The sequence below is a fragment of the Hymenobacter endophyticus genome (assembly GCF_032464715.1).
GTDB lineage: Bacteria > Bacteroidota > Bacteroidia > Cytophagales > Hymenobacteraceae > Hymenobacter > Hymenobacter endophyticus.
This window is the reverse complement of sequence record NZ_JAWDJT010000008.1, coordinates 1-115343: the sequence shown is the minus strand read 5'-3', so window position 1 is coordinate 115343 and position 115343 is coordinate 1. Positions and strand designations below refer to the sequence as shown.

The 115343-nt window shown below is 59.3% G+C and carries 96 protein-coding genes (1 of these 96 running past the window's edge); 52 read left to right on the top strand and 44 right to left on the bottom strand.

Going from position 1 to position 115343, the window contains the following annotated elements; translation table 11 throughout:
- The 3 genes from ROI90_RS12915 to ROI90_RS12905 all read right to left on the bottom strand — a co-directional run.
- Positions 1 to 254: the beginning of a purine-nucleoside phosphorylase gene (locus tag ROI90_RS12915; protein ID WP_315998765.1), read on the bottom strand. The gene continues 565 nt to the left of window position 1, outside the view; only the first 254 of its 819 coding nucleotides appear in the window; it begins with the start codon at positions 252 to 254; its stop codon lies off the left edge, out of view.
- A gap of 175 nt (positions 255 to 429) precedes the next feature.
- A complete protein-coding gene (gene sppA, locus ROI90_RS12910) occupies positions 430 to 2190 on the bottom strand; it encodes a signal peptide peptidase SppA (RefSeq protein ID WP_315998764.1) in 1761 nt (586 codons plus the stop codon).
- Positions 2191 to 2687: 497 nt separating this feature from the next.
- The gene (locus ROI90_RS12905; protein WP_315998914.1) at positions 2688 to 3935 is read right to left on the bottom strand and encodes a replication-associated recombination protein A; all 1248 of its coding nucleotides are present in this window, start codon (positions 3933 to 3935) and stop codon (positions 2688 to 2690) included.
- A gap of 206 nt (positions 3936 to 4141) precedes the next feature.
- Between ROI90_RS12905 and ROI90_RS12900 the strand changes: the two genes are divergently transcribed.
- Together ROI90_RS12900 and dinB are read left to right on the top strand one after the other, a co-directional pair.
- The gene (locus ROI90_RS12900) at positions 4142 to 5071 is read left to right on the top strand and encodes a DMT family transporter (RefSeq protein WP_315998763.1); all 930 of its coding nucleotides are present in this window, start codon (positions 4142 to 4144) and stop codon (positions 5069 to 5071) included.
- Positions 5072 to 5172: 101 nt separating this feature from the next.
- The gene (dinB, locus tag ROI90_RS12895; RefSeq protein WP_315998762.1) at positions 5173 to 6252 is read left to right on the top strand and encodes a DNA polymerase IV; all 1080 of its coding nucleotides are present in this window, start codon (positions 5173 to 5175) and stop codon (positions 6250 to 6252) included.
- A gap of 68 nt (positions 6253 to 6320) precedes the next feature.
- Here the strand turns inward: dinB and ROI90_RS12890 are convergent, their stop codons facing one another.
- From ROI90_RS12890 to ROI90_RS12835, 12 genes are all read right to left on the bottom strand, one after another.
- Positions 6321 to 6623 (bottom strand): hypothetical protein, encoded by a 303-nt coding sequence (locus ROI90_RS12890; protein WP_315998761.1) that lies wholly within the window; start codon positions 6621 to 6623, stop codon positions 6321 to 6323.
- Between the two features lie 354 nt (positions 6624 to 6977).
- Entirely contained in the window at positions 6978 to 7922 is a 945-nt protein-coding gene (locus tag ROI90_RS12885) for an N-acetylornithine carbamoyltransferase (protein WP_315998760.1), read from the bottom strand.
- Between the two features lie 78 nt (positions 7923 to 8000).
- Positions 8001 to 8291 (bottom strand): GIY-YIG nuclease family protein, encoded by a 291-nt coding sequence (locus tag ROI90_RS12880; RefSeq protein WP_315998759.1) that lies wholly within the window; start codon positions 8289 to 8291, stop codon positions 8001 to 8003.
- A gap of 145 nt (positions 8292 to 8436) precedes the next feature.
- Positions 8437 to 11667, bottom strand: coding sequence for a carbamoyl-phosphate synthase (glutamine-hydrolyzing) large subunit (gene carB, locus ROI90_RS12875; protein WP_315998758.1), 3231 nt, complete (start codon positions 11665 to 11667; stop codon positions 8437 to 8439).
- Between the two features lie 96 nt (positions 11668 to 11763).
- The gene (locus tag ROI90_RS12870) at positions 11764 to 12132 is read right to left on the bottom strand and encodes a hypothetical protein (protein WP_315998757.1); all 369 of its coding nucleotides are present in this window, start codon (positions 12130 to 12132) and stop codon (positions 11764 to 11766) included.
- A 71-nt stretch (positions 12133 to 12203) separates the two neighbouring features.
- Complete coding sequence (locus ROI90_RS12865; protein WP_315998756.1) at positions 12204 to 12617, bottom strand: Imm50 family immunity protein; 414 nt, start codon at positions 12615 to 12617, stop codon at positions 12204 to 12206.
- Positions 12618 to 12702: 85 nt separating this feature from the next.
- A complete protein-coding gene (carA, locus tag ROI90_RS12860; protein WP_315998755.1) occupies positions 12703 to 13782 on the bottom strand; it encodes a glutamine-hydrolyzing carbamoyl-phosphate synthase small subunit in 1080 nt (359 codons plus the stop codon).
- A gap of 39 nt (positions 13783 to 13821) precedes the next feature.
- On the bottom strand, positions 13822 to 14244 hold the full coding sequence (locus ROI90_RS12855; protein ID WP_315998754.1) for a hypothetical protein: 423 nt from the start codon (positions 14242 to 14244) through the stop codon (positions 13822 to 13824).
- Between the two features lie 364 nt (positions 14245 to 14608).
- The gene (locus ROI90_RS12850) at positions 14609 to 15748 is read right to left on the bottom strand and encodes an aspartate aminotransferase family protein (protein ID WP_315998753.1); all 1140 of its coding nucleotides are present in this window, start codon (positions 15746 to 15748) and stop codon (positions 14609 to 14611) included.
- 176 nt (positions 15749 to 15924) lie between these two features.
- Complete coding sequence (gene argC, locus ROI90_RS12845) at positions 15925 to 16914, bottom strand: N-acetyl-gamma-glutamyl-phosphate reductase (RefSeq protein ID WP_315998752.1); 990 nt, start codon at positions 16912 to 16914, stop codon at positions 15925 to 15927.
- 139 nt (positions 16915 to 17053) lie between these two features.
- Entirely contained in the window at positions 17054 to 18235 is a 1182-nt protein-coding gene (gene argG / locus ROI90_RS12840; RefSeq protein ID WP_315998751.1) for an argininosuccinate synthase, read from the bottom strand.
- 133 nt (positions 18236 to 18368) lie between these two features.
- Positions 18369 to 18938: a GNAT family N-acetyltransferase gene (locus tag ROI90_RS12835; protein ID WP_315998750.1), complete on the bottom strand. Its 570-nt coding sequence runs from the start codon at positions 18936 to 18938 to the stop codon at positions 18369 to 18371.
- Between the two features lie 596 nt (positions 18939 to 19534).
- On the opposite strand from ROI90_RS12835, the gene argB reads away from it, so the two are divergent.
- The 4 genes from argB (at position 19535) to ROI90_RS12815 (ending at position 24003) form a co-directional block, all read left to right on the top strand.
- Positions 19535 to 20317, top strand: a complete 783-nt coding sequence (argB, locus tag ROI90_RS12830) for an acetylglutamate kinase (protein WP_315998749.1) — start codon at positions 19535 to 19537, stop codon at positions 20315 to 20317.
- The gene (locus tag ROI90_RS12825) at positions 20305 to 21378 is read left to right on the top strand and encodes a M20 family metallo-hydrolase (protein WP_315998748.1); all 1074 of its coding nucleotides are present in this window, start codon (positions 20305 to 20307) and stop codon (positions 21376 to 21378) included. Before argB ends, ROI90_RS12825 begins: the two co-directional genes overlap by 13 nt.
- 183 nt (positions 21379 to 21561) lie before the next feature.
- Positions 21562 to 22869: an argininosuccinate lyase gene (gene argH / locus ROI90_RS12820; RefSeq protein ID WP_315998747.1), complete on the top strand. Its 1308-nt coding sequence runs from the start codon at positions 21562 to 21564 to the stop codon at positions 22867 to 22869.
- Between the two features lie 600 nt (positions 22870 to 23469).
- Positions 23470 to 24003, top strand: coding sequence for a TetR/AcrR family transcriptional regulator (locus ROI90_RS12815; RefSeq protein ID WP_315998746.1), 534 nt, complete (start codon positions 23470 to 23472; stop codon positions 24001 to 24003).
- 4 nt (positions 24004 to 24007) lie between these two features.
- On the opposite strand, the gene ROI90_RS12810 is transcribed toward ROI90_RS12815, so the two are convergent.
- Complete coding sequence (locus tag ROI90_RS12810) at positions 24008 to 24199, bottom strand: GldL-related protein (protein ID WP_315998745.1); 192 nt, start codon at positions 24197 to 24199, stop codon at positions 24008 to 24010.
- Positions 24200 to 24291: 92 nt separating this feature from the next.
- Positions 24292 to 25686: a dihydrolipoyl dehydrogenase gene (lpdA, locus tag ROI90_RS12805; protein WP_315998744.1), complete on the bottom strand. Its 1395-nt coding sequence runs from the start codon at positions 25684 to 25686 to the stop codon at positions 24292 to 24294.
- Between the two features lie 238 nt (positions 25687 to 25924).
- Between lpdA and ROI90_RS12800 the strand changes: the two genes are divergently transcribed.
- Positions 25925 to 26668, top strand: a complete 744-nt coding sequence (locus ROI90_RS12800) for a tetratricopeptide repeat protein (RefSeq protein WP_315998743.1) — start codon at positions 25925 to 25927, stop codon at positions 26666 to 26668.
- A gap of 71 nt (positions 26669 to 26739) precedes the next feature.
- Here ROI90_RS12800 and ROI90_RS12795 read toward each other — a convergent pair whose 3' ends face one another.
- Positions 26740 to 27978 (bottom strand): geranylgeranyl reductase family protein, encoded by a 1239-nt coding sequence (locus tag ROI90_RS12795; protein WP_315998742.1) that lies wholly within the window; start codon positions 27976 to 27978, stop codon positions 26740 to 26742.
- A gap of 226 nt (positions 27979 to 28204) precedes the next feature.
- Here ROI90_RS12795 and fabG point away from each other — a divergent pair, with 226 nt between their 5' ends.
- From fabG to pta, 3 genes are all read left to right on the top strand, one after another.
- Positions 28205 to 28954, top strand: a complete 750-nt coding sequence (fabG, locus tag ROI90_RS12790) for a 3-oxoacyl-[acyl-carrier-protein] reductase (protein ID WP_315998741.1) — start codon at positions 28205 to 28207, stop codon at positions 28952 to 28954.
- A 175-nt stretch (positions 28955 to 29129) separates the two neighbouring features.
- Positions 29130 to 29804, top strand: a complete 675-nt coding sequence (locus ROI90_RS12785; RefSeq protein WP_315998740.1) for a YiiX family permuted papain-like enzyme — start codon at positions 29130 to 29132, stop codon at positions 29802 to 29804.
- Positions 29805 to 29923: 119 nt separating this feature from the next.
- Positions 29924 to 32014, top strand: coding sequence for a phosphate acetyltransferase (pta, locus tag ROI90_RS12780; RefSeq protein WP_315998739.1), 2091 nt, complete (start codon positions 29924 to 29926; stop codon positions 32012 to 32014).
- 266 nt (positions 32015 to 32280) lie between these two features.
- On the opposite strand, the gene ROI90_RS12775 is transcribed toward pta, so the two are convergent.
- Positions 32281 to 32955: a hypothetical protein gene (locus ROI90_RS12775; RefSeq protein ID WP_315998738.1), complete on the bottom strand. Its 675-nt coding sequence runs from the start codon at positions 32953 to 32955 to the stop codon at positions 32281 to 32283.
- A 374-nt stretch (positions 32956 to 33329) separates the two neighbouring features.
- On the opposite strand from ROI90_RS12775, the gene ROI90_RS12770 reads away from it, so the two are divergent.
- Complete coding sequence (locus ROI90_RS12770; RefSeq protein WP_315998737.1) at positions 33330 to 34265, top strand: DUF808 domain-containing protein; 936 nt, start codon at positions 33330 to 33332, stop codon at positions 34263 to 34265.
- A 266-nt stretch (positions 34266 to 34531) separates the two neighbouring features.
- Complete coding sequence (locus tag ROI90_RS12765) at positions 34532 to 35731, top strand: acetate/propionate family kinase (RefSeq protein ID WP_315998736.1); 1200 nt, start codon at positions 34532 to 34534, stop codon at positions 35729 to 35731.
- Positions 35732 to 35772: 41 nt separating this feature from the next.
- Here ROI90_RS12765 and ROI90_RS12760 read toward each other — a convergent pair whose 3' ends face one another.
- Positions 35773 to 36318 (bottom strand): hypothetical protein, encoded by a 546-nt coding sequence (locus ROI90_RS12760; protein WP_315998735.1) that lies wholly within the window; start codon positions 36316 to 36318, stop codon positions 35773 to 35775.
- 157 nt (positions 36319 to 36475) lie between these two features.
- Here ROI90_RS12760 and ROI90_RS12755 point away from each other — a divergent pair, with 157 nt between their 5' ends.
- The 5 genes from ROI90_RS12755 (at position 36476) to dnaK (ending at position 43095) form a co-directional block, all read left to right on the top strand.
- A complete protein-coding gene (locus ROI90_RS12755; protein ID WP_315998734.1) occupies positions 36476 to 38545 on the top strand; it encodes a VWA domain-containing protein in 2070 nt (689 codons plus the stop codon).
- A gap of 41 nt (positions 38546 to 38586) precedes the next feature.
- The gene (locus ROI90_RS12750; protein ID WP_315998733.1) at positions 38587 to 38991 is read left to right on the top strand and encodes a hypothetical protein; all 405 of its coding nucleotides are present in this window, start codon (positions 38587 to 38589) and stop codon (positions 38989 to 38991) included.
- A 52-nt stretch (positions 38992 to 39043) separates the two neighbouring features.
- Positions 39044 to 39988, top strand: a complete 945-nt coding sequence (locus ROI90_RS12745; RefSeq protein ID WP_315998732.1) for a pseudouridine synthase — start codon at positions 39044 to 39046, stop codon at positions 39986 to 39988.
- Positions 39988 to 40812, top strand: a complete 825-nt coding sequence (locus tag ROI90_RS12740) for an alpha/beta hydrolase (protein ID WP_315998731.1) — start codon at positions 39988 to 39990, stop codon at positions 40810 to 40812. The genes ROI90_RS12745 and ROI90_RS12740 overlap by 1 nt, the downstream gene beginning before the upstream one ends.
- A 342-nt stretch (positions 40813 to 41154) precedes the next feature.
- A complete protein-coding gene (dnaK, locus tag ROI90_RS12735) occupies positions 41155 to 43095 on the top strand; it encodes a molecular chaperone DnaK (RefSeq protein WP_315998730.1) in 1941 nt (646 codons plus the stop codon).
- 121 nt (positions 43096 to 43216) lie between these two features.
- On the opposite strand, the gene ROI90_RS12730 is transcribed toward dnaK, so the two are convergent.
- Positions 43217 to 43633, bottom strand: a complete 417-nt coding sequence (locus tag ROI90_RS12730; RefSeq protein ID WP_315998729.1) for a hypothetical protein — start codon at positions 43631 to 43633, stop codon at positions 43217 to 43219.
- Positions 43634 to 43827: 194 nt separating this feature from the next.
- Here ROI90_RS12730 and ROI90_RS12725 point away from each other — a divergent pair, with 194 nt between their 5' ends.
- Complete coding sequence (locus ROI90_RS12725; RefSeq protein ID WP_315998728.1) at positions 43828 to 44979, top strand: FAD-dependent monooxygenase; 1152 nt, start codon at positions 43828 to 43830, stop codon at positions 44977 to 44979.
- An 8-nt stretch (positions 44980 to 44987) separates the two neighbouring features.
- On the opposite strand, the gene ROI90_RS12720 is transcribed toward ROI90_RS12725, so the two are convergent.
- Positions 44988 to 46157, bottom strand: coding sequence for an endonuclease/exonuclease/phosphatase family protein (locus tag ROI90_RS12720; RefSeq protein ID WP_315998727.1), 1170 nt, complete (start codon positions 46155 to 46157; stop codon positions 44988 to 44990).
- A 57-nt stretch (positions 46158 to 46214) separates the two neighbouring features.
- On the bottom strand, positions 46215 to 46766 hold the full coding sequence (purE, locus tag ROI90_RS12715; protein ID WP_315998726.1) for a 5-(carboxyamino)imidazole ribonucleotide mutase: 552 nt from the start codon (positions 46764 to 46766) through the stop codon (positions 46215 to 46217).
- A gap of 155 nt (positions 46767 to 46921) precedes the next feature.
- Here purE and ROI90_RS12710 point away from each other — a divergent pair, with 155 nt between their 5' ends.
- The gene (locus tag ROI90_RS12710; RefSeq protein WP_315998725.1) at positions 46922 to 47548 is read left to right on the top strand and encodes a MarC family protein; all 627 of its coding nucleotides are present in this window, start codon (positions 46922 to 46924) and stop codon (positions 47546 to 47548) included.
- A gap of 4 nt (positions 47549 to 47552) precedes the next feature.
- On the opposite strand, the gene ROI90_RS12705 is transcribed toward ROI90_RS12710, so the two are convergent.
- Positions 47553 to 47885, bottom strand: a complete 333-nt coding sequence (locus ROI90_RS12705; protein WP_315998724.1) for a hypothetical protein — start codon at positions 47883 to 47885, stop codon at positions 47553 to 47555.
- A 173-nt stretch (positions 47886 to 48058) separates the two neighbouring features.
- Between ROI90_RS12705 and hemE the strand changes: the two genes are divergently transcribed.
- Positions 48059 to 49096: a uroporphyrinogen decarboxylase gene (gene hemE / locus ROI90_RS12700; protein WP_315998723.1), complete on the top strand. Its 1038-nt coding sequence runs from the start codon at positions 48059 to 48061 to the stop codon at positions 49094 to 49096.
- A gap of 175 nt (positions 49097 to 49271) precedes the next feature.
- Here hemE and ROI90_RS12695 read toward each other — a convergent pair whose 3' ends face one another.
- The 3 genes from ROI90_RS12695 to ROI90_RS12685 all read right to left on the bottom strand — a co-directional run bounded on the left by ROI90_RS12695 (position 49272) and on the right by ROI90_RS12685 (position 54040).
- Positions 49272 to 50291 carry a bifunctional heptose 7-phosphate kinase/heptose 1-phosphate adenyltransferase gene (locus ROI90_RS12695; RefSeq protein ID WP_315998722.1) on the bottom strand — a complete coding sequence of 340 codons (1020 nt, stop codon included), beginning with the start codon at positions 50289 to 50291 and terminating at the stop codon, positions 49272 to 49274.
- 248 nt (positions 50292 to 50539) lie between these two features.
- The gene (locus tag ROI90_RS12690) at positions 50540 to 51763 is read right to left on the bottom strand and encodes a pyridoxal phosphate-dependent aminotransferase (RefSeq protein ID WP_315998721.1); all 1224 of its coding nucleotides are present in this window, start codon (positions 51761 to 51763) and stop codon (positions 50540 to 50542) included.
- A 279-nt stretch (positions 51764 to 52042) separates the two neighbouring features.
- Positions 52043 to 54040, bottom strand: coding sequence for a glycosyltransferase (locus ROI90_RS12685; RefSeq protein WP_315998720.1), 1998 nt, complete (start codon positions 54038 to 54040; stop codon positions 52043 to 52045).
- A gap of 299 nt (positions 54041 to 54339) precedes the next feature.
- Between ROI90_RS12685 and ROI90_RS12680 the strand changes: the two genes are divergently transcribed.
- Positions 54340 to 55476 carry a glycosyltransferase family 61 protein gene (locus tag ROI90_RS12680; RefSeq protein ID WP_315998719.1) on the top strand — a complete coding sequence of 379 codons (1137 nt, stop codon included), beginning with the start codon at positions 54340 to 54342 and terminating at the stop codon, positions 55474 to 55476.
- Positions 55477 to 55576: 100 nt separating this feature from the next.
- Here the strand turns inward: ROI90_RS12680 and recR are convergent, their stop codons facing one another.
- On the bottom strand, positions 55577 to 56191 hold the full coding sequence (gene recR, locus ROI90_RS12675; RefSeq protein WP_315998718.1) for a recombination mediator RecR: 615 nt from the start codon (positions 56189 to 56191) through the stop codon (positions 55577 to 55579).
- Positions 56192 to 56328: 137 nt separating this feature from the next.
- On the bottom strand, positions 56329 to 56610 hold the full coding sequence (locus tag ROI90_RS12670; RefSeq protein WP_125427395.1) for an ATP-dependent Clp protease adaptor ClpS: 282 nt from the start codon (positions 56608 to 56610) through the stop codon (positions 56329 to 56331).
- Between the two features lie 263 nt (positions 56611 to 56873).
- On the opposite strand from ROI90_RS12670, the gene ROI90_RS12665 reads away from it, so the two are divergent.
- Both ROI90_RS12665 and ROI90_RS12660 read left to right on the top strand, forming a co-directional pair.
- Positions 56874 to 57431, top strand: a complete 558-nt coding sequence (locus tag ROI90_RS12665; protein WP_315998717.1) for a hypothetical protein — start codon at positions 56874 to 56876, stop codon at positions 57429 to 57431.
- Positions 57432 to 57599: 168 nt separating this feature from the next.
- Positions 57600 to 58307 (top strand): hypothetical protein, encoded by a 708-nt coding sequence (locus tag ROI90_RS12660; RefSeq protein WP_315998716.1) that lies wholly within the window; start codon positions 57600 to 57602, stop codon positions 58305 to 58307.
- A gap of 77 nt (positions 58308 to 58384) precedes the next feature.
- Here ROI90_RS12660 and ROI90_RS12655 read toward each other — a convergent pair whose 3' ends face one another.
- Together ROI90_RS12655 and ROI90_RS12650 are read right to left on the bottom strand one after the other, a co-directional pair.
- Positions 58385 to 59023, bottom strand: a complete 639-nt coding sequence (locus ROI90_RS12655; RefSeq protein ID WP_315998715.1) for a YceI family protein — start codon at positions 59021 to 59023, stop codon at positions 58385 to 58387.
- Between the two features lie 54 nt (positions 59024 to 59077).
- A complete protein-coding gene (locus ROI90_RS12650; protein WP_315998714.1) occupies positions 59078 to 59527 on the bottom strand; it encodes a MarR family winged helix-turn-helix transcriptional regulator in 450 nt (149 codons plus the stop codon).
- Between the two features lie 202 nt (positions 59528 to 59729).
- On the opposite strand from ROI90_RS12650, the gene ROI90_RS12645 reads away from it, so the two are divergent.
- The 11 genes from ROI90_RS12645 to ROI90_RS12595 all read left to right on the top strand — a co-directional run bounded on the left by ROI90_RS12645 (position 59730) and on the right by ROI90_RS12595 (position 73024).
- Positions 59730 to 60305 carry a DUF6799 domain-containing protein gene (locus ROI90_RS12645; protein ID WP_315998713.1) on the top strand — a complete coding sequence of 192 codons (576 nt, stop codon included), beginning with the start codon at positions 59730 to 59732 and terminating at the stop codon, positions 60303 to 60305.
- A 207-nt stretch (positions 60306 to 60512) separates the two neighbouring features.
- Entirely contained in the window at positions 60513 to 63350 is a 2838-nt protein-coding gene (locus tag ROI90_RS12640) for a hybrid sensor histidine kinase/response regulator transcription factor (protein ID WP_315998712.1), read from the top strand.
- 203 nt (positions 63351 to 63553) lie between these two features.
- Positions 63554 to 64438 carry a sugar phosphate isomerase/epimerase family protein gene (locus tag ROI90_RS12635; RefSeq protein ID WP_315998711.1) on the top strand — a complete coding sequence of 295 codons (885 nt, stop codon included), beginning with the start codon at positions 63554 to 63556 and terminating at the stop codon, positions 64436 to 64438.
- A 40-nt stretch (positions 64439 to 64478) separates the two neighbouring features.
- On the top strand, positions 64479 to 66155 hold the full coding sequence (locus ROI90_RS12630; protein ID WP_315998710.1) for a GMC family oxidoreductase: 1677 nt from the start codon (positions 64479 to 64481) through the stop codon (positions 66153 to 66155).
- Positions 66156 to 66167: 12 nt separating this feature from the next.
- The gene (locus ROI90_RS12625; protein WP_315998709.1) at positions 66168 to 66782 is read left to right on the top strand and encodes a gluconate 2-dehydrogenase subunit 3 family protein; all 615 of its coding nucleotides are present in this window, start codon (positions 66168 to 66170) and stop codon (positions 66780 to 66782) included.
- Positions 66783 to 66917: 135 nt separating this feature from the next.
- Complete coding sequence (locus tag ROI90_RS12620) at positions 66918 to 68069, top strand: Gfo/Idh/MocA family protein (protein WP_315998708.1); 1152 nt, start codon at positions 66918 to 66920, stop codon at positions 68067 to 68069.
- An 86-nt stretch (positions 68070 to 68155) separates the two neighbouring features.
- Positions 68156 to 69208 carry a sugar phosphate isomerase/epimerase family protein gene (locus ROI90_RS12615; RefSeq protein ID WP_315998707.1) on the top strand — a complete coding sequence of 351 codons (1053 nt, stop codon included), beginning with the start codon at positions 68156 to 68158 and terminating at the stop codon, positions 69206 to 69208.
- 16 nt (positions 69209 to 69224) lie between these two features.
- Complete coding sequence (locus ROI90_RS12610; RefSeq protein ID WP_315998706.1) at positions 69225 to 69695, top strand: c-type cytochrome; 471 nt, start codon at positions 69225 to 69227, stop codon at positions 69693 to 69695.
- Positions 69696 to 69941: 246 nt separating this feature from the next.
- Positions 69942 to 71198 carry a nucleoside permease gene (locus ROI90_RS12605; protein WP_315998705.1) on the top strand — a complete coding sequence of 419 codons (1257 nt, stop codon included), beginning with the start codon at positions 69942 to 69944 and terminating at the stop codon, positions 71196 to 71198.
- A gap of 7 nt (positions 71199 to 71205) precedes the next feature.
- Positions 71206 to 72096: a hydroxypyruvate isomerase family protein gene (locus ROI90_RS12600; protein WP_315998704.1), complete on the top strand. Its 891-nt coding sequence runs from the start codon at positions 71206 to 71208 to the stop codon at positions 72094 to 72096.
- Positions 72097 to 72253: 157 nt separating this feature from the next.
- Positions 72254 to 73024, top strand: a complete 771-nt coding sequence (locus ROI90_RS12595; protein ID WP_315998703.1) for a 3-keto-disaccharide hydrolase — start codon at positions 72254 to 72256, stop codon at positions 73022 to 73024.
- Between the two features lie 92 nt (positions 73025 to 73116).
- Here ROI90_RS12595 and ROI90_RS12590 read toward each other — a convergent pair whose 3' ends face one another.
- Complete coding sequence (locus tag ROI90_RS12590) at positions 73117 to 74133, bottom strand: enolase C-terminal domain-like protein (protein ID WP_315998702.1); 1017 nt, start codon at positions 74131 to 74133, stop codon at positions 73117 to 73119.
- Between the two features lie 173 nt (positions 74134 to 74306).
- On the opposite strand from ROI90_RS12590, the gene ROI90_RS12585 reads away from it, so the two are divergent.
- The 5 genes from ROI90_RS12585 (at position 74307) to ROI90_RS12565 (ending at position 81459) form a co-directional block, all read left to right on the top strand.
- A complete protein-coding gene (locus tag ROI90_RS12585) occupies positions 74307 to 75728 on the top strand; it encodes a dicarboxylate/amino acid:cation symporter (RefSeq protein WP_315998701.1) in 1422 nt (473 codons plus the stop codon).
- A 219-nt stretch (positions 75729 to 75947) separates the two neighbouring features.
- A complete protein-coding gene (locus tag ROI90_RS12580) occupies positions 75948 to 76625 on the top strand; it encodes a hypothetical protein (protein ID WP_315998700.1) in 678 nt (225 codons plus the stop codon).
- A 228-nt stretch (positions 76626 to 76853) separates the two neighbouring features.
- The gene (locus ROI90_RS12575; protein WP_315998699.1) at positions 76854 to 78500 is read left to right on the top strand and encodes a CTP synthase; all 1647 of its coding nucleotides are present in this window, start codon (positions 76854 to 76856) and stop codon (positions 78498 to 78500) included.
- A gap of 403 nt (positions 78501 to 78903) precedes the next feature.
- Positions 78904 to 80784, top strand: coding sequence for a membrane protein insertase YidC (gene yidC / locus ROI90_RS12570; protein WP_315998698.1), 1881 nt, complete (start codon positions 78904 to 78906; stop codon positions 80782 to 80784).
- Positions 80785 to 80910: 126 nt separating this feature from the next.
- On the top strand, positions 80911 to 81459 hold the full coding sequence (locus tag ROI90_RS12565; protein WP_315998697.1) for a DUF6438 domain-containing protein: 549 nt from the start codon (positions 80911 to 80913) through the stop codon (positions 81457 to 81459).
- A gap of 79 nt (positions 81460 to 81538) precedes the next feature.
- On the opposite strand, the gene ROI90_RS12560 is transcribed toward ROI90_RS12565, so the two are convergent.
- The gene (locus tag ROI90_RS12560; protein ID WP_315998696.1) at positions 81539 to 82288 is read right to left on the bottom strand and encodes a superoxide dismutase; all 750 of its coding nucleotides are present in this window, start codon (positions 82286 to 82288) and stop codon (positions 81539 to 81541) included.
- Positions 82289 to 82487: 199 nt separating this feature from the next.
- Between ROI90_RS12560 and ROI90_RS12555 the strand changes: the two genes are divergently transcribed.
- Positions 82488 to 83780 (top strand): carboxypeptidase-like regulatory domain-containing protein, encoded by a 1293-nt coding sequence (locus ROI90_RS12555; RefSeq protein WP_315998695.1) that lies wholly within the window; start codon positions 82488 to 82490, stop codon positions 83778 to 83780.
- Between the two features lie 191 nt (positions 83781 to 83971).
- Here the strand turns inward: ROI90_RS12555 and ROI90_RS12550 are convergent, their stop codons facing one another.
- Positions 83972 to 84112: a hypothetical protein gene (locus ROI90_RS12550; protein ID WP_315998694.1), complete on the bottom strand. Its 141-nt coding sequence runs from the start codon at positions 84110 to 84112 to the stop codon at positions 83972 to 83974.
- A 106-nt stretch (positions 84113 to 84218) separates the two neighbouring features.
- On the opposite strand from ROI90_RS12550, the gene ROI90_RS12545 reads away from it, so the two are divergent.
- The 4 genes from ROI90_RS12545 to ROI90_RS12530 all read left to right on the top strand — a co-directional run bounded on the left by ROI90_RS12545 (position 84219) and on the right by ROI90_RS12530 (position 90696).
- Positions 84219 to 85250: an alkaline phosphatase D family protein gene (locus tag ROI90_RS12545; protein ID WP_315998693.1), complete on the top strand. Its 1032-nt coding sequence runs from the start codon at positions 84219 to 84221 to the stop codon at positions 85248 to 85250.
- An 88-nt stretch (positions 85251 to 85338) separates the two neighbouring features.
- Entirely contained in the window at positions 85339 to 88566 is a 3228-nt protein-coding gene (locus ROI90_RS12540; protein ID WP_315998692.1) for a glycoside hydrolase family 3 N-terminal domain-containing protein, read from the top strand.
- A 67-nt stretch (positions 88567 to 88633) separates the two neighbouring features.
- Positions 88634 to 89011 (top strand): GxxExxY protein, encoded by a 378-nt coding sequence (locus ROI90_RS12535; protein WP_315998691.1) that lies wholly within the window; start codon positions 88634 to 88636, stop codon positions 89009 to 89011.
- A gap of 65 nt (positions 89012 to 89076) precedes the next feature.
- Positions 89077 to 90696 carry a 3-(methylthio)propionyl-CoA ligase gene (locus tag ROI90_RS12530; protein WP_315998690.1) on the top strand — a complete coding sequence of 540 codons (1620 nt, stop codon included), beginning with the start codon at positions 89077 to 89079 and terminating at the stop codon, positions 90694 to 90696.
- A 176-nt stretch (positions 90697 to 90872) separates the two neighbouring features.
- Here the strand turns inward: ROI90_RS12530 and ROI90_RS12525 are convergent, their stop codons facing one another.
- The 3 genes from ROI90_RS12525 to ROI90_RS12515 form a co-directional block, all read right to left on the bottom strand.
- Entirely contained in the window at positions 90873 to 91385 is a 513-nt protein-coding gene (locus ROI90_RS12525; protein ID WP_315998689.1) for a DUF2059 domain-containing protein, read from the bottom strand.
- Positions 91386 to 91427: 42 nt separating this feature from the next.
- Positions 91428 to 92561, bottom strand: a complete 1134-nt coding sequence (locus ROI90_RS12520; RefSeq protein WP_315998688.1) for an acyltransferase family protein — start codon at positions 92559 to 92561, stop codon at positions 91428 to 91430.
- Positions 92562 to 92779: 218 nt separating this feature from the next.
- Positions 92780 to 93958 carry an acyltransferase family protein gene (locus ROI90_RS12515; RefSeq protein ID WP_315998687.1) on the bottom strand — a complete coding sequence of 393 codons (1179 nt, stop codon included), beginning with the start codon at positions 93956 to 93958 and terminating at the stop codon, positions 92780 to 92782.
- 407 nt (positions 93959 to 94365) lie between these two features.
- On the opposite strand from ROI90_RS12515, the gene ROI90_RS12510 reads away from it, so the two are divergent.
- From ROI90_RS12510 to ROI90_RS12500, 3 genes are all read left to right on the top strand, one after another.
- On the top strand, positions 94366 to 97494 hold the full coding sequence (locus ROI90_RS12510) for a SusC/RagA family TonB-linked outer membrane protein (RefSeq protein ID WP_315998686.1): 3129 nt from the start codon (positions 94366 to 94368) through the stop codon (positions 97492 to 97494).
- A 109-nt stretch (positions 97495 to 97603) separates the two neighbouring features.
- Positions 97604 to 99172, top strand: coding sequence for a SusD/RagB family nutrient-binding outer membrane lipoprotein (locus ROI90_RS12505; RefSeq protein WP_315998685.1), 1569 nt, complete (start codon positions 97604 to 97606; stop codon positions 99170 to 99172).
- A gap of 60 nt (positions 99173 to 99232) precedes the next feature.
- A complete protein-coding gene (locus tag ROI90_RS12500) occupies positions 99233 to 100507 on the top strand; it encodes a hypothetical protein (protein WP_315998684.1) in 1275 nt (424 codons plus the stop codon).
- Positions 100508 to 100743: 236 nt separating this feature from the next.
- On the opposite strand, the gene ROI90_RS12495 is transcribed toward ROI90_RS12500, so the two are convergent.
- From ROI90_RS12495 to ROI90_RS12475, 5 genes are all read right to left on the bottom strand, one after another.
- Positions 100744 to 102516, bottom strand: a complete 1773-nt coding sequence (locus ROI90_RS12495; protein WP_315998683.1) for a glycoside hydrolase family 10 protein — start codon at positions 102514 to 102516, stop codon at positions 100744 to 100746.
- A gap of 69 nt (positions 102517 to 102585) precedes the next feature.
- The gene (locus ROI90_RS12490) at positions 102586 to 103209 is read right to left on the bottom strand and encodes a M15 family metallopeptidase (protein WP_315998682.1); all 624 of its coding nucleotides are present in this window, start codon (positions 103207 to 103209) and stop codon (positions 102586 to 102588) included.
- Between the two features lie 101 nt (positions 103210 to 103310).
- The gene (locus tag ROI90_RS12485; RefSeq protein ID WP_315998681.1) at positions 103311 to 104525 is read right to left on the bottom strand and encodes a serine hydrolase; all 1215 of its coding nucleotides are present in this window, start codon (positions 104523 to 104525) and stop codon (positions 103311 to 103313) included.
- Between the two features lie 90 nt (positions 104526 to 104615).
- Positions 104616 to 104822, bottom strand: coding sequence for a hypothetical protein (locus ROI90_RS12480; RefSeq protein WP_315998680.1), 207 nt, complete (start codon positions 104820 to 104822; stop codon positions 104616 to 104618).
- 19 nt (positions 104823 to 104841) lie between these two features.
- The gene (locus tag ROI90_RS12475) at positions 104842 to 105147 is read right to left on the bottom strand and encodes a hypothetical protein (protein WP_315998679.1); all 306 of its coding nucleotides are present in this window, start codon (positions 105145 to 105147) and stop codon (positions 104842 to 104844) included.
- Between the two features lie 159 nt (positions 105148 to 105306).
- On the opposite strand from ROI90_RS12475, the gene ROI90_RS12470 reads away from it, so the two are divergent.
- The 3 genes from ROI90_RS12470 to ROI90_RS12460 all read left to right on the top strand — a co-directional run bounded on the left by ROI90_RS12470 (position 105307) and on the right by ROI90_RS12460 (position 108420).
- Positions 105307 to 106155, top strand: coding sequence for a hypothetical protein (locus ROI90_RS12470; protein WP_315998678.1), 849 nt, complete (start codon positions 105307 to 105309; stop codon positions 106153 to 106155).
- 108 nt (positions 106156 to 106263) lie between these two features.
- Entirely contained in the window at positions 106264 to 107106 is an 843-nt protein-coding gene (locus ROI90_RS12465; RefSeq protein ID WP_315998677.1) for a rhomboid family intramembrane serine protease, read from the top strand.
- A 111-nt stretch (positions 107107 to 107217) separates the two neighbouring features.
- Positions 107218 to 108420, top strand: coding sequence for an alpha/beta hydrolase (locus tag ROI90_RS12460; RefSeq protein ID WP_315998676.1), 1203 nt, complete (start codon positions 107218 to 107220; stop codon positions 108418 to 108420).
- 232 nt (positions 108421 to 108652) lie between these two features.
- Here the strand turns inward: ROI90_RS12460 and ROI90_RS12455 are convergent, their stop codons facing one another.
- Positions 108653 to 111085, bottom strand: a complete 2433-nt coding sequence (locus tag ROI90_RS12455; RefSeq protein ID WP_315998675.1) for a glycoside hydrolase family 31 protein — start codon at positions 111083 to 111085, stop codon at positions 108653 to 108655.
- Between the two features lie 203 nt (positions 111086 to 111288).
- On the opposite strand from ROI90_RS12455, the gene ROI90_RS12450 reads away from it, so the two are divergent.
- Positions 111289 to 112374 (top strand): glycosyltransferase, encoded by a 1086-nt coding sequence (locus ROI90_RS12450; protein WP_315998674.1) that lies wholly within the window; start codon positions 111289 to 111291, stop codon positions 112372 to 112374.
- Between the two features lie 22 nt (positions 112375 to 112396).
- Positions 112397 to 112879 (top strand): YdeI/OmpD-associated family protein, encoded by a 483-nt coding sequence (locus ROI90_RS12445; RefSeq protein ID WP_315998673.1) that lies wholly within the window; start codon positions 112397 to 112399, stop codon positions 112877 to 112879.
- 70 nt (positions 112880 to 112949) lie between these two features.
- On the opposite strand, the gene ROI90_RS12440 is transcribed toward ROI90_RS12445, so the two are convergent.
- Positions 112950 to 115004: an alpha amylase C-terminal domain-containing protein gene (locus tag ROI90_RS12440; protein ID WP_315998672.1), complete on the bottom strand. Its 2055-nt coding sequence runs from the start codon at positions 115002 to 115004 to the stop codon at positions 112950 to 112952.
- Positions 115005 to 115343 lie beyond the last annotated feature (339 nt).

Genomic DNA, 115343 nt, shown 5'->3' with positions numbered 1-115343 from the left:
CCCTCGTAGTAATGAAACCGGCCGCGCATTACCAGCACCCGCTTGCCGGCCAGCGTACCGGCCAGCAGCTCGCCGGCGTGGCTTTCTACCGTTGACACCGGGAAGTGCGGAATATCAGCGTAGCTGAAGCGGTGCTGTACCTGTACTTCCTTGGCCAGCGCACCCAACCCAGTGCCCAAAATAATGCCCGCCTGAGGAGCAAACCCCTGTAAGCTACGGCGGAGGTAGGTGGCGGCTTCCTGAAGTTCTTTCATGGAGTAATGTCAATTGTCGAGTGGTACTTTTTAAAGCGGCAAGGTCAAAAAACTGTCATCCTAAGCAGTGCAAAGGACCTTACCCCAACTAAACAACGGCCGTAGTTACGACTTGTTCAACTGTGGTAAGGTCCTGCGCACTGCTCAGGATGGCAGCTTCTTGCTAATCAGCCGCTTATTGCACCTGCACCTCAAACGGCATGCGCATTTGGGCGCCCTTCATTTCCGAGAGCTTCTTGTACTGCTGATACATGGGGTACATCGGGCCCATTTCTTCCTTCACCATGCGCAGCTTGGCTTCTTCTGAGAACGAGCTGAACAGGTTTTCCGCAAAGCTTTTCTGGCGGGGCAGCTTCTGAATGCGGTAGTCGCCTTCCTTCAGGTTGGCGCGGCGGGCGGCAATGCGCAGGGCATCGTCCATGGAGCCTAGCACATCGACGAGGCCGCGGGCCTTGGCTTCGGTGCCCGACCACACCCGGCCCGAGGCCAGGCGGCGCAGGCGCTCCACCGGCATTTTGCGACCCTGGGCGGCTTTGGTGGTGAAGTCGGCGTAAATGCGGTTGATTTCCTCCTGGAACTGCTGTTGCTCAAAGGGGGTGAGGGCCCGCGTGATGGTGGGGAAGTCGGAGAACTTGCCGGTAGTTACGCGGTCAGTGGTAACGCCGATTTTGTCGCGCAGGAAGGGCTCAATGTTGGGCAGTACGCCAAACACGCCAATGCTGCCCGTAATGGTGGTCGGGTGGGCCACAATGGTGTCGCAGCCCATGGCAATGAAGTAGCCGCCCGAAGCCGCCACGTCCGACATACTGGCAATAACAGGCTTCACTTTCTTGGTCAGCATCACCTCCCGATAAATGATATCGGAGGCCAGCGAGGAGCCGCCGGGCGAGTTGATGCGCAGCACCACGGCCTTCACGTTCTTATCGAGGCGGGCCTTGCGGATGGCCTCGGCGAAGCGGGTGCTACCGATGCTTTCGTTGCCGCCCTTGCCCGTTACAATGTCGCCCTCGGCGTACACCACGGCAATGCGGCTGCCGCTGGTGCTGCCCTCGTCCTCATCGGCCGACTTCTTGTAGTCCGACAAGTCAATCAGGCTCAGCTTGTCGTCCTTTTCCACGCCCAGCTTGCCTTTCATGTAGTCGGTGGCCTGGTCGTAGTAGCCCAGGTCGGTTACCAGCCCGAGGCGCTTGGCGTCGTCGGCGTTGTGCACCAGCATGGAGTCAGAAATGACCTTGAGGCGGGCCGGCGTAATTTTGCGGGCAGCGGCTACCTCACTCAGCATGGAGCCGTTGAGCGAGTTCAGGAAGGAAGCCGTTTGGAGGCGGGCCGAGTCCGACATGCTGGTACGGAAGTAGGGCTCCACGGCGCTTTTAAACGAGCCCACGCGGAAAATCTGGGCCTGCACGCCGAGCTTATCAAACAGGTTCTTGTAGTACATCGTCTCCGAGGAGAGGCCGTTGAACTCCAGCGTACCCTGGGGGTTGAGGTAGAGCTTATCGGCCACGGAAGCCAGGTAGTAGCTCTTTTCCGACTGGGCATCGGTGTAGCTGACAATGAACTTGCCGCCTTTTTTGAAGTCAACGAGCTCCTGGCGCACTTCTTCCAGCGAGGCCATACCGCCTTGCACCAGCTCCAGGTTCAGGAAGATGCCCTTGATATCGTCGTCCTTCTTGGCCCGACGAATGGCGGCTTTCAGCTCATCGAGGCCGATGGAGCTGCTCTGCCCGCCCGTGAAGCCCGAGAATGGGTTATTGAATTCCCGCTCCCCGATGGGCTTGTCCAGCGTCAGTTCCAGCACCGAGTTGCGGGCCACGGTTACTTCTTTATCGGAAGAAGCAGCAGCCACGATGAAGCCCACCAGCAGCACTACACCTAGCAAGGAAAACAGCACGAGGCCGGTGAAGGTGGCCAGCACGTACTTAAAAAATTGTCTCATGGAAGTAGCAGATTAAGTATCTGAAGCAAAAGTAGCCCCTTTCCGCCCCCAGTACCGGGTATTCAACCAACGCCCCCGTTTGGGGCGGGAACGGGCGGACGAGGTGCCGAAATGGAGAGATGACGTAAAGGCGGCAGAGTCAAAAGCAGGCTAGTCCATCCGTCCAATGGCAGCATCTATGTCCTCCGGAGTATCCACGTCAGGGCCAATATTTAGCAATAGAGCGAACAGTGTTAAAAGCAAGATGAAGCTGACCAATAGTACTCGCACTAGAAAAGGCAGCTTCTTAAATCGTGTTAGCATGCAATGAAGCTGTTTAGAAAGTCGTAAAAATCAACAGAACGTCATGCAGAGGCGCAGCCGAAGCATCTCGCGTGCTGAGCTTGCAATGGTAACTCAACGTCAGCACGCGAGATGCTTCGCTCCGCTCTGCATGACGTTCTACCACTTTCTAAACAGCTTCAATAAGAGCAGGTCTGTAAGTGGCACATAATTTTTCAATACCCATACTTCTCGCCCCACAATTGCCGCAGGCGTTCCTGAGCTTTGATTTCGGCGGGATTATGGCCGGGATGGTAGAACACGGTACCGCTGAGGGCCTCGGGCAGAAACTCCTGGTAAGCGAAGTTGCCGGGGTAGTCGTGGGAGTACTGATACTGGCTGCCGTAGCCCAGCTCGGCCATGAGCTTGGTGGGGGCGTTGCGCAGCGGAATGGGTACCGGCTGCACGCCCTGTTGCCGCACCAGCGCCCGTGCCTCCCGAATGGCCTTGTAGCTGGCGTTGCTCTTGGGTGAAGTGGCCAGATACACCACCGTCTGGCCCAGGATAATATCGGACTCCGGCAGGCCGATGACCGTAACGGCCTGAAAGCAGCTTTGCGCCAGAATGAGGGCGTTGGGGTTGGCCAGGCCCACGTCCTCGGAGGCCAGAATGAGCAGGCGGCGGGCAATGAACTTCACGTCCTCGCCGCCTTCCAGCATCACGGCCAGGTAGTATAGTGCCGCATTAGGGTCGGAGCCCCGAATGCTCTTGATGAAAGCCGAAATGACGTCGTAGTGCATTTCGCCCCCCTTGTCGTAGCGGGCCAGGTGTTGCTGAGCCAGCTGCTGCACACCTTCATCGGTGATGATGATTTCGCCGGTTTTGGCGTCGGGGCGGCTGGCTTCCACCACAATATCCAGCAGGTTCAGCAACTTGCGCGCATCCCCGCCCGAAATGGTCAGTAAAGCACCGTACTCCTGCACCCGCACTTTTTTCTGCTTGAGAATCTCATCCTCGGCCAGGGCTTTGTCTACGAGGCTGGTGAGCACCTCCTTGCTCAGCGCCTCCAGCACGTACACCTGCGCCCGGCTCAGCACGGCCGGAATCACCTCGAACGAGGGGTTTTCGGTGGTGGCCCCAATGAGCGTGACAATGCCCTGCTCCACGGCTCCCAGCAGCGCATCCTGCTGGCTTTTGCTGAAGCGGTGAATCTCATCAATGAAGAGCACGGTGCCCCGCTGCTTTTTGGCCCGCTCTATTACTTCACGCACGTCTTTCACGCCCGCATTCACGGCGCTGAGCGAGGCGAAGGGCTTGCCCAACTCCTGGGCCAATAGGTTGGCCAAGGTAGTTTTACCTACGCCAGGCGGCCCCCACAAAATCAGGCTGGGCAGGCGGCCCGCGTTAAGGTAGCGGCGCAGTACGCCCTCGGGCCCGATGAGGTGCTGCTGGCCGGCATAGTCAGTTAAGGTTTGGGGGCGCATGCGTTCCGCCAGTGGTGCCCCGGGGCGGGGGGCATAGGGCGGCGGAGTGGGCGTAGGGTCAGAATCGAAGAGAGAGCCGGTAGACATGAAGGAAGCAGAGGTAGCGCGAACCAGCGGTTCGCGGGTGGGTGGTCCGGGCCGGATATTTTGCCGGGAACCTTCGCTATACGCGCACAACAAAGTTCGCGCTGCTACCTTCGTTTCCAATGAAGAATTCCGTGAAGGTGCACAGCGCCCTGTTTATTGTGGCCCTGATTTACGCCGCCAACTACAGCATTTCCAAGGATGTGATGCCGCGCTACATGGGGCCGTTCGGGTTGGTGCTGCTGCGCGTGGTGGGTGCCACCGTATTTTTTGGTGTGCTAAGCCGGCTGGTAGCTCCGCAGGACCGTATTACCGGCCGCGCCGACCAGCTTCGGGCCGTGGCCTGCGGGATTCTGGGCATCGGTCTCAATCAGCTGCTGTTCTTTGCGGGCCTCAACCTCACCTCCCCCATCAACGCTTCCCTTATCCAGACCATTGCGCCGGTTGTCACGGTGCTGGCCTCGGTAGTGCTGCTGGGCGAGCGGCTCACGCTGCCCCGCCTGGCGGGCATCGGGCTGGCCAGCGTGGGGGCGGCCAGCATTATTCTGAGCCGGGGGCCGGTGGCGGCCGGCGGACAGGATGGGCTGCTGGGCAACGTATTTATCCTGCTCAATGCCACGGCCTTTGGCTGCTACCTGGTGCTGGTGATGCCCCTGATGCGCAAATACCACCCATTTACGGTGCTGGCCCGCATTTTTCTGGTGGGGGCTTTTCTGGCCGTTCCGGCCGGCTGGCAGCAGGTGCAGCAGCCCGATTACAGCAGCTTTCCGCCCGGCATCTGGGCGGCCATTGCCTACATGGTTATCTGCCTGACCATTCTAGCCTACCTGCTTAACAACTGGGCCCTGAAATACGCCTCCCCCGCCCTGCTGGGCGCCTACATTTACTTGCAGCCGGCCCTGGCCGTGGGCATTGCCGTGGCCCTGGGCAAGGATACCCTCACGCTCACCCGAGGCCTGCAAGCCCTGCTGATTTTTGCCGGTGTATTCCTCGTCAGCCGCAAGCCCCGACCCGCGCCCGCGGCGGAGCCCCTGGAGCCGTCACAAGGCTAAACCGGCGCAGGGCAGGTACGCTGGCTACGTTGATTTCCGATCTGAAAACACGGTTTTTCGCCGCTTCCTGCCGAAATTTGGGGTCTTACTTCCCCCCCTCCGTGGACTTCGCCGAAACCCGCAAAATCATTCACCTCGACATGGATGCGTTCTACGCTTCCGTGGAGCAGCGCGACAATCCGGTGCTGCGTGGGAAGCCCGTGGCCGTGGGTGGGGCCCGGCAGCGGGGAGTGGTGGCGGCAGCCTCCTACGAGGCCCGGCAGTTTGGCGTCCGTTCGGCCATGTCGTCGGCGGTGGCGGTGCGCAAGTGCCCGGGCCTGGTGTTCGTAAAGCCCCGCTTTGAGGTCTACAAGGAAGTGTCGCGGCAGATTCGTAGCATTTTTGCCGAGTACACGCCCCTCATTGAGCCCCTCTCCCTGGATGAGGCCTACCTTGACGTAACCGAAAACCTGCGGGGCCTGGGTTCGGCCACGCGCATTGCGGAAGCCATCCGGGCCGAAATTCTGCAAAAAACCCAGCTGACGGCCTCGGCGGGCATCAGCTACAATAAGTTTCTGGCCAAGCTGGCCTCCGATTACCGCAAGCCCAACGGGCAGTTCGTCATCCGGCCCAGCCAGGGTCTGGCATTTGTGGCGGGCCTAGCCGTAGGGCAGTTTCACGGTATTGGACCCGCTACGGCCGCCCGCCTCAATGGCCTGGGCATCTTCACCGGCCTCGATTTACGGCAGCAGACCGAGGCCTTCCTGCGTCAGCATTTTGGTAAGGCCGGCTCCCACTATTACCACATTGCCCGCGCCCAGGATAACCGCCCCGTGGTGCCCGACCGCCTGCGCAAGTCCATCGGCTCCGAAACCACGTTTGAGCAGGACTTGCTTACGCATGAGCAGCTTGTTACTGGCCTGCAGCCGTGCCTGGAAGCGGTGTGGAGCCATTGCCAGCGCACCGGCCTGCGGGGGCGTACCGTCACGCTCAAAGTCAAGTACACCGATTTTCAGCAGATTACCCGCAGCCGCACATTATTGGGCCTGTTGCCAAACCTGGAAACGATGCAGCAGGTAGCCCACGCGCTGCTGACGACTCTGCTGCCCCTACCCAAGGGAGTACGGCTGCTGGGTGTGTCCCTATCCTCGCTCGAAACTCCGGAAGATACCCTGGGCAAGCAGTTGGCATTTCTGTTGTAGTCATGAAAAAAAGCTCCCGGCGTGTGGCGCCGGGAGCTTTCTACAGATAATCGAAACGTTGGCCGAACTTAGTCGTTGGCTTTTACTTTCGATTTTTTCTTTTTGTCTTTCATCTTCACGTCGGCACCGGCAGCGGCAGGCTTATAGGTGTCGGTGGTAGTCGACTGAGTTTCTACCGTGGTAGTGGTGCTGGCTGGCGTGGTAACCGTTTGGTTAATGGTGCCCTGGGCCGGCGTGGTCTGCATCGGTACCGTGGTGGTCGTCGTCTGGGCCGGCTGAGTAGTGGTAGTAGACTGCGTAGTGGTAGTCTGGGCATTAGCGGCCGAAACTCCGGTTACCAACAAAGCGGCAATAGCAAGTAGCTTTTTCATAGCAGGTGATTTGAGTGAATGGAACTACTTAAAGTCAACCGCACGGCTGGCTTTTGTAGAGCCTCTAACGAAGCTCGCCCGGAAACGTTGCCATCGACCTCTTTTCTGTCCTATGCACTCAACCTCTTGGCAAGTAGCACTACGGCAGTTATCAGCTTTGTACGGCGCCGTTTCTCATATTTGTTGGACTCACAATGGCCGAAATCGAATTGTGAGAAGCAGGGCACTACCTAGGCACCGGATTGGCTTCTTCTGGTCCTCTCCTGCCACGTGTATGCTACGCTTAAAACCAAAAGAACGTCATCCTTTGCAAGTTCAGGACAACGTTCTTCAGTTTGTGTGTTGCTGAGTTGGTTATTTCAGCAACTCGTGCAGCACGGTTTGCATAGAAAATACCCGGTTGCCGGCCTCTTGAATCACCAGGGAGTTCGGCGAATCCAGAATGGCATCCGAGACTTCCACGTTACGGCGTACGGGTAGGCAGTGCAGAAATTTGGCGTCGTGGGTGCTGGCCATGTGCTCGGGCGTGAGCATCCAGCTAGCGTCATTGCTGAGTACTTGGCCGTAGTCGTGGTAGCTGCTCCAGTTTTTGGCCTGCACGAAGTCGGCGCCTTCCAGGGCCTTCTTCTGGTCGTACTCAATGCGGGCGCCTTTCGTGAACTTGGGGTCCAGCTCGTAGCCCTTGGGGTGGGTTATCACGAAATCTACCCAATCCACTTCCGAAAACCAGTCGCAGAAGGAGTTGGGCACGCACTGGGGCAGGGCACGTACGTGCGGAGCCCAGGTCAGCACCACTTTCACCCGCTCCTTCTGCTTGGTTTCGGCCACTGTAATCAGGTCGGCGAAGCTCTGCAGCGGGTGCAGCGTGGCGCTTTCCAGGCTGATAACCGGTACGGTAGCATACTTCAGGATCTTGTTGAAGACCTCCTCGCTGTAATCGGCCTCCCGGTCTTTGAGGGTGGGGAAAGTCCGCACGCCCAGCACGTCACAGTACTGGCTCATCACGGCAATAGCCTCTTTGATGTGCTCCTGGGTACCGCCGTTCATCACCGCACCATCGGCCATTTCCAGCGTCCAGGAATCAGCGCCGGCATTGAGCACCCAGGCTTGCGCGCCCAGGTTATAGGCCGCCTTCACCGAGCTGAGCCGGGTGCGCAGGCTGGGGTTGAAGAAGATGAGCCCAACAGTTTTGTTCTTGCCAATGTGCTGATACCCGTAGGGATTCGCCTTGATTTCCAGGGCTTGCTGCAACAGGGCTTTATAGTCGCCTGCATCGGCGAAGGAAGTGAAGTTTTTCATGTTTGGGTGGTGTGGGAGTAGCTTAGGTCTAAAAGAACGTCATGCTGAGCTTGTCGAAGCATCTCTACCGCTTCATTGTTAGCCAGCCCACGTTTCCAAATCAATACTCTGCCACTCTTGATTAAACGCTGTAATCAACGCATCTTTCTTACTCCGCGTCCAGCCTTTCAACTGCTTCTCGCGGGCTATAGCCTGCGTGGCATCCGGGCAGTTTTCAAAATACACGAGCAAATCTGCCTGATATCGGCCAGTGAACTTGCCAGCATCACCCCGACCATTGCTGTGTGCATAAAGTCGGCGTGGCAAGTCGTTCGTGACGCCGATGTACAGGACGGTTTTGGTCGGGTTGGTCAGGATGTAGACGTACATACAGCGACGATACGAAGAAACCAGAACGTCATACTGGGCTTGTCGAAGCATCTCTACTGTAGTGGTACATGATTACTTCTACAACGAAGCGGTAGAGATGCTTCGACAAGCTCAGCATGACGTTCTGGTTTCTTCACTCTGCTGCTTACATGGCCTTATACTCATTCCAGCTCTTGATCTTCAGGTCCTTCATTTCCAGCTTGCAAAAGGCTTGAATGAAGGCTTTGGCCAGGCGGGCGTTGGTGAGCAGCGGGATACCGAAGTCGATGGCAGTGCGGCGGATTTTGTAGTCGTTGTCCAGCTCGCCCTTCGAGAGGTTCTTGGGGATGTTGATGACTAGGTCAATCTTCTTCTCCTTGAGGTAGGTTAGCACGTTGGGCTCCACGTGGTCATCGGGCCAGAAGAGCAGGGAGCTGGGGATGTTGTTTTCGGCGAAAAAGCGGTGCGTACCCTGAGTGGCGTAGATGGTGTACCCCTTCTTCACAAGCAGCTCCACGGCACCCAACAACGCTACTTTCGACTTGATGGGGCCGCCGGAAATCAACACCGACTTCTGCGGAATCTTATAGCCCACGCTCAGCATCGACTTCAGCAGGGCCTCCTCGGCGGTGTCGCCCAGGCAGCCTACCTCGCCGGTGCTCACCATGTCTACGCGCAGCACCGGGTCGGCGCCGGGCAAGCGGGTAAAGGAGAACTGCGGAGCCTTTACGCCCACGAAGGGCAGGTCGTATACCCGCTCACTCTCGTCGCGCGCCACTTTTTTACCGAGTAGTACCTGCGTGGCTTTCTTGATCAGGTTATTGCCCGATACTTTCGATACGAAGGGGTAGCTGCGCGAGGCGCGGATGTTGCACTCAATTACCCGGATTTCCCCGCTCTTCTCCAGGAACTGGATGTTGAACGGTCCGCTGATTTCGTACCGCTTGGCAATCTTTTCGGCAATGGTTTTCAGCCGCCGAATAGTGCGCACGTACACCTTCTGGGGTGGGTAGTACATGGTGGCGTCGCCGGAGTGCACACCGGCAAACTCCACGTGCTCAGAAATGGCGTAGCTCACAATTTCGCCCTTGTCGGCTACGGCGTCCAGCTCAATTTCCTTGGCATCCTGCACAAACTCCGAAACAACCACCGGGTACTCAGCGCTTACCTCCGAAGCGGCGCGCAGGAAAGCTTCCATCTCGAAGGCATTGGAAACCACGTTCATAGCCGCGCCCGACAGCACATAGCTCGGCCGGATCAGCACGGGGTAGCCTACTTCGCCCACAAACTCAAACATGGCTTCCAGGGAAGTTAACTCCTTCCAGCGGGGCTGCGCAATACCCAGCTCGTCCATGATGCTGCTGAATTTGTGGCGGTTCTCGGCCTCATCAATGCGGGCTGGAGCGGTGCCCAGAATGGGCGCTTTGGCGTCGGCCAAACGGGTAGCCAAGTTGTTCGGAATCTGGCCGCCGGTGCTCAGAATCACGCCCTCCGGCTGCTCGAATTCCAGGATATCCATCACCCGCTCGAAGCTCAACTCCTCGAAGTACAACCGGTCCGACACGTCGTAGTCGGTGGATACGGTTTCGGGGTTGTAGTTGATGATGATAGTTTTGTAGCCTTCCTCGGCGGCGGTTTGCACCGCGTTTACGCCGCACCAGTCGAACTCCACGGAGCTACCAATGCGGTACACGCCCGAGCCCAGCACCGCAATAGACTTGCTGGTTTCCGGCTCTAGGTCGTTTTCGGTGCCGTGGTAGGTGCTATAGAGGTAGTTGGTTTTAGCCGGGAATTCAGCCGCCAGCGTGTCAATCTGCTTGATTACGGGCAGCACGCCCAGGGCCTTGCGGCGGGCCCGCACCAACAACTCGTCGGCTTTCACGTCGCCCTCACCCAGTATCTTCACCGCAATTTGCTGATCCGAGAATCCTGATTTTTTGGCCTCGCGCAACAGGCCAGTTTCCAGGGCATTCAGGCCACTACCACGCTTGGCGGCCAGCTGGTTGCTCAACTCAAAAATGGTGTACAGGCGCTGCAGAAACCAGTGGTCAATCTTGGTCAGATCGTGCACTTGGTTGAGCGTATAGCCGGCCTCAAACGCCAGGTTGATGGCGAAGATGCGCTCCTCGTTTGGCTCGCTCAGCAGCTTGTCGATGGTGGCATTATCCACCTGCTCGGGCTTGTTGGCCACGAAGCCACGCTTGCCAGTATCCAGCATGCGCAGGCCCTTCTGAATAGCTTCCTCGAAGGATTTGCCGATGGCCATGACCTCGCCCACGCTCTTCATAGCGGAGCCAATCTGCCGGTTCACGCCCTCAAACTTGCCCAAGTCCCAGCGCGGCAGCTTCACCACCACGTAGTCCAGGGCCGGCTCAAAGAAGGCCGAGGTGGTCTGCGTCACGCTGTTTTTCAGTTCAGCCAGGGAGTAGCCCAGGCTCAGCTTGGCGGCCACAAACGCCAGCGGGTAGCCTGTAGCCTTAGAGGCCAGCGCCGAGGAGCGCGACAAGCGGGCATTCACCTCAATTACGCGGTAATCCTCCGAAACGGGGTCCAGCGCGTACTGAATGTTGCACTCGCCCACGATGCCCAGGTGGCGGATAGTTTTGATACCGATGCTGCGCAGCTTGTGGTACTCCCGGTTGCTCAAGGTCTGCGAGGGGGCCACCACGATGCTCTCCCCAGTGTGAATACCGATGGGGTCGAAGTTCTCCATGTTGCAGACGGTGATGCAGTTATCATAGGCATCTCGCACCACTTCGTACTCCACTTCCTTCCAGCCCTTCAGCGACTCTTCCACCAGAATCTGGTCGGAAGTAGTGAAGGATTTCTGGGCCAGGGCGCGCAGCTCGTCCATGTTGTTGGCAAAGCCACTACCTAGGCCACCCAGCGCAAACGCCGCCCGCACGATGATGGGAAAACCGATTTTCTCGGCCGCCGCCAGCGCGTCTTCCATATTCGTGACGGCCACGCTACGGGCCGAAAGCACCCCAATTTGATCGAGCTTCTCCTTGAAAATGTCCCGGTCCTCGGTGTCGATGATGCTTTGCACGGGCGTGCCCAGCACCTGCACGTTGTACTTCTCAAACACCCCACCGCGGAACAGGGCCACGGCGCAGTTCAGCGCGGTCTGGCCACCAAAGGCCACCAGAATGCCATCGGGCTTCTCCTTCTTGATGACTTCCTCCACAAAGTAGGGCGTCACGGGCAAGAAGTACACGTCATCGGCCATGTGGTCCGACGTCTGCACGGTGGCAATGTTGGGGTTGATCAGGATGGTGCGGATGCCTTCCTCTTTCAGCGCCTTCAGGGCCTGGGAGCCGGAGTAATCGAACTCCCCGGCCTCGCCAATCTTAAGCGCACCGGAACCGAGGATCAGTACTTTCTGTGGTTTTTTCATTCTTAGGGTTAGGGTAACAGACCGCTGGTGCGGTCATGTTAAAAGGCCGTCGTGCTAGGCCTGCAGCAACCTACTTGTGCGTGCAGGGTTGATTTTCTATTCGGTAAAAACGGTGTCGCTTTTGATTATTTCCCAGTCGCCGGACGGGCGCCTGGCCATCCAGAGCCTGACGGTGGCGTCGGCCTGCTCCCCATCCAAGAAGAAGCGGAAGGAGAGAGAATCCTCTTTAGCACCGAGTTTCTCCAGCTTGAAGTTCTTGGCGGTTATTTTTCCTGTTCTACTCGTTATTCGGGGCGAAATCCGGGCCGAACTCATGGCCCTGTTAATCAGATCAGCCGGATCACCCAGTACAGCTTTCAAAATCGTCCGCTGGCCCATATTCTTGACGAAATAGAACCCGGCGAAAGCCAAAGCACCTATCAGCACATACCCCCAGTTCGGGAAACCTCTACGTTTTTCTTGCATGAGAGTAGTGCGTTGGTGAGTGGTGGATAAGGGGAGAAAGGACCGTCATGCTGAGCGAAGCCGAAGCATCTCTACCGTTGTGTTGGTGTTAAGCTTATCACTAGCACTTCTTCAGCAACTATAGCGGCTTCTAGGCCATTAGAAGAGTCAAACCTGCATTCAATATTGCTTCCTCTTTCTGCGAATACTAAATCGAAAATGACGTTTTGGTAATTGAAGGAATTGAATTCCATTTCTTCTATACCAATGAACTGAAGTTCGATTAAGCAGTGCTTGGCCTGCTTATAGTGTCCTTGCTCATCTAACTCATTTACCATTTCCCATACTTCTATGGTGAAGGTGACAGAGTAACGCCCAGTCGGATAAGTCTCAAAAACAACTTTCGTGATTTCCGCATCATGAAAATCCGGCCAGTATCCGAAGTGCTGCAGAACAATTTCGGAATTGATAATTCGGCTAACAGCAGGATTTTCAGTTTCGGCCATAGTACTTAGGGTAATGAAACCTAACGAAGCGGTAGAGATGCTTCGGCAAGCTCAGCATGACGGAGAAGTGGCGTTCTAGGCCAGTCTACTTCGTAGCCTTGTGCTCGGCTACAGCTTTCAGGAAGTCGTCAAACAGGTACTCCGTGTCCTCGGGGCCGCCGGCGGCTTCGGGGTGAAACTGGGTGGAGAAGAAGGGCTTGCTCTTGTGCTTGATGCCTTCGCAGGTACCGTCGTTGAGGTTCTCGAACAGCATGGTCCACTCGGCGGGCAGCGTGTCGGTGTCTACCGCGAAGCCGTGGTTCTGGCTGGTGATGTAGCTGCGCTTGGTGCCCGTGAGCAGCACCGGCTGGTTGTGGCTGCGGTGGCCGTACTTCAGCTTGAAGGTGTCGCCGCCCGCGGCTAGGCCCATGAGCTGGGAGCCCAGGCAGATGCCGAAGATGGGCTTGTCCTGGCCTAGCGCGGTTTGCAGGTGCTGGATGGTGGCAGTGCACATCTTTGGGTCGCCGGGGCCGTTGCTCAGGAACAGGCCGTCGTAGTCGAGCTTCGTGAAGTCGTAGTCCCAAGGCACGCGGATCAGCTCCACGTCGCGCTGCAGGAAGCAGCGGATGATGTTGGTCTTGGTGCCACAGTCAACGAGCACAATTTTGTGCTGACCCTTGCCGTAGTGCTTCACCTCGGTGGGGCTCACTTGGGCTACCAGGTTGTCTTGGTTGGGGTCGTGCAGGGGCACATCTTCCTCGGCCACAATCTTGCCTAGCATGGCACCTTTTTCCCGCAGGATTTTGGTGAGCATACGGGTGTCCACCCCGAAGATGCCGGGGATGTTGTACTCCTTCAGCCAGTCGCCGAGGCTCTTGGCGGCGTTCCAGTGACTGTGCTCCTCAGAGTAGTAGTTCACGACCAGCCCGGCAATGTGGATCTTATCCGACTCGAAGATCTTCGAAATTGATTCGTACAGCTCCTCGCCCGGCACACCGTAGTTGCCCACCATCGGGTAGGTGAGCACCAGAATCTGGCCGGCGAAGGACGGGTCGGTGAGGTTTTCGGGGTAGCCGGTCATGGCCGTACTGAACACCACCTCGCCCGCGGCGGAGGTGAAGGCGCCGAACGACTGGCCCTGGATTTCAGTGCCGTCTTCGAGGACGAGTTTTACTATTTTGGACATTTAGATAAGGTGAAAAAGACCTGTGTTGTCAGTGAGTTTCTAACCAATAGATGACTTATCAAAAAAGCCATTGGCACTATACCAAACTTCACGCATGAAAGGCGCAATCAGCCAGCAATTGGCTAAATCATCAGTCTCGAAAAATGACCAGTACCAGATGCTCCACTCATGTAAGGAGAAATTCTCTTTTAAGATTGGCTCTACAACTCCCCAGTAGTTTGAGAATTCCACCGTTTTTTCTTGATCCTCTACCGCTTGAATAATGATTTCCATCAAGGCAAATTTCTTATCCTCGTCGGTCAAGGAGAGGTAGTGCTGAACGTATTTGTCAACATCAAGTGGATTTGCCACTTCCCACATCCAGTCCTGCATATGCGGCTCATTGGGCAAGTTCAACTCCTTTGCCAGCTCATCAATTGCTTGCCTAGTTTCATAACGGAAAGGAGGTTTCTGAAGAAGCATATTTTAGCCTTGGTTAGAGTAACCCTTGTGGTGAAGGCCTTGCAACCGTCCGGATACAATTTCGGCTGGAACAGAACCGAATACCGGGGGTCTATTCCAGCCGAACAATGAGGTAAGCCAAACGGGAGAGAAAGAAACTAGATCAATCGGTCCCGCACCCTGCCACTTCCAAATGTCAGGCATCGGGAAGTCGGGCGGGCACAACTGCTGGAAGGAAAAGGGGGAGGCTGTTCTTTCGGGGAAAGAACCGGCCGGTTGCTGCGCAGGAGTCACCAATGGCAGCGGGCAGCTTGTTAGAAGGGGAGCGGGGCTCGGGAGCTTCAGGGTGCTACTCATTGGGGCTGCAAGTTAGGCCACAGGTCGTTTACTTTTTCACTTCGGCCGGAATTAATGCGTACAGCGCCTGCAAAAAACGGTCTACCTCGGCCTTGGTAATATTCAGCGGGGGCAGCAGGCGCAGCACCGTGGGGTCGGAGGCGTTGCCCACGAAGATGTGGTGCTCAGTCAGCAGCTGGTCGCGCAGGTCTTTGATGGGAAAGTCGTACTTGATACCTACCATCAGGCCCCGCCCACGGATTTCCTCGGCCCCGGCGTGGGCTTCCAGCTCCGTGCGCAGGTAGTCGCCCAGCTCGGCGGCGTGCTGCACCAGGTTTTCCTGCTCAATGACTTCCAGCACGGCCAGCGCGGCGGCGCAGGCCAAATGGTTGCCGCCAAAGGTGGTGCCCAGCAGGCCGTAGGACGCCTTCAATTCGGGCGCAATCAGGATGCCGCCGATGGGGAAGCCGTTGCCCATGCCTTTCGCTACCGAAATAACGTCGGGCCGGATGCCGGCATGCTGGTGGGCGAAGAACTTGCCGCTGCGGCCGTAGCCGCTCTGCACCTCATCGGCAATGAGCAGCGCACCGTATTGTTTGGTCAGCGCAGCCAAGCCTTGCAGGAATTCATTGGAAGGCATGATGATGCCGCCCACCCCCTGAATCGGCTCGATGATGACGGCGCAGACGTCGCCGACATGCAGGGCAGTTTCTACCGCTGCCAAATCGTATTCTAGGAAGCTGATGTGGTGGTCGGCGTTGAAAGGCGCCACGATCTTGGGGTTATCGGTGGCGGCTACCGCGCCCGAGGTGCGGCCGTGGAAGGCGCCCTTGAATGCTATGACGCGCTTTTTGCCGGTGTGGAAGGAAGCCAGCTTCAGCGCATTCTCGTTGGCCTCGGCCCCGGAGTTACACAGAAACAGCGTGTAGTCCTCGTAGCCCGACACCCGGCCCAGCTTCTCGGCCAGCTCCCGCTGAATCGGAATCTGCACCGAGTTGGAGTAGAAGCCCAGGTTCTGCAGCTGCCCGGTGAGGCGCTGCACGTAGTGCGGGTGGCTGTGGCCGATGCTGATAACGGCGTGGCCGCCGTAAAAATCCAGGTACTCCTGTCCTTTGTCGTCCCAGAGTTTCGCCCCCAGCGCCTTCACGGGCGTGATGTTGACGAGCGGATACACGTTGAAAAGCTCCATGGTATAGATGTGAGAGCTGAGAAGTTAGAACTTAGAAACAGGCATCGGAGCGCAGAAAAAGAACGTCATTCCGAGCTTGCCGAGGAATCTCGCGTGCTGATGTTGCACTGGTACTCCGGACGTCAGCACGCGAGATTCCTCGGCTTCGCTGCGCTACGCTCGGAATGACGTTCTGCTTAAAACAGCCCAGCTTTCAACCCCAGCCCCGTCGTTTCGGGCAGGCCGAATAGCAGGTTCATGTTCTGCACGGCCTGGCCGGAAGCGCCTTTTACCAGATTGTCGATAACCGAGGTGATGAGTAGCTGCTTGCCGAGTTTCTGCACGTGCAGCAGGCACTTGTTGGTGTTGACTACCTGCTTCAGGTGCACTTCCTTATCCGACACCGTGGTGAACGGGGCGTCCTGGTAGAACTGCTGGTACAGCGCCCGGGCCTCGTCCTGGGTCAGATCCGACGGCGTGTAGACGCTGGCGAAGATGCCCCGGGTGAAGTTGCCGCGGTAGGGAATGAAGTGGATATCCACGTCCAGCTCGTGCTGCAGCTGCGCCAAGCTCTCCCCTATCTCGCCCAGGTGCTGGTGCGTGAAGGGCTTGTAGATGGACACGTTGTTGGTGCGCCAGGAGAAATGCACGGTTTCGGCGAGGCTCTGCCCCGCGCCCGTGCTGCCCGTAATGGCCGACACATGCACATCATCCGTGAGCTTGCCGGCCTGGGCCAGCGGCAGCAACGCCAGCTGGATGGCCGTAGCGAAGCAGCCGGGGTTGGCAATACTCTGGGCCTGCTGAATACGGCTGCGGTTCAGTTCGGGCAGCCCGTACACAAACTCGCGGCCCTCGAACTCGGCGTCAACTTCCAGGCGGAAGTCGTTGCTGAGGTCGATGATGTGGGTAGTTTCGGGTAGCTCGTGCTTCGTCAGCCACGCCTTGGAATTGCCGTGGCCCAGGCACAGAAACACCACATCCTCGTCGCCTTGCAGCTGGGCGGCAAACGTGAGGTCCGTTTCGCCCACTAGGTCGTCGTGGACCTGGTAGACGGGGTTACCGGCGTTGGAGGAACTCACGATGCTGCCTAACTCCACAAACTCATGGTGCAATAGAATCCGCAGCAGCTCCCCCGCCGTGTAGCCGGCCCCGCCGACGATACCGGCTTTGATTTTAGTGTCTTGCATGTTCTGATGGTTGCCTCACCCCCCGGCCCCCTCTCCTTCAAAGAGGGGGAGCCACGGCAGCGCGGTTAAATCAAGCGAAAACTAGAGCTAGAAGTTAGTCCCCCCCTCTCTGAAGGAGAGGGGGCCGAGGGGTGAGGCGCTATTCGTTGAAGGAGCTATGAATCCGCAGCTGGTTGCTGAATATTTTGATGAAGCCTTTCGCGTCGCGCGAGTCCCAGGCGTTGTTTTCCTCCCCGTAAGTGGCCACCTTCGACTGCATCATATCGAAATCCGACTCAATACCCAGCAGCTCAAACTGATACGGCTTCAACGTCACGTACACCGTGCCCGACACCCGCGCCTGCGACGACTCCAGAAACGCCTCCATGTCACGCATTACTGGGTCGAGGTACTGGGCCTCATGCAGCAGCGTGCCGTACCAGTTGGCGATGTAGTCTTTGTGCAGCAGCTGCCAGCGTGAGGAAACGTGCTTTTCCAGCAGATGGTGACCCTTAATCAGAATCAGTGGCGCGGGAGCTTCAAAACCTACCCGGCCCTTAATGCCCAGAATCGTGTCGCCCACGTGGGTGTCGCGGCCGATGGCATACTGGCCGGCCAGCTCATTGAGGGCCACAATCAGGTCCACCGGGTTCATGGTTTGGCCATTCAGCGCTACCGGCTCGCCTTCCTCGAAGGTGATGCTGATTTCCTGGGGCTCGTTTTTGCTAAGCTGCGTCGGCCAGGCCGACTCGTGCAAGCCCTGGCGAGAAGTCAGGGTTTCTACGCCGCCCACGCTGGTGCCCCAGATACCTTTGTTGATGGAGTATTTGGCTTTTTCCCAGCTCATTTCCACGCCGTTGGCCTGCAGATACTCGATTTCCTGCTGGCGCGAGAGGCCTAGGTCGCGGATGGGCGTGATGATTTCGGTGTCGGGCGAAATCACCGAGAAAGCCACATCGAAACGCACCTGGTCGTTGCCGGCGCCGGTGCTGCCGTGGGCAATGTAGTCGGCCTTATTTTCGCGGGCGTACTCAGCCAGGGCCAGGCTTTGGAACATGCGTTCCGCACTTACGCTCAGCGGGTAGGTGTCGTTTTTCAGGATGTTTCCCGCCAGCAGGTAGCGCAGGCAGTCCTGGTAAAACCGCTCGGTCACGTCGATTACCTCGTGGCGCTTGGAGCCCATTTCGTAGGCGCGCTTTTCAATTTCAGCCAGTTCCTGCTTCGAGAAACCACCCGAATTAACGATGACCGTGTGGACTTCCAGGCCCAGCTCTTTCGTCAGATACACAACGCAATAGGACGTATCCAAACCGCCGCTGTAGGCGAGAACTACTTTTTTCATGTGGTGTATGGTGTTGGTCGTCATGCAGAGGCGGAGCCGAAGCATCTCGCATGCTGATGTTATGCTACTACTCAGACGTCAGCACGCGAGATGCTTCGGCTCCGCCTCTGCATGACGTGCTGGTGGCTAACAATTACTGCTCCTGACTCAGGATTTCGATGGTTTGCTGACTGAATTTGTCGTTCAGGTTGTCGTACACCATGCCGGTGCACAGGCACATTTTGCGCTGATTTTCCATCAGGATGCCGTAGTTTTTGCAGCTGGAGCAGCCCTTCCAGAAGTCGTCCGACTGGGTGAGCTCCGGGAAGGTCACGGGGCGGTAACCCAGCTCGTTGTTGATCTTCATTACGGCCGCGGAGGTGGTAATACCGAAGATTTTGGCGGCCGGATACTTGGTGCGCGACAACTCAAACACGCGGTGCTTGATGGCGCGGCCCAGACCTTCCTTGCGCAGCTCGGTGTTCACAATCAGCCCTGAGTTCACCACAAACTTGGCATCCTCGAAGGTTTCGATGTAGCAGAAACCGGCCAACTGGTCATCAATGAAGGCAATGATAGAGTCACCCTTTTCCATCTTCTTAACCAGATAGTTAGGATCACGCTTGGCAATGCCTACCCCCCGCGTTTTGGCGGATTCGGCATACCATTGACAGAGGGTTTCCACATACTGCGCATCGGCAGCATTGGCGACTCGTAGAATCATGGTCAGGACTCGGTTAGTGGCCGCAGTTATACGGCTACAGACTCGGAAAGACGAAAAGAAAGGGAGCAGGCGAGGCTGCGCGGGCCCCGGCAGCAGTGCCGGAAGCATCAAAAACCCGTAAGCGAGGTGGGCCCGTTGGGCCGGTGAGCGGGCGTTCCGGCCGGGGGCCGGAGGAAGTCACACTGAAGGTTACACTCGGACTAAAGTCGGTTGATTCGTGAAGGTTCTCTTGGGGTGGGCTCCGGTGGGAGGACCCGGCGTCGGTTCGCGGTAGAGGCGGAACTCGGACGTGCTATTGCAGCCAGCGGTTAAGCTGGCATGATTCGCACGACCAGTCTAGGTCGTCGCAGAAGTGCAATAGAAGAGAGTTGAATCATGACGGGTGCCGCAGAACGGCGAGGGAGTGTTTTCACGGTTTAAATCGTTTAAACCGCTAAATCGTTGCAAAACTAGATGTTTTTTTTTGGAAACTTTGTGGCCTCAAGTGCAAAAAAAACTTCCACCGCTGGCAGCATCCCGTAGAAGCCCTGGTAGTGTAAGTGCTCAATTTGGCCACTGCTGAATTGCTACGGCCCTTTTTCTCCCCCTGTGATTGTATGCGCGAAGGCCTAAAAATTTTTAAGATTGGCGGCGGCATCATCGATGATGATGCCCAGCTACGGCAGTTCCTCAAGGCACTGGCCCTAGTACCGGGCCGCAAGCTGCTAGTGCACGGCGGGGGTAAAGGGGCCAGCCAGATGCTCCAGAACCTGGGTATTGAGCCCCAGATGGTGCAGGGCCGCCGCATTACCGACGCGGCTACCCTGGATATTGTGACGATGTTCTACGCCGGTAAAACCAACAAGCAGGTAGTGGCCGGCCTGCAGGCCGCAGGCGTGAATGCGTTGGGTCTTTCCGGGGCCGATGGCAACGCCATCCGGGCCGTGAAACGACCGGTGAAGGATATTGACTACGGCTTTGTGGGCGACTTGCCCGCCGATGCAGTCAATACCCAACTGTTGTACCGACTGTTGGAAAGTGGCCTTATGCCCGTGTTCTGCGCCATCACCCACGACGGCGCGGGCCAGCTGCTCAACACCAACGCCGATACCATTGCCAGTACGTTGGCCCGCGCTTTGGCTACGCAGTACGAGGTGGAGTTGCACTTCTGCTTTGAGAAAAACGGCGTGCTACGCGACGTAAACGACGACAACTCGGTAATTCCGCAAATAACCGCCGCTGAGTACGAGCAACTGAAGGCCGAGGGCATCATTGCCGCCGGCATGGTTCCCAAATTGGATAACGCCTTTGCCGCGCTGGATGCCGGCGTAGAGCGCGTAGTTATCGAAAACGCGCTGCGCATCAATGAGCCGGTAAAAACCATCTTATGCCAGAGCTAATTGAACAGCTGGCCGACGGGGCCATTGCGCTGCTGCAGGAACTCATCCGCACGCCGTCCTTCTCACGGGAGGAAGACCGCACTGCTGAATTGCTGATGACTTTTTTGACCCGGCACGGTGCCACGCCGCAGCGCGACGCCAACAACGTGTGGGCCGTTTCCCGGCACTTCGACTCTAGCAAACCGACCATCCTGCTCAACTCCCACCACGACACCGTGAAGCCCGGCAGCACCTGGACCTATGCCCCCTTCGGAGCCGTGGTGGAAGGTGACCGGCTCACCGGCCTCGGCAGCAACGACGCCGGCGCTTCGGCGGTGAGCCTGCTGGCTACCTTCCTGTATTTTGAGCAGCAAGCCACTGCCCCACCGTTCAACCTGATCTGCGCTATTACGGCTGAAGAGGAAGTATCGGGTGTCAATGGCATTCGACGGCTGCTCCCACTGCTACCCCAAATTGACCTGGGTATCGTGGGTGAGCCGACGCAGATGGACTTGGCCGTAGCCGAAAAGGGCTTGGTGGTGCTGGACTGCGTAGCCCACGGCCGCACCGGCCACGCGGCCCGCGAGGAGGGCGAAAACGCGCTGTACAAGGCCGTAGCCGATATCCGGTGGATGGAGAACTTCCGCTTCCCGTTAGTTTCGAAGTTGCTGGGGCCAGTAAAAATGACGGTTACCCAAATCCAGGCCGGCTCCCAGCACAACGTAGTGCCTGACCTCTGCACGTTTGTGGTGGATGTGCGCACCAACGAGCTATACTCCAACCAGGAAGTAGTGGAACTGGTGCGCCAACACGTGCAGTCCGACGTGACGCCCCGCTCCACCCACCTCAATTCCTCCCGCATTACCCTCACGCACCCGCTGGTGCAGCGTGGGGTGGCGCTGGGCCGCCGTACCTTCGGCTCCGTTACTCTCTCTGACCAAAGCATGATGCCCTTCACCACGGTGAAAATCGGCCCCGGCGACTCGGCCCGCTCCCATACTCCCGACGAGTACATTCTGCTCAGCGAAATACGGGCTGGTGTGCAGGGCTATATCGAGTTGCTGGCCGGGCTGGTACTATGATTGATCAGCTGCTAGCTGATGACCGTTGGCTGGTAGCTCTTCTTCTGTTTCAAGCATTTCTCTGCCACTTCGCGGATACTTTCGTGTAATTCCGCCCTTTAAATTGCCCTAATGGCTTCGGGCATCCGTTTCGAGAACACAAGCTAACAGCCAACCGCTGTCAGCTAACAGCTTAATTCACCTATGAAAATCTGGGATAAAGGAATTGCCGTCGATAAGAAAATTGAACGGTTTACAGTAGGTCGGGACCGGGAGTTGGACATGTATCTCGCACAGTTTGATGTGCAAGCTTCCAAGGCTCAAGCAAACATGTTAGCCGCCGCGGGCCTGATTTCTACTACTGAAAACGAACAGCTACAGCAGGGCCTGGCAGAGTTGGCGGCGCAGGTTGAAAACGGCACGTTCACGATTGAGGAGGAATTCGAGGACGTGCATTCCAAAATTGAAGCCTACCTGACCGAGCACTACGGCGACGCGGGCAAAAAAATCCACACCGCCCGCTCCCGCAACGACCAGGTGCTCACAGCCATTCAGCTGTTTTTGAAAGATTACACTCAGCGCGCCGCCGCCCGCACCCTGGAGTTGGTGGAAGTGCTGCTGCAGAAGGCCGAAACGCACAAAGCCGACCTAATGCCCGGCTACACCCACTTTCAGGCCGCCATGCCCAGCTCCTTCGGGCTGTGGTTTTCAGCGTATGCCGAGCACCTGCTGCTGGACTTGGCCCTGTTTGAAGCCGCCCACACCGTAGCCGACCAGAATCCTTTGGGCTCCGGCGCAGGCTTTGGCTCTTCCTTCCCCATCGACCGGCTGCAGACCACCCAGGAAATGGGTTTCGGCAACTTGGCCGTGAGCAGCGTGGGCGCGCAAATGCTGCGGGGAAAAACCGAAAAAACCGTGGCCTTCGCCTTGGCTGGTATGGCTGCCACGCTGGCCAAAATGGCCTATGACCTCGTGCTCTATAACTCTCAGGATTTAGCCTTCGTGGAGCTACCCAAGGAGTTCACCACCGGCTCCAGCATCATGCCCCACAAGAAAAACCCCGACGTATTCGAGCTGATTCGGGCGCGGTGTAATGCCCTGCAAGCACTGCCCAATACGCTTATGCTGGCCACCAGTAACCTACCCAGCGGCTACCACCGGGACTTCCAGATTTTGAAGGAAATCCTGTTCGAGCCCATGACGCAATTTCTGGACATCCTTGACATTGTGCTGTTTGCCTTGCCCCAACTGCGCATCAAGCCGGATTTGCTCAACCAGCCCAAGTACGATGCCGTGTTTACGGTAGAAAATATCAACCAGCTCATCCAGACGGGCACCCCTTTCCGCACAGCCTACAAGCAGGTAGGCCTGGCCGTAGAAGATGGGAGCTACGTACCTCACAAAGAGTTTCAGACTACTCACCTGGGCAGCATCCACAACGTGGGAGTAGAGGAAATTAGAGCGAAAGTGGTGCGGTTTCAGCAGGCAAGTTCACTTATTGGCACCTATTAATAAAGTCTCTTTATACCAGGTGATAAAGCCACTCAAGTTGTTGCCGGCGTTATGACATTCAGTGTATAGACACTACCAAAGCACACCTTTGGTTTTCCTATTCCAACTTATGCTCATCTAACATAGCAATGCCAAAATTATGCACATCATATTCAAAGCATTGATAACCAAACAAATAAACTGATATTTACACCTGGTGAGTGATTACTCACGTAAAAAAGTAAGCTAATACTTACTCGTTTCAGAATCCTTGCGTAATATTGTCCCACTGACGGTAACGACTCCCACTAATTACCGACAAACAATTCCCACGTTCTATTTATCCGGCTGAACTCCCACCCTCAGCCGGCCCTTTCGAAAATCGCGCGATTTTGCCCCCGGCTTTTCGCCAGCAGGTCTTCGGAAACCACGTAGCCGGCCGATTCGGAACTCCCGAGTCGGCCGGCTTCTGTTTGACTACTTGCCAGGGCCTTGCGGAAAACATGCTGCTTTTCTGAAAAAAAATGCGTTTTTAGCGGATAGAGCCCGAACTTGCGGCTTCGCTGGTACTATGGTGCCTCTTGCTTCTGCCTCCCTTCGCCGCGCTAAACCAACCGTTATATGACAAACCGCAAACAGCACATTGCCGACGTAGCATTGCAGCTCTTTGGGGAAAAGGGCTTCGAAAACACCTCCACGCAGCTGATTGCCAAAGCTGCGGGCGTGTCGGAAGCTCTCATTTTCAAACACTTCGGCTCCAAGGACCAACTCCTGGAATTTGTAATTCGGAACGGTTACAAGCGCATTATTGAGGATAACCGGGGAGGTTTGGCCGAGCCAAATCCGCTAGCCTTCATTCACAGCGTAATTGAATTGCCTTTTAAGCTGGTGCAAGCCGAACCTCACTTTTGGAAGCTGCAATACCGGTTAGCTGATTCCGACATGGCCCGGCAACAACACGAGCGGTTTATGAAGCCAGTACCCGCGTTGCTACGCGAGGCTTTCAAAAAACTCGGCTATGACGACCCTGATAAAGAAACGGAGTTACTCCTACTATTAGTAGAAGCCCTTTGGAAGCAGGAAGCTACCAAAACCGACGATTCGCACGGCCAAGGCATGCTGGATTTTATCAAACAGAAATACAGCCTGCAATAAGTTGCTAAAGCCTGGGGCGGTAACGTCGAACCAAGCCGATAAACAGGAACGCCATAGCTCCGGTTTGCAACAGCAAGCCCACGAATAGCAGGACGGAGCCCCCGGCCCACTGTTGAGTTCGGAACAGCGCCCCGAGCAGGATGATGCCGAAACCCAGCAGAAAAGCACTGACTGTAAGTAAGAGCGTAGTTTTCATAGCTGATCAATATCTAGGTTGCACCTCCAAGGTGCATAAAAAGGGCGTCCCGACCGCACGGTCAGGACGCCCTTTTTGCTAAATGCCGCTACTTACAGGTGAATTACCTCGCCGTAGGCGGCGGCGGCGGCTTCCATCACGGCCTCACTCATGGTGGGGTGCGGGTGTACCGCCTTAATGATTTCGTGGCCGGTGGTTTCGAGCTTGCGGGCCACTACCACTTCGGCAATCATTTCGGTTACGTTGGAGCCAATCATGTGGGCCCCCAGCCACTCGCCGTACTTCTTGTCGAAGATGACTTTCACGAAGCCGTCTTTCACACCGCCGGCGGAGGCTTTACCGGAAGCCGAGAAGGGGAATTTACCCACCAGAATGTCGTAGCCCTGTTTTTTGGCTTCTTCTTCGGTGAGACCTACCGAGGCAATTTCCGGGGAGGCGTAGGTGCAGCCGGGAATATTCTGGTAGTTGAGCGGCTCGGGGTGGTGACCAGCAATTTTCTCCACGCAGATAATACCCTCAGCCGAAGCCACGTGGGCCAGCGCCGGGCCGGGCACGATGTCGCCGATGGCGTATACGCCGGGCACGTTGGTTTGGTAGAAGTCGTCCACGAGTACGCGGCCTTTCTCCACCTTGATACCCAGCTCTTCAATACCGATATTTTCAAGGTTGGTCACCACGCCGGCGGCTGAAAGCACCACGTCGCAGGCAATCTGCTGCTCACCCTTGGCGGTTTTGATGGTTACGTTGCAGCCTTCGCCGCTGGTATCCACTTTGGTCACCTCAGCGGAAGTCAGCACGTTCACGCCAATTTTCTTGAAGGACTTCTCCATCTGGCGCGACACTTCCTCATCCTCCACGGGCACGATGCGGGGCAGGTACTCCACCACTGTTACCTCGGAACCCATGGTGCGGTAGAAGTAGGCAAACTCCACGCCGATGGCACCGGAGCCCACTACCACGAGGCGCTTGGGCAGCTCGGGCAGCACCATGGCCTGGCGGTAGCCGATAATTTTCTTGCCATCAATGGGGAGAGCAGGCAGTTCGCGGGAGCGGGCACCAGTAGCCAGGATGATGCTCTTGGCTTCTACGGTTTCCTTGCCCCCATCGGCTTTGGTCACCTCTACTTTGCCGGCGGCCAGCACCTTGCCGGTGCCGGAAACTACGTCAATCTTGTTCTTTTTGAACAGAAAGTTGATGCCTTTGCTCATGCCATCGGCCACGCCCCGGCTGCGCTGAATTACCGCGCCAAAGTCGTAACCCACACCCTCGGCCGAGAGGCCGTAGTCTTTGGCATGGTTGAGGTACTCGAATACCTGGGCGCTCTTGAGCAGGGCTTTGGTAGGAATACAGCCCCAGTTCAGGCAAATTCCGCCGAGCGACTCGCGCTCCACCACGCCTACTTTCAAGCCCAGCTGCGAAGCCCGGATGGCGGCTACGTAGCCCCCGGGGCCGCTGCCGATAACGACCAGGTCGTATTGCAATGCCATATTGTGTTCAATTGAAGGTGAGGAAAGAAGAACCACCCGCAGCGGCTGCGCGCCGGGGCAAGGGCCGGACAAAGATAGGCAGGCCGCGCTACTCCGCCGCGCTGCGTTACGGAACAGACGGTAAGCTCGCCCGACAAAATTTTGTGCCTGAGCTCAGCCTTTGCCGGTACCCGCGCGTACAAGGGCCGTTGGCCACAGGCCAATCACCTGGTTTTGACTGCATTTCCCGTTCATACTCATGAAATTACCCTTACTTTCTCTGCTGGCTGGCTCTACTATTTTCCTGGCCGGAGCCTGTGCCCGGGGCACTACTACCGACGTGGAGCGGCCGACCTCTTCGGCCCGCAACGCTGCCCGCGAAACTGCCCTGGCCCAGCGCGCCGACTCGGCGTCGCGCCCTTCTTCAACTTCTACTATGGCCACGGCATCCGCGGGGCCTGCCGTGCCGTTACCCGTAGAGCCGGCAGCCCGCAAAACCAACGCTGATTACCGGGAGGAAATTCGGGTGGCGGACCAGAAGCTTAAAGTAAAGCCTCGCGACTTTGATGCCCTACTGGCTCGGGCCAAAGCCAAAAGCCACCTCAAGGACTACAAGGATGCCATGCCCGACTACAACTCGGCGTTGCGCCTGAAACCAGCCAGTGCTGAAGCGTACTACAACCGGGGGCTGAACCGCCTGAAAATGAAGGAGTACAGCGCCGCTATTGTTGATTTCAGCAAGGCGGTGAAGTACAACCCCGAGGATAAGGAAGCCTACTTTGGCCGGGGAGCGGCCAAAATGCAGCTCTTCAACTTCAAAGGAGCCGTGCCGGACTTCGCCAAAGCTATCAGCATTGACCCCAACTACGCCGACGCCTACGAGTACCGCGGCATCAGCTACGCCTCCATCAACAAGCCCGCCGAAGCCAAAGCCGACCTGGAAAAAGCCACTCAGCTTAACCCCGAAGCCGAAAAAAGCCTGCGTCGCTACGCGGGGAAATAGCCAATTGAAGTTAAAAAGCCCGGCTGTCCTCCTGAGCCTACGGAGGACAGCCGGGCTTTTTGGCTTCAATCCTATCTTCCTAGCAGCAGTTTCACATAAAAGCTGGGCTGGCGCAGCCGTTCGCGCAGGTCCAGGTCGAGGAACATGTTGCTGATGGTTTCGGCCAGGGTGGGGTTGTTGGCGGCGCGGTTGGCAATGAAGTTGAACAGCCAGGGGTAGCCCAGTAGGCGCTGCATGGCCCGGCTCAGGCGCAGCTCCTGCCAGAGGCGGTTGTACACGGCTGCATCGTAGCCTTTCAGGAAGACCGGGGAGAAATCCTGAGCGGCCAAAGCGCGGGCGGCCCAGTCGGCGGCGTGGCGGCCCGATACCATGGCGTGGCTGATACCTTCTCCACTGAACGGGTCGATGAGGGAGCCCGCGTCGCCGAGCAGCAGGTAGCCGGGGCCCGAGAGCGGCCGGCGCTTGGAGCCCAGCGGCAGCCCGAAGCCCCGCACCGGCCCCAGCCGCTCGGCGGTGGCAAACCGGTCTTTCAGGGCCGGATGCGTTTTCAGGATTTCCTCCAGCCGCTCCCGCAGCTTCACTTTCTTTTTGGACACGGCTTCCGTGAGCATACCCACGCCCACGTTGGCCTCGCCGTTGGGCAGCGGAAATACCCAAAGGTAGCCCGGCAGAAACTCCTTGATGAAGTGCAGCTCGATGAAATTATCGGGGTGCAGGCCCTGCACGCCCCGGTAGTAAGCCCGTAGGCCGGCGCAATGGTGCTCAGGCTCCAGCTCGTGGCCGCCCACCACGCGGGCAAAGTGCGACTGGGCTCCATTGGCCACCAGTAACAGCCGACAGGTGGCAATTTCCTGGCCGTCGGCAGCCAGCAGGCGCCAGGTACCGTTGGGCAGCTGCTCGTGGCGGGCTACGTCGGTATTTTCGCGGAAGTCGATTTCGGGGTGGCGGCGCACTTCTTCGATGAGGAAGTTATCAAAGTGCAACCGCTTGCTGATGTGGCCGGCGGCGCGGTCGAGGGCGGGGTTGTAGCGGGGCTTGAACGGCACGGCCAGGCGGCGGCCGTTGGGCGCGTAAAAATCAATACCCCAGCTAGGCAGTTGGATGGGCTCGGCGGCGAAACGGGCCGGTAGCTCCTCCCCTATGCGGCGCAACTCACTAATGACCTTGCCGCTAAGGGCATCACCGCACACTTTGTCGCGGGGAAAGGTAGCGCGGTCCAGCAGCAGGCAGCGGTGGCCGGCATTGGCCAGATGCAGGGCCGCTGTGGCCCCGCCCGGCCCGGCACCCAGAATGCAGATATCGGTTGTCATGAAAATGGCTTCAGGCCGCAAGCTACACGCTTCAGTCGGCAAGCGGTACGCTACGTGTAGCGCAAACTTTGTGGTTCGCGTCTCCGCGTCGATTAACAAAGCTAACGGCGCGGAGACGCAAACCACAAAGTTTGCGCTACCGGCGCGAGCGGCAGCTTTCCCAGGTTCACAGCTAAAAAAAGCGTGTAGCTTGCAGCATAAAGCTTGTAGCTCCACTCTTATTAACATGACGAAATTGCTCGACGGAAAAGTGGCCCTGATTACGGGTGCTTCCAAAGGAATTGGCCGCGCCATTGCGGTGTATTTCGCCCAGCAGGGCGCTCAGGTGGCCTTCACCTACCTCTCCAGCGTGGAGAAAGGCCAGCAGCTGGAAACCGAGCTGGCGGCCCACGGCTCCAAGGTGAAGGGCTTCCGCTCTGATGCCTCCATCTACGCCGAAGCCGAGAAGCTGGTGGACGATGTGGTGGCCGAGTTCGGCAAGCTGGATATTCTGGTGAACAACGCCGGTATCACCCAAGACGGCTTATTGATGCGCATGAGCGAGCAGCAGTGGGACCAGGTTATTGCCGTTAACCTGAAGTCGGTGTTCAACCTCACCAAAGCGGCCACCAAGCCCATGATGCGCGCCAAAGCCGGCAGCATCATCAACATGACTTCGGTGGTGGGCATCAAAGGCAACGCCGGACAAGCCAACTACGCGGCATCCAAATCGGGTATTATCGGCTTTACCAAGTCGGTGGCCCTGGAGCTGGGCTCGCGCAACATCCGCTGCAACGCCATTGCGCCCGGCTTCATCGAAACCGAAATGACCGATGCCCTCGACCCCAAGCAGGTAGATGAGTGGCGCAAGGCTATTCCGCTGAAGCGCGGCGGCAAGCCTGAGGATATTGCCAAAGCCACCGCCTTCCTGGCCTCCGATGATTCGTCGTACATCACCGGCCAGGTGCTGCAGGTAGATGGCGGCATGTTGACGTAGTTTTTTTTAGATACTAGTACTAGTTCCCCTCCTTGGAAAGGAGGGGTTAGGGGTGGTTGATATTCGATGAACAGTACTAGAGCTAATTCTAAAAAACTGTTCAACCCGCATCAACCACCCCTAACCCCTCCTCTCCAAGGAGGGGAACTAGTTTTAGCTCTAGCTCCTGCCCATCATGCGCCGCTTTCTGCTGTTTCTGCTGCCGCTCTTGCTGCTCTTGGGTGTGCGGCTATATGGCCCGTATGCCCAGCGCAAAACGGTTGAAGCCCATATTCGGCGCTTTATGCAGCCCGATTGGCAAGCTATTTCGCCTCGCCTCCACAACGGCGACCTGATTTTCCAGACGTCCCAATCGGCCCAGAGCCGGGCTATCCAACTGGCTACCCATTCGGCGTACAGCCACTGCGGTATTCTGTTTCAAAGAAACGGCCAGTGGCGCGTGTTTGAGGCCGTGCAGCCCGTGAGCGAGACCACGCTGGCCGCCTGGGTGGCCCGGGGCCAGGGCGGCCGCTTCGTAGTCAAGCGCCTGCGCGACGCCGAAACTGTGCTAACTACCCCGGTTTTGCAGAAGCTGCGCGCGGCTGGTGAGCAGTACCGGGGCAAGAGCTACGACCTATATTTTGGCTGGTCCGATGAGCGGATTTATTGCTCGGAACTGCTGTGGAAGATGTACCAGCAAGCCACCGGCCGCGAAATCGGCCAGCTCCAGCGCCTGCGGGAGTTCGACCTCTCCCACCCCGCCGTGCAAACCAAGCTGCGCGAGCGGTATGGCCAGCAGATTCCGCTTGATGAAAAGGTAATTTCGCCGGTACGGATGCTGGGAAGCCCGGAGTTGGTAACAGTGCGTTAGCACTACGCGAGCTTGGTGTAGCCGGACTGGTAACGCAACTTTTTCCGCTGTTGGGCCGAGACAATCCGCCGCATCTTGCCCAGCATCCGTAAGTGCTTCTGACTTATTTACGCACCCGCATGAGCAAAGCCGTTTTCATTGCCACTGCCGAGCCGTACAGCGGCAAATCCGTTGTGACGCTGGGGCTGGTGCACCTGCTGCTGGGGCAGGCGCAGCGGGTGGGTTACTTCAAGCCTATCATCACGCCCCTCGCCGACGGCCAGCCCGACTATCACATCCAGACAGTGCTGCAGCACTTCCAGTTGCCCCTTACCTACCCCGAAACCTACGCCTACACCGGCCAGGAGGCCCTGCGCATGGTAGAAGGAGGCCGCGCCGGCGAGCTGCTCGACACCATCATTCACCGCTTCAAGCAGCTGGAAGCCACCCACGATTTCGTGGTGGTGGAAGGTACCGACTTCGTGGGCAGCAGCCTGGCTTTGGAGCTGGATTTGAACTGGCAGGTGGCCCGCAACCTGAGCGTGCCGGTGATTCTGCTGATTTCGGGCTTGGATAAAACGGTGGAGCAGCTCGTCAACTCGGCGCTTTCCATCCGGCGCGACGCGCTGGAAAGTGAGGTGCAGGTGCTGGCCCTGGTGCTCAACCGCGTGGCCCCGGAGCAGCTGGACGAGGTACGCGTGCTGCTACGCGACCAGCTGCCGCCCGAAACCCAGCTGGCCCTCATTCCGGAAAGCCCGGCTTTGCGCAGCCCCACCATGCAGGAAATCCACGACCAGCTGGGCGGGGAGCTGCTGTTCGGGGCCGACCAGTTGGCTAATCCCGTCGACCACTTCATCAATGGCTCGATGCAGGTGCCCAACTTTTTGCTGCGTCTGGAAGAAAACGTACTCATCATCACGCCCGGCGACCGGGCCGACCTTATTCTGAGTGCCCTGCAGGCCAATATGTCGGCTAGCTACCCGCGGGTGGCGGGGCTGGTGCTCACCAGCGGCTACCGGCCCGAGGACTCGGTGCTGCGCCTGATTGAGGGTTTGCCCGCAGCCGTGCCGATTCTGCTGGTCGAGTCGGGCACGTTCCAGACTACTACGCGCATCGGCAACATTCAGGCGCGCATCGGGCCGCAGCAAACCAAGAAAATCCGGCTGGCCATCCAGACGTTTGAGCGCCATCTGGATGCCCCGCGCCTGCTGGAGCAGCTCAGTACGTTTGCGCCGCGCGGCCTCACGCCGCACATGTTCCAGTACCAGCTGCTGCAATGGGCGCGCAGCCAGCGCAAGCACATTGTGCTGCCCGAGGGCAACGACGACCGGGTGCTGCGCGCGGCGGCCCGCCTGCTGGAGCAGGACGTGGTGAGCCTCACCATCCTCGGCGACCCAACCCAGATTCTGGCCGCCGCCAAGCGCCTCGGCCGTCCTTTGGACCCGCAGCGCGTGCAGCTGCTCGACCCGCAACATTCCGAACTGTTCCAGGACTTCGCCGAAACCCTGTTTGCGCTGCGCCGCAGCAAAGGCGTGACCCTGGAAATGGCCCGCGACCTGATGACCGACGTGTCGTATTTCGGCTCGATGCTGGTGTATAAGGGCCTGGCCGACGGTATGGTGTCGGGGGCGGTGCACACCACGCAGCATACCATTCGGCCGGCGCTGCAGTTCATCAAGACGCGGCCGGGCGTGTCGGTGGTGTCGTCGGTGTTCTTTATGTGCCTGCCCGACCGGGTGGCGGTGTTTGGCGACTGCGCCGTGAACCCCAACCCCACCGCCGAGCAGCTGGCCGAAATTGCCATTTCCTCGGCCGACAGCTCCCGGCGCTTCGGCATCGAGCCGCGGGTGGCCATGCTCTCCTACTCCTCGGGCACCTCTGGCGAGGGGGCCGACGTGGACAAGGTGCGCCAGGCCACCCAGCTCGTGCGCCAGCTTCGCCCCGATTTGCTGGTGGAAGGCCCCATCCAGTACGATGCCGCCGTGGACCCCGCCGTGGGCCAGCAGAAACTGCCCGGCTCGCCGGTAGCCGGCCAGGCCAGCGTGCTCATCTTCCCCGACCTGAACACCGGCAACAACACCTACAAAGCCGTGCAGCGCGAAACCGGCGCCCTGGCCATCGGCCCGATGCTGCAGGGCCTGAACAAGCCCGTCAACGACCTGAGCCGTGGCTGCACCGTCGATGACATCTACAACACCGTGCTGCTGACGGCCATTCAGGCCCAGGGCTAGTTTCGGCAGCCGCACAAAGGCCCCATTGCTTCAGGTGAAGCAATGGGGCCTTTTGATTTTTTGGGGCTAGCGTTGAAGCATTGGCGATGTGGCGGTATTCTGTGTTCCGTAAGCCAGGTGCTGCTGCTGATTAAAGATACAAAAGGTCATTGTTTATTCTGTTGCTTGGCGTTATTCGTCTGCCGAAACCGAAGCTGAACAGCAAACAAAACGCGGAGAATGTATTCGTCGCCCCGCTATATTGCCAATGCAATGTTAGCAGCAGCTTATTTTGAGTCGTAATGTGATATTTTATTTATTCTTCTAAATTCTCCCAATTTTTCAGCCCAAAGCCCACAAATGTTTAGCAAATCGAAACAGAGATTCCTCAATGACACTGGCGTAAAAAATGAATTTCCCCTTCCCAATTCTGTATTCACAAATTCCAAAATATTGCCATGGCATATGTTATTCCTATGCCTTACTACTTCAACCGAAATGACGTTGGGCTTTTGCGTTTGAAGTTTATTCAGAAAGTCATTTTCTTTAGGAAACGCTAAAGCTTCCACAGGTACTCCTAAAGCTTTTGCGTCTGAAATCAAATTATTGCTTAAAACCTTGTAGGGTGTCAACTCAATAAATTCATTCTGAGGAGTCTGAATTTGTGAAACTGTAATTCGCAAACTTGCTTCTATTCCGTTAAGTAACGAAGAAACCGCAGGCACATAAAATTCATTAAACATACAATCAACTCCTTGGACAAAAAACCAATGGAATTCTGCGGCACTAAGTCTCTCAAAGAAAAAATTTCTCATTGGCGACCATTCTCCATTGATATCAAAATGAGATGAAACATGGTCAACAGGATTCTGCTCAAAGATTTCTTTACGTGGCTGAATTGTCAGAAATGCCTTCCAAACATCTATCCATTTGTCCGTCCGTTGAATTTGATTGAAGTTCATTTTAAGTTACTGCTAACATTCCTGTTGCCGAAGGTCGTGAAGGTATTTGAGTTTGAGCAATATACGTTCTGTACGCAATAGTCTTTAGGCAATAGCACTGATGTTGGCCTTATTACCGCAAACCGGTCCTTGCAACTCGAGGCTATCGAGGAGAGAAACAGGTGCGCCTAGCGTCTTTTTTGCAGCAAAACCGTACTAGCACGGCGTACCCCCGCAGTCGTTACGTACCGGCTGGCCTGCCGAGCTTCAGTTCCGGGCCTTTGGCCAACGTATGACTGCTCCGGATACCTTTGCAGCGGCCTGCCGCCCGATAACTCGGGCACGCGGGCCGGCTGCACGCTTTTAACTCTGCTTTTTTCACCCAACCAACCTACATGGCCTCCGGACTTTTTGCATTACTAGATGATATTTCGGCTTTAGTGAAAGTCAGTGCCGCCAGCCTGGACGACGTGCCGGCGCAGGTGGCCAAAACCACCGGCAAGGTGTCGGGCATCGTGATTGACGATACGGCCGTGACGCCCAAATACGTGGTCGGCCTCGACCCCAGCCGGGAGCTGTCCATCATCTTCCAGATTGCCAAAAAGTCGCTGTTCAACAAGCTGCTGATTCTGACGCCGGCAGCGCTGGTGCTGGGCTACTTCGCGCCCTGGGCCATCACGCCCATCCTGATGCTGGGCGGGGCCTACCTGTGCTACGAGGGCTACGAGAAGGTGCATTCCCTATTCAGCAAGCACCCCGAGGCCCACGCGGAAACCGAGCAGCTGGAAACCATTACGCCGGAGGAGCTGGAAAAGCAGCGCGTGGCCGGCGCCGTCCGCACCGACATCATTCTGTCGGCCGAAATCATGGCCATTGCCTACAGCCAGGTAACCGACCAGCCCATCGTGAACCAGATTGTGGTGATGCTGGCCGTGGCGGTATTCATCACAGTGGCCGTGTACGGCTTCGTGGGGCTGATTGTGAAGGCCGACGACATCGGCCTGCACCTGGCCGAGGGCGACAACAGCGCGGCCACCAAAAGCTTCGGCCGCGGCCTCGTGAAGTTCATGCCGAAGTTCCTCAGCATCCTGAGCTACGTAGGCACCGCCGCCATGCTGTGGGTGGGCGCCGAAATCATTGCCCACGGCATCCCCTTCACCGCTCACCTGCTGCACGACCTGGAAGAAGCCCTAGCCTCCATGCCCGCCGTGGCCTGGCTGGCCAAAGTAGTGGCCTGCGGCCTGGGCGGCCTGGTGGTTGGCTTCGTGGTTGACCAAGTAGTACGGCTGGTGAAGAAGATGCTGCCAGCCAAGAAAGAGGTGGTGGCATAGTAGATTTAGGGCTAGAAGCTAGTTCCCCTCCTTGGAAAGGAGGGGCTAGGGGTGGTTGACCTTGCGTCAGAACAATTTTTAGAACTAGCTCTATAATTCGTTCTACCAGCATCAACCACCCCTAACCCCTCCTTTCCAAGGAGGGGAACTTGTTTTTTAGCTCTACCCCTTGTTTTCCGCAAATTAGGTTAACCAGACCATGCTGCTGAGCTTGCCGAAGTACGAAAGTCCGGTGTTCTGCAGCACCGTTTCCCCTTGTCATTCCCATGCACATCTTCGTCATCAACTCCGGCAGCAGCTCGCTGAAGTACCAACTGTTTCGCTGGCCGCAGGAGCAGCCGCTGGCCCGCGGGCTGGTGGAGCGCATCGGTTTGCCCGATGGCCAGCTCACGCACACGTCTTTGCTGCCCGACGGCCAGGAGCACACCGAACGCCACACCCTGCCCATCCCCGACCACCGCACCGGCCTGGAGCAGGCCATGCGCCTGCTCACCAACCCCGAAACCGGCGTGCTGCCCGACCCGGCCGACGTACAGTTGGTGGGCCACCGGGCCGTGCACGGGGGCGAGGAGTTCCGGGAGCCGACGCTGGTAACGCCGGAGGTGAAGGCCCGCATCCGGGAGCTGTTTCCGCTGGCCCCGCTGCACAACCCGGCCAACCTGCTGGGTATGGAAGTGGCCGAACAGCTGTTCCCGCAGGCCCGGCAGGTGGCAGTGTTCGACACGGCGTTTCATAGCACGCTCCCGCCCCACGCCTACCGCTTCGCGCTGCCCGAGGAGCTGTACACCCGGCACGGGCTGCGCGCCTACGGCTTCCACGGCACCAGCCACCAGTTCGTGAGCCGCGAAACCCTGCGCTACCTGGGCCAGCCCGACGCCCGCGTTATCACGGTGCACCTGGGCAACGGCTGCAGCATGACCGCCACCGTGGCCGGCCGCGCCGTGGATACCAGCATGGGCTTCGGCCCCATGAACGGCCTGGTGATGGGCAGCCGCGCCGGCGACACCGACCAGGCCGTCATTTTCCACTTGGTAGAGCAGCTGGGCTACTCCCTCGACGACGTGAAGAACCTGCTCAATAAGGAAAGCGGCATGCTCGGCCTCACCGGCCACAGCGACATGCGCGACATCACGCGCCAACTCAACGAAGGCGACCCGCGCGCCCGCCTCGCCTACGACCTCTACGCCTACCGCATCAAGAAGTACCTCGGCAGCTTCTTGGCCGTCCTCAACGGGGCTGATGCCGTGGTATTCACGGGCGGCGTGGGCGAAAACGACGCGCTGGTGCGCCAACTGGTGTGCGCCAACCTAGGCTTTCTAGGTATCCGGCTCGATGAAACCGAAAACGCCCGCCGCGCACCCGGCATCCGCGACTTATCGGCGGCCGGCAGCCGAGTGCGGGTGCTGGTGGTGCCTACCAACGAGGAGTTGGAAATTGCGCGGCTGTGCGCGGCCGTGATAGAGTAATGCTGGTTAGTCAGTTGGCGGAGTGTTGATAAAACCACCTGTTATCTAGCCGCTGAAAAAAGTTGGGTGCGTAGTTCATCAAACTTACTCCAATCATCAGCCGGATAAAGCTCAATCCGTGTACTATGGTATCGCAAGGAAAAAGCATTTCCAGCGTGGGATGGTGGTGCCTGCTTGAAACTGCGGATGGTAAGTGCTTGTGCGTAGTGTACAACACTTGCCTCTTGTGCGGCCGTGAGTTGTATAACTGCCTGCTTGATATATTTTCTGTCGGGCCGATAGGAGCAACCTATAGTATCGAGGAGCCATGTTGCCGCTAATGGTCCTTTCCACTGCGAGAAGTCGGGAGAATTACGCCGAGCTTTTTCGCTCATATAAACATGTATTATCTCGCGGTGGCCTCCCCATTCGCCGCATTCTGAGTAATGAGCATATAATGTAAGTGTATCGAAACCTAGGTTACCAATGTGTAATTCTGGACTTCCTATATCCTTCAATTGATAATGTGAGGGCGGAAACAGCTTCGGCAACAGCACAAACGCCGCGCACGCCAGCACAAACAAAACGGGAGCTAATTTCTGCAGCATATCGTGGGCCTGATTCTGTCCCAAGGTAAGCGGCGGCGGGTTCCAGTTTACCATCTCCCCCGCAACCTGCTACCTTCGTTACCAAGCCCCGAAGGCGCGGCGCAACTCTGCGGGTCAATCCGGGGTTCTTAGATTCTAACCTGATTTCTGTCGGCTTTTGCTGTTATCTGCTTCTCCCTGGTTTATTGCGCTGTGCCTGCTGGTGGGGCTGGGCTACGCGGCTCTGCTGTACTCGGCCAAAGCTCCCTGGAGCCGAAGCGTGAACTACGTGCTGGCGGCCGTGCGCTTCGCGGTGGTAAGCTTCCTGTGCTTTCTGCTCCTGTCGCCCTTCCTGAAATCTACTACTACCACCCGGCAGGAGCCCACCGTGGTACTGGCCCTGGATAACTCCCAGTCGGTAGGGCTGTTTACGCCCCCGACGGTGCTGCGCCAAGCTACCCAGGGCTTGCAGCAGCTGGCCCAGGAGTTACGCGGGCAGGGCTTTCAGGTGGAAACCCGCACGCTGAGCGCCACTCAGTCGGCCCGGCCCGATTCGGTGCAGTTCCAGGCCGCCGCTACCGATGTGGATGGGCTGCTCAGCGGTATTGCTGAGGGCTACGAGGGCCGGAATCTGGCGGGCGTGGTGCTCTTGTCGGATGGGCTGGTAAACCAGGGCCGGGCCCCGCAATATGCCGAGTACCCGTTCCCGATTTATGCCCTTGGCGTGGGCGACACCATTGCCAAGAAGGATGTAAGTGTGCCGGCATTAGCCTACAACCGCGTGGCCTTTAGCGGCAACCAGTTCCCTGTTGAAGCCGAAATTGGCTACGATGGGTACGCGGGCAGCACGGCCACGGTGCAGGTGCGCGAAAACGGGCGGGTGCTGCAAACCCGGCAAGTGCGGCTGCCGGCCGGGCAACGCCGGGTAAAAACCACCTTCCTCCTCACGGCCCCGGCCCCCGGCAAGCGGCGCTACGAGGTAGCCGTTAGTCAGCTGTCCGGCGAGTTTACGCTGCTTAATAACCAGAAATTTGCCTACCTGGAAGTGGTCAAGGGCAAGCTGCGGGTACTGCTGGCCGGCGCGGCTCCGCACCCTGATCTGAAAGCCCTGCGCGCCGCTATTCAGCAGAACGACAACTTCGACCTGACCACCTACCTGCCCGGTATCAGCCCCCTAAAAACCCAGGATTTCGACGTGGCCATTCTGCACCAGCTGCCCGCCCAGAGCGGCGTGGGCGCGGAAGTACTGGCCCAGGTGAAGGCCCGCCGGGTGCCCGCCCTGTACGTGCTGGGTTCCCAAACCAACTTCGGAGCCTACAATAGCCTGGGCACTGGCCTCACGGTAACACCCCGGGGCAGCCAGACCGACGACGTAACGCCCGTGCCGAATGCCAGCTTCACGCGGTTTTCGTTTGAGGATGATGCTTTGCGGCGGTTTGCGGCCTACCCGCCGGCGGCAGTACCCTTCGGGGAGGTGCGCGTGAGTGGCGGGACCGAAGTGGCGCTGTGGCAGCAGGTAGGCCGGGTGAAAACCCAGAAACCCCTGCTGGTTTTCGGTGGCACGGCGGCCCGGCGCCAGGCGACCCTGCTCACGGAAGGCAGCTGGCAATGGCGCCTGCAGGAAGCCGTGGAGCACGACGACCGGCCCGAGGCCTACGACCGGCTGGTACTGCGCACCCTGCAGCTGCTCACCCAGAACGCCAACAAAAAGCGTCTCGACGTGTACCCGACCCAGGATGCCTTCGACACCCAGGACGACGTAACCTTCGGGGCAGAAACCTACAACGCCATCTTCGAGCGGATCTACAACCAGCCAATCACGCTTACGCTCACCGACGAGCGGCAGAAAACACGCACCTTCACTTACACCAACACCGACGACGGCTCTCCCCTGCACCTGGGCCCATTGCCAGCCGGGCTGTACCGCTACTCGGCCCGTGCCACCCTGGGGGGGCAGCCCCAGCAAGACCGGGGCGAGGTGCTGGTGCAGGCCCAGCAGCTGGAAGCCACCCAATCCAAGGCCGACCACAACCTGCTGGCCCAGCTGGCTCGGCGCAGCGGGCAGCGGCTGTACTTCCCGCGGCAGCTGCAGCAGCTGGCCCAGGATATCCGCAAAGCCAATTACAAGCCCGTGCTGTACGAGCAAGAAGACCTGCAGGACCTCATCAACCTGAAATGGCTATTTTTCCTGCTCTTGGGCCTGCTCACGGTAGAATGGGCCACCCGCAAATACTCCGGCGGCGTGTAGGGGCGGGGTTGTACAACAGTTTGCTTTTCCTGACGATGACGATGAACCGCTTCTGCTTATTTCTGCTACCAGTCGCAGCGTTGCTGGCCAGCTGCTCCAAAACCACTGAGGACAAGGCCAAGCTGGCCGTGCAGGATTTCGTGCGCACCCGCGCCTCCGAGCCCAGCAACTACTTCGGGGAGAAATTCCGGTTTCGCCCTTACACCAAGCGCGACTCTCTGCTGTACGTGGCCGAAATGGCCCAAATCAACGGTTTGCCCGCCCCACCCGCGCCCACGCCGGCCGATTCGGTGCGCATTGGTACGCTGGTGTACCACAGCTACCGTGACCAGATGCGCAACGGGATAATGGTGCAGGACAGCGGAGAATTTGTGGCCCGCCCCAATGGCACCGTGCGCAATTTGGTGGCTGAAAGTATCCGGCGTAAGCGGCTGGCCGCGAAGTAGCCCTACCTTTGCCGCCAACATTTGATGGTGAGCCGGAACGCTCACGCCCCGCATGCGCTACATTCTGCTCAACAAGCCCTATGAAGTCCTGACCCAGTTTACCGACGAAAACGGCCGGCAAACGCTTAAGGACTTCGTGAACATACCCAACATTTATCCGGTTGGCCGCCTCGATTACGACTCAGAAGGGCTGGTACTGCTCACCGATGACAAGCAGCTCCAGCACCGCCTTTCCGAGCCCCGGTTTAAGGTACCGAAAACCTATTGGGTGCAGGTGGAAGGCGTGCCCACCGAGGAGGCCCTGGAAAACCTGCGGCGCGGCGTAGACCTGAAAACCGGCTTCACCACCCCCGCCGAGGCCGAATTACTGCCCGAAGCCCCTGAGCTTTGGGAGCGGAGCAAGCCGGTGCGGTTCCGGGCTGCCATTCCCACCAGTTGGGTACAGATTCTCATTTCCCAGGGCATGAACCGGCAGGTGCGCAAAATGACGGCCGCCGTGGGCTTCCCTACCCTGCGCCTGGTGCGCGTGCAGCTGGCCGACCTCAAAGTAGCCGACCTCCAGCCCGGCCAGTGGCGCGAGCTAACCGAGAAGGAAATTCAGGCTCTTACCGAAGACATGGCCGCCCAGACGGCCGCCGCCGGCACCTTCCGCACGCCCGGCAAAGGCTCCGAGTACTGGCCCGGCGGCGTGCGCCCGGCCAACGCCAAACCAGCTCCCACAGGCGGCTTCAACCGCAGTAATTCCGCCAAACCCACCGCTGAAGGTGGCAAACGCGCGGCCGGCAGCCGTGGCGCGGGCCGCGCGGCGGGTGCTGGCTCCTTTGCACCCAAGCCAGCCGGTGGCAAAAGCGGCGGCCGGCCCGCAGCTCCGGGAGGTACGGGTCGCAAGCCCGGTACTAAGCCCACCGGGCGGGGTCCGGCCGCGCCAGGTAGTCGCCCCAGCGGCCCCGGCCGCAAACCCGGCCCAACCGGTGGCAAACGCCCCGGCCGCGGCTAATGCGCCGTCAACACTTTCTCCGCTACGGCCGCCGCACGTTAGTGCTGGCGGCCGTGGTGTTTGCGGGCCTGAACGTGGTAGCCGCCTTCCATGCCTGGCGCTTCACGCACTTCACCACGGAGGCCGGGAGGCATACCGGTAACCCGGAGCAACTTACGCCGCTGCAGAAGCTGGGGGTGCTGCTCACCGGCATCAAAAACCCCAAGCCCGTCAACCAGCAGCGGCCCACGTTTCCGTACGTCACCCTGCACCCGCGCAGCCCTAACGGCCGCCTGGAATGCTGGTACGGCCCCGTAGCCCGCCCGCGCGGCACGGTGGCGTTGTTTCACGGTTACACCAGCTCCAAAAGCAAGCTTCTGACTGAGGCCACCTACTTCCGCCACCTCGGCTACAACGTACTGCTCACCGATTTTGCGGGCAACGGCGGCTCTGATGGCAACGTGTGTACCGTAGGTCACCACGAAGCCGCCGACGTAGCCACGGTAGTGCGCTGGCTGCAGCGCCGGGGTGGGCCAGTATTCGTGTATGCCAACTCCATGGGAGCCGTGGCCACGCTACGGGCCGAAGCCGAGCTGGGCGTGCGGCCCACGGCCAACGTGCTGGAATGCCCCTACGGCTCCATGTTGCAAACCGCCCAAAGCCGCTTCCGCTCCATGCACGTACCCTCTTTCCCCATGGCCAACCTGCTGGTGTTCTGGGGCGGGGTGGAAAATAACTTCTGGGCCTTCGACCTCGATGCCCACCCTGCTGCTTTGGGGCACCGCCGACCCACGCGTAACCCGCCCCGAAACCAACGCCATTTTCGCGGCGCTGGCTGGCCCTAAGCAGCGGCAGGATTTTGCCGGCTCCGGCCATGAGCCGTACTGGTGGAAGCATAAGGCGCTTTGGGAGCAAACCGTAGTGGGGTTTCTAACCGAGCAGTAACCGGCGCTCCTGTAGTGGTTCAAGTACTGGTGGGTTATGCCCACCTGTCAGGAAATCCCAACGGTAATTTTCCCGTAGAAGTCAGACCGTCCGGAAAGAACGGCCCAGCTTTGCCCAAAATGACAATCTGTCACGAATAGAGGCCGTTTTTCGGGCTGGTACGCGTCTTGTAACTAACCTGGCGTGAGTGCTTCGGCGCTCTTTCTATCTGACACCTCAACACCCTAACGATACTCCTGAACATGGGAAAAATAATTGGTATTGACCTCGGCACCACCAACTCCTGCGTGGCCGTAATGGAAGGCAACGAGCCGGTGGTAATTCCGAATAGCGAAGGCCGCCGCACGACCCCGTCGATTGTTGCGTTCCTGGACAACGGTAAAGGTGAGCGTAAGGTAGGTGACCCGGCTAAGCGTCAGGCCATTACCAACCCGCATAACACCATCCAGAGCATCAAGCGTTTCATGGGCCGTAACTTCTCGGAAGTGAACGAAGAAGCCAAGAACGTAGCCTACGCCCTGGGTAGCGGTTCCAACAACACGGTCGGCGTGAAAATAGGCGACCGGCAGTACACGCCTCAGGAAATTTCGGCCATGGTGCTGCAGAAGATGAAGCAGACCGCCGAAGACTACCTGGGCCAGCCCGTAACCGAAGCCGTTATTACGGTACCCGCTTATTTCAACGATGCTCAGCGCCAAGCTACCAAAGAAGCCGGTGCTATTGCCGGCCTCGATGTGAAGCGTATCATCAACGAGCCTACCGCTGCTGCCCTGGCGTACGGCCTGGATAAAGACCACTCGAACCACAAAGTAGCCGTGTATGACCTCGGCGGTGGTACGTTTGATATTTCGATTCTGGAGCTGGACAACGGCGTATTTGAAGTACTGAGCACCAACGGTGACACCCACCTCGGCGGCGACGACTTCGACCAGGTAATCATCAACTTTCTGGCCGAAACCTTCGCCAGCGAGAATGAAGGCCTCGACCTGCGCAAGGACGCTATGGCCCTGCAGCGCCTGAAAGAAGCCGCTGAGAAAGCCAAAGTAGAGCTGTCCTCGTCGACGGAAACCGAAATCAACCTGCCGTACGTGACGGCTACGGCTTCGGGTCCCAAGCACTTGGTAGTAAAGCTGAGCCGCGCTAAGTTCGAGCAGCTGGCCGATTCGCTGATCCGTCGTTCGATGGAGCCCGTGAAAAAAGCCCTGCAGGACGCCGGCCTGAGCACTTCGGACATTAACGACGTGATTCTGGTAGGTGGCTCGACCCGCATTCCGCGCATTCAGGAAGAGGTAGAGAAGTTCTTCGGCAAGAAGCCTTCGAAAGGCGTTAACCCCGACGAAGTAGTAGCCGTGGGCGCTGCCATCCAGGGCGGCGTACTGACCGGCGAGGTAAAAGACGTGCTGCTGCTCGACGTAACCCCGCTGAGCCTCGGCATCGAGACGATGGGCGGCGTGATGACCAAGCTCATCGAAGCCAACACCACCATCCCCACCAAGAAATCGGAAACCTTCTCGACGGCTTCGGACAACCAGCCCAGCGTGGAAATCCACGTACTGCAGGGTGAGCGTCCGATGGCTGCGCAGAACCGCACCATCGGTAAGTTCCACCTCGACTCCATCCCGCCTGCACCCCGCGGCGTTCCGCAGATTGAAGTAATCTTCGATATTGATGCCAACGGTATCCTGCACGTAACGGCCAAGGACAAAGGCACTGGTAAGGAGCAGAAAATCCGCATCGAAGCTTCCTCAGGCCTGTCGGATGCTGACATTGAGCGCATGCGTCAGGAAGCTGCTGCCAATGCCGAGGCTGATAAAGCTGAAGTAGAACGCATCTCCAAGCTGAACGCAGCTGACTCGATGATCTTCCAAACCGAGAAGCAGCTGACTGAGTACGGCGACAAGCTGAGCGGCGGCAACAAAACGGCCGTGGAAACAGCCCTGGCTGATCTGAAAAAGGCCCACGAGAGCAAAGACCTGGGTGCTATTGATACGGCTATGGCCGCCATCAATGCAGCCTGGCAGGCTGCCTCGCAGGAAATGTACGCTCAGAGCGGCCCCGAAGGGCAGCCCGGCGCTGAGGGTGGCAACCCCTTCGGTGGTACCGGCCAGCCCGGCGGCAACGGCCAGCAAGGCGCCGGCCACGACAACGTGACCGACGTGGACTACGAAGAAGTAGGCAAGTAAATCACAGCTAGTGCTGGCTCTGCGGATAGCGTAGATGCAGCACCGCAAAAAAAGGCCCGCGGCAAGTTGCCGCGGGCCTTTTTGCATTAAATGAAGTTGCTGCTGTTTCCGACCTAGGGATTTACTCCAGTTGTAGCAACCACGTTCTGGCAAGCCCCTCCTCTTCAAATAGTCGGTACACCAACCCCGACTCACGCGTCTCATTCATGATGAGATTCATGGATAGGCGGGCAAACACATCGTGCGAGAGTAACACGGCCACGTGGTATAGCTGAGCACCGTTGGGGCGGGCGTTTAGCCAGTTGTCAGCAATCCACTTGCGTTCCTCCTCGGAGAAGGCCGTCATTTCGCGTTGGTCGTTCAGGATTTTATACCAGTTGCGGGAAACAAGCAAGTGGCGGGTGTGCGTGAGAAAAGCCTGCATTTCTTCGAAATTGCGCTTGCCCGGTTTGTACTGGATGATGGCACAATTAGCCGGCGCTTCTACTTCCAGCAGGCGGCCGACCGGGTTTTCGAAGTATAGGCGTGTACGTTGCAAAGAAAACGCCATAGAAGGAGCAAAAGTATGGAACAGCTTCAGGAGCCGTGGGTGGTAAAAAGGCTACGTAGTTACTAAGAACCCTTTGAATCTGACAGCTGAACAATGTTTTATCTAATTTCAGCCGCCGACATACTGTGGCTTGCGACGCATTTATTAGCCGGACAACTCAGACACACACAATCACGCAACGCATGGCGCATTTTCTGGTAATTGGGGCGGGTATCGGCGGGCTGACTACGGCGCACGCGCTGTTGCAACAGGGCCACACCGTGCAGGTGTATGAAGCCGCCCCGGAAATACGCGAAGTAGGCGCTGGCCTGGTACTGGGAGCCAATGCCATGCGTGCCCTGAATGAGATGAGCCTGCATGCAGCAGTACACGCCCACGGTACACCGGTAACTCTCCTCAACCTGCTCGACCAGCGCGGCCGCGTATTGCAACGCGCCGATACTACACCGCTTACTCAGTCAGTTGGGTTTGATAATCTGGGAATTCACCGGGCCATGTTGCAGCGGGTTTTACTGCAGCAGTTGCCGGGCGGCACAGTACAGACCGGCACCCCTTTCGAGCGACTGACCACCCAGGGCACAACCGTAACGGCTCATTTCGCCGATGGTAGCACCGCCTCCGCCGATGCATTGATTGGGGCCGATGGTATTCACTCCCGGGTGCGCAAGCAGCTCTGGCCAAAGTCGGAGCCGCGTTATGCGGGGTACACCTGCTGGCGGGCCATTGTGGATGCGCAGCAGCTTGACCTGCCAGCGGGCGAATCGGCGGAGGTGTGGGGAGATGCCGGGCGGCGGTTTGGCTACGTACCCGTGGGCAATGGGCAGGTATACTGGTTTGCCTGCCTGAATAGCTCGCAGCCCCGCAATCCGCAGTTTCAGGCCTACTTATCCGCTGACTTGCAGCGCGAGTTTCGGGCGTTTCCGCAGCCAGTGCCGCAGCTGCTGGCCCTCACGACAGCCCAGCAGCTGCTCTGGAACGATATTCAGGACTTACCCCCTTTGGCTCACTTTGCGCAGGGCCGGGTACTGCTACTAGGTGATGCGGCCCATGCTACCACGCCCAATATGGGCCAGGGCGCGGGCATGGCCGTGGAGGATGCCGCCGTGCTGGCTCAGTGCCTCCACGCTACCCCAACGGATATAGTGGCGGCGTTCCGCGCATTTGAGCAACGCCGACGGGCCCGCACCGCCCGCGTGGTGCGCACTTCCTGGCAACTGGGCCGGGTTGGGCAACTGGAAAATCCTTGGCTGGTAAATGTGCGCAACCGTGTGATGCGGCTACTTCCCGACGCCGTAGCTCAGCGGCAGATGGCTTGGTTATACCAGGAGTTGTAAGCCGCAGCCTAGGTAGTCAGCTCCTTTTTCTCGCCGGGATTGGCTGCTTCGTCGGTTTCCTCTTCGTCTTCTTCCTCGAAGCCTTCCTGAATTTTCTCGACGGCTTCCTCGTGGTCATCGGCATCGGCTTCCTCACAGTTTTCTTCCTGTTCCTCCTTATCGTGAGGTTCGTAGCTGAGCTTGATGTAGATGGGAAAATGGTCGGAGCCCACGTACGGCAGCCGCTCCATATCGTCTACCTTGAAGTGCGGCGACACGAATACGTGGTCAAGCGGCCAGCGCAGCAGGGAATAATCGGCATGAAAAGTAGGCAGCAGGCCCCGGCCCACACGGGGGTCCAGCAGGCCGCTGATACGCCGGAACAGCTCCGAAGTGTGCGACCAGGCCACGTCGTTCATATCCCCGAACACAATGGTAGGCTCGTCTTTTTGGTCGATGGCCTTACCCACCAGCAGCAACTCAGCGTCGCGCTTGGTACTGGTTTTGGATTCGGCGGGTGCTGGTGGCTTGGGGTGCAGGCCGTACACCTGCACCCAAGTGCGGCCGTCGGCTAGTTGCACACGAGCGTGCAGACTGGGCACGTCATCATCCAGTAGGTACTTAATCTCACAGCTTTCCAGTTTCAGGCGCGAGAAGAACAGCAGGCCGTACGTGTTGTCCAGGGGTTCGTGGCAGGTGTAGGGGTGGGTTTCCTCTAGCGGCTTCAACTGCTGATACCACCACTCATCGGTTTCCACGGCCATAATAATATCGGGGTCAACTTTCTGCAGCACCTGCAAGGCCCGTTTGCCTTGCTTGTTAAACTGCAGCACGTTCATCATGGCCAGGCTCAAATGGCGTTTTCCATCCTTGAGCGTGCTGTCGCCCACTTGCTTTTTTACCAGCGGCGTATAGGGCACAATCCGGAAGCCCTGGTACACCACGGCGGCCGCCAAGGCCAGCAGCAGCCCCAGGCCGTAGTAACCAGGCAACTCAGCCCAGCCCAGCGCCAGCCCACCCAAAATTACAACCAGCAACACGCCCACAATCTGCAAGCGCGGAAAATCAAACACCCGAATCCACCACGCCGTTTGGCGTAGCAAGGGCAAAAACGTGGCAATTAGCGCGGCCACGGCCAACAGGGCCATAAGCCCGTGCACCAGGGTGAGCCAGAGGGGAAGAGAGTCGAAGTTGGGCAAGGGGCGGAACGAAACGGGCGAGAGAGAAAAACAGAGCGAAGACGGACGAGAAAACTGCTAATCGTCGTTGAGGCCGCCTTTACGCAGCTCCTCAATGGTGCGCATTACTTTGTCTTTAAGCGAAGTACGGTATTTTTCCAGCGCATCCTGCAGACGGGCGTTGCTGAGGGCCAGCATTTGGGTAGCCAGCACGGCCGCGTTGGTAGCCCCGTCCAGCGCCACGGTGGCTACCGGCACTCCCGCCGGCATCTGCAGCATCGACAGGATAGAATCGAGCCCGTGAATGGACGTGGCCGAGTTGATGGGCACCCCAATAACTGGCAGCGTAGTGAAGGAGGCCACCATCCCCGGCAGATGGGCCGCCCCACCTCCGCCCGCGATAAGCACCCGCAGTCCTCGTTTGCGGGCATTTTCGGCGTACTCCACCAGCCGGTGCGGGGTGCGGTGGGCCGATACCAATGTCAGCTCATACGGTACGCCAAACTGCCGCAGCAGCTCGGCGGCGGCGGTCATAATTTTCAAATCCGACTGGGAGCCCATGATGATACCCACCAGGGGTGTGTCGGTGGGTACGGTTTCTGAGTTGGGAGTGGGAGCAGCGGTGGTCATACGTAGTACAGGAGGAGAGAGAAGCTGGTCGGCGCCCAGCAAGGAGTAGCTTCTACGCACCACTCCGGGCATGGTTGAGCGGCTAAACATAGCATTTTCCCTGTTTGCTGATTCTCAAAGGCTCGTACCTTTACCCGCGCCCTACTGCCCTGCCGATGGAAATTCTGCTTGCCACTTTCACTACTCTGTTTTCCGTGGTTAACCCCTTCGGGGCCATGCCCGTGTTTCTGACCCTCACGGAGGAAGATACGCCCGCCGAGCGCGCCAACATCGGCCTGAAAGCCTGCCTGTACATGGTGGGCGTGCTTACGGTTTCGTTTTTCGCGGGGCAGTACGTGCTCAACTTTTTCGGCATCAACATTCACCATTTGCGCATTGCGGGCGGCATTCTGCTCATGCGCTCGGCCTTCGATCTGCTGACACCGGGCGGCAACCGGGCCAAGGTATCGGAAGCTACCCTGGAGGAGAGCATGCACAAGAACGATATCAGCTTTACGCCTTTGGCCATGCCCATGCTCTCGGGGCCGGGCTCCATGGCCGTGTGCATCGGGTTGTTCACCAAGAAGCTGAGTGTGCCGGATATGGGCCTGATTGTGCTGGGTTTCTGCCTGGTGGCGCTGGCCGCCTACATCATCCTGATGTCCTCGCTCCGGCTCACGCGGTTTCTGGGGCGGCCCGGTATGGCGGCCCTGGCCCGCATCATGGGCTTCCTGACGCTGGCCATTGGGGTAAATTTCCTGGCCACGGCCATAGTGGCACTGTTTCCGGGGCTGAGTCGGTAGATTACTATTGCTCGTGCATTGCAGCGTCGCTGTGCATGTAGTAGCCCCAATAAGCCAACATCAGTATAAAACTCACTCCAAACAGAAGATTAGCTTTCGCGCTGAGTGTGCGAAGAGGAAATGTTGCTACTAGGATGCTCGGCAGATGCACTAGAAAACCTAAGAAGGATAGCATCATTCCGAAGAAAATAGAATCGTCATCGAAATAATACCGGCTGATTTCTAGGTAGTGCTCCTTATAGGGGGACATGAAAACAAGCATCCAGCATAGGATAAGGCTGGAAAACAAAAATTTCACAGCGCGCAGGACTTTTTCAACAAGTGAAATAATAGTCATATTACGATGTATGCAGGAAAGTTGTAAAAGCACCTAAAATCCGGCTTATTAATATGGCTGCAAGGTAGGGCAAATTACAATCTACTTCCTGCGCTAGTAAGAAAGTCTGTCCTCAACGGACTCGCGTAGGCATACGGTGCAACTAGTTCTCAAGCGTTACCTTTGCCCTTCCTATGCTGAAGAACGACCTCCTCCTCCGGGCTGCCCGTGGCGAAGAAACTGAGCGCACCCCCGTGTGGCTCATGCGCCAGGCCGGCCGCATTCTGCCCGAATACCGCGCCCTGCGCGCCCGCCTCAGCGGCTTCAAAGAGCTGGTGGAAACGCCCGACCTCGCCGCCGAAGTAACCATCCAGCCCATCGACGCGCTGGACGTGGACGCGGCCATCATCTTCTCCGATATTCTGGTGGTGCCCGAGGCCATGGGCCTCACCTACGAGATGGTGGAAGCCCGCGGCCCTTTGTTCCCGGAAACCATCAAAACGGCCCACGACGTGGAGCGCATGCGCATTGCCGACCCCGAGGAACACCTGGGCTACGTGCTGGAAGCCATTCGGGTGACCAAGCGCGCCCTCAACGGCCGGGTCCCGCTCATCGGCTTCGCCGGCGCGCCCTGGACGATTCTGGCCTACATGGTGGAAGGCCACGGCTCCAAAACCTTCAGCAAGGCCCGCCGCATGCTGTACGCCGAGCCCGAACTGGCCCACGCTTTGCTGCGCAAAATCACCGCTACTACCATTGCCTACCTGCGGGCGCAGGTGGAGGCCGGGGCTAATATCATTCAGGTGTTTGATTCCTGGGCCGGGATTCTGCCGCCCGCGCACTACCAAGAGTTCAGCAGCCGCTACATTGCCGAAATCTGCGCGGCCATGCCGGCCGATATTCCGGTAACGGTGTTTGCCAAAGGCGCTTTCTGGGCCGTGGAGGAATTTGCCCAGCTGCCCTGCCGCACCATCGGCCTCGACTGGAACCAGGACCCGCGCGCCGTGCGCCCTCTGGTAGGCGACAAAACCCTGCAGGGCAACCTCGACCCCTGCGCCCTCTACGGCTCCCCGGAACAAGTACGCCAAGCCACCATTGCCATGCTCGACCGGTTCGGCCCCCAGCGCCACATTGCCAACCTCGGCCACGGCGTCTACCCCGATACCAACCCCGACAACGTGAAGGTGTTCATCAACACGGTGAAAGAGTATAGCGCCACGCTTAGAGCTTAGAGCTTAGAGCTTAGAGCTTAGAGCTTAGAGCTTAGAGCTTAGAGCTTAGAGCTTAGAGCTTAGAGCTTAGAGCTTAGAGCTTAGAGTGTATGGAAAAGGCCCCGCCGAGGTTACGGCGGGGCCTTTTTTCTTTGTCGAAGTTCGCAGAATCTACCTAGCCATTAGGCACCAAACACTATTTACTGAGCACTAATCCAACCCGCTCGGCCTCTTTCAGCAGCAGCGTTTTCTCGATGGGCACCACGCCTACCTGCTCACACACCAGCCCGCCGCCGAGGTTGGCCAGCGCGGCCGTGGCTGGGGCCGACAGGCCCAATGCCACGCACAGCGCGGCAATGCTGATAACCGTATCACCGGCCCCCGATACGTCGGAGATGGTGCGCAGATGGGCAGGAATGTAGGTGCGTTGGAGCTGGCCGTTTTCCACGAAAACGCCGCGCTCAGAAAGGGTTACGAGGACCGATTCCGGCTGCAGTACCTCGCGCAGGCGGGTTACGGCAGCTTCAAATTGCGGGCGGGCGGCTTCGGTTTCGTCGAATTCCAGCTTCAGACCCTCGCGCAGCTCCTTGAGGTTGGGCTTGAATAGGCTGCAGCCCCGGTAGGCCAGGAAGTTCTTTTTCTTAGGGTCGACAACGGTAGGCACGCCGTGTTGCCGGGCCAGCTGGATGAAGTGCTGAATGCTGCTTTCCTGGAGCACGCCTTTGTCGTAATCCTCAAAAATCACCACGTCGGCGCGGCTGAGCAGCTGCTCGAAGCGGGCGGTGAGCTGGGCGTTTTCCTCGGTATTGAGGTTGGTTTCCACTTCCGAATCGATGCGCAGCAGCTGCTGCCCGTGGGCTAGAATGCGCTGCTTGACGGTGGTGGGCCGGTGGCCGGAGCGCACCATGCCCTCGGCCGACAAGCCGGTGGTGTGCAGCAGCTCCAGCAGCTGGTCGCCGCCCTGGTCCTCCCCTATCACGGCGCAAAGCAGGGGCGTAGCGCCCAGGGCCTGCACGTTCAGGGCTACGTTGGCGGCCCCACCTAAGCGGTTTTCGGTGCGGCTCACATTCACTACCGGTACCGGGGCTTCAGGCGAGAGGCGAGCCGCTTTGCCCCAAACGTAAGCGTCCATCATCACGTCGCCCACAATGAGCACCGTGAGGTGGTTGAAAGCGGCAAATAACTCGGGCAGCGAAGCAGGAAGGGCAACGGGCATTACGGCGTGTTCAAAGTAAGAGGCCGCAAAGGTAACCTACCGGAAGAAATGCGACGCCAGCAGATACTATTCCGACACCGCATGGCGCGGGAGTTAGTGCAGTTTCACCAAGAAGGGTACTTGGATACTCCCAGAACGTCATTCCAAGTGAAGCGAGGAATCTCGCGTGCTGATGTCAGAAAATTACTTCTGCAATGTCAGCACGCGAGATTCCTCGCCTCTCTCGGAATGACGTTCCGGGAATACAACTAGCGCAGCTTCTCCAGGCTGTTTTTGATTCGCAGGAAGGCTTCGCGCAGCTTCTCATCAGCGGCGGCAGTGCTGAAGCGTATGCAGTTGGGTGCGCCGAACGCGCCGCCATCCACGGCCGCTACGTGGGCATCGTTGAGCATGAACATGGCCAGGTCGGCGGCAGAATTGATAACCTCGCCGGTGGGCGTGGTTTTGCCGAAGTAGCCGCTCACATCGGGGAAGATGTAGAAAGCCCCGCTGGGCGTGGGCGTGCGGAAACCAGGAATGTCCTTCACCAGCTCCAGCACCAGGTCGCGGCGGCGGCGGTAGGCTTCCACCATTTCATCGGCCGAAGCACGGCCGCCCTGCAACGCAGCCAGGGCGGCGCGCTGGGTGATGGAGCAGGTGGCGGAGGTAATCTGACTCTGGAGCTTCTCGCAGGCGGCGGCAATTTCCTTGCGGGCCGCCAGGTAGCCGATGCGCCAGCCCGTCATGGCATAGCCTTTGGAGAAGCCGTTGACGGTAATTACCCGGTCTTTCACGGCGTCAAACTGGGCCAGACTGGCGTGCTCCCCCGTGAAGTTGATGTACTCGTAAATCTCATCGGCCAATACGTACACCTGCGGGTGGCGGGCCACTACCTCGGCAAACGCCGCCAGCTCCGTCCGGCTGAATACTGAGCCAGTGGGGTTGCAGGGCGAGGAGTACATGATGAGCTTGGTGCGGGGCGTAATGGCCGCTTCCAACTCTTCAGCAGTTACCTTGAAGTCATTTTCTAAGCTGCCCATCAACTGTACCGTGGTGCCCTCGGCCAGCTTCACCATTTCCTCGTAGCTCACCCAGTAGGGCGCCAGCACCAGCACTTCGTCGCCGGGGTTAATGAGGGCCAGTACGGCGTTGGCCAGCGCCTGCTTGGCTCCTGTGCTCACCACAATGTTTTCGGGCTGGTAGCTGAGCTGGTTGTCGCGCTGCAACTTGTCGCAGATGGCCTGGCGCAGCTCGGGGTAGCCGGGTACGGGCGTATAGAAGGTGTAACCCTCGTCCAGGGCCTTTTTGGCGGCGTCCTTAATGTACTGCGGCGTCTGAAAATCCGGCTCCCCAAAGCTCAGGCTGATAACGTCCACACCTTCAGCCGCCAAGGCTCGGGCCTTTTTAGCCATGGCAATAGTCTGCGACTCCTGCATGGCATTGATGCGGTCAGATAGAACGAGGGGCGCGAGAGTGGTAGCGTCAGCCGACATGTACGGAAAATTTAGGGAGAAATGGGTGGACGGTAAAGATACGAGGAAGGTACGGAGGTTTTGTTGTGAGGGTGAGAGGGTAGGAGGGTTTGGGGGTAGGAGTTGTTGGTCATCCTGAGCTTGCGAAGGACCTTATCACGTTAGGACGAGTCGTTGTTGCGAAGTGTCGTTCTGGCATAATAAGATCCTTCGCAAGCTCAGGATGACAGTACCATTCCAACCAGCACCCTCTCACCCTCCTACCCTCCTACCCTCCTACCCTCCTACCCTCCTACCCTCCTACCCCACCATTTCCTCCCGACCCAGCTTGCGGAAGCATTGCCACAGCACCCGCACATCGGTGGAAGGCTCGTAATCTTTGGCGTAGAGTAGCTCCAGGCGTCGGCGGGTGGCTTCTGTAAGCGGCTCCACAGCTTGCACGGCATCGGCGGGGGAAAGCACGGCCCGGGCCTGGCGGCGGGGGCTAGTGGCGTAGCGCAGCCCTACCCAGGTACTACGGCCGGCTACTACGCGCAGGCAGTTGCGCAAAAAACCGGCCTTCCGCTCCTGCCGCCACACCAGCAGCGGGGCCAATACCAGCAGCCCCACGCCCAGCGCAAAGTCCAGCACCCGCTTGTTGCGCGCCTGCTGGGGCCGGTATAGGTTGAGGGTAATATCGAGGGCGTAATAGTCGCCGGGCGAGTCTTTGCCGGAGCTACCAATAATGTACTCACTATCCTGGGGCAGGATTTTATAGGCAACCGGCGGGTGCTGAGGCAGGCCCACCATCAACCCAATAATCTGGCTGGCGGGCAGGTCGCGGCCACAAAACACCAACTCATTCAGCCCATAAATCCGGATGATGTCTTCCAGCTGCCGCACTTCGCCCAGCAGGTCGTCGGGGGCAACAGCTGCAGCGCGCGGAGCGTCCTGGGGCTCAATGTAGCCAATCACGCGGGCCGGTACGGCGGCCTGCTCCAGCAGCTGGCGCACTCGTCGGCTTTCCTCCCAGGAGCCCACAATACCCACGTTTTTCTGCTGCCGGCTGGCCAGGCTGAAGGTGCGGTAGCGCAGGAAGTTGCTGGCCATGCGCCGCAGTATCAGGGCCGCCGTGGCCCACACGCCCCCCAGCACAATCAGCGCTTTGGAGAAGCGCCAGGCATCCAGGAAGTTGCTGAAAGCTGAAATCAGCACCGTGCCCAGCAGCACGCCCCGCACGATGCGGCTGGCCCGGGTGGGCTGGTCGTAGGCGCCGCTGAAAAACGCGGCCAGCAGCCACACGGCAATATATACGGGCACTGCCAGCAGCATAAACTGCGGCGGGTAAGCCGTGGGCACGTATTTGTGGTTGTCTTCCCAATATTCTTTCAGGAAGTACATGCCCGCGTACAGCAGCGCGGCATCCAGCAGAATGGGGGCCGCCTGGGTAACCAGCCGCTGCGCTACGGCCGCGCCAGCCCGCAGCCAGATGGCTAGGTTGATCAGGAAGCTGAACGTGCCCGCGCGCTCGGGTGCAAAATGCTTGCGGGCAAAAATAACCATGGCCCGGTAGAACACGAACACGTAGTTCACGCTCGTGCGCTTGGTACTTTCGCCCTTGTAATGGATGATGCGGGTGGTGGGCAGGTAATAGTTTCTCCAGCCGCCCTGGGTAAGCCGGTACGAGAGGTCTATATCCTCGCCGTACATGAAATAATCTTCATCCAGTAGCCCTACGGCATCCAGGGCCGTTTTGCGCATCAGCATAAAGGCGCCGCTGAGCACTTCAATTTCGTGGGTATGCTCGGGACTGAGGTAGCCCAGGTGGTAGCGCCCAAACTGCCGCGACTTCGGAAACAGCCGGGCCAGCCCAAAAATCTTGTAAAAGGCCACCCAGGGCGTAGGCAGGCCACGTTTGCTTTCCGGCAGAAACCGGCCCTGCCCGTCCAGCATCTTCACGCCCAGCCCGCCGGCCTCGGGGTGCGCATCCATGAACTCGCAGCACTGCCGAAAGGTATCTTCCTCCACTACCGTATCGGGGTTGAGCAGGAGCTGGTACTGGCCGCTGGCTTGGCGCAGGGCCTGGTTGTTGGCCTTGCTGAAACCAGGGTTGTCGTGGTTTTCAATTAGAGTAACCTCTGGGAAACGGGCTTTGACCATGGCCACCGAGCCATCCACGGAGTTGTTATCCACTACAAACACCTCCACCGGCTTGCCCAGTTTCTCTACCGCCCGCCGCACCGACAGCAGCGCCTGCTCCAGAAAGTAGCAGACGTTGTAATTGACGATAACGACGGAAAGCTTGCAGGCAGGCGTCACAGATTGATAATGCAGGAGCAATGGGCGGTGAAAGGTAGCAACGAATAACCTCCCCCACTACTCTCCCCGCTATAAGGCCAGGGCACTTTCTCGCTGCCCAAAGCCCACTACCAGTTCTATGTTGGGCTGAACGTTAGGCCATTTGGTAGCAGCCCCATACACGGCCAGCAGGCTGTATCCGGAGCAAACTCAATTCATTAATTATTTTTATTCAAAATAATAACAAAATCATCATATATTTAACTCCGCGACGAAAGCCCCGATAGCCACCATCAGCCGTTGATCATCCTTTTTTTACCATGACGCTGAAAAGAATTGCTAGTGATACCAAAGTATTGCTCAAGAATGCTGCCCTAACAGTATCTAAGCAACTTTGGCGGGCTCCGCTAAGCCAGCCAGCCAGCTTCGCCCTGCTACAAGGGCAAGCCCTATATGAGGAGCAGCACCCCTCGGTACAGCTTAGCGGCATCAGGGCAGCTAATGGAGGCAGCGCCCAGCACACGCCCGAAGTGCGTTCCTTCGCCCCCGATTATGTGTGGCAGGTATGCACTGGCCAACACAACATCCGGTCGTTGGCGGTGTGCCGCACGGGTGGCTTGCTGATCAATGGCCGGACCCTGCTCGACCTCGACTTTACCGCCACAGCCGGCTTGCTCGATTCACCTTTCAAGCGTCGGCATGTGCATTACCCACTGGTAGTGGCCCCGTGGCCGCATTTGTGGGGTGGTTTCTATGATTACACCACCTTTGTGGTAGCTAAATTATGCCGTATTGAGCGGGCACTGGGCCCGGGCATCTGGCAGCAGGCCAAAGTATGCTACCCCTTACTGCATACCCAATTTGAGAAGGATTTTTTGGCCCTACTCGGTATTCCTGCCGCCAACATTATTGATACAGCCACGCTGTGGGGCACGGAGTTGCGCACCGACTGTGCTCTGGTGGCCAACAGCCAGCCCACTTGGTCATCTAGCTTAGGTGATTTGGCTTTGTTGCGGGCACGGTTTCGGCAGCCGAAGCCAGCGGGGCCACCCTGGCGCCGATTGTACATCTCGCGGGGGGGCCGCCGCCGGGTACTGAATGAAGAGCCGGTCCGGGCATTGTTGCAGGCTTATGGCTTCGAAATCATCGAGGATGAACCCCGCAGCGTCAGCGCCCAAATAGAGTTGTTTCAGGAGGCCGCCGTTATTGTAACGCCCCACGGGGCCGGACTCACCAACCTGCTGTGGTGCGAACCAGGCACAAAGGTGCTGGAGTTTTGCTACGACGGTTACCGGCCCAACTATTTTTACTACCTGTGCACTGCGCTTAATCTGCGCTACCAGTTCCTGGTTGACTACCGGGTGGGGCCAACCAACAACCACTGGACCAATGTAAGCCACGATATCATGGTACCCCTGGCAGATCTGGAACATCAACTCAACCTACTGCTCAGTTAACGGGCACTATTGGCCCTGCCCTCAGTTTCCGGATAGCCAGACAAGAAAAGCCCGCCGCAGTTAGTGCGGCGGGCTTTTCTTAAGACCATCAGCCAGTAGCTTACCGGGCCTGCCGTTGCCTTTCCACAATGCTGCGGCCCAGAGTAATTTCGTCGGCGTATTCCAACTCCCCGCCCATCGGGATGCCGCGGGCAATACTGCTAACGTTGATTTCCGGCAGGTCACGGAGCTTGCGCGAGAGGTAGAAGGCAGTAGTATCGCCCTCCATGGTGGGGCTGATAGCCAGAATAACTTCTTTAATTTCAGAACCTTCCCGACTCAGCCGCTGCACCAGCGAATCAATGGTCAGGTCGGAAGGGCCAATGCCTTCAATGGGCGAAATTACGCCGCCCAGTACGTGATACATGCCCTGATACTGGGCCGTGTTTTCAATGGCAATTACGTCGCGGATGTCCGATACTACGCACACGGTACTTTGGTCGCGCAGGTGGTTGGCGCAGATGGCACACTCCGGCGTATCAGAAATATTGTGGCAAGTGTCGCAGTAACGAATTTCAAAGCGCATTTTGGCCAGGGCCTCCGCCAGGGAAGCCGTACTGTCGGCCTCCGCTTTCAGCAGATGTAGCGCCAGACGCAGGGCAGTTTTCTTGCCTACACCCGGTAGCTTTGCTAACTCGCCAACGGCGTTTTCAATCAGTTTGGAAGGAAATTCCATTCAGGTCGGGAAGAGGTAAAAGAACTGTCATCCGGGACTTGCCCGGTATAGCGGGGAGTACGAATGGTAACACCAAACGGCCCCCGATAAATCCTTGGCAAACGCCGGATGACAGATTTTTTTGAGAGGATGCTCCCTTATACTACATCGGCCGAAATACCCCGGTCGTGAATGGCGGTGCACATACTGGCCAGTTCGTCGTAGCCGCCGTGCTTCACGGTACACTGCCCTTTGTAGTGAATCAGCAAAGTACACTGCTCGGCCTGCTCGGGTTGGTGGCCGCACACATCCATTAGCGTCCGGATAACGTGCTCAAAAGTGTTAATATCATCGTTGTACACCACTAGGTCGCGCACATCAATGGTTTCTTCCAGGAGCAGTACGTCCTCGTCGTACTCGATTTGCGGGTTACTGTTCATAGGGCAAAATTACGCAAAAACCGGCAAAAAGGCGAAAGGCCCACCCGACATCGGTATGCTATAACTACCTGACAGCATGAACTATTGAGGATACGTTCAGTATCTGTGCAGAATATTGTGTGTGGGTGCGTTCCGGCACAATGCGGCCAGCCCAGATTCCGTAGGGGGAAATTAATATAGCCCGGCACGGCCCTGCTACTCCAGCTTGCGGCGCTACGTATATAGCGTACTTTTAGCCTGCATCCGCTTTTCGCCTGCCTCCTATGCCCGTTCCATCCGCCGAGTTCAAACGTGCCCTCAAGCAACTCACCGATAAGGAAAAGGAAGCCCTGCTCCTACGTGCCGCCCGCCGCGACGCGGAACTCTATGATACGCTTTGCTTTGAACTACTGCCCGATGTGACGACCGAAACCGTGTTCGAGCAGGCCTCCGACCAGATTCATGAGTTGTTTGCCGTGGGAGCTACCGGCCGCCTGCTCAACCGCAGCCTTACCAAAGCCTTGGGCAAGGCCACAAAGGAGGTGGCGCGCGCCCGCCGCATCACCAAGGATAAGCGCCTGGAAATTGACTTGAACCTGTACACCTTGCGCCACATTTTCGAAAACTATACCGGCCAATTTGAAAGCGTGTACGCGGGTTTCTACACCAGCACAGCCCGTTTGGCCGCCCGCACAGCCCAGCTCATCCTCAATAATCTGCACGAAGACCTGTGGCTGGAATACAAAGCAGAACTGGATGACTTTCTGCAACAGCTGCATACCCGCAGCAAAAGCCGTAGCCTCAAATTTGAACTACCTCGGGAATTGGTGCTACCGGACTAAGCGCAACCGCTACGGGTAAGAAACAGAAAAGTTTCGCATAATTTCGGCACTTTAGCAGGATAATTCATCAATTATCCATCTTTATTTCGCAGTACTCTTTCTTCCTGTTTAGCTTTATTCAGGATATCAAATTGGTATTCTGGCAAGTATTTTCCTAACCTTATTCCTATGCGGAAACAGTTTACTCGTTTAGCCGCCGCTGCAGCCGTAGCGGCCACCATCTCCAGTTGTGCTGGTAGCTACCACGCCATTCGGCCCGACCGTCTCGGCAACTACCAAGCGGCCACGCAGGCGGGTGCTCCGGTTGAGTTCGAATACCGGTACAGCGCCCTACTCGCCAATGGAGCCAACAAGAAGTATGTTAAAAAGGAGCGCAAACAAGGGTATCAGGTGGTAGCCGTGAAAGTGAAGAACAACACGAGCACCGACCTGAACTTCTCCCGCGACCTAGAGCTGACTTTCAGCGACCGGCCCATCATGCCCGTACCCAGCGTACAGGCAGCCAACGATATGAAGCAGGGGGTTGCTATCTACCTGCTATACGTGCTGGGTATCGGCCAGGTTGGTGGCACCCGGGACCCCTACACCGGTCAGACTACCGGCGGTACCATTCTCCCCTGGGGCCCCTTCGCGGCGGCCGGCAACATGATTGGAGCCAGCTCGGCTAATAAGAATATGCGCAATGAGTTTGCCAAGTTCGACCTCACGAACAAGGTAATTCGACCCGGCGAAACGGTGTACGGCATTGTGCCGCTACGCGAAGCCAACGTGGCCCCGCTCAAGCTCATGCTCCGCACCAGTGCCGCTTCGGTTCCGGTTACTGTTCCGGCAACGCCCCCCGCTGCTACGCCTGCGCCATCCAACGGCGGGCAGTAGTTTTTCATTGCTGCTGAACAAATAAAAAGCCCTGTTGCGTAGTGCAACAGGGCTTTTTTGCGGATATACACCCGAAATTATTTCTTGGCAATTACGTTGAAGCTCATGGTGAATTCATCCATGATGGCTTTGTCGCCGATGCTTTCGAAGAACGACTTCGAGCCGTATTTGATATCGAACTTGGTCCGGTCGATGGTAGCCGTGCCGCTGGCCGAAGCTACGCCGCCTTTCACGCCTACTTTAGCGGGGAAGGTAATTTTCTGGGTAATGCCTTTGATGGTCAGGTCGCCGGCCACAGTGGCGTTGTTGCCGTTGGTATCACCTTTGAGCGGGGTTACGCTGGTGATTTTGAACGTGGAGGTCGGGTTTTTATCGATGCTGAAGAAGTCCTCGGAGCGCAGGTGACCTACTAGCTTACCATTGTACTCCTGCTCCTTGATATCCTCCACCTTCAGGGAGTTCATGTCTACCACAAACGTGCCGCCTACAATCTGGCTGCCGCGCACCAGTACCGTGCCATCCTTGAACTGTACGTTACCGTTGTGCTGGCCAGTTACTTTCTTACCAACCCAGCCCAAGGTGCTCAGCTGCGGCTGCAGCGCGTACGACTGCGAAGCGGCTTTCTCGGAGCCGGGCGTAACTTTTTTCTGGGCCGAGGCAGGTGAAACAGCAAACAGGGCAGCAACCAGCAGGGCTGGCATAAACAGTTTTTTCATGACAGAAAAAAAGAAAAAAGGGAAACGAAAAGCGAAATTGAATAACTGAAACCGTCAGTTGCGGATTTTATCGAGCAAGTCGCTCAGGTGAGCGGCTTCCTCGTCGGTCAGGTTTTGCAGGCCATTGCGCTGATGCTCCAGCACGGGATCCAGTTGGTTTAGCAGGGTTAGCCCTGCCTCCGTAATGCAAATATCCACAGCGCGGCGGTTGCTGGGGCACACGGTGCGGGTAACCAGTTGCTTGACTTCCAGCTTGTCCACGATGCGGGAGGCGTTGCTGGTTTTGTCCAGCATCCGGTCAATGAGCAGGTTCACGGTGGCTGGCTTGGGATGCTGCCCCCGCAGAATGCGCAGAATGTTAAATTGCGGCAAGGTCAAGGAGTGGCTCTTGAATAAGCTGCTCTGCTGCTGCTGCAACCACCCGGCAGTAAATACCAGGTTAATCAGCGCTTTCTGATAATTATCCTTGAATGTAGGCTGCTTGATTTCCTCCTCGATTTTCATGTAGGGCGGCAAAGATTACAGAACGCGCTGCAAATATATGTACATACATTGAATGTGCAAACATAGTTCTGCTTCTTTTTTTGCGAAATTAGAAGACGGTCATAAAATCTGGCAGCGCTTGGGCAATTAGTGTGCCCAACTACAAACACCACCACGACGTGGTGCGTACGTAGGCTCAGTCTCCACCCTACACCGCGCTACCATGAAAAAAATATTGTTGCCCCTTCTGGCCCTGCTGTTATGCGGCGCGGGAGCTGCTACCGCCCAAACCAACTCACGCACCGTGGCAGGCGCCGTAGAAACCATTCCCTCCGACCGGTTTGTGATGCAGAATGGCGAAGTAGTGCACATGCGCGGCCGCCAGCCCCAGCCTCTCAACCGCAACATCCTGCTCTCAAACGGCACCAAAATCAATACTAAGAGCGGCATTGTGGAGCTGCCCGGCGGCAAAATTACCACGCTAAAAGAGGGCGACTACGTGCGGCCCACCGGCGAAATTGTCTTTGCCACCGCGGGCAGCGCCGCGCAGTCGCGCGGTGACAACACGGTGCCGGCTACTGCGCAGTTCAATACCTACACCGACCCGCGCCCGGCGCCGGCCACTCCCGCCGCCATGGAAACCCGCCTGACGGAGATGAACACCAAGATTAGCTTGATGGCCGAGAAGATTCAGCTGCTCAACCAGAAAATCAGCCTGCTGAGTACCAATGCCCAGCGCCCCACCGATACCGCCGCTCTCGACCAGAAAATTCAGGCTATTGATGCGAAGCTGAAATAACCCCCTCCGCTTTCGTCCATCTGCTCCTCGTCCGCTGCACTGGCTCCGGGCGAGGAGTTTTTAAGTTATGAGTACCGGCAAACTACACTGAGCAAGCTGCTACCAAGCCTGTATTGCTGGCTGAGGCTTCAACCAACTCATCATTTCAGTACCTTGGGGCAGCCCCCGGATGGGGTGTAAACCGATCCTCTAACTTGTACTGCCCGCGTGCTCCGCTTCGCCTATTTATGTCGTTTAGGGCTTTTGCTCGGGCTGCTGAGCTGGGTAGCAGGCTGCTCCCCTACTCCGCCGCCCACCTACCGCATTGGTTTTTCGCAGAGCGTGAGTTCCGGCGACTGGCGGCAGGCCATGCTGGCGGGTATGCAGCGGGAACTGGCATTTCACCCCGAAATCCAGTTTATGGTGCGGGATGCGCAGAGCAACAGCCGGCAACAGCAGCAGCAAATTCATGACCTGCTGGATGCCGGAGCCGATGTACTGATAGTAGCGCCCAATGAGCCGCAGGCGCTGTCGGCTTCCGTTGAGGAGGCGTACCGCCGCGGGGTACCGGTCATTCTGCTGGATCAGCGTACCAACTCCTCCCACTACGCTGCCTACGTGGGTGGTGATAACAACGGTGCCGGGGCCACGGCCGCCCGCTACGCCGCGCAGCTGCTCCGGCAGCAGGGGGGGGTAATTGAAATAACGGGCACTCCCTCGTCCGTTGCCCGGGAGCGGCACCAGGGGTTTACGCAAGCCCTGCAAGCGTATCCGCGTATGCGCGTAGTTGGCACCATTGTAGGCAACTGGAGTGCAACCTCCCCGCAGCCGGCTCTAACCAAACTTCTGCAGAAGCACCCGGAAACCCAGCTCATCTTCGCGCACAGTGACCTGATGGCGCAGGGTGCCTACGCAGTGTGCCAGCGGCTGGGCCGGGAAGATGTGCGCATTATTGGCATAGATGGTTTGGCTGGCAAGGGCAATGGGCTGGAAATGGTGCAGCAGGGCCGCAGCACCGCTTCATTATTCTACTCACCCGGCGGGGAGGAAGCCATCCGGGTGGCCCTAAAAATTCTGCAGCACCAGGCGTACGAGCGGGAAAACATCCTGGGCACGATTGTTATCGACTCAACCAACGTGCTCACTTTGCAGCAGCAGGCCGCTAAGCTGGCCAGCCAACAGGCGGGCATTGAGCAGCAACAGCACCTGCTGCGCACCCTACAGGCCACTTTTGCCAGTCAGCGCACCGTGCTCTACGGCCTGCTGGTTACACTGGCGGCAGCCCTTGGCCTGGGAGCCAGCGCCTGGCGGGCGGCCCGCAACAACCGCCGCACCAACCAAGAACTGGCCCGACAAAATGCCGCCAACGATGCCATCAATCAGGAATTGGTGCGGCAGAATGAGGCCAACGACGCTATTAACCGCCAGCTTAGTACCCAGAACGAGGAAATACGGGCCCAACGCAACCAGCTGGCGGCTCTGGCCGAGCAGGCCCGCGTGGAAACAGAAGCCAAGCTGCGGTTCTTCACTAACTTCTCCCACGAGCTACGCACCCCGCTTACGCTGATTATGGGCCCGGTGGAGGAAATGCTGACCGGCCGCAACAGCACTGCCCTGCTCCCCACCCAGCGCCACGACCTGGGCCTGATCCGGCGCAGCACCCAGCGCCTGCTGCAACTGGTGAACCAGCTGCTCGATTTCCGCAAGATTGAGGTGGGCAAAATGGCTGTGCAAGCCCGGCCCGACGATTTAGTGGCGTTTGTGCGGGAGCTGGTGGAAGCTTTTGAACCGGCGGCCCGGGTGCAGCAGGTAGTGCTGGCATTTCAGCCTATGGAACCCGCACTGCCGGCATGGCTCGACCGTAATGTGCTGGACAAAGTGTTTCTGAACTTGCTTTCCAATGCCCTGAAATATACCCCCGCCGGCGGCCAGATTACGGTAAGCGTGCAGGCGACCAGTGAGGCTCGCAGCCTACAGGTGCAAGTTACCGACACGGGCCGCGGCATCCGCCCCCAGGATAGTCCGCATATTTTTGAGTGGTTTTACCAGGGCGAGCAGCCAGCCACGGGCAAAGGCTCGGGCATGGGCCTGGCGCTGGCGCAGGGCTTGGTACGGCTGCACCAGGGCCAACTCACCGTCAACAGTCAGTTGGGCCAGGGCAGCACCTTCACCGTTACGCTACCCCAGGAACTGCCAGCGGAGCTGCACAGCCCGGATGCGGCCGAGCCCCTGAACTTCTCCGTGGACGAGCCACTGGCCCTGCCCACCACCGAGGCAGATGTGCCGCCTGCTGAAGCAGAGGCGCTGGTATTGGTGATTGAGGACAATGCCGATGTGAATGAGTTTGTGGCTCGCAAACTGCGCCCCCACTTCCGGGTGCAGTCGGCGGCCGATGGTAAGGCGGGGTTGCAGCTGGCTTTGGAGCTAATTCCGGACCTGATAGTGTGCGACGTAATGATGCCCGGTCTGAGCGGCTTGGAAGTAGTGGCCCGGCTCCGCGCCGACTGGCGTACGTCTCACGTGCCGGTGATATTTCTCACAGCCCGCAATGCCCCTGAGCAGCAGGTGGAAGGCGTGCAGGCCGGAGCCGATGTGTACCTGACCAAACCCTTCAACCCGGCCTTTTTGCTGGAGAGTGTGCGCACCCTGCTGGCCAACCGCGCCCGGCAGCGGGAGCACCTCAGCCGGCAACTGCTGACACTGCCGGAACCGGCCGAAACTCCCAACCCCGACCAAGCATTCATTACGGCCCTCACCGCGCAGGTAGAGGCCGACCTGACCCGCACCGACCTCACGGTGGAGGAGCTGGCGCATGTCTTGGGTTTCTCGCGCATGCAGCTCTACCGGAAAGTGAAAGCCGTGCTCGGCACCAGCATCACCGACTTCATCCAGAACGTGCGCCTGAAAAAAGCCTGTGAGTTACTGCGGGCAGAAAAACTCAGCGTAACGGCCGTGGCCTATGAAGTAGGGTACGCCTCCCACTCCTACTTCTCCAACAGCTTCAAAGCGCGCTACGGAATGGCTCCATCCGAGTTCCGGGCCCGCCATCAGGCTGGAGTGAGTTGAAATAATTGTGCACCAACGGCCTTCATGCTGGGTAAAAATCTAATAAAACGAAGAGTATTTTATCCATATACTTATGAATATCAAACATTTACACATTTATTTCAAGTTGAACACACATTGCACGATTTGAGCATAAGCCGGGAAGCTGAACACTGAATCTTTACAGTATCACTCTATCCGGTTTCCCATCCTCAACTGCTCCTATGACATCCCGTCGTGCTTTTGTAAAGTCCGCTGCCTTGCTCTCGGCAGGCGTGTTAGCGGCTCCGTCCCTGCTGGCAAAGTCGCCCTCTACCATTGGTTTACAGCTGTACACCGTGCGCGACGCCATGCAACAGGACCCCGCCGCCGCGCTGGCCCGGGTAGCCAAGCTGGGTTATAACTCGGTGGAAGGTGCCACCTATACCGGCAACCAGAAGTTCTACGGCATGGAGCCGGCCGCTTTTGCCAAGGTGCTGAAGCAAAACGGCCTCATCATGCCCAGCAGCCACTACCTGTTGGGCGAGCAGGAAAACAACGGCCAGGCCACCCAGGGCACCATTCTGCACGGCTGGGATAAGGCCGTGGACGATGCCGCCAAGGTCGGTATCAAGTATATGGTGTGCGCTTACTTACTGGACTCGGAGCGCGGTGACCTGGACCACTACAAGCTGCTGGCCGAGCGCCTGAATAAGGCCGGGGAGCGGTGCAAAAAAGCCGGCATCCAGATGGCCTACCACAACCACGACTTTGAGTTTGCGGCCCAGAACGGAAAGCTTCCCTACGGCATCCTGCTCAAGGAAACCGACAAGAACCTGGTGCAGATGGAGCTGGACCTGTACTGGGCTACCAAAGCTGGCCACGACCCGGTGGAGCTGTTCAAGAAAAACCCCGGCCGCTTCCCCCTCTGGCACGTGAAGGACATGGACAAGACGCCCCAGCACAGCTTCACCGAAGTAGGCAACGGCAGCATCGACTTCAAGCGCATTTTTGCCCAGGCCAAGGTAGCGGGCATGAAATACTTCTTCGTGGAGCAGGACCAAACGCCCGGCTCCCCCTTCGACAGCATTCAGCAAAGCATTACCCACATCAAGCGCAACCTGGTGTAGCCGGCTGCCATTCGCTTCCCACACTTCCCACCCATTTCTTATGGAAAAGAACACCTATGACGCCATCGTCATCGGGTCCGGCATTTCGGGCGGCATGGCTGCCAAGGAGCTGACCGAAAAGGGCCTGAAAACCATTATGCTGGAGCGGGGCCGCAACGTAGAGCACATTAAAGACTACGTGAATGCCAACAAAAACCCCTGGGAGTTTGCCCACCGGGGGGGCCGCACCGAGCAGATGATCAAGGACTACCCGGTGCTGAGCCGCGACTACACCCTGAACGAGAGCAATCTGGATTTCTGGGTAAAGGAAAAGGAAAGCCCCTACGTGGAGGTGAAGCCCTTTGACTGGTTCCGGGGCTACCAAGTGGGCGGACGCTCCCTGATGTGGGGCCGGCAGAGCTACCGCTGGAGCGAGTATGACTTCGAGGCCAACGCCAAGGACGGCACGGCCGTGGACTGGCCCATCCGCTACAAAGACTTGGCCCCCTGGTACAGCCACGTCGAGAAGTTTGTGGGCATCAGCGGCAACCGGGACGGCCTGCCCCAACTCCCCGACGGTGAGTTTATGCCGCCCATGGAAATGAACTGCGTGGAGAAAGATGTGGCCGCTCGCATCCGCAAAAACTTCAAGGACCGCCACATGGTCATTGGCCGCACGGCCAACATCACCAAGCCCCACAACAACCGCGTAAACTGCCAGTACCGCAACAAATGCTGGCTGGGCTGCCCGTTTGGGGCCTATTTCAGCACGCAGTCGGCCTCTCTGCCGGCGGCCATGGCTACCGGAAACCTCACGCTGCGGCCGTTTTCCATCGTTACCAAAATCATCTACGACAAGGATACCAAGCGGGCCAAGGGCGTGGAGGTGCTGGATGCGGAAACCAACCAGACCTACGAGTACTTCGCCAAAATCGTGTTTGTGAATGCCTCGGCCCTGAACTCGGCCTGGGTGCTGATGAACTCGGCCACCGACGTGTGGCCCGATGGCCTGGGCAGCAGCAGCGGGGAGCTGGGCCACAACCTGATGGACCACCATTTCCGGGCGGGGGCCCACGGCGAAATGCCTGGCTACGAGGACAAATACACCTACGGCCGCCGCGCCAACGGTATTTACGTGCCGCGCTACCGCAACCTGTTCGGGGATAAGCGCGACTACCTGCGCGGCTTTGGCTACCAGGGCGGTGCCGGCCGGGAAGGCTGGGGCCGCGACGTGGCGGAACTCAGCATCGGTGGCGACTTCAAGGACGCCCTTACCGAGCCCGGCAACTGGACGATGGGCCTCACCGGCTTCGGCGAAACCCTGCCCTACCACGACAACCGCGCCTACCTCGACAAAACCAAGAAGGACAAGTGGGGCCTGCCGGTACTGGCCATTGATGCCACCATCCGGGACAACGAGCAGAAAATGCGGGTGGACATGATGAACGATGCCCAGGAAATGCTGGAAAAAGCGGGCCTCAAAAACGTGCGCACCTACAACAACGGCTACACCCTGGGCGGTGGCATTCACGAAATGGGCACTGCGCGCATGGGCCGGGACCCCAAGACCTCGGTGCTCAACCAGCACAACCAGGTGTGGGACGCCCCCAACGTGTACGTAACCGACGGAGCCGCCATGACCTCGGCCGCCTGCCAGAACCCCTCCCTCACCTACCTGGCCCTCACGGCCCGCGCTGTGGACCACGCCGTGGGTGAGTTGAAAAAACAAAACCTCTAACCCCCTGCAACGATGATGAACCGACGTGATGCCCTGGCCCGCGTAGCTCTGCTGATGGGCGGAGTCGTTATCGGGGGCGACTATTTCCTGACCAGCTGCTCCTCCCCCAGCGAGGAAAAAACCAGCGCCAAACAACCCACGACTACCGCCCCGAAAGAGCTGCCAGCCGTGCTGAACGCCGAGCAGGTAGCCTACCTGAACGAAGTCGGCGACACCATTCTGCCCGCCACCAAATCACCGGGGGCCAAAGCCGCCGATGTGGGCGGCTTCATGGCCGTGATGGTGCGCGACTGTTACAAGCCCGAAGACCAGCAAATCTTCAAGCAGGGCCTGACCAAGCTGGAGGATGCCGCCAAGCAGAAGTACAGCAAAGGCTTTATGCAGTTGGACGCCACCCAGCGCACGGCCCTGCTGACGGCCCTGGACGCGGAGCAGAAAAACTACGCCAAAACCAAAACGCCGGAGCAGCCCAACCACTACTTCCGCATGATCAAGGAGTTGACGCTGCTGGGGTACTTCACCTCTGAAGTGGGGGCCACCAAAGCCCTGCGCTACCTGCCCGTCCCCGGCAAGTACGACGGCTGCGTGCCCTACAAAAAAGGCGACCGGGCCTGGGCCACTACCTGAGTTGTAAGCATAGGACGATGTAGAGACGCGACACTTCGCGTCTCGGCATTGAACGACTAGCATCCGCATCGAAAAAACAACATCAGCAACGATTGAGACGCGAAGTGTCGCGTCTCTACATCAACCAGTAACCGCATGAAACTACGACTGGGCATGATTGGCGGGGGCCAGGGCGCGTTTATCGGGGCGGTGCACCGCATGGCGGCCGCTCTGGATGGCCTGTATGAGCTGACTGCCGGTGCTTTTAGTAGCAACCCCGACACTTCCCGGGCCACCGGGCAGGAGCTGGGGCTGGCCCCGGAGCGGGTGTATGGCTCGTATCAGGAGCTAATTGCCGGGGAAGCCCGGCGGCCGGCTAATGAGCGGGTGCAGGTTATCAGCATCGTGACGCCCAACCATTTGCACTTTGCGCCGGCCAAGCTGGCGCTGGAAAGCGGGTTTGATGTGGTGCTGGACAAGCCGATGACGTTTTCCCTGGCGGAGGCGAAGGAACTGCAACAAGTGGTGGCAATTACCGGCCGCAAGCTCTGCCTGACGCACACCTACACCGGCTACCCCATGCTCAAGGAGGCCCGCCACCTGGCCGCTTCCGGGGCGCTGGGCACCATCCGGAAAGTGTACGTGGAGTATCCGCAGGGCTGGCTGAGCAACTTCGAAGAAGGCGGCGCGAACAAGCAGGCCGCCTGGCGTACCGACCCCGCCCGCAGCGGCGTGGCCGGGGCCATGGGCGACATTGGTACCCACGCCTTCAACCTGCTGGAATATGTAAGCGGCCTGCACGTCACTCAGCTCTGCGCCGACATCAACACTGTAGTACCCGGCCGCCAGCTGGACGACGACGGGGCCGTACTGCTCCGCCTGAACAGTGGAGCCAGTGGGGTGCTGGTAGCTACCCAGGTAGCCGCCGGCGAGGAAAACAACGTGCGCCTGCGCATCTACGGGGAAAAAGGCGGCCTTGATTGGCAACAAGCCGACGCCAACACGCTGCTGGTGAAGTGGCTGGACCGGCCCACCGAAATCCGGCGGACGGGCGCGGGCTACCTCAGCGCCGCCGCCCGCCACAACAGCCGCATTCCGGCTGGCCACCCCGAGGGCTACCTCGAAGCCTTTGCCAACCTCTACCGCAACTTCGCCCTGACCCTGCTGGCCGAGCAAACCAGCCACCCCGCCCCACCCGAAGCCCACGACTACCCCGGCATCGAGGACGGCCTGCGAGGCATGGCCTTCATCGAAACCGTCATTGCTTCGGGCCGCTCCACGCAGAAGTGGACTGACTTTACTGTCTAGCCGCCCTTTATGATTGAACGTCATGCTTCGCTCCGCTCTGCATGACGTCCTACACAGCTAACAGCCCGTAGCTAACAGCTCAAAGCATGAAAACTATTAAAGGACCCGGCATTTTCTTGGCCCAGTTCATCGGCGACCAGGCCCCGTTCAATAGCCTTGCCAGCATCTGCGAGTGGGCGGCGGGCCTGGGCTACAAGGGCGTGCAGCTGCCTACCCTGGACAGCCGCTTCATCGACCTGCAACTGGCCGCCGAAAGCCAGGATTATGCCGACGAAGTGCGTGGTACAGTACAGGCCGCCGGCCTGGAAATCACCGAGCTATCCACCCACCTGCAGGGCCAACTGGTAGCCGTAAACCCCGTGTATGACCAGCTGTTTGATGGGTTTGCGCCGGAAGCGGTGCGCGGCAACCCGGCCGCCCGGCAGCAGTGGGCGGTGCAGCAGCTGAAGTACGCGGCCCAGGCTTCGCAACGGCTGGGGCTCACGGCCCACGCCACGTTCAGCGGGGCGCTGCTCTGGCCCTACATGTACCCCTGGCCCCAGCGCCCGGCCGGCCTCGTGGAAACCGGTTTTGACGAGCTGGCGCGCCGCTGGCGGCCCATTCTGGATGTGTTCGACGAGTGCGGCGTGGATGTGTGTTACGAAGTGCACGCCGGCGAGGACCTGCACGACGGCGTGAGCTACGAGCAGTTTCTGGAGAAAGTAGACCATCACCCCCGGGCCTGCCTGCTCTACGACCCCTCCCACTTCGTGCTGCAGTGCCTGGACTACCTGGAGTACATCGACATCTACCACGAGCGGATTCGGGCCTTTCACGTGAAGGATGCCGAGTTTAACCCCAACGGCCGCCAGGGCGTGTACGGGGGCTACCAGAGTTGGGTAGACCGGGCTGGCCGCTTCCGCTCCCTGGGTGATGGGCAGGTGGATTTCAACGCCATTTTCAGCAAGCTGACGCAGTACGACTACCCCGGCTGGGCCGTGCTAGAGTGGGAATGCGCCCTCAAACACCCCGAAGACGGTGCCCGCGAAGGCGCGCCCTTCATTCAAAACCACATCATCCGCGTCACCGACAAAGCCTTCGACGATTTTGCCGCCTCCGGCATCGACGCGGCCCGCAATAAGACGCTGCTCGGCCTCTAACCTTTCCGAACTCCCCATGAAAAACGCCTTTCTCCTCCTGACTTTCTGCGCCGGCCTAGCTTCCTGCGGTTCCGAAACCGATAAGCCCGTCGCCAAGGAGTCCTACACCCTCGCCGACGAAGCCGAAACCGCCCAGGACAGTACCACCGGTGCCAACCTCAGCGCCGTGGCTCGTCAGCCCCAGGTAGATACCAACGCCACCAAAATAGGCACCACGCCCACCGGTACGCCCGCCGCTGACGGGGCCAAGCTCATTGCCGGCTCCGACTGCACTACCTGCCACCGCGACAATGAAAAGCTGCTGGGGCCGGCCTACAAGGATGTAGCCGCCAAGTACCCCAACACGCCCGCCAACGTGACCATGCTGGCCAAGAAAATCATAACTGGCGGCAGCGGCAACTGGGGCGACGTGGCCATGACGCCCCACCCCGGCCTCTCCCAGAAAGACGCCGAGGAAATGACCCGCTACATCCTCAGCCTGAAGTAAAAGCTGCAGCTGCACGCCCCCTAGTCCGTCATGCTGAGCTTGCCGAAGCATCTCTACCGCTTCGGGTGAGGCTTTTCAACGAAGCAGTAGAGATGCATCGAATTCGCTCAGCATGAGAGTTACCATTCCAACGCCAGCACGCGAGATTCCTCGGCTGCGGCTGTGCCTTCGCTCGGAATGACGTTCCGCGAAACGCTCTGTTAACCCAACCTCGACCCAATTCCCAAATCCCACGCCCACCTGCTTATGACCTCTACAATCCGGGTAAAACTGTCCCTCATGATGTTCCTGGAGTTTTTCATCTGGGGCGCGTGGTTTGTCACGCTGGGCACGTATCTGCTGCGCAATCTGGGGGCCTCGGGCACGCAGGTAGGCGTGGCGTTCCTCACCCAATCCATTGGGGCCATTGTGGCGCCGTTCATCGTGGGCCTCATTGCTGACCGTTTTTTCTCGGCTCAGAAGATTCTGGGCGTGCTGCACCTGGCCGGGGCGGTGCTGCTGTGGCGAGCCTCGCAGGCTCCGGATTTCGGCAGCTTCTACCCCAGCATCCTCACCTACATGATTCTGTACATGCCCACGCTGGCGCTGGTAAACTCCATTGCCTTCCGGCAGATGCAGAACCCCCAGAAGGAGTTTGCCCCCATCCGGGTGCTGGGCACGCTGGGCTGGATTGTGGCCGGCCTTACCATTGGCTGGCTGAACTGGGAGCAGAGCAACAGCCTCCAGCTTACCTTTCTGATGGCGGCCGGCGCTTCGGCCCTACTGGGCGTGTTCAGCTTCACGCTGCCGGCCACGCCACCCGTGAAGAAGGGCCAGTCCAGCTCTGTGGGGGATTTGCTGGGGCTGGATGCCATTGGAATGCTGAAAAACCGCTCCTACCTCACGTTTTTCCTGGCTTCCATTGCCATTTGTATTCCGCTGGCGTTTTACTACGGCTTCACCAACCCCTTCCTGAACGAGGTGGGCATGAAGGGTGCCGCCGGCGTGCAGAGCCTGGGGCAAGTATCGGAGCTGCTGTTTATGCTGGCCATTCCGCTGTTTTTCAGCAAGCTGGGCGTAAAGAAAATGCTGGCTATTGGCATGGCGGCCTGGGTGCTGCGCTACGTGTGCTTTGCTTACGGCGGCGGGGAAAACGGCTACTGGCTGCTGATTGCGGGCATTGTGCTGCACGGCATCTGCTATGATTTCTTCTTCGTGACGGGCCAGATTTACACCGACAACCTGGCCGGCGAGCAGTTCAAAAGCTCTGCCCAGGGCTTCATCACGCTGGCTACCTACGGCGTGGGCATGCTCATCGGCACCCTGCTCTCGGGCCGCATCTTCGACCAGTACCAGCTGGCCGCCGGGGCCCACGACTGGCGCATGATCTGGCTGATTCCGGCCGGTATTGCCGCCGCTGTGCTGGTGCTGTTCCTGCTGCTGTTCAAGGAGCGCAACACCGTCCCTGCTTCCCCCGAAACAGCCGGCGCTGATACTGCTCCGCGCCTGGCCAACGCCAACTAGCCCATATATGGCTACCACTTGGAACCGCCGCGCCGCCCTGAAGGGGCTGCTGACCACTACCGCTGCTGTAGGCACCATAGGCTTGGCCGAGGCATGTACGCCCAATGAAAAACGCACCTCTATGCCTGCCGCTCTAAAAGGAAACATCCGCCAATCGGTGTGCCGCTGGTGCTTCGCTGATTTGTCGTTGGAGCAGTTGTGCGCCGCCGCCAAGGACATGGGCATCCGGGGCATTGATTTAGTAGGCCCCCAGGAGTGGCCCACGCTGAAAAAGTACGGCTTGGATTCGCCCATGTGCAACGGCGCGGAAATCAACCTCACCGACGGCTTCAACGACCCGCAGTTTCACGCCCGCCTGCAAAAGCAGTACGCCGACATGATTCCGCAGGTAGCCAAGGCCGGCTACCGCAACCTTATCTGCTTCAGCGGCAACCGCCGGGGCAAAACGGACGAGCAGGGCTGGACGAATTGCGTAGCCGGACTCAAGCCCTTACTGAAGCTGGCCGAACAGCACAACGTGGTGCTGGTAATGGAGCTGCTCAACAGCAAAATCGACCACAAGGACTACCAGTGCGACCGGACCGCCTGGGGTGCGGAGCTAGCCAAACGCCTCGGCTCCGAGCACTTCAAGCTGCTCTACGACATCTACCACATGCAAATTGATGAGGGCGACGTCATCCGCACCCTCACCGAGCACCACCGCTATATTGCCCACTACCACACCGCCGGCGTGCCCGGCCGCCATGAGTTGAACGACGCCCAGGAACTGAATTATCCGGCTATCATGCGTGCTATCCAAGCCACCGGTTTCCAAGGCTACGTAGCCCAAGAGTTTATCCCCACTCAGTCCGACAAGCTCGCCTCCCTGCGCCAAGCTGTGCAACTCTGCGACGTGTAAGGTGATTTGGCCCGATTTTTACCAGTTATCATTCCGAACGACGCGAGGAATTTAGGTGCACCGTTTAGCGGCAAACCCAGATTCCTCACGTCGCTCGGAATGACAATAAAATGCAGGCCTTTATAGCCTACACTCTCTCTTCTCAACACCGCATCCCATGAAACTCCCACTTCTGACAGCCGCACTGCTCAGTATTTCCATGGCCACCTATGCTCAACAAACCGGCAAACCAGAGGACACCGAAGTGTGGAAGCCGGAGCCCAAAACAGTGGTTGGGAAGCTGAAGACTACCCCGCCCCCGGCTAAGGCCATTGTGCTGTTCGATGGGAAGAATCTAAATGAATGGGTATCGGCCGATGACCGTACCCAGCCGGCCCAGTGGACGGTGGCCGACGGCCTGCTGACGGTGGACAAGCCCAAGGGCAACATCGAAACCAAGCGCACTTTCACCAACTACCGCCTGCACCTAGAGTGGCGCGTGCCCGCCGATATCACCGGTCAAGGCCAGGTGCGCGGCAACAGCGGCGTATTCCTAGCTTCTCTGGGCAAAGGCGACCTGGGCTACGAGCTGCAAATCCTGGACCCCTACCAGAACCCGACTTACGTGAACGGCATGGCGGGCAGTATCTACAAGCAGCGTATTCCGCTGGCCAACCCCGGTCGCAAGCCCGGCGAGTGGCAATCATACGATGTGTGGTGGACAGCCCCCACCTTTAAGGCCGATGGTACGGTGAACACCCCGGCCCGCGTAACGGTAGAATTCAACGGTGTAACGGTGCAGAAGAACGTGGCGCTGGCCGGCCCCACCCGTTACATTGGCCCGCCCCAGTACGAGGCCCACGGCGCCGCCCCTATTAAGCTCCAGTCGCACGGCGACCCGAGCGCCCCGCTCAGCTTCCGCAATATCTGGGTGCAGGAAATGAAGTAGCTAATTGGAGGTTAAGAAGCCCTGCAGTAGCAAAGAGCCCGTTATCCTCGGCCGAGGATAACGGGCTCTTTGGCTTCGTTCCAAACGGGAGCTTACTTGTTGGCTGCTCCTTCCACCAACATTCCCTCCCGCTCGTGCACCAGCCCAAACGGCTCGTCACGCACAATGATGATACCGTCCAGGTCGCACACGTCGGCCAGGGCGCTAAGCTGCACCGCCGACCAGATGCCCAGCGACGTTTCTACCATGCAGCCTATCATAGTTTGCAGGCCGTGGGCGCGAGTTTCCTGCAAAATCCGGAGGCCGTTTAGGTAGCCCCCGGCTTTCATCAGCTTCATGTTTACTCCATCAAATTGCCGGGCTATGTCGGCGAAATCGGCCTCGTCGGTTACCGATTCATCGGCAAATACCGGGCAGTTCAGCTGGCCTTTCAGGGCGCGGTAGTCGGCAGCACAGATGGCGGGCAGGGGTTGTTCCAGTAGGCGCAGGTTCAAGCCTGGCAGCTGCCGAATTTGCTCCCAGCTTTGGTGCAGGCTGTCGGCATCAGTCCAGGCTTCATTACCGTCCACAATCAGTGGATGGCCGGGCAGTAGGCGCGTTACCTCCCGCAGCAGGTCCACGGCACCCTCCCGGTTCACCTTCACTTTCAGCACCGGGAAGCGGCTCAGCTGTTGGGCTTCCAAGAAACTGGCCACCTCCCCGGGCTCCATAATGGGCAAGGTTGCGGCCGTACCTACCGCCACAGCCGGGGCCGGTATACCCAGCCACTGCGGCACCGTCTGGCCCAAGCGGGCTGCTTCCCGGTGTACAAACGCCGACTCTAACGCAAACCGCAGGGCGTGCGCTGGTTGGTGGTGGCCAAGGAAAGTGGTTAGCTCTTCTACTGTCTCGCACTGGCTTAGGCCGGCCGCCTGCAGCCGCGCAAATTGCTCTTGCAGGCCCTCGGGGGTTTCACCATAGCGCACGTTGGGAGCCGCCTCGCCCCGCCCCTGCCAGCCCCCGCCGGCTACCGTCAGCAACAGGTTGGTTTTGAAGGTGGAGGAGTTACGGGAGATTTTCCAGGTGTAGCGCAGGGGCAGTTGCAGGGTGGTGAGGGTCCAGGTGAGCATGGGTGAGAACTGCTAGAACGGCAAAAAAGTGGCGGCCAGATGCTTGGTAGGCGGCACTAAGTGGGAAATTTACTAACCAGCGGGCCAAGCTACGGCATCAGGTACAGTTCTCAGCCCCGATAAACCTATCTTTGTCCGGTTCCCACTGTTTTTCTTTCCCTGAACTGCCGCGCATGAAGTTTTCGCGACTCTCGCTACTTGTACTTATCCTGTTTCTGGTAGCGGCTGTACTCACGGTACTAGCTGCTCAAACGCCCCCCGCCCTCAACCCGAAGGTGGCGTTTGTAGTCCGCTGGCTGGCCCTGGCCGGCCTCATTGCACTGGCCATTCAGCGCCGCTCTATCACCTTCTGGATTGTGGTGAGCATGCTGGTGGGTGCCGAAATCGGCCACGACTTCCCCAAGCAGGCCGTGGGTCTGAAAGTCCTCAGTGACGTATTTCTGCGGCTGGTAAAAACTATTATTGCTCCGCTGGTATTTGCCACGCTGGTAGTGGGCATTGCCGGCCACGCCGACCTGAAAAAGGTAGGCAAAATGGGCCTCAAGGCGCTGGTGTACTTTGAAATCGTCACCACGTTTGCCTTGTTCATCGGGCTGGCCGCCATTAACCTAACCAAGGCCGGTGAAGGCGTAGACCGCAGCGGTATTGCCGCCGACACCGAGCAACTGGCCACGGTGAAGCAGTCTACTGCTGACATCATTCTGCACATCTTCCCCGAGAATATTGCCAAATCCATAGCCGAAGGGCAGGTGTTGCAAGTGGTGGTGTTTGCCATCATTTTCGCCATTGGGCTGGCCATGGTGCATCAGAAACACCGCCAGCCCATGCTGCAATGGACGGAAAGTCTTTCGGAAGTGATGTTCAAGTTCACCAACGTGGTGATGTTCTTCGCCCCCCTGGGCGTGGGTGGGGCCTTGGCTTACACAGTGGGCAAAATGGGCTTTGCTCCGTTGCTCAACGCCTTCAAACTACTGCTCACTCTCTACGGCGCCCTGTTCGTTTTCCTGTTGTTGGTGCTGGTGCCCATTGCCCTCATTGCCCGTATCCCACTTAAGCGCTTCGTGCAGGCCATTGCCGAGCCAGTGAGCATTGCCTTTGCCACTACTTCTTCCGAAGCGGCCCTACCCCGGGCCATGGAAGCCATGGAAAGCATTGGCGTACCCCGCCGCATTGTGGCCTTCGTGATGCCCACGGGCTACTCCTTTAACTTGGATGGCACCACACTCTACCTTTCCCTGGCAGCCATTTTTGTAGCGCAGGCGGCCGGCGTTGATTTGACTTTCGGGCAACAGCTTGTAATGGTATTTACGCTCATGCTCACATCAAAGGGCGTGGCGGGTGTGCCACGGGCTTCCCTGGTTATTCTGCTGGCTACGGTAGCGTCGTTCAACCTACCCTCCTGGCCCGTGTTTATTATTTTGGGAATTGATGCCCTCATGGACATGGCCCGCACGGCCGTAAATGTAATCGGTAACTGCCTGGCTACGGCCGTAGTAGCCCGTTGGGAAGGGGAGTTTATCGACAATTACGTGGCTCCCGAGCCGTTGCAGGACTTGGCGGAGGCCGATAGCACCCTGGCGCAGCACGCTCACTAGCCCGGCAAGGATTAGTTTCCTTTTTTGGGATTCCCGCTTCCAGTTCTGGGGGCGGGAATGTTTTTGTGGCATGGTATGTAGTGTCGGCTGAACGGCTGATTTTAGGTCACTCGCCGAGTTTTTGCGTAATTCCGTCTGCGTAAGCACGTTTGCGCGTGTTACGTGGTTATTTTTGGATTCCTTCCTGATTAATAGCCTCACTTACACATTCCACTCTCTATGGTGAACCGTTCCGCTCCCCTCCTGTGCCTGCTGGGTTTTCTGGGTCTTACGGGCTGTAAATCAACGGAAAAGGCCGTCTTCCAAACTATTCGCTCCAATAACTCGGTGGCGTTGGGGCGGCTACCCAAGCTGGAGGCGGTAGTGGAGCCCGGCCCCCTAAGCATGGCCGAAAGTGAAGGCGCCCTGCCCGATGACGCCAGCAAGGTATTTCGCCAGGAGCTTTCTTACCATTTAGCTGAACCCCAGGAAGATACTGTGCGCTATGGTTATGCCAAGTTCACGGTAACCAAGGCTGAGCAGCAGCGCACTGGCCACGTGTTCCAGGCCTTTCAGATGATTACCCTCATGACGCCTAGCTTGCTGGGTATTCCGCTGGAGTGGTACCGCACCAACGTAACGGCTGAGGTACAAATCATCAATGCCCGGGGCGAGGTTATTGGCACCTACACCGGCACGGGCCGCAGCAAAGTGCGCGTGGCCATGTACCACGGCTACAGCCAGTCGAAAGCGGCCCGCCTCTCCGATGTAAAGGCCATGCGCCTGGCCCTCGATCAGATTCGGCCGAAGCTGGATGCCGATGCCGATACCTTGCGCCTGCAACTAGCTACTTCTGGCCCGGTGGAGGAAATTACCGGCTCGGCCGCTTTAAAGGAAGACAGCACAAGCAATAGATAACCGAACATAGGCGCCGCGACTTATACGGCACCCGCAGCCCCGTACCCCTAAGCAAGGCAGTAACAAGCCTTTTTCGGGGTGCGGGGTTTCGGTTTTTTTGGATGTTCCTGGTTGAAATCAGGCTGGCTGCGGCTGAGAGTCAGGTCTATTTATTCTGTTGCCTTACGCCAAAAAAAACAACCTGCAAGCCCGGCCGGCCGGAGATATAGCCTACCTTTGTTTCCCGTTATGCCAGACCGAAATTCCACTTCCGCGGCTGCCACTACGGCCAAATTCATTTTTGTAACGGGCGGCGTTACTTCCTCGCTGGGCAAAGGCATCATTTCGGCCTCCCTGGCCAAACTGCTGCAGGCCCGCGGCTTCCGGGTTACCATCCAGAAGTTCGACCCCTACATCAACATTGACCCCGGCACGCTCAACCCCTACGAGCACGGCGAATGTTACGTAACCGACGACGGGGCGGAAACGGACCTCGATCTGGGCCACTATGAGCGTTTCCTGAACGTACCCACCTCCCAGGCCAACAACGTCACTACCGGCCGCATCTACGACCACGTGATTACCAAGGAGCGGGAGGGCGCCTATCTGGGCAAAACCGTACAGGTAGTGCCCCACATTACCGATGAGATTAAGCGGCGCATGCTGCTGCTGGGCCAGACCGGGCAGTTTGACGTGGTGATTACCGAAATCGGGGGTTCCATTGGCGACATTGAAAGCCTGCCCTTTGTGGAATCGGTGCGGCAGCTACGCTGGGAACTGCCCGAGAACAGCTCCCTGGTAATTCACCTGACCCTGCTCCCCTATCTGAAGGCGGCCGGGGAGCTGAAAACCAAGCCCACCCAGCACTCGGTGCGGGATTTGCGCAGCGCCGGTTTGCAGCCCGATATTCTGGTGTGCCGCTCCGAGCACCCGATTCCGGCCGAAATGCGCCGCAAAATTGCCTTGTTCTGCAACGTCAACATCAATTCCGTTATCGAGAGCCTGGATGCTGACAGCATCTACTCAGTGCCGCTGCTGATGCTGAAGGAGCACCTCGATGAGCGGGTTATCAAGAAGCTGAAGCTACAAGGCGGCGCCGCCCAACCCGATCTGGACGTGTGGAAGGAGTTTCTGGGCCGGCTGAAAAACCCCACCGAGGAAGTCACCATTGCCCTGGTGGGGAAATACGTGGAGCTGCCCGACGCCTACAAATCCATTATTGAGGCCTTTGTGCACGCTGGGGCTCAGAATGAGTGCAAAGTGACCGTGCGCAGTATTCAGAGCGACCACCTAAGCGCCGAAAACGTGGCCCAGCAGCTACACGGCGCGGATGGGGTGCTGGTGGCACCCGGTTTTGGTGAGCGGGGCTTCGAGGGCAAAATTGCCGCCGTGCAGTACGTGCGCGAAAACAACATCCCGTTCTTTGGGATTTGCCTGGGTATGCAGGTGGCCGTAGTGGAGTTCGGACGCAACGTGCTGGGGCTGAAAGACGCCTCCTCCACCGAAATGGACGCCCAGACGCCCAACCCCGTTATTGCCATGATGGAGGAGCAGAAAACCGTGACCCTGAAAGGCGGTACTATGCGTCTGGGAGCCTACGACTGTGAGCTGCGCCGGGGGTCCAAGGCCGCCAAAGCCTACGGCCGCAACCACATCAGTGAGCGGCACCGCCACCGCTACGAGTTCAACAACGAGTACCTGAAGCAGTACGAGGAGGCCGGTATGCTGGCCTCGGGCCGCAACCCCGAAACCGGGCTGGTAGAAGTAGTGGAACTGGCCAACCACCCCTGGTTTGTGGCCGGCCAGTTTCATCCCGAGCTGAAAAGCACCGTGCAGAACCCGCACCCGCTGTTTGTGCGCTTCGTGAAAGCAGCTATCCAGTACCGGAAAGGGTAAAAAGCAGAGTAAATCCGCTTCTCATCCTGAGCTTGCGAAGGATCTTAGGGCGTGTTTGGGACTGTATAAAAACGCTGTTTCTGTTATGCTGAGCGAAGTCGAAGCATCTCTCCCGCTTCGTTGAAATGCGCCCGCACGAAGCGGGAGAGATGCTTCGACTTCGCTCAGCATGACAATTCCCAAACACGCTCCTATTACATCAGCACGGGTCATTACTACGGTTGTTGTGCCAGCGTGACAAAATCCTTCGCAAGCTCAGGATGACAGGCGGTTGGCATTTAATCTACTGACAAAAAAGGCCGCGCGAAAAATATTCGCCTGACAACTCCGACCTTTACGCCAGGGCCGCCGGATTTTTGCTGGTGGCCCTGCTTCTCTCTTTGTTTGCTTCACCATTACTTAAATGGACAGAAATTCAGCAATTGGCGTCTTTTTGATGGCCGCCTTGCTTCTGATTTATCTTCAGTTTGCGCCTAAGCCGGAACCAGAAAAGGCCGCTCCGGCCAACACTACGGCTGCGGCCCGCGCAGCTAAGGCAACTCCCGCTGCCCCCGACTCGGTGGCGCTGGCCCGGCAGTTGGGCACCTTTGCCGCTGCCGCCCAGGGTGCCGCCCAAACCACGGAGCTGAAAAACGACCTGCTGACGGTAACCCTCTCCTCGAAAGGGGGCCGCGTAGAAGCCGTGCGCCTCAGCAAGTACAAAACGTTCTTTGGCCGCCCCCTGGACCTGTTCGATGCCAAAAGCGCCCAGCTGGATACCCGCTTCCGCACTACCGACGGCCGGCAGGTGAAGCTCTCGGACCTGTATTTCCGGGCCGAGCCCCAGGGCAGCAACGGCCTGCGCTTCGTGGCTGATGTGGCCGGCGGCCAGATTGAGCAGACTTACACCCTGCCCGCCAACAGCTACGAGCTGAGCTACAACCTGCGCTTCAACGGCCTTTCCTCGGCCGTGGCCCAGGAACCGCTCACGTTCACCTTCGTGGATAACGTGCGCCAGACCGAGCAGGACCGCAAGCAAAACCGCAACCACACCACCATCAACCGCTACCTAAGCTCCGGCGAGCATACGGCCTTGGCCGAAACTTCGGAAACGCCTGAGGAAATCAAAGTAGCGGAGCCGATGAAGTGGGTGGCGCACAAGCACGACTTCTTCGTGGCCGGTATCATTGCTGACAACCAGTTCAGCTCAGGCCAGTTGAACTCCACCGTTGACCTGAACGATACAACCTACATCAAAACCCTGACCTCGACGCTGGCCATTCCGGCCGCCGATGTGCAGCAGGGCAAGGCGAACTTCCGCTTCTACTTCGGTCCCAACTCCTTTAACATTCTCAAGGAAGTAGCTCCCGACTTCGACCAAAACGTGTACCTGGGCTGGGGCCTGTTCCGCTGGGTAAACCGCTTCGTGGTACTGCCAGTGTTCCACTTCCTGGAGCAGTTCATCGGCTCCTACGGCATCATCATTGTGCTGCTAGTAGTGCTCATTAAGTTGGTTACCTGGCCCCTCACGTACAAAACCTACGAGAGCCAGGCTAAGATGAAGGTGCTGAAGCCGGAACTGGACGCCATCAAGGAGAAGTACCCCGACGACCAGGTGAAGCAGCAGCAGGAAACCATGAAGCTGCACCAGAGCATGGGCGTGAACCCGCTGAGTGGCTGCGTACCCACGCTGCTGACGATTCCGATTCTGTTTGCCATGTTCCAGTTCTTCCCGAACGCCATTGAACTACGCCAGCAGCCCTTCCTCTGGGCCCACGACCTGAGTACCTATGACGACCTGATCAAGCTGCCCTTCACGGTTCCCTTCCTGGGCAACCATATCAGCCTGTTCACGGTGCTCATGACCCTGTCTACGCTGGCCATGACCTACCAGAGCAACCAGAGCAACCCCGCCGCCATGCAGGGCCCGATGAAGTTCTACAGCTACCTGATGCCGCTGGTGTTCTTCTTCGTGCTCAACAGCTTCGCCGCCGGTCTGACGTGGTACTACCTGGTATCCAACCTGGTGACGATGGCCCAGCAGGCCATTACCCGCCGCTTTGTGGATGACACCAAAGTGCGCGCAAAGCTGGAAGCCAACAAGGTGAAGAATAAGGACAAGAAACCCACCGGCTTTGCCGCCCGCCTTCAGGATGCCATGAAGGCCGCCCAGGAAAAAGAAGCGCAGAACCGTCCAGGCAACCGCACCACTGCTCCATCCAATGACGACGACACGGACGTAGAGCCTGGCACGGGCGCTTCGGATATTTCGCCGAAAAAGCGCCGCAAAACGCGCCGCCCCTAAAGCTGCTACTGCAGTAAGCTTACTGAAAACGCCCCGTGGCTTGTTAGCTGCGGGGCGTTTTTTCTGGCACCAAGTTTGGCTATAGAGTTTTACCTATATTTCCTCTCCTCACTTTCCTGCGTTGGTATGCGTGCTTTCCTATTTGCTCCGTTTATTGCCCTGCTGGAGTTATCTGCTTTGCCGGCCTGCACGGTAAATCATTCCGTGCCTGCGGCTACCGCCGTACCCACTGCTCCTGCCAGCCTACCAGCTCCGCCCACGGATGGGCGGCCTGTTGCTGGCGCGCCCGTGCAGGCCGTGCCAGTGCTTACATTTGGCAAAACCCCCTGCTTCGGTAAATGCCCCCACTTCACGGCCCAGATTTATGCCGATGGCCGCATGCACTACGAAGGCTTCAAGTACGCGCCCGTGGAAGGCACCTATGATATGCAGCTTGGTGCGGCCGTGGTAAAAGAGCTTATGCAGGCCGCCGAGGCCCGGCAGTTCCGCAGCTTCAACGCCGAGTATGGCAGCGGTGCTTCTGATATGCCTTCTACCGGACTCACGATTACCTACCCGGATGGCTCCAAAAAATCGGTAAGGGCTGAGGGCGACGCCCCGGCGGAGTTGCAGCAGCTATTCGCCCTAGTTAACGCCCGCATTGAAAAAGCCCTGAGTACCGTGAGTGCCAAGTAGCCACACGCAGCAGCACGAAAAAAGCCACCCCAAAGCGAGGTGGCTTTTTTTCGTGTTCGGTAGCTGGGCAATGCCGGTGTTAGCCCTTGCGGGCTTCGTCGTAGCGCCTAGTTACCTCGCCCCAGTTCACCACGTTCCAGAACGACTTGATGTAGTCCGGGCGCTTGTTTTGGTGCTTGAGGTAGTAGGCGTGCTCCCACACATCGAGGCCCAAAATAGGGGTACCGCGCTGGATACCGGCCACATCCATCAGGGGGTTGTCCTGGTTGGCGGTGGAGGTAATCATGAGCTTGCCGGCCTTCTTATCATAAATCAGCCATGCCCAGCCCGAGCCAAAGCGGCCGGTGGCGGCTTTGGTGAATTCCTCGGTGAACTTTTCATAGGAGCCGAAGTCCTTGTTGATGGCCGCCGCCAGGCCGCCAGTGGGCTGCCCCCCACCCTTGGGCGAGAGAATTTGCCAGAAGAACGAGTGGTTCCAATGGCCGCCGGCGTTGTTGCGGATAGCATCGGGCTGCTTGCCGGCCGATGCCAGCAGCTGGGCCAGGCTCATTTTCTCTTCGGGCTTACCTACCACGGCTTCATTCAGCTTGGACACGTACGTTTTATGGTGCGCATCGTGGTGAATTTCCATGGTTTTGGAGTCGATGTGCGGCTCCAGAGCATTGAAGGCGTAGGGCAGGGCGGGCAGCGTGAACGGGCCGTCGGCTATGGGCGTGGCCCGGGCTTCGCGCAGCAGGTTTTCTTCGTGAGCGGCCGCCAGCACGGCGGGGCTCACCAGCGCGCCCACGGCCGTGAGCAGGGCATTTTTCAGGAAATCTCGCTTCAGCATGAGAGTAGAAGAGAAGAAACAGTGGACAGGAACATGGGCCGGCACGCAGGAAGCCAGCCAGGCCCAAGGTAGAACTACTTACCCGGTTTGGTAGTTTCCTGTTGCGTTTCGGGGCTACTTTTGTACAAGTGGGCACGGTTTTGGGTCCGGTGCACGTTCATCCGAAGGCCACTTCGCCGCTTCACCCGCTTGTACCCGTATGCTGTTTGCTCTCCGCTCCGCTCCTTCTTTCCGCAAAGCCCCGGTTTTTCGCCTTTTCGGCCTGTTACTGACCCTATTTAGCTTGACCCATGTGGCTCAGGCCCAGGTGCAGCTGCGCGGCGTAGTGCGCGACAAAGACACCAAGGAGGCCCTGCCCTTTGCCAGTGTGGCCGTGCCCGGCACTACCAACGGCACCACCACCAACCTGGAGGGCGAGTTTACGCTGGTAGTCAAGCAGTTGCCCACCACCCTGCTGTTCTCGGAGCTGAACCACGTGAAGGATACGCTGCGGATTACCTCGGCCGCCGAGTCCCTGAATATTCTGTTGGCGGAAGCCACCGTAGTGCTGCCCGAGGTGAAGGTGGCCAGCTTTCCGTTTCAGCTGGTAGACCGGGCCTTCCGCAATTTGCAGCGCAACTACCGCCGCAACTATTACGGCAAGGCCTTCTACCGTCAGATTACCCGCATCGACAACCAGCCCACGGAGTTGCAGGAGGTGGTATGGAACGTGAAATCGAACCCGGCGCGCATTGTGGGCACGACCCTGGCTCAGGGCCGTTACGCCGCCGTGCAGGCCCCCATTAACTTGAGCAACTTCTCAGTATATACCCGCAAGTTTGGCCTCTTCGACCCCGGGCAGGATAGCACCACCTCGCTGGCTCTGATGAGTCCCAACGTGGAGAAAACCTACCTCTTGGAGCTGAAGGGTATTGTAGGGGAGGACTCCACGGGCGGCGTAGCGGAAATCAATTTTGAAACTCGGCCTGAGGTGAAATACCGCTCCCAGGGCACCATCTGGATTGATATTGAAACGTACCAGGTAGTACGCTACCGCATGACGCAGCCCAGCTTCACGGGCAGCACCAACAACCCCCGCCAGAAGTTTGAGGACGCCAAGCTCGACATTGAAATGACCTTCCGGTCTACTAATGGCAAAGGGGAGGTGGCTCCGCTGGAACTGATGAAGATGACCCTGAATACCAACCTGACCGAGCCCGGCAAAGCTCCGCTGGCCATCAACGTATCCTCGTTTACCTACTTTTTCGAGCAGAGCGCCAAGGTGCAAAGTTTGCCCTACGCCCGCGCCAGCCTCACCGACCGGGACCTGGACGCCATTCGGGCCAAACCCTACGACCCCGAGTTCTGGGCTGATAACCCGGTTGTGAAACGCACCCCCGCCGAAGAGGAAGTGGTTAGCGCCTTCGAGAAAAAAGGCGCTTTTGGCTCCATGGTAAAGAAGGCCCCGGCCCAACCCGCCCGCAGCCTCCGCAACGGGCAAGTGGTGCGCTAAAGCAGCCCGCAGCCCCTCGGCCCGGGCCCGTAGCAGCCGCTTGGCCACACCTAATAAGCGCCGCTTAGCGGGGCAAAAACCTCCACCCGGATGGATTTTGTCCCACTAAGCGGCGCTGCGGTTTCCTGGCTAGTGGCTGTTACAAGCCCGGGGCAATAGTGCGGCCGGGCAGTTGCCGACGCTAAGTTGCCTTACCCGAAAAACGCAATCAGCACCAGCAGGACGATACCCACCAAAAAAGAGCAGCCGATACCGATGGCAATACCCTTGAGCAGGCGGGCATCCTCGGAGGAGAAGTGGGAGGGGCGGTCGGTAGGGCGGCGGTTTGACATAGGCAAGTAACCGGCAAAACGAGAAAAAGTGAGGACCGGTGCCCCCGGACACACTTTATTGTACGCGTAACGCAGCGTTGAGCTTATAGGCTGCATCTTTAGCCTTATGAAAACAACCTTGCTTTGCCTGCTGGCGACGGGCCTGCTTCTGGGGGCAGAGTCGGCGGCGCAGGCGCAAACTGCGGCAGTTGCACCTTCCGGGCTCCGCATTGCCTTCGGCTCCTGCAACCGCCACGATTTGCCCCAGCCGTTGTGGGACGATATTGCCCTGGACCGGCCCGATGTGTGGATATGGCTGGGCGACAACATCTACGGTGACACCGACGACCCCAAGGTGCTGCGGGCCAAGTACGAGGCTCAATTCAACCAGCTTGGCTACCGCCAGCTGCGGGAGCAGGGCACCCAGGTAATTGGCACTTGGGATGACCACGACTACGGCCGCAACGACGGCGACAAGAACTACCCTTTTAAAGCCCAGAACCAGCAACTGGCTCTGGATTTTTTGCAGGAACCCCAAAACAGCCCCCGACGGAAGCAGGAAGGAATTTATACCTCGTATGCGTATGCCGTGGGTAAGAAGAAGGTAAAAGTGATTTTGCTGGACGACCGGTATTTCCAGGACCCACTGTTCCGCGACTCGGCCCTGGTGTACCACCCCAACCCCACCGGCGACGTGCTGGGCGAAGCGCAGTGGGCGTGGCTCCGGCAGCAGCTCGCCGGCTCCGATGCCGATGCGCACATCATTGCCTCGGGTATTCAGTTTTTGCCTTACCAGCACCGGTTTGAGAAGTGGGCCAACTTTCCGGTAGCCCGGCAGCGCCTGCTTACGCTGCTCAGGGATACCAAGCCCAAGGGCGTTCTGCTCATCAGCGGCGACCGGCACATTGGCGAAGTATCCCGGGTGCCGGTGCCGGGCCTCAAGCAGCCGGTGTACGAAATAACGTCCAGCGGCCTTACCCACCCCGCCACGCACAACACCAGTGAGCCCAACGCATACCGCGTTGGGCCTTTGGTGAATCAGAAAAATTATGCTCTGTTCCAGTTCCGGCCGCAGGGCCGTCGGCTGGGTGTTACGGCCTCTCTGCGCGGTGATGATGGCCAGGTTTTCTACACCCAAGAGATTAAATTGAACCGCTAGCCGGATACATGGCAGCCCGGAACCTGCACTTCGCTTCCTGCCCCAGTTCGCCTAACTTCGCAACCTCACCTTTTTGCCTTCCGCCGCTTTGTCCTTTTCCCGCTTCCTTTCCCTGCTCCTGCTGGCCTTGGTGTTGCTCAGCCCCGAGTCCGGCTCGGCCCAGCGCCGCCGCAAAAAAGCCCCACCCCGCAAAACTGCCCGTACCGTAGCCCGCCGGGCCCCGGTGCGCAAAACCCGCGTGGTAGCGCCAACCCCACGCCGCGCAACGCCAGTTGCCCCAGCCGCTGTGGTGGCAAAACCAACTGGCAAGCCAGCAACCGCAGCCAGAAGCCGTAACCAGCCGCTACCATTTGCCGGGCAACTGAACTCTTCGCGGTGGGTTGATTCGGTGATGAAGACGCTCACGCCCGACCAGCGGGTGGCGCAGCTGTTCATGGTGGCGGCCTACTCCAACCGGAAGCGCATTGATGAGGACTCGGTTTCGACCCTGATTCAGCAGTACGGCATCGGGGGACTGATTTTCTTCCAGGGCGGGCCAGTGCGCCAGAGTCGGCTGCTGAACCGCTACCAGAGCCAGGCCAAAGTGCCCCTGCTGGTGGCTATGGATGCCGAGTGGGGCGTAGGCATGCGCCTGGACAGCGTGGTGCGCTTCCCCTACCAGATGAGCATGGGCGGCGTGCGCGACAACCAGCTTATCTACGATATGGGCACTGAAGTGGCCGCGCAGTTCAAGCGCCTGGGTATGCACGTGAATTTTGCCCCGGTGATTGATGTGAACAACAACGCCGCCAACCCCGTTATCGGCTTCCGCAGCTGGGGCGAAAACCGGGAAAGCGTAACGGAAAAAAGCTACCTCTACATGAAGGGTATGCAGGACGCGGGCGTGCTGGCCGTAGCCAAGCACTTCCCCGGCCACGGCGACACCGATACCGACTCCCACCTGGCTTTGCCCCTGCTGCGCATCGACCGGAAGCGGATTGACACACTGGAACTGTTCCCGTTCAAAAGCCTGATCAAGCGCGGCATTGGGGGTATGATGGTAGCCCACCTGAACATTCCGGCTCTCGATACCACGGGCATGCCCTCTACCCTCTCCAAGCCCATTATTCAGGGCCTTTTGCAGCAGAAGCTGGGGTTTGAAGGCATCATCTTCACCGATGCCATGAACATGAAGGGCGTCATCAGCAAGTACCCGCCCGGCGACGCTGACCTGCGCGCTTTGCTGGCCGGCAACGACGTGCTGGAGTTCAGCAAAAACATTCCGCTGGCGTTGCGCATGATTCGGGAGGCCATCAACCGGGGCGAGATTTCGCAGGAGGAAATTGACCGGCGCTGCCGCAAGGTGCTGGCCCTGAAACAGTGGGCCGGCCTGGACAAGTACCGCCCCATCGACCTGCGCAATATCACTGCCGACCTGAACACGCCCCACGCCCAGTACCTGAGCCGCCAGCTCTCGGAGCTGAGCGTGACGGTGCTGCGCAACCAGAAAAATCTGCTGCCGTTGCAGCGCCTCGATACGCTGCGGCTGGCCACGCTCACCATCGGCACCAAGGACACCACCGACTTCCAGCGTATGGTGGCCGATTACGCGCCGGTGCGTCACTTCTGGCTGCCCGCCTCCCCCAGCCTGGATGAGCTGGCCCGCATGCGCGAAACCCTGAAAGGCTACAACACCGTGCTGATTGGCCTGAACAACCTGGGCCGGCTGCCGGCCACCAACTTCGGCGTAACCCCCGAAACCAACGTGCTGCTGCGCGAGCTGGGCGGCAAGGGCCAACGGCTTATCGTGTCGGTATTTGGCTCGGCTTACGCTGCCGCCAAGCTCCGCGACTTAGACCGCGCCGATGCTGTGGTAATGGCGTATCAGGAAAGCAAGAATGCCCAGGAAGTAGCTGCCGAGGTAATTTTCGGCGGTATTTCGGCCAGCGGGAAGTTGCCCGTTACCATCTCCGAGCGGTACCCCTACGGAACAGGCCTGGCAACCAAGGGCGGCATTCGGCTGCGGTACAGCCAGCCCGAGGCCGTGGGCATGAACAACAACCTGGAAAGCCGCGTCGATTCATTGGTGAACCTGGCTATTGCGGCCCGGGCCTTCCCCGGGGCGCAGGTGGTTATTGCCCGGCGCGGCACGGTGGTACTGCAGAAAAGCTACGGCACGCAAACCTACCCCACCGCCGGCCAGGCCGCCCGCCCCGTCCGCAGCACCGACCTCTACGACCTGGCCTCGCTGACCAAAGTATCGGCCGCGCTGCCTTCGCTAATGAAGCTCCAGGACGAAGGCAAGTTCAACCCCGACATGACGATGGGCCAGCTGTTTCCGGAGCTGGTAGGCACCAATAAGCAGGACCTCAAGCTGCGCGACGTGCTCACGCACCAGGCCCGCCTGAAAGCTTGGATTCCGTTCTGGAAAGACTATACTAAGCCACGCGGCTTCTTCAATGGCCTGCTAGGTAAAAGCCCCGAGGCCAAAGACGTATCCCTCACCCAGCCTTCGGAGCTGAACCGCCGCTACTTCCGCCCCGATTCCTCGGCGCGGTTTCCGCTGCCGGCCGGCCCACGCCTCTGGGCCCGTGAGGATTTTCCGGCGCGTATTCTGAAGGCCATTGGCGAGTCGCCGCTGAACGAGAAGCCGGGGTACGTGTACTCCGATTTGTCGTTTATTCTGTACCCGCGCTTTGTGCAGCGCGTGTCGGGCAAGCCGCTGGGCCAGTTTGTGACGGATGAGGTGTACCGGCCGCTGGGCGCTACCACGCTGGGCTACAACCCTACCCGCCGCTTCCCGCTCAGCCGCATTGCCCCCACCGAATACGACTCCCTGTTCCGCCACGGCCAGCTGCACGGCACGGTCCACGACGAAGGCGCAGCCCTGCTGGGCGGCCTCTCCGGCCACGCCGGCCTGTTCGGCTCCGCTACGGATTTAGCCAAGCTGGTGCAACTCTACGCTTGGAACGGCAAGTACGGCGGGCAGCAGCTCCTGAAAGCCGAAACCGTGCAGGAGTACACCCGCTGCCAGTTCTGCCCCGACAACCGCCGCGCCCTGGGCTTCGATAGGCCCGCCGCCAACCCGGCCGTAAATTCGGCCCCGCTGGCCTCGCCCCAGAGCTACGGCCACACCGGCTTCACGGGCACCTATTTCTGGGTTGACCCCAAGGAGGAAATTACCTGCGTGGTGCTCACCAACCGCGTAAATCCCACCCGCCGCAACAACAAAATCACGGAGCTGAGCGTGCGCAGCGGCATCCTGCAGATAGCCCTGCAAAGCGTCCGGCAACCGCAGAAGCAGGAAGTGGAAAGCACCGTTCCGAAGGAGGAATAGCGTCCCCTTGTCTGGTTTTCTCGCAGAGGTTCGCGAAGGGTTGCGCAGAGGCTAAAAGGAGGTAATTATGAGTGAAAATGATATTGCATATGTGATTCGCGGGGCGGCTTTCAAGGTGCATACTGCTTTGGGACCGGGGCTGCTGGAGTCGGTGTACGAAGCGGCGCTGGCGCATGAAATCCGCAAAAACGGTTTGCTAGTGGCCACGCAGGTTGGTTTGCCGGCCTACTATGATGACGTGAAGCTGGAATTGGGCTTCCGACTTGATATGCTGGTGGAAGACAAAGTAATTGTGGAAATTAAGTCGGTGGATGTGTTGCTGGATGTGCACCACAAGCAACTGCTGACTTACCTGCGGCTCTCGAAACGCAAACTCGGCTTGCTCATCAATTTCAACACTCCACACGTCAAAGACGGCATCGTACGCCTAGCAAACGGCCTGTAATAGCACAACCTTCCTTTACCTCTGCGCAACCCTCCGCGAACCTCTGCGAGAAAACCATTCCCACTATGCAAGGCCTCATGATGAACACGCCCCTGCGCATTGCGGGGCTGCTGGAACACGCCGAGAAATGGCACGCCGATACCGAAATCGTATCTAAGCTCGCAGAGGGTGGTTTGCACCGCACCACCTACGCCGGCCTGGGCCGCCGCAGCCGGCAGCTGGCCAACGCGCTGCGCCGCCTGGGCATCAACTCCGGCGACCGGGTGGGCACGCTGGCCTGGAATACGCACCGCCACCTGGAGCTGTACTACGCCGTATCGGGCAGCGCCGCCGTGTGCCACACCATTAACCCGCGCCTGTTTGCCGAGCAGCTGGTGTACATTATCAACCATGCCGAGGACCGGCTACTGTTCTTCGACCTCACGTTTCTGCCGCTGGTGGAAAAGCTGGCTCCCAGCTGCCCGAAGGTGGAAACCTGGGTGCTGATGAGTGACCGGGCGCACATGCCGGAAGCCACCACTCTGCCTGACCTGCGCTGCTACGAGGATTTGTTGGCGGCGGAAAACGACGAGTTCGAGTGGCCCGTTTTCGATGAAAACACCGCTTCCTCCCTGTGCTACACCTCCGGCACCACCGACCAGCCCAAGGGCGTGCTCTACTCCCACCGCTCCACGTTGCTGCACAGCTACGCCGCCGCCCTGCCCGACTGCTTCAACTGCTCCGCCCGCGACGTGATTCTGCCCGTGGTACCCATGTTCCACGTCAACGCCTGGGGTATTCCGTACCTGGCCCCCATGATTGGCTGCAAGCTGGTGCTGCCCGGCCCGGGCCTGGATGCGGCCAGCCTCTACGAGCTGTTCGAGACGGAAGGCGTCACATTTACGGCCGGCGTGCCTACCATCTGGTTCGGGCTGCTCACCTTCATGCGCGAGAAGCAGCTGCGGTTTTCCACGCTTCGGCAGATGATTGTGGGCGGCGCTTCCTGCCCGCCGGCCCTGCTGCGGGCCTTCGATGAGGAGTTGGGCGTCACCATCCGTCACGCCTGGGGCATGACGGAAACCTCGCCCCTGGGCACCGTCTGCACCCTCAAGCCCCAGCAGCTCCGCCTCAGCCCCGACGAGCAGTTTGCCATCCAGACCAAGCAGGGCCGCGTGATTTTTGGGGTGGATATGCAGATTGTGGACGATGAAGGCCGGGAGCTGCCCCACGACGGCGCAGCCTTCGGCGACCTGCTGGTGCGCGGCCCCTTCATCGTGGCCGAGTACTTCGGCACCGAGCCCGGCCAGCTTACTGCAAACGGCTGGTTCCGCACCGGCGACGTGGCCACCATCGACCCGGCCGGCTTCATGCAGATAACCGACCGCAGCAAGGATGTCATCAAATCGGGTGGGGAGTGGATTTCGAGCATCGAACTGGAAAACCTGGCCATCGGGCATCCCAGCATAGCCGAAGCCGCCGTAATTGGCGTACCCCACCCCAAATGGAGCGAAAGGCCCCTGCTGCTTGTGGTGCGCAAACCCGGCCAGGAAATTACTCGAGAGGAACTTCTGGCTTACTACGATGGCAAAGTAGCCCGTTGGTGGATACCTGAGGCCGTGGAATTCGTGGAGCAACTCCCTCATACTGCCACCGGCAAACTGCTCAAAACCCAGCTCCGCAAGGATTTCGACGGCTACCAGTGGTAAGTTTTTAGTTGCTGATTGTCATTGCGACCAGCACGAAACAATCCGTTCTTCTCACAACGCCTACCCCTACGAAAAAGCCCCTGACGCCAACACGGACGTCAGGAGCTTTCTACGTATCAGGTATTCGTGTTGTGAGAAGGACAGATTACTTCGTCGTGCCTCCTCACAATGACAGGCTACTTCACATCGGCTGGGTTCTGGGCTTTCATCTTTTCAGCAATGGCCTGCTGCAACTCCGGCAGGTGCTCCTGCATGCGGCGCTGCCCGATTTCCATGCTGGCAGCCATCAGTTGGGGCATTTTGTCGATGGTTTTGCGGCCGATGGGCGTCTGGTAGAATTTGGCCAGCTCCTTCAGTTCCTTCTCCGTGAACTCGTGGGCGTAGAGCTGCACCATATCTTCCTTCATGGCGCTCCAGCTCATGTACTTGTTGATGTAGGCGCGCATTTCGGGCTCCACGGCCTTCATCCCGGGGTTTTGCTCAATCTGCGAGGCCAGCATCCGGTCAATGGATTCCGTAAGGTTTTTCTCGGAGTTGGAAGCCGCCAGCAGCTCCTCGGCCGCCTTGCGCTGGCCAGCCGATAGGGGCGCTTTGGTGGCCGCGGGTGGGGTACCGGCGGGGGTAGTCTGGGCCTGGGCCGCGGAAGCTGTCAGGGCCAGGGCGGTAAGTACAATCCAGTAGTATTTCATACCCGAAGTACGGAAAATAAGCGTGGTTGGCCCCGGGCCGGGCTACACCGTAAAGAAAATCCGGCGGCGGTACAGCACCCACAAAATCCCCACCCACACCAGCGTATAGCACACGGCGTAGGCCAGAGAAGCGTGATAAGGGTTGGCAATATGCTGCGTGAACAGGTGCTGGTACAGCCAGTCGCGGGCGTAGAACACGGTGCCGTGGGCATCGTGCAGCTTCAGGCGGGTGAGCAGGCGTTCGAGCACCTCAGGCAGGAAAAACACCAGCAGCGCGTTGCTGCCGCAGGCTATCAGCGGCCGCATCCAGGCCCCGCGCCACTGCTGCACATCTACCAGAAAATACAGTCCGGCCAGCACCAACAGGCTGATGCCGCCGGCGTAGAGCACGTAAGAGCTGGTCCAGAGGGCTTTGTTGATGGGAAACCACCCGTTCCATACGAGGCCCGCCAGCACCAGCCCGCTGCCGCTTACCAGCATCCACGCGGCCTTGGTAGTGGCATCCGGGCCGGTTCGGCGCAGCCACTGCCCCACCAGCACGCCCAGCAGCCCGGTTACGATGGTGGGCAAGGTCCCCAGCAAGGATTCCGGGTCCCAGCCTTTGTCTTTCAGAAAGATATGGTTCACGGTGAACAGCTGCTTATCCAGCCAGGCCCCCAGATTGGTGGCCGGCTCCAGGTTGGCCGCCCCGATGCCCGGCACCGGCACCAACTGCAACAGTACGTTGTAGAACACCAGCAGCCCCACGCCCAGCCACACCTGCTGCCGCCAGGTAGTTTTCAGAAAGAGCACGGCGCACACCGCGTACACCAGCGCAAGGCGCTGCAACACTCCCGGAATCCGGAACGAGGTAAAGTAGAAGTACGGCACCAGCCCAATGAGCAGGCCTAGCACCAGTAGCACCAGCGCGCGGCGAATGATGCGCCAAATAGCGGCCCGGTGCTGCTCCGGCCGCTCCCGCACCGCCGCCAGCCCGTACACCAGGGCCACGCCCATAATGAACACGAAGGACGGAAACACCAGATCAGCGGGGGTACAGCCGTGCCAGGGCGCGTGGGCCAGCGGGCGATAGTACTGGGTATAGTCGCCGGCGTTGTTTACCAGCAGCATCAGCACCACCGTCAGCCCCCGAAATACGTCCAGGGAAAGCAGGCGGGCAGGTTTATCAGCGGGCATTTTGTGGGTTGGTTGTAGTTGTAATAGAACGTCATGCAGAGGCGTAGCCGAAGCATCCCGCGTGCTGACGTTGTGCCGGTAGCTCAACGAAGCGGCAAAGATGCGGCGGTTCTTTGCCAGACGCACAACAAGCTCAGCATGACAATAGCAGCACAATGTCAGCACGCGAGATTCCTCGGCAAGCTCGGAATGACGTTCTGTTTTTGTTGATTCCTCTATTACACCTTAATGATGATATTGCGCCGGTACATCAGCCAGAGCACCCCGAACCAGATGAGCACGCACACCAGCGCCCCAGCCAGGGAAGCGTTTACGGGGCTGAAATAAGGCACGAACAGCGTATCATACAGCCAGGTACGCAGGCCCACTTTCTCGCCGGCAGCGCCGGTTACCTGCACCATATTCAGCAGCCTCGGAATGAGGCCGGAGAGGAAAAACACAGTAATGGCATTCACGCCGTACACCAGGGCCGGCAGCGTCCAGCGGCGGTACTGCTGCACATCTACCAGCCAGTACAGGCCGGCCAGCGTGGCCAGGGCTAGGCCGCCGGTGTACAGCACGTAGGAGCTGGTCCAGAGGGCTTTGTTGATGGGAAACCAGCCGTTCCAGACCATTCCCAGCAGCACGCAGCCCCCGCCGGCCACAAACAGCCAGGCCACCCGTGTGGCCGGCTCTACCTCCCGGCGGCGCAGCCACTGACCCGCCAGCAGCCCCAGCAGGCCCGTGCCAATGGCTGGCAGCGTGCTTAGCAGGCCCTCGGGGTCCCAGGTGCGGCTTTGTTTCCAGAGGTGGTCCTCGCCCAACACCGTGCGGTCGAGCCAGGCGCCGAGGTTGGTGCCGGCTTCCAGGTTGGCGGGGCCGTAGTCGGGCACCGGCACCAGCTGCATCAGCACGTTATAGAAAATCAGGATAAAGGCCAGCAGCCCGATTTGCTGGCGGCGGTTGGTTTTCAGAAACAGGATGCCACACACCAGAAACACCACCGCAATGCGGGCCAGCACCCCCGGAATCCGCACCGTGCTGAACTCAAACTTCGGAAACAAGGCCGAAAACAGGCCCAGCCCGAACAGGATGGCCGCCCGCTTCAGGATGCGCAAACTAGTGCGGCCGTGGGTGGCGGGCTGCTGCCGGGCTCCATCCAGGGCATAGGTAATACTCACGCCCACGATGAACAGGAAGAAGGGAAAAATCAGGTCGGTGGGGGTACAGCCGTGCCAGTGGGCGTGTTCCAGCGGGGCGTAGATGTGGCCCCAGTCGCCGGGGTTGTTCACCAGAATCATGGCCATGACGGTGAGCCCCCGAAACACGTCGAGCGACTGAAGGCGGCCGGGCTGGGAGGCCTCGGCCAGGGGTGTGGTACCCGTGGTGGCGTGGGCGGCCTGCGTAGTGGTTTGCATACGTGTGAGAAACGGAGGGCGGAATTCCCGGCAAGATGCAGTATCCGGCGGAGTTTTGCGGCGTCTGTTTTACACCTCATCCGTATTAGGTCAGCCCGGGGTGCGGCTCTTCACGGATGTTGGTACAGACTTCAAAAAATACCATATATAGTTGTTTCACTGTACAACAACTGCTAGTTTTAGAGGCATTCCATTGGATTGCCTCCCATTTCCGCTCTTTTCGTCCCGTCCTTTTCCCACCCATTGCCCGTTCTAGCCGCCGTAATTTTCGGCCGGCCAGGCTGATTTTCCTCCCTTCAGCCCCTTTCCCCACCGATAGTATCCCGCCATAGTCCAACTGCCGCGCACCGTTTCCGGTACGCTGGCTTCCGCGTTTCCCCCCTTTCTCTCTCACCTCTCTATTGCGTATGAAAAAACAACTATGGTCCTCTCCGCTGGCCCTGGGGCTGCTGCTGGCCGCCCCGGCCGCGTGGGCGCAACAAGCCACCACGGCCATGCAGGGCGTGGTTACGGGCAGCAACGACGGGCAGCCTTTGCCCGGCGTAAACGTGGTGGTAAAAGGCACGGCCATCGGCACCCAGACCGGAGCCGACGGCCGTTACAGCCTCTCCAACGTACCCGCTGGCAGCACGCTGGTGTTTAGCTTTATCGGCTACGCCCCCCAGGAGTTTCGCGTGGGCAATGCCACCACGGCCAACATTGCGCTGGCCCCCGATTCCAAGAGCCTCAGCGAGGTGGTGGTAACGGGTATGGGCATCAAGCAGGAGCGGCGCGAGCTGAACTACAGCGCCCCCCAGGTGCAGGGTGGTGAGCTGGTGGAAACCCGCCAGACTAACATTGTGAATGCCTTGCAGGGCAAAGTAGCCGGGGTGAGCATCACGTCGTCGGGCGGGGCGCCGGGCGAGGGGGCTGCCATTGTAATCCGGGGCGGTAACTCCTTGGATGGCAACAACCAGCCGCTGTTCGTGATTGACGGAGTGATTATGGATAACTCCTCGTTTACGGAAAGCACGGCCCCGGGCGGGGGCTCGGGCTTCAACGGGCTGCTGGGCCGCTCGGTGGCCAGCCAGAACCGCGTGGGCGACCTGAACCCGGAGGATATTGCCTCGCTCACGGTGCTGAAAGGCGGGGCCGCCGCTGCTATTTACGGTCTGCGGGCCGCCAACGGGGCCGTTATCATTACCACCAAAAAAGGCTCGTCCGGCCGCACGACCATCAGCTACCGTACCCAGTTTTCGGTGGATGAGGTACGGCAGCTGCCCAAGCTCCAGGACCGCTACAAGCAGGGCACCAACGGCACCTTCGACCCCTCGGTGCGCTCTTCGTTCGGGCCCCAGTTTCAGCCGGGCGAAACCGTGTACAACAACCTGAGCGACTTCTTCCAGAAAGGCAAAAGCTGGCAGCACTTTCTTACTATGTCGGGCGGCTCGGAGAAAAGCTCGTTCATTTTCTCGGCCTCGCGCAATACCACCGATGGCATTGTGCCCACCAGCCGCTACGAGCGCACTACCCTGCGCCTGGGCGGCTCGGCCAAGCTCTCGGAAAAACTCAGCCTGACGGGCTCCACCCAGTACATCAACTCGGGTGGTACGGTGCCCATTCAGGGTCCGGGCCTGTTTGGGGGCACGGGCGGCTTTTACACCAGCCTGCTCAACTGGCCCCGCAACGACGATGCCCGCGTGTACCTCAACCCCGACGGGACGCGCCGCCGCCTGCTGGGCTCGGCCACCTCGGCTAACGACGCCGACAACCCGTACTTCTCCATCTACCGCAACCCCCAGACCACCCGCAACAACCGCTTTATCGGTAGTATTCAGGCCTCGCTGGACATCTTCAAGTGGCTGAACCTGTCGAACACCAGCGGCACCGACCTGTACTTCCAGAAGGACCGCTCGGTGCGGGCCGTGGGCACCTCGCTCACCGGCAACCAGGACGGCGGTATCTCGGAAACCAGCACGCTGAGCCGCCTGCTCAACTCCAACACCCTGCTGACGTTCAAGCACAGCTTCACCGACAACATCGGGGGGGCGCTGGTGCTGGGCAACATGGTGGACGTGAGCCGCTCGGAAATTGTGGACAACCTGGGTCTGATTTTCCAGAACCCCAATCCGGCCGTACCATCCATCAACAACACGGTTAACCGCAACGCGCTTACTACCAACTCGGAGCGGCGGCTGGTGGGCAACTTCGCCCGCCTCAACGTGAACTTCTTCAACCAGGTAAGCCTGGAGCTGAACGGCCGCCGCGACCAGACCTCGACCCTGCCCCGCCCCGGCGAAGGCAAAAACTACGGCCGCGTATTTTATTACGGCGCGGCCTCGGCGGGCTGGGAGTTCACCCAGCTGCTAGGCCTCTCCCAGAACCCCTGGCTGAACTACGGCAAGCTGCGCGGCTCCATCTCGGACGTGGGCAAGGACACGGGTCCCTACCGTGTCGATTCGCCGCTGGCCCAGGGCACGTACATTGGCGGCGGCTTCCGCAACGGCTTCTACGGCTCCAACGCCAACCTGGTACCGGAGCACACCCGCGCCATTGAGTTTGGGGTAGACCTGCAGTTTCTGCGCAACCGCGTGGGCCTGGAGGCTAACGTGTACCAGCAGGTTACCCGCGACCAGCTTATTGCCCCGCGCGTGAGCCAGGCCACCGGCTTTATTCTGCAATACATCAACGGGGGCACCGTGGAAAACAAGGGCCTGGAAATTGCCCTGCGCGGCACGCCCGTGCAGCAGGCCGATTTCACCTGGGATGTGGTGGCCAACTACTACGCCAACCGCAACCAGGCCAACAAGCTGCCCGGCTTCCTCACCGAAGTATACCAGTCGGATGCCTGGGTGGTGGACGTGGCCCGGGGAGGGGCCTTCCCCGGCTACGCCATTTCCTCCATCAGCGCCCTGGACTACCAGCGCGCCCCCGATGGCCAGATTCTCATCAGCCCTACTACCGGCTACCCGCTGGTAAACACCAGCACCTTTGTGTACGCCGGCAACCGCGCGCCCCAGTACACGGTGCAGGTGACCAACACGCTGCGTTACAAAGAGCTGTCCTTCTCCTTCCTGTGGGATTTCCGCAAGGGCGGCAAAGTAGTGAACGGCAACGACTGGCTGGCCACCCGCACCGGCCAGAGCGAACGGACCCTGGACCGTTACAAAACGGCCGTATTTGATGGGGTAATCCGGCAGACGGATGGCTCCTACGTGCCGAACACCCGTCCCGTGGAGCTTACCCAGAGCTACTACCAGAACGTGCTGGGCGTAGTTGGCACGCCCTTTATTGAGGATGGCTCTTGGTCAAGGCTGCGTTACGCCACGCTGACCTACCTGCTGCCCGCCAAGCTGTTCACCGATTCCAAAGCGGTGAAAGGCGTGGAGGTGTCGGTGACGGGCCGCAACCTGGTGCTGTTCACCAAATACTCGGGCGGCGACCCGGAAACCTCCTCGGCCGGTGCCGGGGTGCGCGGGGGCGGCTCGGGCGGCTTCGACTACGGCGGCGTGCCCCGCACCCGGGGCGTGGACATGAGCCTGCGCGTGAATTTCTAATGTAGTGGTTAGTGCCTAGTGCTTAGGTAGTAGTGCTTAGCAGAACACACTAAGCACCAAGCACTAACAACTAAGCACTAACACCTATAAACCAACTGACTTTCTTCTGATGAAAAAATATATGCTGCTGCTGGGTTTAGCGCTGAGCAGCGGGGTGATGACGTCCTGCGACAAGTTCTTCGACGTGAATACCGACCCCAACAACCCGGTTACCTCCACGCCCAACTTCCTGCTGCCCGGCATCATATCCCAGGGCGTGCAAACCCAGATGTTCACCTCCCTGGTAACGCCCTACCTCACGCAGTACGTGGTGCGCAAGTCGCCCATCGGGGGCTCCGACCAGTTCATTCTGACCAACGGCAACAGCACCAATACCTTCAATTACAGCTACTTCTACTCGGGCGGCACCATCCCGACGCTGACCAAGGCGGCGGAGGAGGAAGGCTCGCCCTACTACATCGGGGCGGCCAAAATTGTGCAGGCCATGCTGCTAGCCCACGCCACCGATATGCTGGGGGATATCCCGTACTCGGAGGCCTACCTGGGGGCGCAGAACTACACGCCTAAGTACGACTCGCAGGAGCAGATTTACGCCACCATCAACACGCTCTGCGACGAGGGCATTGTCCTGATGCAGAAGCCAGCCAGTGAAAACTTTCGGCCTTTGTACGTGACCTCGCCCAGTGTATCCGGCGACATTCTGTTCCAGGGCAATACCCAGAAGTGGATCAAGTTTGCCAATGGCCTGAAAGCCCGGCAGCTTAACCACCTCACCAAGAAGAGCAGCTACGACCCGGCCAAAGTGCTGGCCCTGGTGGACCAGAGCATGACCACCTCGGCCGATGACGCGCAGTTGCAGTACATCCAGGCCGTGGCCCCGCTTACGGGTACCACCAACATTTTCGGGACTACCCGCAACAACTTCAGCACGGCCACTTTCTCCACCAACGTTATCAAGTACCTGAACGGCAACGCCGCCGGGGCCGCTTACCCCGGCGTGGTCGATCCGCGCCTGACCATTATGGCCACGGCCGGCAGCCCCGGCGCCGACCCGGGCGTGGGCACCAGCTCGGCGGCGGCCATCGTGAACGGCTTCACCGACTTTTACAGCTCCTGGTACGCCCGCGACCTGGGCATTTTTGAGGTAATGACCTACCACGAAATCAAGTTTATTGAGGCCGAGGCCGCTTTCCGGGCCGGCAACCTTGACCGGGCCCTCAGGGCTTACCGAGAAGGTATTAAGGCGCACATCGCCAAAATTGGCGTGGGCGGCACCAACTCCGTGCCCCCGGTTTCCTTCCCCCTCATTTCCGGGGCCCAGATTGAAACCTACCTCAACAGCGCCGCCGTGGCCCAGAACACCTCGGAGCTGACGCTCAAGCGCATCATGGAGCAGAAGTACATTGCTATGTTCCTGAACCCGGAGTCGTGGTCGGATTTGCGCCGCCTGGATTACGACCTCACCATCTACCCCAACCTGCGCTACCCGGCCGGCACCAACGTCAACTCGGCCCTGTCTGCCAAAACCGAGTTCAAGGATCGGTGGCCCCGCCGGATGCTGCCGGGTGCTACCGAGGTGCTGTACAACCCCCAGGCCGTAGCCAAGCTGTTTGCCGAGGCTATGGCGACTTCCAACGACGAGTACGTTGGCAAACCCCTCTGGTGGGACCGTCCTTAGTGCAGGATTCTGCCAAGGACTTTACCCGATTTTCCTCTCCCAGCTACTTTTCGCACGCGCATGACACGCTATATTTCTCTTCTCGCCGCCCGCCGCTGGCAGCCCTTGGGGCTGGCCGGGCTGCTGGCCCTGGGCCTAGCTACGGCCAGTTGCAAAAAGGACGAGTTTGACGACCGTTACACCCTCCAGGATGAGGCCGGTTTCGGCTCCATTACCACCGTGGGCGGGGCCCTGGCTACCAAGTACGCCCCCGGCGAAACGGTGCCGGTGATTGTGGCCTTCAACCCGGGCGACAACCTCAGGGACATTACCGTTTTCCAGGTGATTAACCGGCTGGATTCGGCCGTGGTGGGCACCTACCCGGCCAACGGGCAGTACAACAGCACGCCCCAGATTCTGACCCAGATTGTACCTTACACCGTGCCCGCCACCCTGGCCAACAAAACGCCGGTGCGGGTAGATGTGACCCTGAACTTCGCCGACGGCAGCAAGCGGCTGCGCCGCTTCACGTATCTGTCGGCCAGCTCGCCCACGCTCAAATTTGGCGCTACGCCCGTCACGTACCGCAACGGCCTGAGCGCCACCCAGCAGTCCTCCGGCGACATTCTGGGTTACTCCATTATCCTGAATGAAGGCGGTATTGCCACGGTGCCCGCCGCCGGCAGCACGGCCACCCTGTTCAAGGCCGTAGACAGCCTTACCTACTTTGCGCGGGTGGGCACTGATGCGCCCCGCCGCCTGGGCGTGGTACGCGGCCCCTCGGCCGGCGCGGCTACCACCGTCACGGTAAATGCGCCCGTACCGGCCAACTCCAACGGCCAAACGCTCACGTACTCGTTCGTGGCCTACGCTCAGAACACCGCTACCACGCTCACGGCAGCACCCATCAACATTGTGGGTCCCACCTCCTTTGCTACGGTCCTGAAAACCGGCCGGGTAGTATTCGGGGCCGGGGCTCCTGCAGACTCCGTGGCGTTCAACCTGAAAACGGCTCTGAACGAGCCGAACAGCGCCCCCATTACCAATAAGGACTTGTTTGTGTCGGGTATTTCGACCACCAGCTTCACGCTGGCCGCCGCCAATACCACCCGTTACTACAAGCTTACGCCGGCGCAGGTGGCCTCGGGCCTGTACACCACCGCCACGGCCAACGCCATCGGCCTGCTGCTCTTCCAGAACACGACTTCCGCCGACCTGGGCACCGTGGCCGTGAACGACGTGTACGCCGTGCGCGTGCGGGGCACCGGCGAGATGATGCTCCTGCGCATCACCGGCATCAAAAGCAGCGCCGCCGGCTCCACCGGCCGCGTGAAATTCGAGTACCGGACGCTGTAAGCAACTCCCTCTCTTCACCCAAAAAAGCCTCTCCCGCGCGGCGGGAGAGGCTTTTGCATTAAAGGCTATGTAGAAAGTTCCGGAACGTCATGCAGAGGCGCAGCCGAAGCATCTCGCGTGCTGGCGTTGTACTACCATTCAGACCTCAGCACGCGAGATGCTTCGCCTCCGGCTCTGCATGACGTTCTTTTCCAGACAGCATTCATTGCCTTAATAGTGCTGGCTGGACTGACTACTTACCGCCGGCCGAATATGCGCTCCAAGAAGCCCCGGCGCTTCGGCTTGGTTTTGACTTTGATTTTGGTGGGCGTAGTGACCGTGGGTGTCGGGCGGGGAGCGGGCGGGCGGGGCGTGGTGGCTACCGGGGGCGTAGCGGGCTGGGGCGCGGGCTCCACGGGTTGCGGGGCCGGCACGGGCGGGGCCTGCTGGGCCACTACCACCTCGGCGGGGCGGCCGGTGGTGCGCACCGAAATAGGCCGGCTCTCATTGTGTAGGCGGTCAAAGGCCGTGAGGTAGTAGGCGTAGGCGTGGCCGAAGCGGGCCGTGGTATCCTGAAACTGCAGCTTGCGCCCCGCCTGCGGCCGCACAATGGCTAGCAGGTTGCGCGGGTCGTCGGGGGAAGGTGTTTGGTCGGGCGTGAAGCGGTAGAGTACGTAGTACGAGGCCTCGTCACCGTCGGGGGCGGCGGGGCCAGGCTGCCAGCTCAGGGTATTCACATTCAGCTGGGTACTCACGCTGAGCTGTTGGGCCGGCAGCGGCGGCACGGCATCCAGCCAGGGCATAACCGGCGGCAGAGCCGGGTACCGGAACTCATGCTCCCGCAACGAATCAGTAGTGTGCAGGGCGTTGGCCATCAAGGATTTTGAGCTGAAGAACACGCTCCCGTTCACCTCAGCCGGGAACGTGCGGTTAAAGCGTACCTGCCGGGGCAGCTCGCGGGGGTTGCGCCACACCGTGTCGGAGCGGGTGCTTTCCAGCATACGGTAGGCCCCGTGCCCGATGTACACGTGGCGGCCGTTGGCATTGCGGGCCCACCACTCCACCAGCACGGGGTACTGCGCCACCCGGAAGCCGGTGCTCCAGTACAATTGCGGCAGCACGTAATCAACCCAGCCCTGGCGCGTCCATTCCAGCGCATCAGCGTACAGCCCGTCGTAGCCCTGAAAGGCTTTGGTGGCCGAGCCATTGGGGTCGGAGGTCTGGTTGCGCCACACACCAAAGGGAGAAATACCGAACTTCACCCAGCGCTTAGCCTGCCGGATGGAAGTGTGCAGGTCCCGAATGAGGTTGTTCACGTTCTGGCGACGCCAATCGGCTACGGGTAGGTTATCGGGGTTGAAGCGGGCATAGGCCTGCTCATCATGAATCACCTGCCCGGCCTCGGGGTACGGGTAGAAGTAGTCGTCGAAGTGTACCCCATCAATGTCGTAGCGGCGCACCACATCCAGAATTACCTCATTGATGTACTGGCGCACCTCGGGCAGGCCGGGGTTGTAGAGCAGCTTGCCGGAATACCGGATAAACCACTCGGGGTGGCGGCGGTACGGGTGGTTGGCAGCCAGCCGGCGCGTCACGGTATCCATGGTGGCCCGGTAGGGGTTGAACCAGGCATGAAACTCCATGCCGCGCTGGTGGGCTTCCTCAATCAGGAAGGGCAGCGGGTCCCAGAGGGGCGTGGGCGCTTTACCCTGGGTGCCGGTCAGCCACTTGCTCCAGGGCTCCAGGGTGCTCTGATAAAACGCGTCGGAGGCGGGGCGCACCTGCACGAATACTGCGTTTACGCCGCTTTTCTGGTGGTCATCGAGCATGCGGCGGTACTCGCGGCGCTGCTGCTCGGGGGTGAGGCTGCGGCTGCTGGGCCAGTCGATATTCTCAACGGTGGCAATCCAGACGCCGCGCAGTTCCCGCTTGGGCGGTGCATCGGCGGCACGGCTGCCTGCGGAAAGCAGCAGGCCACAGGCCAGAAACAGGAAAAACAGGCAACGGTAGGCGGTACGCAACTGGGTCATTACCCCAAAAATAGCGCATTCGGCCGCAGGAATCCGCCCTTTTTTACGGCCCGGCACCAGCGTGCTACCCTATAGCTCCTCAAAGGGCAAATCCAGCAGGTCGAAATCAGCCCAGCAGTGGTGGTCGTAGTGCCACCACTCATCCACGTAGTTCACAAAACCCTGCCGCTTCATGGCCGCCAGCAGAATGCTCCGGTTAAACAGCACGTGCGCAGGCAAATTGGTGTAGCGGGAGTTAGCGGCCGGGGTCAGCTCGTCGAAATCAGTGGGCAGCGGTAAGTGGCGGCCGGTAGCGCGTTCCACCAGTCCCACATCCACGGAGCAACCCCGGTTGTGGCGGGAGCCGCGCCAGGGCGGAGCCGCAAACTTCTCATTGCGGATGTGCTCATAAAACTGCACCGTAACGCTGTACGGCCGGTAGGCATCGTACACGCACAGTCCCAATCCTAAACGACCTAGTGCCTCCTGCACCTGCGCCAGGGCCTCTGCCACCGGCCGCCGCAATAGCGCCCTGGCCTGCCGGTACGCCGGTTTCCCCAGCAGGTTTTGCGCGGTGGCGTACCGCATATCTAGCACCAACCCAGGAATCAGGGTAGTCAGATCTACCAGCTCGCGCTCCGCATGGTGGGCCACGCGCTGCTGGTACTCATGAACAGAAGAAATTACGGTGAGCCCGAAAGAGTTTACGGCCATACACTACTTATAACAAACGAAAGCCGAAACTCATCAGTACTGTCGTTGGCATACGCGGGATTAGATCATACTGTTATGCTGGTACTACTTCGTAGGCGCGGCTATTGTTTGTGCGGGCGCTGCAATTCAAGTTGATACACGGCCTCTCCCAGCCGCCGCAAGAAAGGCATCCCCACTGTTTCGTAGTCGTACTGGTCGTCGTTGAGTACCCCGTCCCGGTTCACGTACAGCACCGCGCTGAGCAGGAACTCCACCCCTCGGGCAGAGTCGGTGATATAGGCGTTATCAATGAGAAACCCATAGGCCTGCCCGATTTTATTGTAGATGCGGGCGCCCTCCGGCAACGGCCCCGGTGCGCCGCCCGCCAGCAGGTATTTGGCGTAATTATCGGGGTACTGAGCGGCCGGGTAATGTGGCCACTGGCTCTGGCGGGGCAGCTGGTGCAGGTAGTCCAGCAGCAGGCGGCGGTCCAGTGTATCCAGTTGAAATTGCTGCTGCCGGGGCACCGATGCGGGGAACAGCACGGCCTGCAGGGTGCGCTGCAAGTCAGCCAGGGTGGTGGCATTTCGGGCGCTGAAATCCATGGGCTGGTTGATGCGCTGGCCGTTTTGCAGGTAAGCCTCGCCTACCGTGCGCCGCCGCTGCGGCCCCTGCTCCCACCGCCCTGCAAACGTGGCGGCCGGCTGCACGTACAGCGCCCGGCTCAGGCTGGAATCGGAGAACAGAGACACCGGATTCGTGCGCCGGGCCGTGGAATCTTGGTCGCCGACGGAAAGGCGGTGCCGCAGCACGGTATGGCGCAAGCCGTGCTGGCGCAGGCCAAGCTGCAGCGCCGCCGGCCCCACAAACTCATACAACCGGTTGTAGGCATCATTGTCACTCACCAGCAACAGCTTGCGCACGTACTGCCCCACGCTGGCCCGCTGATTTTGGCTGCTAGTGTCGCGTAGCACCCCGCTTTGCCCGTACGCGGCTGAGTCGATCCGCAGGGGCGAGCTACTGGAAAGTCCCGGTACCTGGCGAGCCAACTGATGCATCTTTTCCAACGCCAGCACAGCCGTGGGCAGTTTGATGGCACTGGCCGGGTAGAAGTACTCCCGGGGCCGCACCCGGTACCGAAACTGCCGGAAGTGGGGCCTCCCCTGCTTGTCACGCCTGATTTGGGTATAGAGTATTTGGAGCCGGTAGTGGCTGGCCGCCCGCGCCACCGGGGCCAGCACCGAATCGGCGCGGAGCAGGCGGGGCAGCGGGTTTTGCGCTTGGGCACTACCACCCAGTAACCAAGCCAGCACGCCGAAAGCCAAAAGTCGTTTCATACCCGACAAGATACTGGTCTGAACACAGCAACGCCCGACTACCTGGCTACAGGTAAGCGGGCGTTGCGGGTGTGGCGCTAGTAGTACGGGCTACTTCTGCTGATCAGAATCAGCGGCTGGGGCGCTGTTTTCCTGGGGCGAAGCGGCGCCGCCTTCCAGGCCGTTGGTCTGGTCAGAGTTGCCGTAGCCCCCCCGGATACCGGCTCCGCTGTCCTGGCTGAGCTGCTCCTGGGTGGTTTCGGGCGTTTTGGCAGTTTCAGGCTGCTCTTGGGCGGGTTCTTGTGGTTGCTGAGCCATATGGTCGTTTACTAGAGACTTACAGATTTACTTGACCAGTTTCGCCGCCCGATACGCCGGTACCGCCGCTGGTGGTGTTGCCGCCCACGTCGCCATCCTGGGCATTGCCGGACGCGTCGTAGTTAGGCGCACCCGAGCGGACCCGGCTGCCACTGATGGCTTGGCCGCCTTCGGTGCCGCCGCTGCCGGAGTTATCATCGGCATTCAGGCCGGTATCGTGGCTGCCAGCGGCTTGGCGGCCTTCGGGCTGGCGCTGGGCGGGTTGGTTATCGGTGGCCTCGGGTAGGTTCCGGGCGTCGGTGGGTTCTTCGCGGGGCTGAGTCATGGGTAGAGAAGTTCGGTGAAATGCCCGGCACGGTGGCCGGACTGTTAGCTTTCTATACGCACGAGGGCAGCCCGCGTTCAGCTTCTGGTTCTTGAAATTCGGGCACTTTTCGTCAAATTAGAGCCGTTTTCAGTTGCCTACCCGCCTACTTATCCATCCATGTCCTCCTCGTCCGATTCCTTTTTACAGAAAACCAGCGAAGAATTATCGTATCTGGTACAGCATCCGGAGCTCTATCATGCCACGTTGGTAGCGGAAGCCGGCCGGGAGCTGCGCCGCCGGGGCGTAGCGCTGCCGCATCCTCAGGGCGCAGAACCGGCGGCAGCCGCTTCGGTATCCGCTGCTCATGCGTACGAAGAACCCGCCTCCTCTTCCTTGGGCCGCTGGTGGCCCGCCGGCCTGATTGCTGCCGCGGTGGCCGGATTGGCCTGGTGGGGCCTGCGCGACTCTACTGCCACTTCGACGGCCGTGGCTGCCAAACCGGTTTCTACTGAGCCCATTGTGCTGGAAGCCGTCAAGACGGACCGCATGCCTGATTTTGAGGCCGAAACTGCCCGGCAGGTAGCTACCACCCGGCGGCAGCTCTCGGCCCAGGACCGGGCCGACACCACAGCTACCGGGCGCTACAGCCGCATGGCCCGCCGCTACTGGCTGGCCGAAAACGCCGCCGCTTACCTCACCAAGCAGGCCGCCGGCAAAAAGGTACCCGAGGTGTTCCCGGGTCAGGTTACGATTGCGCTGGAGCGCATCACCTGGTTTATGAAGGCTAAAGCCTACAACCAGGCTCTGACGCCCGCCATGGAGGAGCATCTGCAACTCATGCAGCAGGGCCTTGTATTACGCCGCAACTCCCTGAAAAACCTCAAAACCCGCTACGAAACGTACGGGGAAACCTATTTGGATCGGGACCTGAACCGCGCCGACTTTGAAGCCTCCGACATTGGCGGGGAACTATTGGGCCAGCCCAGCAAGCGGGCTCCCATGCAGGGCAAAATTTCTGATTTGTAAGCACCGGCCACTGGCACCGTGCTATCCTGTCAGGCCGGGTGGGCTGGCAGGGTTTATGACGCGCGCAGTGCAGCCCCGCTGTTGGGGTTTTGCTACGCGCGTTGTGGTATGAGTGAGCCCAATACACCCGCTGATTTATTTGCCGAGAAAACGGATGCTGAGCTGCTGTACCTGGCCCAACATGCCCAGCACTACCCGGAGGCCGTGGGGCAGGCCGCCATACGGGAGTTGCAGCGCCGGGGCCTGATACCTGATGTTTCGGCCGGGACGCCAGTACCGCAAGCTGCTCCCTCCATTCCTACTGCAGACGCCACCATCGGCAGCACGCTGCTGGGAGTTTTCGGGTTTCGGGAAGGCTACCGCGTCACGCCGCTGCTGCTCTGGTTGAACTTGATAGGCTACGCGCTGTTGGCCTTAGCCGGCCAGAACTTCTGGCAGCCGGCAGCGGCTACTCTCGTGCATTGGGGCTCCAACTTCTCGCCGCTTACTCTGCACGGGCAGCCCTGGCGGCTCCTCACCAGCGTGTTTCTGCACGGCAGCGTAGGCCACTTGTTGATGAATATGGCTTCTCTGGTATTTCTGGGGCTGCTTACGGAGCGTCTTACCGGCTCCCGCCGGCTTTTGCTGATTTACCTGCTGTGCGGGGTTGCTGGCAGCCTAGCCAGTCTGTGGTGGCACGCGCAGGGCGTGAATTCGGTGGGCGCTTCGGGGGCTATTTTCGGTCTGTACGGGCTGCTACTGGCTACGCTGCTGAGGCGGCCGGATGCATTTTCCCGACCTCAACGCTACACTGTGGGCCTGTTTGTGCTGTACCTGCTGGCCGGCAGCCTGGCGGGCGGTTTGCAATCTTACACTACCGATAACGCCGCGCATATCGGTGGCCTGGTAACGGGGGCTGTACTGGGCGCCGCGTTTCCGCCTCCGTCCCTAGTTACTCCGCCAACCGCCTAAGTGCCTGAATCTTCGCCGATGCTGGTTCAGTAACATCGTAACAATCCGTAGCTACGTATCTTTTGTCTGCTACCAGCCAACTACCTGCTTTACCCGCGCATTTCTGATTCCGTGACCGAAACACCCGACCTCCCGAACGATAACGCTACTCCCGATGATGCTGCCCCGCGTTCCTCACGCTGGCGACGGGTGGCGGCGGCCGTGGGCCGCGCGGCTCGGGCTCCATTCGATGGGGCCGGCCTGCTCTACCGGGTAAGTCAGGACAACCTCCATTTTACGCTGCCAGTGCTCAACGGGGCCTTCGGCGACCAGCTCGCCGCCTGCCACGACCGGCGGGCCATCCGGATGAGCTTCCGCCGCTACGAGGCCGATGTGCCGGTAGCAGACTTGGGCTTGCAGCCGGCTCCAGATGGGCGGCCGCGCAAAACCGTGGTATTTCTGCACGGGCTGATGGGCGACGAAATCATCTGGCAAACCGGCAATGGCCCCGACGATTTACGCTTCGGCCCGCGCCTGCAGCAGGAAACCGACGTGTGCTGCCTGTATGTGCGCTACAACTCCGGCCTGCACATTTCCGAAAACGGCCGCCTGCTGCACCAACTGCTCACGGAGCTACTGGATACTTACCCCGAGGCGGTGGGCGAACTGGTACTGGTGGGCCATAGTATGGGCGGGCTGGTCATTCGCTCTGCAGGATATTATGGAAGTCGGAATGAGTTGTCAGTGGTTGGTTGTCAGTTGTCAGGTTCCAACAACGAGCAATTGACAACTGACAACGAGCAACTGACAACTGACAACGAGCAACTGACAACTAAAAACTCACACTGGCTCAACCGGCTGCGGGACGTGTTTCTGCTGGGCGTGCCGAATGACGGGTCGTTTCTGGAGCAGAACAGCCACCTCACCAGCCTGATTCTGCGCAAAATCAACCTGTGGCCCACCCGCGCCATCAGCGGCCTGATTGACAAGCGCAGCAACGGCATCAAAGACCTGCGCCACGCCCGGCTGGTGGACGAGGACTGGCAGAATGAGCACGCCGACGACCTGTTTCCGCCCCGCACGGTGGTGCCGCCACTGCCGGGAGTGCGCTACCACATTCTGGTGGGCTCCCTACTAAAGTCGGCTACCTCGGCCCTGCACGACTACTTCGGCGACGGACTGGTAGGCGCGGGCAGTGCCCGAGGCCGCATCTTCCAGGACCCCGCCGCCCCGCCCGAGCTGCTTATCAGCACCCACGTATACTCCAAGCTGCATCACGGCACCCTGCTCAGCAGCCCCGAAGTGTACCAGTACCTGCGGGAGCGGGTGCAATAGGGTAAGAGGGTTTGGGGGTGTGAGGGTAAGAGTTGTCATTGCGAGCAGCGCGAAGCAATCCTTCCTTTTCAGAGTGTAGAATATAGACCTAAAAAAGCCCCTGATGCCAGCGCGGACGTCAGGGGCTTCCTACTTTTCTGGTGTTTGTGCTTCGTGAAGGAAGGATTGCTTCGCGCTGCTCGCAATGACAGCCAACTCCTACCCTCTTACTCCCAAACCCTCCTGCCCTAAACTACCCAACCACTAGCTCCGTGAAACCAGAACCAACTACCACGGCGGGCAGGGTGAGGCCGGTTTCGAGGGTGGCTTCGGTGGCGGCGGCGGGCTGGCCGTCGGTGCTGAGGGCGGTGGGCTGAAACGGGAGGCCGTGGAGCACTACGCGGTAGGTGGTCCAGGTGGGCTGGTAGGCGCCTTCCGTTTCCTGTTGCAGTAGCAGACCCTTTTCGGAGCCGGTTACGCGGAAGCGGCGGGTGGTGCTCTGGCCTTCCTGGTAGCCGTAGCCTTCGCCCCCGTCTTCGTACAGTACGCTGGTTTCGGTGCCCTGCTTGAAGTACACGTGCAGGGTCACTTCTTCCACCACTTTTTCGCCTACGTACTGCATGAGCGGGTACATGGGCACCACGGCCCCGGCCTTGATGAACAACGGGATGCGGCTCAGGTCGGCGGCAGCCCACACTTCCTGACCGCCGGTTTTGGCCTCGTCGGTGTAGTAATAGAACCAGTCGCCGCGGGGCAGGTACATCCAGCGACCATCGGCGCCGGGCGTAGTAATGGGGCACACCAGCAGATGGTCGCCGAGGCTGAACTCGGCCATGCGCAGGTAGGTATCGGTGTCCGTCTGGTCGAGGAAGGCCAAAGGGCGCAGCATGGGCGTACCCTGGGTGGTGTGCTGCCAGAACGTGGTGTACATATAGGGCAGCAGGCGGTAGCGCAGTTCGATAAAGCCCTTCGCCAGCTCCATGTAGTTCTCCCCGAAGCTCCAGGGCTCCTGGTCGCCATGGTCGCCGGAGCTGTGGGTGCGGAAGAACGGGTGGAAGGCCCCCAGCGCCACCCAGCGTACGTACAGCTCCCCATCAGGGGTGTCAATAAAGCCCCCGATATCGGAGCCGATAAAGGAGAAGCCCGAAATGCTCAGGCGCTGGCACTGGATGTTGGCCAGCCAGAGGTGCTCCCAGCTGGCAATGTTGTCGCCGGTCCAGCCGGAGGAGTAGCGCTGCCCGCCGGCGTAGGTGCTGCGCGTGATGGTGAACGGCCGGTCGGGGTAGCTGAAGCGCTTCACGCCCTCGTTGGTAGCCCGAGCCATCTGCATGCCGTAGATGTTGTGAGCCTTTTTGTGGGAGGCGTGGTGGCCGTCGTAGCCGAAGCGCACATCATCCGGGAAGGTACCCTTCTCGAACACGGCCGGCTCGTTCATGTCGTTCCACACGCCCTTCACTCCTATTTCCTGCACTAGCTCCTTAAACAGACCGGCCCACCACTCGCGCACTTCAGGACGGGTGTAGTCGGGGAAGTTGCAGAGGCCGGGCCACACCGAGCCTTTCATCAAAGGACCATCGGCGCGGCGGCAGAAGTAGTCGTTTTTCAGCCCCTCCCGGAACACCGAGTAGTCGGGGTCAATCTTGATGCCGGGGTCGATGATGACTACCGTTTTGAAGCCATCCTCGGCCAGCTCCTGCACCATGCGCTTGGGCTCGGGAAAGTGCGTGGGGCTCCAGGTAAAGCACCGGTACCCGTCCATATAGTCGATGTCGAGGTAGATGGCGTCGCAGGGAATTTTCCGGTCGCGGAAGCCCTGGGCAATGGCCTTCACGTTGCTCTCGGGGAAGTAGCTCCACTTGCACTGCTGGTAGCCCAGGGCCCACAGCGGGGGCAGCTCGGGCGGCGAGGTCAGGCGGGTGTACTCCTGGGTCACCTCCAGCAGCGAAGGGCCGTAGATGAAGTAGTAGTTCATTTCCCCGCCCTGGGCCCAGAACGAGGCCACATCGGCCCGCTCGGCCGCAAAATCGAAGGAAGCTTTGAACGTGTTATCGAAGAAGATACCGTGGGCGACCTTCTGGTGCAGGGCCAGGAAAAACGGAATATTCTTGTAGAGCGGGTCGGAGCCTTTCTGGTAGCCGTAGGTATCGGTGCCCCAGTTGGTGAACTGCTTGCCCCGCAGGTTCATGTTGTCGGGCTTGTCGCCGAGGCCGTAGTAGTGGGCCCCGCTCTGCACCTGCTTGCTCATCTTCACGATGTCGTTGCCCGACTCGTACTCGTACTCCCAGTGGAAGCCTTTTTCGTCGTCGGTGAGCACCAGACCGGAGCGGTTGAGCACCCGGGTGCGCAGGTTTTCCTTGTCCACCACGCAAATCAGGCGGTCGGTGGTGATGCGGTAGTGGTCGGGCTTCTCGCGGAACTCCAGAAACTCCAGCTCCTGCCGGGCGGGTACGCCATCGGGGAAGGCGTAGCTGAAATCAGCGGGGAATACGCCTTCCGTGATGTAGCGGAAGCGCAGCACTTTATCATTAATCACCTGCAGGCTGAGCTGCACGCCATTATCACAGCGGAAAATGAAATCAGTACCCTGTCGCTCACTTGAAAGTACCCGGCCGGGGTATAGCTCCTGACGAGCCTGGGCGGCCAAGTCATTGACCATATAGTTCAACTCCTGAATATTGTCGGCCATGCAAATAGGGGGTCGAAGAGAAAAAGTTGTGTATTCTGCGCGGGGGCAGCGCCTTACCGGAAAGGCATTCCGTAAAGGTAAACAGCTGGCGGGGTACGGCCCAGCGGAAAGCGCGCCGTTTTCGACCGGCCGCAGTTTTCGCGCTACCGGTACCTTTTTTCTCTACCTTGCCGTACTCCGGATTACTGCTTAGCTTACTTTCTATGCCCCCTGCCCCCCTGCATGTGCTGCTGCTTGGCTGGAACGATGCGCCCCGCACCGGGGAGTTGGTTCCAGCCCTTGGTTCGTTAGTTGGAAATATGACCCCGGCGGCCACCGTATCGGTGGTAGTGCCCCACCAGCCGACTACCGCGCTGGGGCAGGCGGCACACGTAACTGCCCTAGCCGACCTCACGCCCGAACAAGCCTCCGCACCGGTTTCCCTGCCCCAGCAGCGGCCGGCAGCCTGGCAGCGCCCCGCCGCTCCTTACACGGGCACGGCGGCCGATAGCGCTGCCGCCCTGCCTAGTGGGGCCAGCGGCGGCTGGAGTACGCCGGCCGCACCCTACCTGGGCGCCACACCGGGCTTGCCGGACACGGCAACCAGCGCCGTGCTAACCGGCGTGCATGGTTTTGCGGCGGCAGAGGAGCGCCCAGCAGTTATTGACCAGCGCGCGGCCCGGGTGGCGGTGCAGCACTCGGTAGTTTCGCAGCTGGAAGCTGAAGCCTCCGAGCTGCCCGCGCAGGATTTGCTGTTGAACCGCGACGTATTTGCCCAAGACGCCGAGCCGGATTCAGGCGAAGCTACTGACCTCCACGAACTCGCCAACAACCTAAGCCCGCACGCCGAGAACAGAACAGCTGCCCACGCTACTTTACCCGAGGCCTTGGCCGTACTAAGTCTGGACCTGGCTCCGGATGCCGACCTCAATTTTCAGGTGATACAGTACGCCCGCTTTGCCACCCGTCAGGCCTTGCAGGATACTTTTTCCGTAATTTACGCCTCTGATTGGCCTACCTGGCTGGCTGGCCTGGAAATCCGGCAGCAGACGGGCCGACCTTTGGTGCTGCACGTGCACAGCCTGGCTCAGGAGCGCGCCACACCGGCCGACCGGGGGTGGGCCCTGGAGTTGGAGCGGCTGGCCCTGCGCCGCGCCGACTTGGTACTGGCTGCCTCCGATGAGCTGGCTCACCTGCTGCAAGTGCGCTACCAACTGGGGCCCGAACGCCTGCAGCTAGTAGATCCCGCCGACACGGAAACGCTCCGCGGCCTGCTGCTGCAACTTGAAACCCGCCCACCCGGACGCTAGTCCGCAGTTTTTTGCCTACCGCATGAGTTCAAAAACACCCCTCCGCCACGAGTTCGATGCCCCCATGGAAATGGATGGGGCCGACAGTGGCGTTTTCCTGGTTGTCCCGTTCAGCGTGCCCGATACCTACGGCACGAAAGGCCCGCTGCCGGTTATCGGCACTATTGATGGATTTCCCATCCGGACCAACCTGGTACCGTTCGGCGACGGGCAGCACATGCTCAGCATCCGCAAGGAGGTGCGCAACGCCATCAACAAAACCTGGACCGATACCGTGCACCTGGTACTGGAGCGGGACACCGAACCCGGTGGCCTGGAGCTGCCCGCCGACTTTGAGCAGGCCCTGGACCGCGCCGGCCTGCGCGTGCAGTTTGACGCGCTGCCCTTCACCCAGCGTAAGGACCTAGCTATGCGCATTGCCCGCACCAAGAAAGATGAGGCCCGCTCCCAGCGCATCGAAGACGCCCTGGAAATTGCCCGCACCGGCCGCAAAACCAAGCAGTAGGTTGTAGGTTTTAGTTGTTCGTTGTCAGTTGCTAGAAAGATCATAACAACTGACAACGAACAACGAACAACTATACTCGTGTCAATACCAAGGCCGTGCGACTGGTTACGTAGAGGCTCAACTTATCGACGCCATCATCTTTGAAGGTTTCATAGGTCAGCCCGTCGTCAACCCGGCCAAAGCCACCGAACTGGGTATCATCGGAGTTGAGCACGATGCGGTAGCGGCCGGGCGTGGGCACCACAAAGCGGTAGTCGGCCACGCTCCGGTCTACGTGGAAGCTGAACACGAATACTAAGTTGCCCCGCTCAAAAATCATGACCTGGTTATTTGGGTCGATGTTGAGCTGGCGGGCCGGGCCGGCGGTGAGCAGACGGTTGGTTTTGGCCAGGTGCAGCATAGCCTTGTCAAACTGGAGCAGGTACTGAAATTTCAGCTCCGGATTATCGGCCAGGCTCCACTGGCGGCGGGCGAAATGGTGGCTCCAGCCATTGCCCTCGCGGGGGAAGTCCACCCACTCCGGGTGCCCGAACTCGTTGCCGATAAAGTTAAGGTAGGCCTCCCCGCCCAAGCTGAGCGTAGCCAGCCGAATGAGCTTGTGCAGGGCCACGCCCCGGGCCGTAATGGGGTCAGGGTCGGCGCGGTGCATATGCTCGTAAATAGCCGAATCGAGCAGCCAATGGGCCAGGGTTTTGTCGCCTACCAAAGCCTGGTCGTGGCTTTCGGCGTAGGCCACGGTTTTCTCGCCGGCCCGGCGGTTGGTGAGCACGTGCCAGAGGTCGTAGAGGTTCCAGTCCTCGTCGCGGGTGTGCTTGAGCAGCTTAATCCAGTAGTCGGGAATACCCATGGCCAGGCGGTAATCGAAGCCGATGCCACCTTCCTCGATGGGCCGGCACAGGCCGGGCATACCGCTCATATCTTCGGCAATGAGCAGGGCGCTGCGCTTGATTTCACGCACCAGCGTGGTAGCTAGTTGCAGGTAGAGAATGGCATCTTCGTCAGCATCGGGGCCGAAGTACTGCTCGTAGCCGCCAAACGCCACGCCCTCGCCGTGGTGCTGGTAGAGCATGCTGGTGATACCGTCGAAGCGGAACCCATCGAAGTGGAACTCCTCCAGCCAGTAGCGCAGGTTGCTGAGCAGAAACTGCTGCACCTCGGGCTTGGCGTAATCAAACAGCTTAGAATCCCAGCCGGGGTGGTTGCCGCGCGAACCTTCGTGGAAATACTGCCCGCCGGAGCCATCGAAATCAGCCAGCCCTTCGGCCTCGTTTTTCACAGCGTGGGAATGCACTACGTCCAGTAGCACGGCAATGCCCCGGCGGTGGGCCTCGTTGATGAGGTACTTCAACTCCTCGGGCGTGCCGAACCGGGACGACACCCCGAAGAAATTAGCCACGTGGTAGCCAAAGGAGCCGTAGTACGGGTGCTCCATCACAGCCATCAGCTGCAGGCAGTTGTAGCCTTCGGCCTGAATACGGGGCAGAATCTGCTCGGCAAACTCCAGGTAGGAGCCTACTTTGCCTTCTTCGAGGGCCATGCCTACGTGCGCTTCGTAAATCAGCGGCTCGCGCACAAAGTTGGGGACCCGAAACTTCTGATCCGACCATACAAAGGGCTGCTCCGGCCGCCATACTTGCCCCGCAAAATCGTGGGTTTCGGGGTTCTGCACGGCCCGGCGCAGCATGGCCGGTAGCCGGTCTTTGCCGCCCTGGGGCGTTACTACGTGTACTTTGTAGAGCGAATGGTGCGTGAGGCGGTCTTTGTAGTCTTTATCCGCCAGAAATACTTCCCATACGCCATCCTGGCCACGAGTAAGCGGGGTGGCCTGCCGGTCCCAACTATTAAAATCCCCTACCAGATACAACGCTTCAGCGGCCGGGGCCCACTCCCGAAACCAATAACCCCGGCGGCGGCCGTCGTAGTTGAGGCCCAGGCGCTGATGGGCTAGCGCAAACTTGCCGAGGGAGCCACACTGCGCTACTATTTCGGCCAGGCGCTGCGCCAGCCGCTGCTGGCGGCGGCACAGTACCGGCTCATAGGGGGCCAGCCAGGGGTCGTGCTGCACGAGGGGCAGGTGAGCTGTGGGGGCTTCGGCAATGGAGGTAGCCAGTGGTTCGGTCGTCATAGTCAAAGGCACAGATCAGGTTCAGGTCAAAGCTACGCGGATTGTGGAATTGGGGTTGGTTGTGGGTTAGCCGGTAGTGGTTGCCAGTTAGCCAGTTGTTGACCTTGCAGGTGCGCCGCTCCCCCGACAAGGCCCCTCCCGCATCCTGACTAGTTAGCCAACTGTAGGCCTTACAACCGTTCCAGTGGCCGGCGCTATGAGTGGCCGCTAGTTTCTTCACTAGGAAGTGTTAACAGTGGCTAGTATGTTTGGGAATGGAGTACATGTTGACCGACGCGCAGTGGGCGCGCATCGCGCCGTTACTGCCGGGCCGGGAAGGCACGAGCGGCGGGCGGGGCC

What these genes read in the sequence shown, in the direction of transcription:
- sppA (WP_315998764.1), bottom strand. Translation starts at nt 2,190, where the DNA reads ATGAGACAATTTTTTAAGTACGTGCTGGCCACCTTCACCGGCCTCGTG.
- ROI90_RS12905 (WP_315998914.1), bottom strand. Translation starts at nt 3,935, where the DNA reads ATGCGCCCCCAAACCTTAACTGACTATGCCGGCCAGCAGCACCTCATC.
- ROI90_RS12900 (WP_315998763.1), top strand. Translation starts at nt 4,142, where the DNA reads ATGAAGAATTCCGTGAAGGTGCACAGCGCCCTGTTTATTGTGGCCCTG.
- ROI90_RS12890 (WP_315998761.1), bottom strand. Translation starts at nt 6,623, where the DNA reads ATGAAAAAGCTACTTGCTATTGCCGCTTTGTTGGTAACCGGAGTTTCG.
- ROI90_RS12885 (WP_315998760.1), bottom strand. Translation starts at nt 7,922, where the DNA reads ATGAAAAACTTCACTTCCTTCGCCGATGCAGGCGACTATAAAGCCCTG.
- ROI90_RS12880 (WP_315998759.1), bottom strand. Translation starts at nt 8,291, where the DNA reads ATGTACGTCTACATCCTGACCAACCCGACCAAAACCGTCCTGTACATC.
- carB (WP_315998758.1), bottom strand. Translation starts at nt 11,667, where the DNA reads ATGAAAAAACCACAGAAAGTACTGATCCTCGGTTCCGGTGCGCTTAAG.
- ROI90_RS12870 (WP_315998757.1), bottom strand. Translation starts at nt 12,132, where the DNA reads ATGCAAGAAAAACGTAGAGGTTTCCCGAACTGGGGGTATGTGCTGATA.
- ROI90_RS12865 (WP_315998756.1), bottom strand. Translation starts at nt 12,617, where the DNA reads ATGGCCGAAACTGAAAATCCTGCTGTTAGCCGAATTATCAATTCCGAA.
- carA (WP_315998755.1), bottom strand. Translation starts at nt 13,782, where the DNA reads ATGTCCAAAATAGTAAAACTCGTCCTCGAAGACGGCACTGAAATCCAG.
- ROI90_RS12855 (WP_315998754.1), bottom strand. Translation starts at nt 14,244, where the DNA reads ATGCTTCTTCAGAAACCTCCTTTCCGTTATGAAACTAGGCAAGCAATT.
- ROI90_RS12850 (WP_315998753.1), bottom strand. Translation starts at nt 15,748, where the DNA reads ATGGAGCTTTTCAACGTGTATCCGCTCGTCAACATCACGCCCGTGAAG.
- argC (WP_315998752.1), bottom strand. Translation starts at nt 16,914, where the DNA reads ATGCAAGACACTAAAATCAAAGCCGGTATCGTCGGCGGGGCCGGCTAC.
- argG (WP_315998751.1), bottom strand. Translation starts at nt 18,235, where the DNA reads ATGAAAAAAGTAGTTCTCGCCTACAGCGGCGGTTTGGATACGTCCTAT.
- ROI90_RS12835 (WP_315998750.1), bottom strand. Translation starts at nt 18,938, where the DNA reads ATGATTCTACGAGTCGCCAATGCTGCCGATGCGCAGTATGTGGAAACC.
- argB (WP_315998749.1), top strand. Translation starts at nt 19,535, where the DNA reads ATGCGCGAAGGCCTAAAAATTTTTAAGATTGGCGGCGGCATCATCGAT.
- ROI90_RS12825 (WP_315998748.1), top strand. Translation starts at nt 20,305, where the DNA reads ATGCCAGAGCTAATTGAACAGCTGGCCGACGGGGCCATTGCGCTGCTG.
- argH (WP_315998747.1), top strand. Translation starts at nt 21,562, where the DNA reads ATGAAAATCTGGGATAAAGGAATTGCCGTCGATAAGAAAATTGAACGG.
- ROI90_RS12815 (WP_315998746.1), top strand. Translation starts at nt 23,470, where the DNA reads ATGACAAACCGCAAACAGCACATTGCCGACGTAGCATTGCAGCTCTTT.
- ROI90_RS12810 (WP_315998745.1), bottom strand. Translation starts at nt 24,199, where the DNA reads ATGAAAACTACGCTCTTACTTACAGTCAGTGCTTTTCTGCTGGGTTTC.
- lpdA (WP_315998744.1), bottom strand. Translation starts at nt 25,686, where the DNA reads ATGGCATTGCAATACGACCTGGTCGTTATCGGCAGCGGCCCCGGGGGC.
- ROI90_RS12800 (WP_315998743.1), top strand. Translation starts at nt 25,925, where the DNA reads ATGAAATTACCCTTACTTTCTCTGCTGGCTGGCTCTACTATTTTCCTG.
- ROI90_RS12795 (WP_315998742.1), bottom strand. Translation starts at nt 27,978, where the DNA reads ATGACAACCGATATCTGCATTCTGGGTGCCGGGCCGGGCGGGGCCACA.
- fabG (WP_315998741.1), top strand. Translation starts at nt 28,205, where the DNA reads ATGACGAAATTGCTCGACGGAAAAGTGGCCCTGATTACGGGTGCTTCC.
- ROI90_RS12785 (WP_315998740.1), top strand. Translation starts at nt 29,130, where the DNA reads ATGCGCCGCTTTCTGCTGTTTCTGCTGCCGCTCTTGCTGCTCTTGGGT.
- pta (WP_315998739.1), top strand. Translation starts at nt 29,924, where the DNA reads ATGAGCAAAGCCGTTTTCATTGCCACTGCCGAGCCGTACAGCGGCAAA.
- ROI90_RS12775 (WP_315998738.1), bottom strand. Translation starts at nt 32,955, where the DNA reads ATGAACTTCAATCAAATTCAACGGACGGACAAATGGATAGATGTTTGG.
- ROI90_RS12770 (WP_315998737.1), top strand. Translation starts at nt 33,330, where the DNA reads ATGGCCTCCGGACTTTTTGCATTACTAGATGATATTTCGGCTTTAGTG.
- ROI90_RS12765 (WP_315998736.1), top strand. Translation starts at nt 34,532, where the DNA reads ATGCACATCTTCGTCATCAACTCCGGCAGCAGCTCGCTGAAGTACCAA.
- ROI90_RS12760 (WP_315998735.1), bottom strand. Translation starts at nt 36,318, where the DNA reads ATGCTGCAGAAATTAGCTCCCGTTTTGTTTGTGCTGGCGTGCGCGGCG.
- ROI90_RS12750 (WP_315998733.1), top strand. Translation starts at nt 38,587, where the DNA reads ATGAACCGCTTCTGCTTATTTCTGCTACCAGTCGCAGCGTTGCTGGCC.
- ROI90_RS12745 (WP_315998732.1), top strand. Translation starts at nt 39,044, where the DNA reads ATGCGCTACATTCTGCTCAACAAGCCCTATGAAGTCCTGACCCAGTTT.
- ROI90_RS12740 (WP_315998731.1), top strand. Translation starts at nt 39,988, where the DNA reads ATGCGCCGTCAACACTTTCTCCGCTACGGCCGCCGCACGTTAGTGCTG.
- dnaK (WP_315998730.1), top strand. Translation starts at nt 41,155, where the DNA reads ATGGGAAAAATAATTGGTATTGACCTCGGCACCACCAACTCCTGCGTG.
- ROI90_RS12725 (WP_315998728.1), top strand. Translation starts at nt 43,828, where the DNA reads ATGGCGCATTTTCTGGTAATTGGGGCGGGTATCGGCGGGCTGACTACG.
- purE (WP_315998726.1), bottom strand. Translation starts at nt 46,766, where the DNA reads ATGACCACCGCTGCTCCCACTCCCAACTCAGAAACCGTACCCACCGAC.
- ROI90_RS12710 (WP_315998725.1), top strand. Translation starts at nt 46,922, where the DNA reads ATGGAAATTCTGCTTGCCACTTTCACTACTCTGTTTTCCGTGGTTAAC.
- ROI90_RS12705 (WP_315998724.1), bottom strand. Translation starts at nt 47,885, where the DNA reads ATGACTATTATTTCACTTGTTGAAAAAGTCCTGCGCGCTGTGAAATTT.
- hemE (WP_315998723.1), top strand. Translation starts at nt 48,059, where the DNA reads ATGCTGAAGAACGACCTCCTCCTCCGGGCTGCCCGTGGCGAAGAAACT.
- ROI90_RS12695 (WP_315998722.1), bottom strand. Translation starts at nt 50,291, where the DNA reads ATGCCCGTTGCCCTTCCTGCTTCGCTGCCCGAGTTATTTGCCGCTTTC.
- ROI90_RS12690 (WP_315998721.1), bottom strand. Translation starts at nt 51,763, where the DNA reads ATGTCGGCTGACGCTACCACTCTCGCGCCCCTCGTTCTATCTGACCGC.
- ROI90_RS12680 (WP_315998719.1), top strand. Translation starts at nt 54,340, where the DNA reads ATGACGCTGAAAAGAATTGCTAGTGATACCAAAGTATTGCTCAAGAAT.
- recR (WP_315998718.1), bottom strand. Translation starts at nt 56,191, where the DNA reads ATGGAATTTCCTTCCAAACTGATTGAAAACGCCGTTGGCGAGTTAGCA.
- ROI90_RS12670 (WP_125427395.1), bottom strand. Translation starts at nt 56,610, where the DNA reads ATGAACAGTAACCCGCAAATCGAGTACGACGAGGACGTACTGCTCCTG.
- ROI90_RS12665 (WP_315998717.1), top strand. Translation starts at nt 56,874, where the DNA reads ATGCCCGTTCCATCCGCCGAGTTCAAACGTGCCCTCAAGCAACTCACC.
- ROI90_RS12660 (WP_315998716.1), top strand. Translation starts at nt 57,600, where the DNA reads ATGCGGAAACAGTTTACTCGTTTAGCCGCCGCTGCAGCCGTAGCGGCC.
- ROI90_RS12655 (WP_315998715.1), bottom strand. Translation starts at nt 59,023, where the DNA reads ATGAAAAAACTGTTTATGCCAGCCCTGCTGGTTGCTGCCCTGTTTGCT.
- ROI90_RS12650 (WP_315998714.1), bottom strand. Translation starts at nt 59,527, where the DNA reads ATGAAAATCGAGGAGGAAATCAAGCAGCCTACATTCAAGGATAATTAT.
- ROI90_RS12645 (WP_315998713.1), top strand. Translation starts at nt 59,730, where the DNA reads ATGAAAAAAATATTGTTGCCCCTTCTGGCCCTGCTGTTATGCGGCGCG.
- ROI90_RS12635 (WP_315998711.1), top strand. Translation starts at nt 63,554, where the DNA reads ATGACATCCCGTCGTGCTTTTGTAAAGTCCGCTGCCTTGCTCTCGGCA.
- ROI90_RS12630 (WP_315998710.1), top strand. Translation starts at nt 64,479, where the DNA reads ATGGAAAAGAACACCTATGACGCCATCGTCATCGGGTCCGGCATTTCG.
- ROI90_RS12625 (WP_315998709.1), top strand. Translation starts at nt 66,168, where the DNA reads ATGATGAACCGACGTGATGCCCTGGCCCGCGTAGCTCTGCTGATGGGC.
- ROI90_RS12620 (WP_315998708.1), top strand. Translation starts at nt 66,918, where the DNA reads ATGAAACTACGACTGGGCATGATTGGCGGGGGCCAGGGCGCGTTTATC.
- ROI90_RS12615 (WP_315998707.1), top strand. Translation starts at nt 68,156, where the DNA reads ATGAAAACTATTAAAGGACCCGGCATTTTCTTGGCCCAGTTCATCGGC.
- ROI90_RS12610 (WP_315998706.1), top strand. Translation starts at nt 69,225, where the DNA reads ATGAAAAACGCCTTTCTCCTCCTGACTTTCTGCGCCGGCCTAGCTTCC.
- ROI90_RS12605 (WP_315998705.1), top strand. Translation starts at nt 69,942, where the DNA reads ATGACCTCTACAATCCGGGTAAAACTGTCCCTCATGATGTTCCTGGAG.
- ROI90_RS12600 (WP_315998704.1), top strand. Translation starts at nt 71,206, where the DNA reads ATGGCTACCACTTGGAACCGCCGCGCCGCCCTGAAGGGGCTGCTGACC.
- ROI90_RS12595 (WP_315998703.1), top strand. Translation starts at nt 72,254, where the DNA reads ATGAAACTCCCACTTCTGACAGCCGCACTGCTCAGTATTTCCATGGCC.
- ROI90_RS12590 (WP_315998702.1), bottom strand. Translation starts at nt 74,133, where the DNA reads ATGCTCACCTGGACCCTCACCACCCTGCAACTGCCCCTGCGCTACACC.
- ROI90_RS12585 (WP_315998701.1), top strand. Translation starts at nt 74,307, where the DNA reads ATGAAGTTTTCGCGACTCTCGCTACTTGTACTTATCCTGTTTCTGGTA.
- ROI90_RS12580 (WP_315998700.1), top strand. Translation starts at nt 75,948, where the DNA reads ATGGTGAACCGTTCCGCTCCCCTCCTGTGCCTGCTGGGTTTTCTGGGT.
- ROI90_RS12575 (WP_315998699.1), top strand. Translation starts at nt 76,854, where the DNA reads ATGCCAGACCGAAATTCCACTTCCGCGGCTGCCACTACGGCCAAATTC.
- yidC (WP_315998698.1), top strand. Translation starts at nt 78,904, where the DNA reads ATGGACAGAAATTCAGCAATTGGCGTCTTTTTGATGGCCGCCTTGCTT.
- ROI90_RS12565 (WP_315998697.1), top strand. Translation starts at nt 80,911, where the DNA reads ATGCGTGCTTTCCTATTTGCTCCGTTTATTGCCCTGCTGGAGTTATCT.
- ROI90_RS12560 (WP_315998696.1), bottom strand. Translation starts at nt 82,288, where the DNA reads ATGCTGAAGCGAGATTTCCTGAAAAATGCCCTGCTCACGGCCGTGGGC.
- ROI90_RS12555 (WP_315998695.1), top strand. Translation starts at nt 82,488, where the DNA reads ATGCTGTTTGCTCTCCGCTCCGCTCCTTCTTTCCGCAAAGCCCCGGTT.
- ROI90_RS12550 (WP_315998694.1), bottom strand. Translation starts at nt 84,112, where the DNA reads ATGTCAAACCGCCGCCCTACCGACCGCCCCTCCCACTTCTCCTCCGAG.
- ROI90_RS12545 (WP_315998693.1), top strand. Translation starts at nt 84,219, where the DNA reads ATGAAAACAACCTTGCTTTGCCTGCTGGCGACGGGCCTGCTTCTGGGG.
- ROI90_RS12535 (WP_315998691.1), top strand. Translation starts at nt 88,634, where the DNA reads ATGAGTGAAAATGATATTGCATATGTGATTCGCGGGGCGGCTTTCAAG.
- ROI90_RS12530 (WP_315998690.1), top strand. Translation starts at nt 89,077, where the DNA reads ATGCAAGGCCTCATGATGAACACGCCCCTGCGCATTGCGGGGCTGCTG.
- ROI90_RS12525 (WP_315998689.1), bottom strand. Translation starts at nt 91,385, where the DNA reads ATGAAATACTACTGGATTGTACTTACCGCCCTGGCCCTGACAGCTTCC.
- ROI90_RS12520 (WP_315998688.1), bottom strand. Translation starts at nt 92,561, where the DNA reads ATGCCCGCTGATAAACCTGCCCGCCTGCTTTCCCTGGACGTATTTCGG.
- ROI90_RS12515 (WP_315998687.1), bottom strand. Translation starts at nt 93,958, where the DNA reads ATGCAAACCACTACGCAGGCCGCCCACGCCACCACGGGTACCACACCC.
- ROI90_RS12510 (WP_315998686.1), top strand. Translation starts at nt 94,366, where the DNA reads ATGAAAAAACAACTATGGTCCTCTCCGCTGGCCCTGGGGCTGCTGCTG.
- ROI90_RS12505 (WP_315998685.1), top strand. Translation starts at nt 97,604, where the DNA reads ATGAAAAAATATATGCTGCTGCTGGGTTTAGCGCTGAGCAGCGGGGTG.
- ROI90_RS12500 (WP_315998684.1), top strand. Translation starts at nt 99,233, where the DNA reads ATGACACGCTATATTTCTCTTCTCGCCGCCCGCCGCTGGCAGCCCTTG.
- ROI90_RS12495 (WP_315998683.1), bottom strand. Translation starts at nt 102,516, where the DNA reads ATGACCCAGTTGCGTACCGCCTACCGTTGCCTGTTTTTCCTGTTTCTG.
- ROI90_RS12490 (WP_315998682.1), bottom strand. Translation starts at nt 103,209, where the DNA reads ATGGCCGTAAACTCTTTCGGGCTCACCGTAATTTCTTCTGTTCATGAG.
- ROI90_RS12485 (WP_315998681.1), bottom strand. Translation starts at nt 104,525, where the DNA reads ATGAAACGACTTTTGGCTTTCGGCGTGCTGGCTTGGTTACTGGGTGGT.
- ROI90_RS12480 (WP_315998680.1), bottom strand. Translation starts at nt 104,822, where the DNA reads ATGGCTCAGCAACCACAAGAACCCGCCCAAGAGCAGCCTGAAACTGCC.
- ROI90_RS12475 (WP_315998679.1), bottom strand. Translation starts at nt 105,147, where the DNA reads ATGACTCAGCCCCGCGAAGAACCCACCGACGCCCGGAACCTACCCGAG.
- ROI90_RS12470 (WP_315998678.1), top strand. Translation starts at nt 105,307, where the DNA reads ATGTCCTCCTCGTCCGATTCCTTTTTACAGAAAACCAGCGAAGAATTA.
- ROI90_RS12465 (WP_315998677.1), top strand. Translation starts at nt 106,264, where the DNA reads ATGAGTGAGCCCAATACACCCGCTGATTTATTTGCCGAGAAAACGGAT.
- ROI90_RS12455 (WP_315998675.1), bottom strand. Translation starts at nt 111,085, where the DNA reads ATGGCCGACAATATTCAGGAGTTGAACTATATGGTCAATGACTTGGCC.
- ROI90_RS12450 (WP_315998674.1), top strand. Translation starts at nt 111,289, where the DNA reads ATGCCCCCTGCCCCCCTGCATGTGCTGCTGCTTGGCTGGAACGATGCG.
- ROI90_RS12445 (WP_315998673.1), top strand. Translation starts at nt 112,397, where the DNA reads ATGAGTTCAAAAACACCCCTCCGCCACGAGTTCGATGCCCCCATGGAA.
- ROI90_RS12440 (WP_315998672.1), bottom strand. Translation starts at nt 115,004, where the DNA reads ATGACGACCGAACCACTGGCTACCTCCATTGCCGAAGCCCCCACAGCT.